We start from the raw sequence: 115,343 nt of genomic DNA, 5'->3' as shown, positions 1-115,343 counted from the left end.
ACGCTGTCGACGCGCAGCTATCAGATATTCAGCAATACCTCGGATGTCTATCGCGCACAGCCGCAGCTCGACATGAATTACTACCTTAACGATCTGGGTCCTGTCGACATGCACCTGTACGGGCAGGCGGTGAAATTTACCAACGTTAACCCGAATATGCCGACGGCGACCCGACTGCACGCCGAGCCGACCTTCAACCTGCCGCTGTCCAATGGTTGGGCAAGCCTGAATGCTGAAGCCAAGCTGATGGCGACCCACTATCAGCAGAGCAATCTGTCCTACTACAACAGCGCTAACCCGAACAACCAATTAGATGAGTCGGTCAACCGCGTGATGCCGCAGTACAAAGTCGACGGCAAGCTGGTCTTTGAACGGGATATGGACTGGGCGAAAGGCTACACCCAGACGCTGGAACCGCGCGCGATGTACCTCTACGTGCCGTACCGCGATCAGACCAACATTCGTACCTATGACTCCACGCTGCTGCAAAGCGACTACGCGGGCCTGTTCCGCGACCGCACCTACAGCGGCCTGGACCGTATTGCTTCCGCCAACCAGGTCGCAAGTGGGGTCACTACCCGTCTGTACGACGACGCGCTGGTGGAACGTTTCAATGCCTCGCTCGGTCAGATTTACTACTTTGAGCGTCCGCGCACCGGCAACACCAACTCGTCGCTCGACAACAACTACCACAACGGCAGCCTGACCTGGGCGGGTGATACCTATTGGAAGATCGCCGATAACTGGGCGATCCGCGGCGGCGCGCAGTACGACGCCCGCGTGGATAACTTCACGGTCGGCGACGCCGTGGTGGAATACCGCGGTGGCGGCGAACGCATGCTGCAGTTGAACTACCGCTACGCCAGCGCGGAATATATTCAATCCATGCTGAACAGCAAAGACGACCTTCCGGCCTATCAGCAGGGCATTTCTCAAGTGGGGATGACCGGCAGTTGGCCGCTGTCCGAGCGCTGGGCCGTCGTCGGCGCGTATTACTACGACACCAAGATGAACCAGCCGGCCGATCAGCTGATTGGTCTGCAGTATTCCACCTGTTGCTGGGCGGTCAATGTCGGTTACGAAAGGAAGATCACCACCTGGAACACCGCCTCCAACAGCAGCGTCTACGACAACAAAGTCGGCGTGTCGTTTGAACTGCGCGGTCTGAGCAGCAACTACAGTTTGGGCACAGACAAAATGCTGGCGAACGGCATTTTGCCGTACCAACGCTCTTTCTAATGGTGTACCGCCGGGAACTCTGGCCGCTATAAGCGTCTAATACCGGTAGCAATTCAACATTTAACCCGCCTCCGGGCGGATGACATTTAATGGGAAAGGTATGAACAACTGGAAAGCACTGATTCTGGGACTGACGCTGAGCGTCTCGACAGCGTTTGCCGCGCCACAGGTCGTTGATAGCGTTGCCGCGGTGGTGGATAACGGCGTCGTGCTGGAAAGTGATGTCAATGGCTTACTGCAGTCGGTCAAGCTGAACGCTCAGGGCGCCGGCCAGCAGTTGCCCGATGACGCCACTCTGCGCCATCAGATCCTCGATCGCCTGATTGTCGACAGCATCGTGCTGCAAATGGCCCAGAAGATGGGCGTCCAAATCACCGACGAGCAGTTGGACCAAGCCATCAGCGGCATCGCGGCTCAGAACCGCATGACCGTCGCTCAGATGCGCGACCGCCTGGCGCAGGAAGGCATCAGCTACGATACCTACCGCCGCCAGATCCGCAAAGACATGACCATCGCCGAAGTGCGCAATAACGAAGTGCGCCGCCGCATCACCATCCTCCCGCAGGAAGTCGACGCGCTGGCTAAGCAGGTCTCCAATCAGAACACCGGCGATACCGAGGTCAATCTGAGCCATATCCTGCTGCCGTTGTCGGAAAACCCGACGCAGCAGGAAGTCGATCAGGCTGAAGATCTGGCCAAGCGTCTGGTGAAAGAAGCGAACGGGGGCGCCGACTTTGGTAAGCTCGCCATCACCTACTCCGCCGATCAGCAAGCGCTGAAAGGGGGACAGATGGGCTGGGGTAAACTGCAGGAGCTGCCGACGCTGTTCGCAGAAAGCCTGGTGCAGGCGCAGAAAGGCCAGATAGTCGGCCCGATCCGTTCCGGCGTCGGGTTCCACATTCTGCGCGTCAACGACATCCGCGGCGAAGACAAAACCGTCTCCGTCACGGAAATGCACGCCCGCCACATTCTGCTCAGACCTTCTGTCGTCATGACCGACGACCAGGCCCGCGCCAAACTGCTGGAAGTCGCTCGGCAGATCAAGAGCGGCGGCACCACCTTCGCCGCTCAGGCGCGCCAGCTATCGCAGGATCCGGGTTCCGCCAATCAGGGCGGCGATCTGGGCTGGTCTTCACCTGACGTTTACGATCCGGTATTCCGCGACGCGCTGCTGAAACTACACAAAGGCGAAATTAGCCAGCCAGTGCACTCCTCCTTTGGCTGGCATCTGATCCAGCTGATGGACACTCGTCAGGTCGATAAGACCGACGCGGCGCAAAAAGAGCGCGCCTACCGCATGCTGTTCAACCGCAAGTTTGCGGAAGAAGCTCAGACCTGGATGCAGGAAAAACGCGCGGCCGCCTACGTCAAAGTGCTGGATGGACAAAGCAACTAATGTCGACTGAACGCAGCACGCCACGCATCGTGATCACCCCCGGCGACCCCGCCGGGATTGGTCCTGACCTGATCGTCTCGCTGGCCCAACAGGCCTGGCCGGTCGAGCTGGTGGTCTGTGCCGATCCCGAACTGCTGTTGAGCCGGGCGCGGACGCTGAATATCCCGCTAACTGTGCGGGAGTATCTTCCTGCCGAACCCGCGCGACCTCAGCAGGCCGGAACGCTGACCGTGTTACCCGTCAAACTGGCGGCGACCGTCGTCCCCGGCCAGTTAAACGTGGAGAACAGCCGTTGCGTCGTCGAGACGCTGGCTCAGGCCTGCGACGGCTGCCTGCGTGGCGAATTTGCCTCCCTGGTTACCGGTCCGGTGCATAAAGGCATTATCAACGAGGCTGGCGTGCCGTTCACCGGGCACACCGAATTCTTTGCCGAACGCAGCCATTGCGAGCGGGTCGTCATGATGCTGGCGACCGAGGAGCTGCGCGTCGCGCTGGCGACGACGCATCTGCCGCTGAAAGACGTGGCGGACGCGGTCGACCGTCAATGTTTGCACGAAGTCGTCACCATTCTCGATCACGATTTGCGGACCAAATTCGGTATTGCAAACCCGTCGATCTATGTTTGCGGCCTGAATCCCCATGCGGGCGAAGGCGGTCATATGGGTCGGGAAGAGCTGGACGTCATCATTCCGGCGCTCGATGAGCTGCGGGAGAAGGGCATTCAGCTGGTCGGCCCGCTGCCGGCAGACACCTTGTTTCAACCTAAATATTTGCAGCCGGCGGATGCCGTGCTGGCGATGTATCACGACCAGGGATTGCCGGTTCTGAAGTATCAGGCTTCGGCCGGGCAGTCAACATCACGCTGGGTCTGCCGTTTATCCGTACCTCGGTCGACCACGGCACGGCGCTGGAGCTGGCCGCCACCGGCCAGGCCGATCCCGGCAGCTTCGGCACCGCCCTAAATCTTGCTATTAAAATGATTGCTAATCGTAATGAATAATCGAGTACACCAAGGCCACTTCGCCCGTAAACGTTTCGGGCAAAACTTTTTACACGATCATTTTGTGATCGACAGCATTGTCTCCGCCATTCACCCGCTGCCGGATCAGGCGCTGGTGGAAATCGGCCCTGGCCTGGGTGCTCTGACTGCGCCTGTGGGAGAACGACTGAACCACTTTACCGTCGTCGAGCTGGACCGCGATCTGGCCGCACGGCTGGAAGTCCACCCCACGTTGAAAGATAAGCTCACTATCATTCAGCAGGATGCCATGAAAGTGGACTTCGCCGAGTTGGCGCAGCAAATCGGCCAGCCTCTGCGGGTCTTTGGCAACCTGCCGTATAATATTTCCACACCATTGATGTTTCATCTGTTCAGCTATACTCAGGCTATTCGCGACATGCACTTTATGTTGCAGAAAGAGGTAGTCAACCGGTTGGTGGCAGGGCCGAACAGTAAAGCCTATGGCCGTTTGAGCGTGATGGCGCAATACTACTGTCAGGTTATCCCGGTACTCGAAGTTCCTCCCACCGCGTTCAGACCTGCGCCGAAAGTCGAGTCGGCGGTCGTGCGGCTGGTGCCTCACACGACGTCGCCTTATCCTCAGGTCGACACCCGCGTGCTGAGCAGGATCACCACTGAAGCCTTCAATCAGCGCCGTAAAACGCTGCGCAACAGTTTGGGCAACCTGTTCACGCAAGAGCAGTTGGCGGAACAGGGCATCAATGCCAACGATCGCGCGGAAAACGTGACCGTAGAGCAGTATTGCAAGCTCGCTAACTGGCTTAGCAATCATCCTACGGCGCAGGAATAAACTGGAGTTGTCGTCATGATCAACGCGCCCCGAGTTTGCATACAGGTTCAGAGTTTCTACGTAGAAGCACAGTCTGCGCCGGAAGAAGATCGCTACGTCTTTGCTTACACCATCACGATCCGCAATCTGGGACGCCACGACGTCAAACTGATGAGCCGTTACTGGCTCATCACCAACAGCAACGGGCGTCAGACTGAAGTTCAGGGCGAAGGCGTCATCGGCGTTCAGCCCGTCATTCATCCCGGCAGTGAATTCCAATACACCAGCGGCGCCATTCTTGAAACGCCGCTGGGCACGATGGAAGGCCATTACCAGATGCTCGACCATCAGGGTGAGACCTTCCAGGAATCTATCCCGGTATTCCGCCTGGCAATCCCTTCATTGATACACTAATTTATGGCTACCTATCTTGTTGGCGACGTTCACGGCTGTTTCGTTGAACTGGAAGCGCTATTGGCGCAAGTTTCTTTCGATACCGCGCGGGATACGCTATGGCTGACCGGCGACCTCGTCGCCCGCGGCCCGGATTCATTGCAGGTACTGCGCTTCGTGCGCTCGCTGGGCTCGTCGGTACGCATGGTGCTCGGTAACCACGACCTGCATCTGCTGGCGGTTTACGCCGGCATCAGCCGTCAGAAAAGCAAAGACCGGCTGGACGCGCTGCTCGCCGCGCCGGACATCGACGATCTCATCAACTGGCTGCGTCGCCAACCGGTGCTGCAGGTCGATGAGGATCTTAAGTTGGTGATGGCCCATGCGGGGATTACACCGCAGTGGGATCTGGACACCGCGCAGATGTGCGCTCGCGAAGTCGAATCCATCTTGAGCAGCGACAGCTATCCGTTGTTTCTGGATGCGATGTATGGCGACATGCCGAACAACTGGTTGCCGGAACTGAGCGGACTGCCGCGACTGCGCTTCAGCACCAACGTCTTCACCCGCATGCGCTACTGCTTCAGCGGCGGACAGCTGGATATGATGTGCAAAACGCCGCCTGCACAGGCGCCGTCCATGCTTAAGCCCTGGTTCAATTTACCCGGACCGGTGCCGAGTGAGTACGCCATCGCCTTCGGGCATTGGGCATCGTTGGAAGGCAAAGGCACGCCGGAAGGCATTTTCGCGCTGGATACCGGCTGCTGCTGGGGAGGATCACTGACGTTGCTTCACTGGGAAACACAGCGGTATTACCACCAGCCGTCTCAACTTGTCCGGCAGGATGACGGTGCGCAAAACGCCGGGTAACCGCGTCGAAATCGAAAGGGCATCGCCGCCCCGTTTGCAAGAAAGCGAGAAGACATGAACGAGAAAAAGAGATGCCAAAGGGCATCTCTTTTTTGTTCATACCTGAGTGTCTCTCAAAAAGCGCCGAGTGACTAGGCGGAATGACATCGACGCCGACAGTCGGATAACTGACCTATGCACCGATGACGCCGCCGTCCTGCCGCGTCACCATCACTACCGATGATCGAGGGCGCACGCTGTTGTGCGGGAAGTGCGAATCGCCCTCTTCACCCGGATGCTGCACGTTGACGAACATCGTCCGGTAGTCCTGGGTGAAGGTGATTCCGGTCAATTCGCAGGACTTCGGGCCGACCATGAAACGCTTGATTTCGCCGCTCACGGGATCGCCTGCCAACATCTGGTTATTGCCCTGCCCGGCGAAGTCACCGGTGTTGCTGTCATTGCCGTCCGTCAGAATCCACAGCCGCCCTTCCCGGTCGAATCCCAAACCATCCGGGCTGTTAAAGGTATTCTCCGCCGTGATGTTGGGCGTACCGCGGTTAACGCCATCCGGGTGCGCAATCGGGTTGCCACACAGCGCATACATATCCCATGCGAACTCTTGAGCGGTGGCATCGCCATGCTCGTCCCAGCGAATGATCTGGCCGTAGACGTTTTTCGGGCGCGGATTGGCGGGGTTCAAAGGCATGCCCGTCTCACCGCGCTTACTGTTGTTGGTCAGCATGCAGTAGGCGCGGCCGTCATGCGGATTCACGGCGATCCACTCGGGGCGATCCATACGGGTTGCGCCCACCTGCGACGCCGCCTTGCGGGCGAAGGTCACGACTTCCGCCTGACTGTGAAAACCATTCTCCGGCGTTAGTCCGTTTTTTCCGAACGTCAGCGCAATCCAGCGCCCTTTGCCTTTCAGCGGCGTCCCCGCCGCATCGCCGTCAAACTGAGCCACATACAACGTGCCTTCATCCAGCAAATGGCGGTTTTGCGCCGGATGCACATGATCCACTATCGCGTGGGAAACATATTTGTAGATAAATTCGCCGCGCTCATCGTCGCCCATGTAGACCACCAGACGCCCATCCTGCGCGACGGTGACCGCCGCATTTTCGTGTTTGAAGCGCCCCAGCGCCGTACGCTTGATGGGCGTCGAATTCGGATCCAATGGATCTATCTCCACAATCCAGCCATGACGGTTGAACTCATTCGGATGACGGCTCACATCGAAGCGCTCGTCGAAATCGACCCAGTTGCGCTCCGGCTCTTTGACATCCAGCGTATAGCGCGCCTGCTCGGGCGTGGTGCGGTAGCCGGCGTCACGCGTGCCGAAGTAGGTATCAAAGTTTTCTTCGCAGGTGAGGTAGGTGCCCCACGGCGTTTTGCCGTTGGCGCAGTTACCGAACGTGCCCAACGCCCGGCTGCCGGTCGGGTCAGCCGCGGTTTGCAGCAAGGCGTGCCCCGCGGCCGGGCCGCTGAACGTCATGGGGGTGGTCGCGGTAATCCGGCGGTTGTATTGCGACGGTCGCATCACCTGCCAGCTCACGGAGTCGCCGATGCGCTGCACGGCGACGATAGAGACGCCGTGCGCGGCCTGAGATTTGCGCACGTCCTCAAGACTGGCGGCCTTCTTGCCGCCGTGGGCAAACAGGTAGGGTTCATTGACGTATTCGTTATTGATCGCCATGACGCCGTGGCGTTCGTCTATCGGAAAAAAGCTCATGCCATCGTTATTGTCTCCAAATTGCAGGGCCTGTTCCGCCGCGCTGTTACGCCCATTGGGATCGAAAGGCGCCGCGCCGTCCACCAGCGGGTCGCCCCACGAAATCAGCACCTCGGCGCGATACCCCGGCGGTACAATCACCTCATCCGCGGCGGAAGCCGCTATACCTTCAAATCCCAGCAATGCACTGCCCGGTGTCGCGGTCTGCGCTTGGGCGCCGAACGACAACACGCCTCCGCCCAGAAAACTGGCCATGCCCAATGCCCCTGCGCTGCCAAACACCAGCCGGCGGCGGCTGGCATCGACCTGATTTTCGGCGTTTACGTTCTCCAGATTGCTCGTCATCGTTCTATTTCCTCATTTCAGATAGGCGAGCCGCACGGCGAACGTACGGCATGAAAACAGACTCGCGATAGCGGCTAATAATAGGGGGGTAATATTACCTAAAGGTTACATTCATCCGAGTGTAAGAAATCTGACACCCGACAGCGCAACAGGCGTAATTTGAGCGAGATAAAGAAGACCCGCCGATAGGCGGGTTTGAGATGAGAGGGTTAGCGGCGTTCCAGTATTTCGAAGCAGTAGTGGTGAGAGTTGCGTTCATCCGCTTCGTGAAACTCGCTGAACGTAGAGCGCCATTCGTCCGGCTCATAGTCCGGGAAATGGGTGTCGCCCTCGACTTCGGCGTCAATGTGCGTCAAGTAAAGCCGTTGCGCCAGCGGCAACATCTGCCGGTAGATACTGCCGCCGCCGATGACCATGACCTCTTCGACATCGCCCGCCTCCGCCAGCGCAGCCTCGGGTGAAGTCACCCAAATTACGCGGTCATCGTCGCCTGGCTGACTGCTAATCACGATATTGCGCCGTCCCGGCAACGGCTGACCGATAGAACGGAACGTATTACGTCCCATCACAATGGGCTTATCGAGCGTATTACGCTTGAACCACGCCAGGTCAGCAGGAAGATGCCAGGGCATGGCATTTTCCATCCCAATAACCCGATCCACCGCCATCGCAGCAATCAAACTAATAACCATGGTAGAACCCTGTAGGCAAAAAAATTGTTGCCACTATACGTAAAGCCGGTTCGGGCGTCGATAAATGAACGGTATACAAATTTGTTCTCAGAGGCCTCTGATAGGTCACACTCCCGGACGCCGGTGATAAAGCCACAATCCGGGCAGCGACAGTCCGATGGAGAGCGCTCCGACGATGAAGCTGGCCTTGAGAAATTGGGTGATCAGTTGCTGCATCAACGCTTCGCTGTACCCCTGGTGCGACAGCTCAACGACCGAGATCATCGCGGTATAGGCGGAAATTCCAGGGAACATCGGGATCACCGCCGCGACGGTGAACACCTTGGGGTGTGCCAGCAGCCAGCGCGACCAGTGAATACCCAGCGCGCCGATCAGGATGGCGGCCAGCATGGAGGCCCATTCAATGTGCAGGCCGAAATGGATCATTAGAAAGCGAGAGCCGTGCCCCAGCGCGCCGAGCGCGGCGCAATAGTGCAGCGCCCTCACCGGCACGTTGAACACGATCGCGAAACCGAGCGCCGGCACCGCGGCCAGCGCCATGTCCTGCAATAACATCCAGAGAAGTTCTAGGCCCATCCACGCAGCCCCCATATCGCCATTGCCGATACCACGCCAATACAGGTGGAAAGCGTCAACAGACTGGCGATCGCCCAGCGCGCCAGCCCGGTGTTGACGTGCCCTTTGAACATATCAGCCACCGCGTTAATCAACGGGAAACCGGGAACCAGCAACAGTACGCTGGCCGCCATCGCCACCGTGGCGGAATTCTCCAGCCCCGGCACCCGCATCAGCAGTCCGGAAGCCGAGGTAGCGACGAAGGCGGTAATGCAGAAATTGATCAGCGGATTGAAACTGCGGACCGTCAGCAGCTGGCGCACATACATCGCAAGCCCGCTGGCGAGCAGCGCGATGAGAAACGCATCCCAGCCGCCGCCGTTCAATCGGCTGAAACAGCCGCAAGAGAGCGCGACGATGCTCACGACAATCCAGCGCGGGTAACGCAGTGGTTTGATGTGGTTGAAGCGCTTCGCGACCTCCTGAACGCCTAGCAGGCGATGCTCGGCCAAAATCACGACATGCTGCACCTCCGTCACCACGTGCATGTTGATGCCGCGGTCCTCATTTCTGCGCGTGGTGGTCAGACAGTGTCCGTTGACGATCGTGCTCAGCACCACGGCGTTCGCGGAAATCGAACTCTCCACGCTGTCAGCGCCCAGCGCCTTCCCCAGGCGGGAGGACAACTGCTCGACTACCGTACTTTCAGCGCCGTGCTGTAGCAGCATCAGCGCACATTGAATACACAACCGGGTGATATCCCGTTGAGCGATACCTGAACTGATCATCTTGATGCTCCGCCCCGACTCAAAAGTCCCGAGAATTAACGCTGACGCAGACAGTCGCAGCTCCGCCGCGCCGGCGCTCATGGCGTATGGCCCGAAAAAGCCAGCCACAGCGTGGTAGGCAAATATTATGCACGATTTTTCCACAATGAATTTGATGACGATAGGGATTATGGCAGCTAATCAGGGAGATGAAACGGAACGAAAATACAGCTGGATGGATTTTAACATCGCGAGACAAACATAAGCACGGCTTGGTCGTCGAACGGCGAGGAGCGGCCGTCGCCGCCCCCACCACGAGAGAGGACGAAGACTACAATGTGCCTGTGCCGCCGTCCGCGCACCATACCTGACCGGAGGTGTAACTGGCTTCCGCCGACGCCAGGGTGACATACAGCGGCGCAATTTCCACCGGCTGCCCCGGACGCCCCATCGGCGAACTCGCGGCAAACTGCTGCACCATCTCCATCGGCTGACCGCCGCTCGACTGCAACGCCGTCCAGTAGGGTCCTGGCGCCACCGCGTTGACACGAATCCCTTTGCCGGTGATCTGTTTCGCCAGCGCCTTGGTGAAGGCCACATTACAAGCCTTGGTCTGCGCATAATCCAACAGGATCGCGCTGGGGTTGAAGGCCTGTACTGAGGTCGTATTGATAATCGCCGAGCCGGGTTTCATATGCTGCAACGCGGCTTTGCTGATCCAGAATGGCGCGTAAACGTTGGTTTTGAACGTGGCGTCGAACGCTTCGGTCGTCAGCTGCGCGATAGACTCCACGTACTGCTGGCGTCCGGCGTTATTAACCAAAATGTCCAGCCCGCCCAGCTTATGCACCGCCTCGTCCACCAGTTTGTGGCAGAACGCTTCGTCGCGAATATCGCCCGGTATCGCCACTGCCGTACGGCCTTCGGCGCGAATAAGGTCAATAACCTCTTTAGCATCGGACTCTTCTTCGGGCAGATAGTTGATCGCGACATCCGCCCCTTCACGCGCATAGGCGATCGCCACCGCGCGGCCAATACCAGAGTCTCCGCCAGTCACCAGCGCTTTTCGGCCCTCAAGTCGACCCGAGCCGCGATAACTTTTCTCACCGTGATCCGGCAGCGGCTGCATTTTGCTCGCTAGCCCCGGCGGGGTTTGCGGCTGGCTGGGAAATGGGGGCTTGGGGTAGGCATCGACCGGATTTTTGCCGGTTAAAACAGAATGTGAAGACTGACCTTCTTTCTCATGCGAAGCCATACTTATCTCCTGATAAAGGATGTTCGGACGGATAAAAAACACTCACCCGCACACGTTGGGGTCACCCTTTAAGCGTAGACGCTAAATGCGTCTTTTTCAGGAAAGGTAGTCGTTTGTGCTACCGAATACAGATTCAACATAATGAAATATCAATAAAAAAACGGGCCAGTCGGTATAACCAATCGGCCCGTTTTTCGACTTCCTAGATGAAAGGGAGTTATCGACTGATTTTAGCGTGCATTTCCTGCACCGAAGTCACCTGCTCAGTCGGGTCGGCATTCAGCGACATCGCCGTGGCGAAGCCACCGTTCATGGTGGTGTCGTAGTGCACTTTGTATTGCAGCGCGCTGCGACGGATCAGCTTGGAGTCCTCAATCGCCTGACGACCGGCCGTGGTATTCACGATATAGGCGTACTCGCCGTTCTTGATGCGATCCTGAATGTGCGGACGCCCTTCGTGCACCTTGTTAACCAGACGCGGATTGATGCCCGCCTCGCCCAGCACCACTGCGGTGCCGTGAGTGGCATCCAGCTCGAACCCGTGCTTCAGCAGCTTGGCCGCCAGGTCCACGACGCGGCCTTTGTCGCCCTCACGGACCGACAGCAGCGCGCGGCCGTTTCTCTTCATCGCGGAACTGCTGCCCAGCATGGCTTTGGCGAACGCCTCCGCAAATGTGCGCCCCACGCCCATGACTTCGCCGGTCGAACGCATTTCCGGCCCCAGAATAGGGTCGACGCCCGGGAATTTATTGAAGGGCAGCACCACTTCTTTCACTGAGTAGTAAGGCGGGATCACTTCTTTGGTCACGCCCTGCTCGGCCAGCGATTTGCCGGCCATCACGCGCGCCGCCACTTTCGCCAGCGGCACACCGGTGGCCTTGGAGACGAACGGCACGGTACGCGCCGCACGCGGGTTGACCTCAATCAGATACACTTCGTTGTTCTTCACCGCGAACTGCACATTCATCAGTCCGCGTACCGCCAGTTCGAACGCCAGTTTTTCCACCTGCTGACGCATCACATTCTGAATGTCTTGGCTCAGGGTGTAAGCCGGCAGCGAACACGCGGAGTCACCGGAGTGCACGCCAGCCTGTTCGATATGTTCCATAATGCCGCCGATCAGCACCTGCTCACCGTCGCAGATGGCGTCCACGTCCACTTCCACCGCGTCATCCAGGAAGCGGTCCAGCAGGACCGGCGCGTCGTTGGAGACGCTAACCGCCGTCTGAAAGTAACGGCGCAGGTCCGTTTCGTCGTAGACGATTTCCATCGCACGGCCGCCCAGAACATAAGAAGGACGCACGACCAGCGGATAGCCGAGGCCCGCGGCTTTTTCCACCGCCTGTTCGATGGCGACGACCGTAGCGTTCGCCGGCTGTTTCAGGCCCAGACGTTCTACTGCCTGCTGGAAGCGTTCGCGGTCTTCCGCACGGTCAATGGCATCCGGCTGGTGCCAATCACCGGCACGCCGGCCGCTTCCAGTTCACGCGCCAGTTTCAGCGGCGTCTGACCGCCGTACTGGACGATCACGCCTTTCGGTTTTTCGATGCGGACGATTTCCAGCACGTCTTCCAGCGTCACCGGCTCGAAATAGAGGCGGTCGGACGTGTCATAGTCCGTGGAGACGGTTTCCGGGTTGCAGTTGACCATAATGGTTTCATAGCCGTCTTCCCGCAGCGCCAGCGAGGCATGTACGCAGCAGTAATCGAACTCGATACCCTGACCGATACGGTTCGGCCCGCCGCCCAGCACCATGATCTTATCGCGGTCTGCATTCGGGTTGGCCTCGCACTCGTCTTCATACGTGGAGTAGAGGTAGGCGGTATCGGTCGAGAATTCGGCGGCGCAGGTATCCACGCGTTTGTAGACCGGGTGCAGGTTGTACTTGTCGCGCAGCTTGCGGATTTCCCCTTCGGAAACACCCGCCAACGTCGCCAGACGCGCATCGGCAAACCCTTTGCGCTTCAGCATGCGTAAGAAGTCCGGCGTCAGGCTATTTGCGCCCGCTTCCGCCACCTGCTCTTCCAAACGCACCAACTCTTCAATCTGCACCAGGAACCAGCGGTCGATATTGGTCAGATTGAAAACGCCGTCTACCGACATGCCGGCGCGGAACGCATCGGCCAGATACCAGATGCGGTCGCCACCCGCGTCTTTCAGCTCACGGCGAATCGTGGTTAACGCCTCCGGATCTTCCAAATCTACTTTCGGATCAAACCCGGTCGCGCCCACTTCCAGTCCGCGCAACGCTTTCTGCAATGACTCTTGCTGTGTGCGGCCGATGGCCATCACTTCGCCTACCGATTTCATCTGCGTCGTCAGGCGGTCGTTCGAGCCCGCGAATTTTTCAAAGTTGAAGCGCGGGATCTTGGTGACGACGTAGTCGATAGACGGCTCGAAGGACGCGGGCGTGCGGCCGCCGGTGATATCGTTCATCAGTTCGTCCAGCGTGTAGCCCACCGCCAGCTTGGCGGCGATCTTCGCAATCGGGAAGCCGGTTGCCTTGGAGGCCAGCGCCGAGGAACGCGAGACGCGCGGGTTCATCTCGATGACGATGAGACGGCCGTTTTTCGGGTTGACCGAGAACTGGACGTTGGAACCGCCAGTTTCAACGCCGATTTCACGCAGTACCGCCATCGAGGCGTTACGCATGATCTGATATTCCTTGTCCGTCAGCGTCTGCGCCGGGGCGACGGTGATGGAGTCGCCGGTGTGGATCCCCATTGCATCGAGGTTCTCGATAGAGCAGACGATGATGCAGTTATCGTTTTTGTCCCGCACCACTTCCATTTCATACTCTTTCCAACCAATCAGCGACTCATCGATTAGCAGCTCGTTGGTCGGAGATAGGTCCAGACCGCGGGTACAGATCTCTTCGAACTCTTCGCGGTTATAGGCGATGCCGCCGCCGGTGCCGCCCATCGTAAAGGAAGGGCGGATAATGCAGGGGAAGCCGACGTCGGCGGCGACGGCCAGCGCTTCTTCCATCGAGTGCGCAATGCCGGAGCGGGCGGTATCCAGCCCGATTTTTTTCATGGCGATATCGAAGCGACGGCGGTCTTCCGCTTTGTCGATAGCATCGGCGGTCGCGCCGATCATCGTGACCCCGAACTCTTCCAGCACGCCACGGCGCTCCAGCTCCAGCGCGCAGTTCAGCGCCGTCTGACCGCCCATGGTCGGCAGCACCGCATCCGGCCGCTCTTTATCGATGATCTTACGTACGACTTCCCAGTGAATCGGCTCGATATAGGTGGCGTCCGCCATCTCCGGGTCGGTCATGATCGTCGCCGGGTTGGAGTTCACCAGAATGACGCGGTAGCCCTCTTCGCGCAGCGCCTTGCATGCCTGCGCCCCAGAGTAGTCGAATTCGCACGCCTGACCGATGACGATCGGGCCGGCGCCCAAAATGAGGATACTTTTTATGTCGGTACGTTTTGGCATTTCTCGCTCCTGAGAACCCGCTGACCCGCCGCCGTCCAAGGGGGATTCCCCTGCGCGGCGACGAGTCAGCGTCTTCTGATTATTGGGTGTTACGGTAAGACTCAATCAGCTCGATAAAGTGGTCAAACAGCGGCGCGGCATCATGCGGCCCCGGACTGGCTTCAGGGTGTCCCTGGAAGCTGAAAGCCGGTTTATCGGTGCGGTGAATGCCTTGCAGGGAACCGTCGAACAGCGATTTGTGCGTGACGCGCAAATTCGCCGGCAACGTGGCTTCGTCTACCGCAAAGCCGTGGTTCTGAGCGGTAATCATCACGCGGTCCGCATCCAGATCTTTCACCGGGTGGTTGCCGCCGTGGTGGCCGAATTTCATTTTGATGGTGTCGGCGCCGCTGGCCAGGGCCAGTAGCTGGTGGCCTAAGCAAATGCCGAAGATCGGGATATCGCGATCCAGCAGGGTTTTGATGGCGTCAATGGCGTAGTCGCAAGGTGCCGGGTCGCCGGGACCGTTGGACAGAAACACGCCGTCCGGATTAAGTTTCAAGACATCTTCGGCCGACGTCTGGGCCGGAACAACCGTCAGACGGCAGCCGCGGTCGACCAGCATGCGCAGGATATTGCGCTTGGCACCGTAATCGTAGGCCACCACGTGGTAAGGCAGCTCGCTTTCGTCTTTCGCCGTCGGCAGATCGCCCAATAGCGTCCAGCTCCCCTGACGCCATTCGTAACTGGCGGTGGTCGTCACCTCTTTCGCCAGATCCATGCCCTTCAAGCCAGGGAATGACCGCGCTTTTTCCAGCGCTAGCGCGGCATCCGGCGCGTCGCCCACGATAATGCAGCCGTTTTGCGCGCCTTTCTCCCTCAGCAAACGCGTCAACTTGCGGGTATCGATATCCGCAATCGCCACAATATTGTTGCGCTGGAGGTAGTTTGAGAGCGTTTCCTGGCTGCGGTAATTGCTGGCAATGAGGGGGAGGTCGCGAATAATCAGGCCTTGTGCCTGAATGGATGAGGATTCTTCGTCGCTGGCGTTGACGCCGACATTACCAATGTGGGGATACGTAAGAGTAACAATCTGGCGGGAGTAGGAAGGATCAGTGAGGATTTCTTGATAACCGGTCATCGACGTATTGAAGACCACTTCCCCCACAGCCGATCCCTCTGCCCCAATGGCCCGACCGTGGAATTGGGTTCCGTCTTCCAGAACCAATAGCGCTGACTTAATCAAAACACCCTCCAAGGAATAAACAATCACGTTATTTGCATATTAATTCAGATTAACCGATCTAAATCAATGCAAAAACCACCTGTAAGGTAAATTTTCGGCAAATTGGGCGCATTTTAATGACGGCCCGATAAATTGTCCATCCAAAAGAGGATTTTTTCTTATGTTTATACGCATTCAGTCAATAATCTCAGTCGACAGCCATAAAAACACACATAAAATGGCACAAGAAAACGGTTGCTAACCGAGATGACCCAAAAAGTGATTGTGACGGCATTAATTGCGTATAACAGGATAACACGATGTCAAAAAACGGCCTTTACGGGGAAGAATAAGTGAGATTACAACAATCTAAAATAGAAATAAGGCAATGACCGATATTTTTCTATATAAACAAAAATGACACCAAAAGGTGTCATTTAAATCAATTATTTATCAAGACGCCGTAATTTTACAAATTACAAATCATCAAGTTCCAAGACATCTTTCATATCATAAAGACCCGATTTATGAGCACTTAACCATATTGACGCCCTCACAGCGCCATTTGCAAATGTCATCCGACTTGAAGCTTTGTGCGTTATCTCTATACGCTCGCCGACATCAGCAAACAAGGCCGTGTGCTCACCGACGATGTCGCCCGCTCGAACGGTCGCAAAACCAATGCTTTTAGGGTCACGCTCGCCGGTATAGCCTTCACGCGCATAGACCGCACAGCTTTTGAGATCGCGCCCCAGCGCTCCGGCGATGGATTCGCCCATCGCCAGCGCCGTCCCAGAAGGGGCATCGACTTTGTGGCGGTGATGCGCTTCGATGATTTCAATGTCGGTATAGTCGCCCATGACCTTTGCCGCTTTCTCCAGCAGCTTCAGCATCACGTTCACGCCCACGCTGAAGTTGGCAGCGAACACGATGCCGATGTCATCCGATGCCTGAGAAATCGCGGCTTTGCCCGCATCATCGAAGCCCGTCGTGCCAATAATCATGCCTTTAGCGTGCTGGCGACAAAATGCCAAATGCGCCAATGTGCCTTCAGGACGCGTGAAATCGATCAAAACATCGAAGTCGTCCTTCACGGCATCGAGGGAGTCAGAAACGACCACATTCCGTTTTCCCAGCCCGGCCAGTTCGCCGGCATCACTGCCGAGCAGTGTGGAGCCCGCTCGCTCCAAGGCCGCGCCCAGTACGGCGCCATCAATATGATCAACGGCCTGTATGAGCTGACGCCCCATGCGTCCGCCAGCACCGGCAATCGCAATACGGATGGATGAATCCTTCATGTCTTCTCTCTCTTATTCATGTCATGCATAAAAAATGCATTCAGGGTAACCAAACCGGGCGGCAGAAAGTGAAGCAATTTGCCGACCGGTGAAAATGAGCTCGTTTCCCGTCTCTGAAACCCGCGCCACCGCTCGCTGAGGGGACGAAGACGCCATTTTCGCGGTGATAAAGGTGTCATGCAGGTTCATCACTATAACGCATAAACATGCAGTTTCAACGCAGGGAAATATTTCGGGAAGGAGGAAACGACAGCGCCGAACGGGCTGTCGTTCTGTCAGATCGTTAGTCGACCTGTTTGATTTCAACGCGCAGCTCTTTCGGCACTTCGAACACGATGTTTTCCTCGCGTCCGACCATCTCATGCGCCACTTCGCCGCCCAGCGACCGCAGACGCTGTACGACCTCCTGCACCAGCACGTCAGGCGCGGACGCACCGGCCGTGACGCCGACACAGGTCGCATTGTTGAGCCAAGCTTCCTGAATATCGTCAGCCGAGTCAATAAGATAAGCGCGTTTGCCCACACGCTGAGCCAGCTCTGCCAAACGGTTTGAGTTGGAGGAGTTTTTCGAACCGACCACCAGCACGACGTCCGCTTCGCCAGACAAATGTCGCACGGCTTCCTGCCGGTTGGTTGTCGCATAGCAGATATCGTCCTTACGCGGCCCGATGATCTTCGGAAAACGCTCCCTCAGGGCATCAATCACCGCATAGGTGTCGTCCACGGACAAGGTGGTTTGCGTCATAAAGCACAGCTTGTCTTCATGCTTAACCTGCAGCGCGAACACGTCTTCAGGACTCTCGACCAGATACATCCCACCCTCGGGGTTGTTGTACTGCCCCATGGTGCCTTCCACTTCGGGATGCCCCGCGTGGCCGATCAGAATCGCCTCCATCCCCTTCCGACTGGCGCGCGCCACTTCCATATGCACCTTGGTGACCAGCGGACAGGTGGCGTCGAACACGCTCAAATCGCGGCTTTTAGCCTCTGCGCGCACCGCCTGAGAAACGCCGTGGGCTGAGAAAATCAGGATTGCGCCGTCCGGCACTTCATCAATTTGCTCGATAAAAATAGCGCCGCGTTCCCGCAGGCCGTTAACGACAAAGCGGTTATGCACCACCTCATGACGCACGTAAATCGGCGCGCCGTAGATCTCCAGCGCGCGTTCCACGATGCTGATCGCGCGGTCGACGCCTGCGCAGAACCCGCGGGGGTTAGCCAGCAAGATTTTCATGCTTCTCCTCCTGTAACGGGGGTTCGATAGCCTGCACGTCGATGTCGAACGTGATGGTATGTCCAGCCAAAGGATGGTTGAAATCGACGGTGACGGACTCCTCCGCCACTGCCTGAATAATGCCCGGCATATCCCGACCGCCAATGCCGCTGAACAACATGATCGTTCCCACGTCGGGCACGCCGGTTTCGGCGAAGTCGCGTCGCAGGAAGAACTGAATCAAATCGGGATTGGCGTCGCCGAAAGCAGACTCGGGCGGCAGGCTGAAGCGACGTTTATCGCCCGCCTGTAGCCCTAGCAGTTGCTGCTCCAGATCGGGGGACAAACTGCCGTCCCCCAGACGGAACAGCGCCGGTTTTCCGCTACGCTGGGTACTTTCCGCGACAGAGCCGTCTTCCAGCGTCAACGTGAAATGCACCAGCACGGCGCTATGGTTCTGAACACGGTCAGACATGCGCTATTTTCCTTCGGCTTTTTTCTTCTCAGAGGACACGAAAAAGCCTTCGAGCACAATCAGCAATGCTCCGATACAGATGCCCGCATCGGCGATATTGAAGATGGGGTAATGCCAGTCATTGATGTAGAAATCAACAAAATCAATAACATAACCATGAACCAGGCGATCGGTCAGGTTACCCACCGCGCCGCCGATAATCATGGCGTAAGCAATGTTGTTCAGTTTCTGGCTGGCGCTGGAGCGGTACATCATAACCAGCAAAGCCGCCGTAATCGCCAGCGCGATCACCGCAAAGAACCAACGTTGCCAGCCATCTTTATCGGCCAGGAAGCTGAACGCCGCGCCCGGATTATGAGCATAGGTCAGATTAAAGAATGGGATCAGCGGCAGCGATTCCCCCAACTGAAAGTGGGTCATGACCCACTGCTTACTGCCCAAATCCACTACCAGCACTACCAGCGCCAGCCAAAGCCAGCGCAGTCCCGTTGATTTCATAGAGTGTCTCATTAGACGAATTTACGCACTTCGCCCGCACCACCGACGTTGGTAGCACAGCGACCGCACACTTCAGGATGCTCGGAGTCCGTGCCGATATCCGTTTCAAAATGCCAGCAGCGCGGGCATTTCTCGCCGTCAGCCTTACCAAGGACAATTTTCAGCCCTGATAATTCCGTCTGCTGCGCATCCGCAGGCGCATCGTCGTAAGACGCGATGGTCGCTTTAGAGGTCAGCAGCGCGAAATGCAGCTCCGGCTGCAGCCGATTCAGCTTCTCAGTCAGTGCGCTATCCGCATACAGCGTGACGGAAGCTTCCAGAGATCCACGGATGTGTTTGTCGTTACGCGCCTGTTCGATCACCTTGTTCACTTCGCTGCGGATTTGCAGCATGTCGGCCCAGAAAGCCTCGTTCATGCTTTCTTCACCGTCAAGCCCGAACAAGCCGTCATACCACTCTTCAGTGAAGACGTACTGCGCGCGTTCGCCCGGCAGGTAAGCCCAGATCTCGTCCGCAGTAAAGGAGAGGATCGGCGCCATCCAGCGCACCAGCGCTTCGGCGATGTGGAACAGGGCCGTCTGACAGCTGCGACGCGCGACGCTGTCGCTCTTCGCGGTGTACTGACGATCTTTGATGATATCGAGATAGAACGATCCCATTTCGATCGAACAGAACTGCATCAGACGCTGGACGACACGGTGGAAATCGTAGTTTTCGTACGCATCCAGAATCTCTTCCTGCGCGGCTTTCGCGCAACCGACCGCCCAGCGATCGAGCACGACCATATCCTGAGGCGCCACGCTGTGCTGCGCCGGGTCGAAACCGTTCAGGTTGGCCAGCAGGAAGCGCGCGGTGTTGCGAATACGGCGGTAGGCGTCGGCGGAGCGTTTCAGGATTTCATCGGACACGGCGATCTCACCGGAGTAGTCGGTGGAGCCGATCCACAGGCGCAGAATGTCGGCGCCCAGTTTGTCCATCACGTCCTGCGGGCTGACCGTGTTGCCGATAGACTTGGACATTTTGCGGCCTTGTCCGTCAACGGTGAAACCGTGAGTCAGTACCTGACGGTATGGCGCTTTACCTTTGATGGCGGTAGAGATCATCAGAGAAGACATGAACCACCCGCGATGCTGGTCGGAGCCCTCCAGATACATGTCTGCTGCGTGGCCGCCGAACTCCGGACGCACGTCGACGACAGAGGCATGGGTAGAACCGGAGTCAAACCAAACATCCAGCGTATCAGGCACTTTGACGTAGTTGGCGGCGTCTTCGCCCAGCAGCTCCGCCGGGTCCAGATCCCACCATGCCTGAATGCCATCCTGCTCAACGCGTTTAGCGACGGCTTCCATCAGTTCCACGGTACGCGGGTGCAACGCTTCGGTCTCTTTATGCACGAACAGCGACATCGGCACACCCCATGTGCGCTGACGGGAAATACACCAATCCGGGCGATTCGCGACCATGGTTTCGATACGCGCTTGTCCCCAGTCTGGGATCCACTGCACGCCTTTGATTTCTGACAGCGACTGCTGACGCAGCCCTTTCTGATCCATGCTGATAAACCACTGCGGGGTGGCGCGGAAGATTATCGGCGTTTTGTGACGCCAGCAGCAAGGATAGCTGTGCAGCAGTTTTTCAACGTGCAGCAGCACGCCGCGCTCGCGCAGCATTTCAACGACCGTGTCGTTGGCTTTGAAGACGAACTGGCCGTCCAACCCTGGGAATGTGCCCGGCAGATAGCAGCCGTTCGGCCCCACGGGGTTGGCGATTTCCAACTGATATTTCTGACTGATGACATAGTCATCTGGACCGTGTCCGCCCGCGGTATGGACAGCGCCCGTACCGGCATCCAGCGTGACGTGTTCGCCCAGAATCGCCGGGACATCGAAGCCCATGAACGGGTGATTAAAGCGCAGCAGCTCCAGCGCGTTACCTTGGCATTCGCCCAGCACTTTCCATTCGGCAACGCCCAGACGCTGCATGACGCTTTCGACCAAATCCGCCGCCAGAATCAGCGCCTGACCGTCCACCTGCACCAGTTGGTAAATAAATTCCGCATTCAGCGAGATAGCGCGGTTAGCCGGCAGGGTCCACGGGGTCGTGGTCCAAATCACCAGAGAGATTGCGCCCTCTACCGCATCGGCGGACACGCCGAACTTCGCCGCCACGGCGGAACGGTCGACCGCGCTGAAAGCGACATCAATAGAAGGAGAGGTTTTGTCGTAGTATTCGACTTCCGCTTCCGCCAGTGCGGAACCGCAGTCGGCGCACCAGTGAACCGGCTTGGCGCCTTTGTGCAGGTGGCCGTTGGCGATGATCTTGCCCAGCGCGCGGATAATGTTGGCTTCAGTGTCGAAGTCCATCGTCAGATAGGGATGATCCCACTCGCCCAGCACGCCCAGTCGAATGAAGTCTTTTTTCTGGCCGGCGACCTGCTCTGCCGCGTACTTACGGCACGCCTGACGGAACTCTGCCGCGCTGACTTTTTCGCCCGGCTTACCAACCAGTTGCTCAACTTTCAGCTCGATAGGCAAACCATGACAGTCCCACCCCGGAATATAGGGCGAGTCGTAGCCGGAAAGCCCTTTGGACTTGATAATAATGTCTTTGAGAATCTTGTTAACCGAGTGACCAATGTGAATGTTGCCGTTGGCGTACGGGGGGCCATCGTGCAGGATGAAGGTTTTCTTACCTTGCTTGGCGCTACGAATAATCCCGTACAGATCCTGATCGTACCAACGTTTCAGCATATCAGGTTCGCGCTTGGCGAGATCGCCACGCATCGGGAACCCTGTTTCCGGCAAATTCAGGGTAGTTTTATAGTCACTCATTAGATTCTCGATTTCGTTTTCGGCTAGAAAAATTAAACCGGTGCCTTTAGCCCAAAGAATTCACGGGCCGCCACCTCATCATTAGCGATCTGCTGCTTCAGCGCATCAAGCGAAGCAAACCGCTGTTCATTACGTAGTTTTTTGCGCATGACCACTTCTATATGGCGGCCATACAAATCCAGCGTGACGTCAAACAAATGCACTTCCAACTGCTGACGTTTGTCGCCAGTGATTGTCGGGCGCGTTCCAATGTTGGCCACGCCGGGGATAGGCTCATCGCCCAGCCCATAGACGCTTACGGCGTACACGCCGTTGACCGGCGACACCTTACGTTTCAACGGCACGTTCGCCGTCGGGAAACCTATCGTGCGACCGAGCGCATTGCCGTGCACCACGCGCCCAGAGATACTGAACGGATGCCCTAATAGCGCTTCGGCCTGCGCCAAATCGTCCTGGCTGAGCGCTTCACGCACCGCAGTGCTGCTCACTCGCTTTCCACCGTTGCAGAACGAGTCCGTGCTGATGACCTCAAAGTCCAGCTCGACGCCCGCTTTCTGTAATAACAGGAAATCCCCTTTGCGACCAGCGCCAAAGCGGAAGTCATCACCCACCACCAGGAATTTCACGCCCAGCTTGTTCACCAGCAGATCGGAAATAAAGGCATGGGCATCGTGGGCGGCGAAAGCCGCGTCGAACTTCACGCACAGCAGGTAATCGACGCCGGCCTGCGACAAATACTTCACCTTATCGCGCAACCGGGTCAGTCGGGCGGGCGCGTTTTCGCCGCCGAACAGTTCCTGCGGCTGGGGTTCAAAAATCATGACCATCACAGGCAGTCCGCGCTTCTGCCCTTCCTGTTTCAGGCGTTCGAGCAGCACATGATGCCCGCGGTGGACACCGTCAAAGTTACCAATAGTAAGCACACAACCATGATGGTGTGCCTGAAGATTGTGTATACCGCGTATTAGCTGCATAACTGGCTCAAAACAGTGGAAATCGGCGGATTATACCTTGTACAACGAGTAAGGTTAACCCGAGATGCGTGCCTTTTATCGCCAGCCCTGCTGATTTCAGCGCTGGCGGAGAGTCGAAAAAGCGCAAAAATGCCGCCTGGGATGACGGCATCTCACGGCCGATAAGGCATGTGGTTGCCAAGATCAGTCGGTTAACACGCGTTGCGCGTTTTAATACCGATTTATGGCGCGAAAGGCTGTATTCCCCGACGTGAAGCTGTTAAAATCCTGCGCCATCACAACGTAACAAGCGCTGACGTACAAACGGCGCTTATTTGCACAAATCCATTGACAAAAGAAGGCTAACCGGGCATATTCCTCGGCCTTTGAATTGTCCTCGATAGAATATATTTGGGAGTTGGACCTTGGCTAATATCAAATCAGCTAAGAAACGCGCCGTACAGTCTGAAAAGCGTCGCAAGCATAACGCAAGCCGTCGCTCCATGATGCGCACTTTCATCAAGAAAGTATACGCGGCGATCGCCACTGGCGATAAAGAAGCAGCACTGAAAGCGTTTAATGAAATGCAACCGATCGTGGATCGTCAGGCTAGCAAAGGCCTGATTCACAAGAACAAGGCTGCACGTCATAAGTCAAACCTGATCGCACAGATCAACGCTTTGCAATAATCGCGTTCTCGCGAACATTGCTAGAAAAAACCGGCCTAGGCCGGTTTTTTTATGTCTTGAAATCCTAAAAAAAACACCCGTTTGTCTTATTTTACATACGGTTACCATGACCCGATGAGGGATCGCCCGCGCCAGTGATTACGACGAACGTCTTCCCCCATCCGATGCCTACAGCGCCTGGCGACACATCACTCTTCTCTCGGCACCGGCGTATAAGCCGGCACGGCAGGTAGCGCGATACGCAAGGCGATAAAACCAAACACGCCGGCCGCCAATGAACTCAGCAGGATCGCGAGCTTGGCATACAGTACCGTCGCCGCATCCGCGTCACTGCCGAAAGAGAGCAGCGTAATGAAAATGGACATCGTGAAACCGATGCCGCACAGCACCGATACCGCGCTAAGCTGACGAAAGTTTACGCCCGCCGGTAACGTCGCCAGCCGCAAAGCGATGACCCCTCCGCTAAACAACATAATACCCAGCGGTTTTCCTATCAGTAGACCGGCGGCGATCCCCACCGTGAGCGGCGAAAGCATCTGTCCGGCATCAACGCCTTGTAGCGCGATGCCCGCGTTGGCGAATGCGAATAGCGGGATAATCAGAAAAGCGACCCAACCGCTCAGCCGATGTTCCAGCGCTTTCGCGGGCGATGGTTGTCCAGTTGGCGCACGCAGTGGAATGAGGAAGCCAACCACCACACCCGCCAGCGTGGCATGCACGCCCGACAGCAGAACGCAGAACCACACAACAGCGCCCACCAAAAGATAAGCGGGCGTATTCGTCACCTGCCGCCAGTTCATATACGCCAAAATCATTGCCGATAACGCCGCCCCCAGCAACGCCATCCCATGCAGTTGCTGAGTGTAGAACAGCGCAATCACCAGAATCGCCCCCAGATCGTCAATGATCGCCAGCGCCAGCAGGAACACTTTCAGCCCCAGCGGCACCCGTTTGCCCAGCAATACCAGAATCCCGACGGCGAAGGCGATGTCCGTCGCCGTCGGAATGGCCCACCCCACCCGGGTATGCGCATCTGCGGCATTGATCGCCAGATAGATCAGCGCGGGGGCCACCATGCCTCCCAGAGCGGCAGCTACGGGTAACAGCGCCTGACGACGACTGGCCAATGCACCAACCATCAGCTCGCGTTTGACCTCAAGCCCCACCATCAGAAAAAACAGCGTCATCAAGCCATCATTAATCGCGTGCAGCAGCGAGGCATGAATGTTCATCCCTCCTACCGTGACGACGAGCGGCGTAGTCAGCACCTTGTCATATCCCATCGCCGTCAGCGGAATATTCGCCATCAGCAACGCCAGCAGCGTAGCAACAATCAGCGTTATTCCCGCCGCTGCATCCAGCCGGGCAAACCGGCGCAATAGCCTTATCATCAGGACTCTCTCTCAAAACGGCATCAGCACACCGCCTTCTTGTGTAGTCAGGAAGGCGGGATCAGAAGCCATCACTCTCGTTGAAAATGCCGCAGCATTCAACAAAAACCAGATAACCTTCGGTAAAAACGAATCACAGCAAAATGATGAGCGTTATAGGGACGGCAAACGCGTGTCACCTACGCACCAACCACGGCGCCTCATGACGTTCGACAACGCTATTTCGCGTTACCCTGACGAAAAGCCCGCGCGTCGCGCGGAGAATCCACCAGCACGCCATCCGCCCCCAACTCCCGCGCACGCGCGTAATCGGCTGGCGTATTAACGCCAAACAGAATAACCTGCGCCGTTCCGGCAGACCGAAAGCAGTCCATCGCTTCTTTATCCCAGGTCAGTAAGGATTTGGAACGCCCTTCCCCCAATGTGAAGCGCTCAACGACCTCAACCTCGCGACGTAACTCCAATCCATACCAATGCATCGTCTGCGAGGCCGGAAGCGGGTCACATCGATGCGCCATGGAGACATTCGCCAGCAAAGTTCTGGTTCGGTCACGGGTTTCAAAGCGAGAAATCTGCGGCGGCAACGCGTCGAGATAGCGAGCATCCGTTGAGTAAATGCGCGTGCGCGCCAGGCTTCCGGTTTCCCGCAGCGTTTTCAGCAGAGCCTGACCGAAACGCGCCGGATCGGCGTCGGGCGATTTGATATCCAGATAGAACGGCACCTGAGGAAAAGCCCGCAAAACCGCGTCCAGTCGGGGAATACCGATGCCTTTGCCACGGAAGGGGTGATGCAGCGTATCGCCGAAAGCCCATCCCGCATCTACGTTCGCCAATTCAGCACTGGTATAAGCAGAAATCGGCCCTTGTTTGTCGGTCAACGCCTTGAGGTCTGTCGGACGATACAGCACAAGCACGCCATCTTTCGCCTCTTGCAGCGTGACCCAAACCGCATCCGCGCCATTATTGAGCGCGGTTTCAATGGCTACCATCGTATTTTCCGGCGCGTCGACGGTTCCACCACGATGTGCAATCACCTGAGGCCCTATCGCGGAATACGCCATGCCAGGGGCCGCCGCCCAACACAAAAACGTACAGATAATGTGAAGAAACCGTTGCATGATAAGCACCTCTTCGAGCCATCGATAAGGGGCCTAAGCATAGCTTCACGATATGACGTTTTTGTAACTGCACGCCGCATTGGCCAGTAAAACCGACTTATGCAGGATTGTCCGCAGTCCCGTGAAATGTGAGGTCTCTTCGCGCCATAAAAAACGGCCCGCTTTGCGGGCCGTTGATTGAATCGACGCGAGAACGGACTTAACGGGTCAAGTCGTCAAAAAACTTCTTCACACCGTCAAAGAAGCTTTTTGAACGCGGACTGTTGCGCTCGCCGGAAGGTCCGCCGAAGCTCTGCTCCAGCTCCTGCAACAGCTCTCTTTGACGCTCGTTCAGGCTGACCGGGGTTTCCACCACGACGCGACACAGCAGGTCGCCCTGAGGGCCGCCGCGGACGGATTTCACGCCCCTGCCGCGCATTCTGAACAGCTTGCCGGTCTGCGTTTCAGCGGGGACTTTCAGCTTCACGCGGCCATCCAGCGTCGGGACTTCGATTTCGCCGCCCAACGCCGCCATGGCAAAGTTGATTGGCACTTCGCAGTACAGGTTGTTCTCTTCGCGCTGGAAAATCGGATGCTGTTTCACCTGGACCTGGACATAGAGATCGCCCGCTGGCGCGCCCATCTCTCCGGCTTCGCCTTCGCCGGAAAGACGAATGCGGTCACCCGTATCCACGCCTGCCGGAATTTTAACCGACAGCGTTTTGCTTTTTTCCATACGACCGTGGCCGTGACATTTTGCACACGGATCTTTGATGATCTTGCCGCGACCATGACAGTGCGGACACGCCTGCTGCACGGTGAAGAAGCCCTGGCGCATCTGCACCTGACCGTTACCATGGCAGGTTGGACAGGTTGCCGGCGAGCTGCCTGGACGAGAACCGTTGCCATGACAAACATCACACTCTTCCAGCGTCGGAATACGAATCTCTTTGGTGACGCCACGCACGGCCTCTTCCAAAGTCAGATCCATGTTGTAACGCAGGTCTGAACCGCGGCTCGCACGTTGGCGGCGTCCACCCCCAAAAATGTCGCCGAAAACGTCGCCGAAGATATCGCTGAAGTCTGCGCCGCCGCCAAAACCGCCGCCGCCACCGCCGCCCATGCCGCCTTGTTCAAACGCAGCATGACCGTACTGGTCGTATGCAGCACGTTTCTGCGAATCGCTCAGCACTTCGTAGGCTTCTTTGACTTCTTTAAATGTGGCTTCAGCACTGCTGTCACCGGGGTTACGGTCCGGGTGAAACTTCATCGCCAGGCGCTTGTACGCCTTCTTGATTTCACGTTCATCCGCGCTTTTCGCAACGCCTAACGTTTCGTAGTAGTCTTGCTTAGCCATGTTTGTTATCTGCCCTCAACATGCGTGCACGGGCGCAGAGTTTCCCCGACGCCCGTGCTGGTTGCCTTGCCGGCAACGGTAACAAACACTTACCGCTGCCGCGCCCGCTCAAGGGCGATTATTTTTTGTCTTTGACTTCTTCGAATTCCGCATCAACGACATCGTCGTCTTTACGGTCAGCGCTTTCACCGCCAGCGGCGCCCGCTTCCGGCTGAGCCTGCTGCTGCTGAGAAACTTCCAACAGTTTGGTCGATGCTTCAGCCAGCGCCTGGATTTTCGCTTCGATGTCCGCTTTATCTTCAGACTTCAGAGAGGCTTCCAGCGCTTTCAGCGCATCTTCGATCGCCGTTTTGTCGTCAGCGGCCAGTTTGTCGCCCAGTTCTTCCAGCTGCTTACGCGTGCTGTGCAGCAGGTGGTCGCCCTGGTTACGAGTCTGAACCAGCTCTTCGAACTTACGGTCAGATTCGGCATTCGCTTCGGCTTCACGCACCATCTTCTGGATTTCGTCTTCGTTCAGACCGGAAGACGCCTTGATGGTGATGTTCTGTTCGCGACCGCTGTTCTTATCTTTCGCAGACACGTGCAGGATACCGTCGGCATCAATGTCGAAGGTGACTTCGATCTGCGGCATGCCACGCTGAGCCGGCTGAATGCCGTCCAGGTTAAACTGCCCCAAAGATTTGTTGTCCTGAGCGCGTTTACGCTCGCCCTGCAGCACGTGGATCGTCACTGCGGACTGATTGTCTTCCGCGGTGGAGAATACCTGGCTGTGTTTGGTCGGGATCGTGGTGTTCTTGGCAATCAGCGCCGTCATCACGCCGCCCATGGTTTCGATACCCAGAGACAGCGGGGTAACGTCCAGCAGCAGTACGTCTTTGACATCGCCAGACAGTACGCCGCCCTGTACGGCAGCACCGATAGCCACGGCTTCGTCCGGGTTAACGTCTTTACGCGGCTCTTTGCCGAAGAAGTCAGCGACTTTCTTCTGAACCATCGGCATACGAGTCTGACCGCCGACCAGGATGACATCGTTGATGTCGGATACGGACAATTTGGCATCCTGCAGCGCCACTTTCAGCGGCTCCAGAGAACGGGTGACCAGCTCTTCTACCAGAGATTCCAGTTTGGCGCGAGTGACTTTAATGTTCAGGTGTTTCGGGCCGGAAGCATCAGCCGTGATGTACGGCAGGTTAACGTCGGTCTGCTGTGCGGAAGACAGTTCGATTTTCGCTTTTTCCGCCGCTTCCTTCAGACGCTGCATGGCCAGCGGGTCATTACGCAGGTCGAAGTCCTGCTCTTTCTTGAACTCGTCAACCAGGTAGTTGATCAGACGGCTGTCGAAGTCTTCACCACCCAGATGGGTGTCACCATTGGTCGCCAGTACTTCGAAGGTTTTTTCGCCTTCGACTTCATCGATTTCGATGATGGAGATATCAAACGTACCACCACCCAGGTCGTAAACCGCGATAGTACGGTTGCCGACTTCTTTGTCCAGACCGTAGGCCAGAGCGGCGGCGGTCGGTTCGTTGATGATACGTTTTACTTCCAGGCCGGCGATACGGCCGGCGTCTTTGGTCGCCTGACGCTGAGCATCGTTGAAGTAAGCCGGTACGGTGATAACCGCTTCAGTGACGGCTTCGCCCAGGTAATCTTCTGCCGTTTTCTTCATTTTCTTCAGAACTTCGGCGGAAATCTGCGGCGGAGCCAGTTTCTGGTCTTTCACTTCCAGCCAAGCGTCACCGTTGTCGGCGCCGATGATTTTGTACGGCATGATGTTGGTGTCACGCTGCACTTCTTCGTCCTGGAAACGACGACCAATCAGACGCTTGATAGCAAACAGCGTGTTTTTAGGGTTGGTCACCGCCTGACGTTTAGCCGGTTGGCCAACCAGAGTTTCACCGTCTTGCGTATAAGCAATGATGGAAGGCGTGGTGCGATCGCCCTCGCTGTTTTCCAGTACCTTAACCTTCGTACCATCCATAATCGCAACACAAGAGTTGGTTGTTCCCAAGTCGATACCAATGATCTTACCCATCTAAACATCTCCACTAAAAGTCATATTCGGTTGTGGTAGTTCAACCTACTATGTGGGCCGCGGATGAGTTTTCAACTCCCCCGCATACCATGCCGTATTCGGTCAAACTGTTCTCGATGACTCATAGATGGGGACGACAATGCCAGCATCAAGGGCTAGTTGGTAAAAAAAACCATTCTTTTGCTATTTTGCTTTTTCTGTGTACAGAAGAAAGGCGCTAGTCCGCCCTCTGGCACCATGCTTAAGCACGCTTCTCCCGCGGTTTTGCCACCGTCGGGGAATAATTTCTTCGTCAGAGATAGGACCAGTGAGCGCCGATACGTTAAGTGACGACGTGCAAGACAATTTACCCGCGCTTGGAGAAAGAAGAAGGCGTTTCGCTTGCAGAGAGATCTTCGCTCTGTTCTTTCCCGCGTAAATAACGCAGGAGATAACCGCCCATCAGCACCCCGCCCATTGACAGGAACAGGACGTACAGCGCGGGCGCCAGCGGCGTCAATTTCATCAAGGACGTCACCAAAATCGGCGTCAGTCCGCCAAAAATCGCGTAGGCGACATTGTAGGACAATGAAATGCCGGAAAATCGCACGGCAGGGGGGAAAGCGCGTACCATCACGCACGGCACCACTCCCGTCACACCGACGCTGAATCCGGCCAGCGCGTAGCTGGCGAACAGAACGACGGTGCTATCCGCCGCATGGGTATAAAAGAACCCGCTACAGGCGGCCAGCAGTAGACTGCCGCCGATGAACGTTTTGCCGATCCCCATCCGGTCTGCAATACCGCCCGCGACAATGCAGCCTAACATCAGCATCACGGTCGCAAGACTGTTTGCCTGCAAGGTCAGCGCGGGGGCAATGCCGTAAACCTGTTGCAAATAGGTGGGCGACATCAGCACCACAACCACCACGCCCGCCGATAACAGCCAGGTCAGCATCATCGACAACACGACCGATTTTTTGTGCGCCTGCATGATCGATTTGAGCGGCAGCGCTTTCGCCAGCTGTTTGCGCGCCTGCATTTCGACAAACACAGGCGTTTCTTTGAGCCAACGTCGCAGATACATCGCAATAAAACCGAAAAGGCCGCCGATGAAGAACGGAATGCGCCAACCGCCGGACAGAATTTGCTCTTGAGACATCCACGTATTCAGCACTGACGCCAGCAGCGACCCCACCAAAATACCTAGCGTAAGACCCGACGTCAGAATACCGCAGGCGATCCCGAGGCGTTTGGCCGGCACATGCTCGGCAACAAAGACCCAAGCGCCGGGCACCTCGCCGCCGATGGCCGCCCCCTGCAACAAACGCAGCAACAACAACAACACCGGGGCGGCAATGCCTATCGTCGCGTAGGTCGGCAGCAGGCCCATACCGAGCGTCGGCAATGCCATCAGCAGGATGCTCAGGCTGAACATCTTTTTACGCCCCAATAGATCGCCGAAGTGAGCCATCACGATGCCGCCCAGCGGCCGGGCCAGATAGCCTGCGGCGAAAATGCCGAACGTTTGCAGCAGACGCAGCCACTCTGGGATATCGGTTGGGAAAAAAAGCTGGCTGATCACCGGCGCGAAGAAGACGAACACGATGAAATCGTAGAACTCCAGCGCGCCACCCAGCGCCGCCAGAGAAAGGGTTTTGTAGTCTTGTCGATTCAACTGCTGATGAGATGCATTTTCCATAATGACCGCGCTATGCGCCATTGAGTCAATGGCGCTGTCGTTTCCTTGCTGAAACATGACTATACCGGCAAATTCTCGCCTGCCAGCCCATATAAATCTTATGGCGCATGAGCGCCAACTTCAGTGCGGTCACTCGCGAAGCGCGCTTTTAGGACGGAAAGCGACGACGATCTGAGGATCGGTTTCAACGTAGGGGCCTTCCAACAGCTGAATACAGTAGGGAACGCTGGCGAAAATCCCCGGAACGATGACATGACCGGTATTATCCTTCAGGCCTGAGAGCGTCTCTTGAATCGACTTGGGCTGGCCCGGCAGGTTCAGAATCAACGCCTGTTTGCGAATGACCCCCACCTGACGGGACAGTATCGCCGTCGGCACGAATTTCAGGCTGATCTGCCGCATTTGTTCGCCGAATCCCGGCATCTCACGGTCAGCGACCGCCAGCGTGGCATCGGGTGTCACATCTCGCCGTGCAGGGCCTGTCCCGCCGGTGGTCAGCACCAGATGACAGCCGGATTCATCCACCAGTTCACATAGCGTCTGTTCTATCAGGGCTTGTTCATCCGGCACCAGCCGCGACTGTATTTCAAACGGCGTCGTCAGCGCTTTTGAAAGCCACGTTTCCAACGCCGGGATCCCTTTATCCTGATAAACGCCGCTGGACGCCCTGTCGGAAATCGACACTAACCCAATGCGCAGACTGTTCATAATGACCTCGTGCCTACCTTTATTGTCTCGGAAAGACCCATTTTATCAGGCCGGCGTAAATAGCACCCTCGGAAATAGCCCTGGCGGCCTATCAGGAAAATACCCGCCACGACTGCATTGCTTTTTCATTTTAATGTTGATGAATGAGCGCGCGTTTGGGTTAACTCCTTGGGACAAAAAGTGAATTCAAGAATTCGATAATATATTATCGCCAGCTGCTGACACTTGAGAATAAAATCGCCAAAATAGCGGTCTCGCGATACTGCGCGGGCGAGTGGCATAGCAAACACTGTTTGCTTCAATATTACTTATGATTGTCCCGCATAATATTCTAGGTGAATGATTTAATTCGAATAAGATGTCTGAATGAATAAAATCCAACGCAAAGTATTAAAAACTCTATCCCATACCCCGGTCGCGTTCGTCCTGTTTGGTATAGTCTCATTCGTCATTACTGCCTGTATTCTCATGAATACACAGCAAAAAAACTGGCAGGAAGAGAAGCGTTATTTCGATAATATTATTCAGATTTATGAATCATTCAATAATGGAAATGGCCTCATAGAAAGCGACCACGATTATAAAATAGGGGACGCACTATTTTCACGCGTCGTTATTCTCTCTTTCCAGAGCGATGACGTGGTCGAGGAGTGCATTCAGCGCTTGTCGTCTTTTGAAGTCAGTATGAGCGAGAAATCCATCGTGCGAGTCTGCCAAAATAAACTGCCCGCCGTTGGTGAACTGCATAGAAAAGACCAGTTAACGTCCGTTCTTCCCCTTCTTTCGTCGACGGACGACCTGATTGGTATTCGCATCCGCTTCGCCACGCTCAGTGGACCGCCCATCTTCGACGACGTCTTTTCCTCGCTCAGCGCGCTGATGACCCTACTCAGCATCAGTTTACTGAGCGCGTTTTTAGGAACACTGTTGGCGCTGCTAATCAAGAAATACCTTATCGAACTGCCTGCAATTGCGCGTTATGACGACCTGACCGGCTGCCTGCGCAGAGACGCTTTTTTTCAGGCTGCAAAGAAGGTGATGCGCAGCACTACTCAGCAACGGCAGCCGCTGTGCGTCCTGTTGATCGACCTCGACCACTTCAAGAAAGTAAACGATACGCTGGGCCATGCGGCGGGTGATGAAACGCTGAGAGAAGTGGCCGATCTGACCCGCCACTATTTCCGTAAAGGCGACATTCTGGGGCGTTTGGGCGGCGATGAATTCGCGGTTGTTCTACCGAATACCGATTTGGACAATGCCTACAGGGTCTCGGAGAGGATCCGCGAGGCGGTCGCCGAAATGCAAAGCGATAGATATCCTAAACGTAAGCTGACCATCAGCATCGGTCTGGTGGAGTACTACGCGGGCGAAGAGACGCTGGAACAAGTGATCAACCGGGCGGACATCAAACTCTACGCCGCCAAAATCAACCGTAACTGCGTTGAAAAATAAACGGCCAGCGATGGCTGGCCGTGGGGGATGCTTTCTGTCTTTGCCGCCCTTACAGCAGATCGGCAATCATTTTTTCCAGTTTGCCCTGGTCGACGGCAAACTTGCGGATCCCCTCCGCCAATTTATCCACGGCCATTGGATCCTGGTTATGTTCCCAATAGAATTCGGATTCCGTTAGCGGAGCCGGGCGCGCCTGAATTTCGCCGCTATAAGACAGTTTACGTTCAACGCTACCTTCCGCTTCCGCCAGCTCTTTCAGCAGTGCAGGCGCGATAGTCAGGCGATCGCAGCCCGCCAGCGCCAGAATTTCACCGCTGTTACGGAAGCTTGCGCCCATGACCACCGTCTCGTAGCCATGAGACTTGTAGTAATCATAAATTTCGCTCACGGAGATAACGCCCGGATCTTCCTGCGGTGCAAACGTCTGCTGCTCGCCGTTGGCTTTGTGCCAGTCAAGAATACGGCCCACGAACGGTGAGATCAGGAACACGCCCGCTTCCGCACAGGCACGGGCCTGAGCGAAGGAGAACAGCAGCGTCAGGTTACAGTTGATGCCTTCCTTTTCCAGCTGCGCCGCCGCTCGGATACCCTGCCAGGTGGAGGCCAGTTTGATCAGGATACGTTCATTGTCGATCCCGGCATCGTTGTAGAGTTTGATCAGACGTTTCGCTTTCGCCACGCTGGCTTCGGTGTCATAGGACAGGCGAGCGTCCACTTCAGTGGAAACACGGCCGGGAACCAGCTTCAATATTTCCAGCCCGATGTTTACAGCCAGTTTGTCGGAGGCGTCGGTCACCTGCTGAGCGGGGTCGTTGCTCTGCTGACGCGCCCAGTTCACGGCGTCATCAATCAGTTTTCGATATTCCGGGATCTGGGCCGCATTCAGAATCAAAGAAGGGTTCGTGGTGGCATCCTGCGGCTTGTACAGTTTCATTGCCGCGATATCACCGGTATCAGCCACCACCGTAGTGTATTGGCGTAGGGAAGTCAGTTTATCCGTCATGTTGGCCTTTCTCATTGTTAGTACATGAACTGGTGGCAGGGTGCCGTCGCCAGAAATTGATAATAGCATGCGCAAAACCCCACGCAATACGGCCCGACAATTGACTTACCTCTAGGTTTTTTTATTATTTTCACTATTTAAATCAACAAGAAAAATGAAAATGATCGTGAATACCATTTTTGTTGATGTGGATATAAAAGCGAAAAAAAGTCTCCAGAGAGACGCGTCGATTACCCTCCCCTGTCGCAACCATCGCCCTTTCCTTCCCCGATGTCAGCCCGTTTTTTGCTACATTAGTGCCAGTAAAATTGCGCATCGAAATCACAGGGAACCTGCTCATGCTTATCACGATCTCTCCGGCTAAAACGCTCGACTACACCAGCCCGCTCCCGACGAAGCGACATTCTCAGCCAGCACTGCTGGCGCGCTCGTCTCAGCTCATCGAACGCTGCAAGACGTTGACTCCCGCGGAGATATCCTCGCTGATGGGCATCAGCGACAAACTTGCCGGACTGAACGCGGCGCGCTTCAACGACTGGCACCCCCAGTTCACGCCAGATAACGCACGCCAGGCGCTGCTCGCGTTCAAAGGCGACGTTTATACCGGCCTGGCGGCTGAAGACTTCAGCGATCGTGATTTTTCATTCGCCCAAAAGCACATGCGTATTCTTTCAGGACTGTACGGCGTATTACGGCCGCTGGATCTAATGCAGCCTTACCGGCTGGAAATGGGTATCAGACTCAAGACTCAGGCGGGCGATAATCTGTATCAGTTCTGGGGCGATACCATTACCGATACGCTGAATCAGGCGCTGGAAGCGCAAGGCGACGACATTCTGGTCAACCTTGCCTCCGACGAATACTTCAAGTCGGTTAAGCCTAAGACGCTGAACGCGCGCATCATCAAACCGGTCTTTCTGGATGAGAAAAACGGCAAGTATAAAGTGATCAGTTTCTATGCCAAAAAAGCCCGCGGGTTGATGAGCCGCTTCATCATCCAGAATCAGCTCACGACACCGGAACAACTGAAAGGATTCGATCTTGAGGGATACGGCTTTTCCGCCGAGGAATCGTCAGCGGACGAGCTGGTCTTTAAACGCGCAGAGCGCGCATAGGCAAGGAGGACGGCGGCGGTTCCAGGTTCACCGTCCCCTAGCCGCGAGTGAAGACATTGGGATGTCAGTCTTGCACTCGCTCTCGATTCACTCAGCCCCTTCTACACGAAACGCCTTTGATGCCGTCGCCTAACGGCATTTCAGCAGAGATGCCGGCCGACGCCTCTGAAGCGGCTTATCCTGCGTCCTGCTTGCGTGAACGGAACGCCGCGACTTTCATTCTATTGCCACAGAGCGCCATGCTGCACCAGCGCCGTCGGTGCGACTTGGTGGTATCCAAAAACAGCAGCGTACAGTCATGAGCCTCGCACTGCCGGACATACTTCAACCGAAGAAGGCCTAGCCCAGGGCTGGGACGCCATCAAAAGGTATTGGGCGTCGCCGACGCCAGAAAATCGCGCGGCGCTGAGCGATTTTCCAACACCCGCCTCCGTCAAATGGCAGTATCTGGAAGGCGTACCGGATACCCAGCGCGTATCGCCCGATGGATATACGCTTGAAGGGTTGCACGTATCACGGCCGGGCAATGCCGAGATTCAGCTCGATCTGGTGCTGAATTATGCCTCCAACGTACGAAACTACCCACGTTTTCAGGCGTATTTCCGTGAGAAGCAGCCGCCGCTGCTGGCCGTGTGGGGTAAACATGATCCCTATTTTCTGCCTGTGGGCGCGGAGGCCTGGAAGCGCGATATTCCGGACGCCGATATCCGTTTTTACGATACCGGCCATTTCGCGCTAGAAACGCACGGGCAAGAGATCATTCCCGTCATCCGGGGTTTTCTGGAACAAAACATGCAATAAGAAATATCGCGCATTAAGACTCGTGTGAGACGAAGACGCATTGCTGCGATATTCCAGAAGCGGGGAGATAGCGCACTATCCCCGTTGCTGCGCGTTTGCCTCCCCGGCATCAGCGGGGGTCGGACGGCCCCGTGACCGACTGACGCCTCACCAGCGTTGGGTGAAACAGATGCGTCGACTCCGTGGGTTGGCTGCCCTCAAACAGCGCTAGCGCCAGCTCCGCGGCCTGCACCGCCATCGCCGACACTGGGTAGTGGATGGTCGTCAGACGCGGACGCAAATAACGGGCAATCAGTACGTCGTCGAATCCCACCAGCGACATCGCCTGCGGCACCGCGATGCCGTTATCGTCCAGCACCGAAAGCGCCCCAGCCGCCATCGAATCGTTGTAACACGCCACCGCTGTCATATCTCCGCCGCGGCTTAGCAGGATCGTCATCGCCATCTCACCGCCCGCCTCGTCCGGCGTGGAACGCGCCACCAGCCGTTCATCGTAGGTAATTTGATGTTTAGCCAACGCCTCTTTATACCCTTGCAAACGGTCGGTGGAATCGGAAATAGCATGATCCGAGCACAGAAAACCGATGCGACGATGGCCGGACTGAATCAAATGCTGCGTGGATAAAAAGGCGCCCTGGCGATCGTCCAACGCGATGCAACGATGTTCATAACCTTTTAGCACCCGATTGATCAGCACCATATGCGGAATATGGTCCATCAATATCGCCAACTCATCGTCAGCGATCATCTTCGCATGAACCACCAGACCGCTGCAGCGATGGCGAATGAGCTGTTCGATCGCCTGTTTTTCCTGCTCGGCATTGTGATAACCATTGCCGATCAGCAGGAACTTTTTGGCGCTTTGCGCCACCTGTTCAACCGCTTTTACCATGGTGCCGAAGAACGGGTCGGAGACATCCGCCACCACCAGTCCCATTGTCTCGGCGCTCTGCTGCGCCAGCGCGCGAGCATTGGCATTAGGATGATACCGCAGCGCCACCATCGCCTCCGTCACAGCCTCACGCGACGCCACGCTGGCCTTGGGAGAGTCATTAATCACACGGGAAACTGTCGCAACTGAGACACCCGCCAAACGGGCAACATCCTTTATGGTAGCCATATCACATTCCTGTATACGTAACGGCGTGCTGCGGCACACTCATTGACGTCATTGCCTATTACGGGGCGACACACAGCGCTCGCCATGCCGCTCAATATACCGCTTTCGCCCTAAGCCTGCGACCTTCTACAGAACCTCAACCAGCAGCGCTGCGTTTACGCGATCGCCATCACGGTCCTTCTCTCTCACCGCACTTCACAATATGCCCTGCCGCTGCTTTAATAGGGTAAGCGGTTACACAAATCATAAAAATCACGACAAAAACATTCTTAAAAATCCCGCAACTACTCGACTTTTCCTATTTAACACGGCGTGTAACTGATTACATAATTCGTAGGCTTATCCAGCCCAAAAACGGACCCACACATTGTACTAAGGCACGTTGGTCCCGGTGATGACACAGGAGTCGTCCATATGTTGTTTGAACCCACAGAACACCCACACAGACGCTTCAACCCGCTCAAAGGCGACTGGGTGCTGGTCTCGCCGCATCGGGCCAAACGGCCCTGGCAAGGACAGCAGGATAGTCCCGATCTGACGACGCCCCCCGCCCACGATCCGAACTGCTATTTATGCGCCGGAAACCCCCGGATATCCGGGGAGACCAACCCCAACTACAGCGGCACGTTTATCTTCGCCAACGATTTTTCGGCGCTGCTTCCGGATACGCCGGATGTCCCGTCAGGCAACGACCCACTGTTTCAGATGAGCGACGCGCGCGGGTTGAGTCGCGTGATCTGCTTCTCCCCCGACCACAGCAAGACGCTCCCCCTACTCCCCCTTCCCGCGTTGCGGGCCGTGATTGATACCTGGGGCGATCAAACCGCGGAACTGGGAGCCCGGTATCCGTGGGTGCAGGTGTTCGAAAATAAAGGCGCGATGATGGGCTGTTCCAACCCGCATCCGCATGGGCAGGTCTGGGCTAATGACTTTCTGCCCAACGAGGCGCTGATTGAAGACCAGCAGCAACGCGACTACCTGACGCGGTACGGCACACCGATGTTGCTCGACTACATGCAACGCGAACAGCAATCGGGCGCACGCACGGTGGTAGAAACCGAGTACTGGCTGGCGGTGGTCCCTTACTGGGCGTCGTGGCCGTTTGAGACGCTGCTGTTGCCGAAGTTCGCCGTTCGTCGACTGCCACAGCTGAACGAGCGACAGCGCGACGATCTGGCGCTCGCCCTGAAAAAGCTGACCAGCCGCTACGACAATCTGTTCCAGTGTTCATTCCCTTATTCGATGGGGTGGCACGGCGCGCCCTTCACTGCGGAAAGCCACGACCATTGGCAGTTGCATGCGCATTTCTATCCGCCGCTACTGCGCTCCGCCAGCATCAGAAAATTTATGGTGGGCTATGAAATGCTGGCGGAAGCCCAGCGCGACCTGACGGCAGAGCAGGCGGCGGAACGCCTGCGCGCGGTCAGCGACATTCACTTTCGCGAACACGCCTGAGGCCAACTGATGACAACTCGCATCACCCACTTGAAAACGACCGCAGACGCGGTTTTCCAGCAGACCTTCGGGTTTGCGCCGGCCGCCTTCATCCAGGCGCCGGGCCGCGTCAACCTCATCGGCGAACACACCGACTATAACGAGGGCTTTGTCCTGCCTTGCGCAATTGACTACCAAACCGTGATCGCCGCCCGCCCGCGCCATGATGACCGCATCCGGGTCGTCGCCCTCAATTTCGATAAACAACAGGATGAGTTCGAACTGACGCAGGATATCGTGCCGCATCCGACCTTCGGTTGGGCTAATTACGTCCGCGGTACGGTGAAGTGTCTGTTGATGCGCGGCGTCGACCTGACAGGGATGGATATGGCAATCGTCGGCAACGTGCCCACAGGCGCAGGATTAAGCTCTTCGGCGTCGCTGGAAGTCGCCATCGGTCAGACCTTTAAGGCGCTGAATGGGCTGCCGCTCAGCCAGCTAGAGATCGCGCTTAATGGGCAGAAGGCGGAGAACACATTCGTCGGCTGTAGCTGCGGCATTATGGATCAGTACATCTCAGCTCAGGGACGCATCGGTCATGCCCTGCTGATCGACTGCCGTTCGCTGGATCACTCGCCGGTGAAAATGCCCGCCGGGATCGCCGTCATGATTGTTCACTCCAACGTCCATCGTGGTTTGGTGGACAGCGAGTACAACCTGCGCAGGCAGCAGTGCGAAATGGCCGCGCGCCACTTCGGCGTCGCAGCGCTGCGGGATGTTTCTCTCGATCGGTTCTTGCAGGAAAAAACGGGGCTGGACGATCTCGCCGCGCGCCGCGCTCGCCACGTCATCACGGAAAACGCCCGTACGCTGTCCGCCGCCACAGCGCTGACCGCAGGCGATATGGCGAGTCTGTCCTTGCTGATGATGCAGTCGCATCATTCCATGCGGGATGATTTCGACATCACGGTCCCGCCCGTCGATACATTGGCGAAACTAATTCAGGACGAAGTCGGCGATCAAGGCGGCGCGAGAATGACGGGAGGAGGTTTCGGAGGGTGTGTCGTCGCGCTGGTGCCTTCAGAAATGACGCGCGATATCAGCTCAGTGATTCAGCGGGAATACCCGCGCCTGACCGGCCTGCAACCCACGCTGTACATCAGTCAGCCATCCGACGGCGCGGGCCTGCTGGCCTGACGCCTGCAACGCCGCCGGACTTTCGCAACCACCGTAAGGAGGAGGATCTCCTTACGGGTGGCGGTGGGGTTTACCGCGGCAGTTCCATCAAAAACTTGCGCAGCTGGGCGAAGTCGGGACCGAAATGGTGGGACAACAGTTCCAGATCGGCGCGCTCCGCCAGCGCCGCGGGCAGTTCCAGAGTTTTACCCAGAATCTCTTCCACGCTCTCTTTGAACTTCGCCGGGTGCGCCGTTCCCAGGAACAGGCCGAACTCTCCCGGCTGTAGCTGATCGCGCAGTAGACGATAGGCGATGGCCGCGTGAGGCTCAGAGGTGTAGCCCAGCGCTTCCAGCTCGTGCATCGTCTCCTTGGTTGTCTCGTCACTGACCGCGCCGAAGCCCAGCGTATTCAGCTGCCAGTTTTTACGGCGATAGAGCTCTTCCACGCGCGGCCAGTTGTTCGGTTGGCTGACGTCCATCGCGTTCGACAAGGTGGCGATGGTCTGTTTTGGCTGCCACGCGCCGTTTTGCAAGAAGCGCGGCACGGTATCATTCGCATTGGTCGCGGCGATAAAACGTTTTACCGGCAGGCCCAGCGATTTGGCGAGCAGGCCGGCGGTCAGATCGCCGAAATTTCCGCTCGGGACAGACACCACCAGCTGATTACGCGCTTCCTGAGGCAGCTGCGCGACGGCTTCAAAGTAGTAGCAAATCTGCGCCAGCAGGCGGCTGATGTTGATGGAGTTGGCCGAGTTCAGACCGATCGTGTCTTTCAGTTCCTGATCGTCAAATGCCTGTTTCACCAATGCCTGACAGGCGTCGAAGTCACTGTCGACGGCAACGGTATGGATGTTGCCCCCCAGCGTACAGAACAGTTTTTCCTGCAGCGGGCTAATTTTACCGCGCGGGTACAGGATAACGACGCGCACGTTTTCCAGACCGTAGAAGGCATGCGCCACCGCGGCGCCGGTATCCCCGGAAGTCGCGGTCAGAATGGTGATCTGCTGATCGCCGGCGACTTCCGCCAGCATCTGGGCCATGAAGCGGCCGCCGAAGTCCTTAAAGGCCAGCGTCGGACCGTGGAACAATTCCAGCGCTGCGATATCTTCGCTGACTGGCACGACCGGGGCTGGGAAAGCGAACGCCGCCTTGACCCGCTGGTAAACCGTTTCAGGCGGCAGCTCGTCGCCGATGAAAGCCGACAGAATACGGCTGCTGCGGGTCACGAAGTCCTGCTCCAGCAGCTCATCGACCGCCGTCAGATCAAACTCCGGCAGATCCAGCGGGAAAAATAGACCTTGCTGGCTTCCCAATCCTTGTCGTATCGCCTGAGCAAAATCGACCTGTTCGTTATGATCTTTCAGATTGTACAGTTTCATGCGTTATCCCAATTGTCGCGCGCCGGACGTATCCAGACGGCAAATATGAACAAAACCTTCGTCATTTTGCAGATAGTTTACCCGCAGCCAGTCCGCGAGACGCTGCGCTACCGCCATGTCGTTGCAGATGGAAAAGAGTGTTGGACCGGAGCCGGAAATCCCGGTCGCAAGCGCGCCGATTTCCTGCGCAGCCTGCCGTGCTTCGGCGAAACCGGGCAGCAGCTGGGTGCGGTAAGGTTCCGCAATCACATCGTGTATCAGCGTCGCCGCCAGTTCAGCCTGACCGGTATGACACGCGTGAATAAAGCCCGCCAAATAACGACCGTGTCGGATACAGTCCTGACGGCTGTAGCTATCCGGCAAAATCGCTCGCGCTTCTGCGGTCGATACTTTGATGCCGGGATAAGCCATCACCCACAACCAGTCGTCGAATCCCGGTACGGGTTGACTAACGATCCCGCACTCTTCCACCATCAGCTGAATCCCGCCCAGGAAACACGGCGCGACGTTGTCGTAATGGACGCTGCCCGAAATACGGCCTTCCAGCTCGCCCATCAGCGTCAGCAGGCGGTTGTCATCAAGCGGTTTACCGCAAAACTCATTCATCGCCATCAGCCCGGCGACCACGGAACAGGCGCTGGACCCGAGACCGGAGCCGATAGGCATATTTTTTTCCAGCGTCATCGCGACCGGCACGGTTTCGCCAATTTCCTGACAAAAACGCTCCCAGCATTGATAAACGATGTTGTCGCGGGCCTCTGTCGGCAGTTTGCTGACGAAGCGCCCTTCATTCTTCAGGCTGAACTCGTCAGCCGCGCTGACGGAGACACAGTCTCCCAGCAAAGAGCCGTCTACCGGCGAAACAGCGGCGCCTAACACATCAAACCCAACGCTCACATTCCCGATGGAGGCGGGTGCATAAATTTTGACCATGATTACACTCCCACCTTCCACGACAAGGTACGTAACAGGTCGGCGAATACGCCCGCCGCCGTCACGTCATTTCCTGCTCCGTAACCGCGCAGCACCAGCGGCAGGGGTTGGTAGTAGCGGCTGTAGAAAGCCAGCGCGTTTTCACCGTCTTTCACTTTGTACAGTGGGTCATTGCCACCCACCGCGCTAATGGCGACTTTACATTGCCCATCTTCAATCATACCGATATAACGCAGCACTTTCCCTTCGTCGCGCGCCTTTTCCACCCGGCGTTCGAACTCGCCGTCCAACTCCGGCAAACGAGCCATAAAGGTCGTTACATCGCCAGACGCATCGAAACTATCCGGCAAGACGGATTCGACCCGAATATCGTCCAGCTCCAGCTCGTACCCCGCTTCGCGCGCCAAAATCAGCAACTTACGCGCGACGTCCATACCGGACAGGTCGTCGCGCGGATCCGGCTCGGTATACCCTTTTTCTTTCGCCAACACGGTGGCCTGCGACAACGTCATGCCTTCATCCAACTTGCCGAAGATAAAGGATAGCGAACCCGACAGAATCCCGTTGAATTGAACCAGTTCGTCACCCGCGTTGAGCAGATTTTGCATGTTTTCAATGACAGGCAGACCAGCGCCCACGTTAGTGTCGTACAGGAACTTACGGCGAGAAGCGGCCGCCGCATCGCGCAGCTGGTGGTAATAGTTCAGGCTGCCGGTATTGGCTTTCTTGTTAGGCGTGACGACGTGGAAACCGTCTTTCAGGAAATCCACATACTGATCGGCCACGGCCTGATTGGAGGTGCAGTCCACAATGACAGGATTCAGCAGGTGATACTCTTTCACCAAGCGGCTCAGCGTTTCCAGATTGAACGGCTCGCGGGCTTTCGCCAGATCGTCGCGCCAATGGTCCATCGAGATGCCGTTGATATTCGTCAACAGCGCTTTCGAGTTGGCGATACCGCACACGCGCAGGTCGATGTGCTTTTGCTTGAGCCAAGGCTGCTGGCGATGAATCTGCTCCAGCAGAGCCCCGCCGACGCCGCCGACGCCAATCACGAAGACATCAATCATCTGCTCGGTGTTGAACAACATCTGATGGGCGACGCGCACGCCGGTGGTGGCGACGTCGTTGTTGACCACAACGGAGATGGAGCGCTCGGAAGATCCCTGCGCAATCGCGACAATGTTGATGTTCGCGCTGGCCAGCGCGGTGAACAGACGCGCCGACAGGCCGCGCAGCGTGCGCATGCCGTCGCCAACGACAGAGATTATCGCCAAACGCTGGATCACATCCAGCGGGTCGAGCACACCCTCTTTTAACTCCAGATAGAACTCACTTTCCAGCGTTTTGCACGCGTGGCGCAGTTCATTCTGAGAAACGCAGAAGCTAATGCTGTACTCAGAAGAGGATTGCGTAATCAGCACGACGGAAATACCCGAACGGGACATGGCGGCGAATACGCGGGCCGCCATGCCGATCATGCCTTTCATCCCTGGGCCAGAGACGTTGATCATCGCCATATCGCTGAGATTGGTGATGCCCTTCACCGGGTACTGTTTGTCGGAACTGTCGAGTCCAATCAACGTGCCGGGCGCTTTGGGGTTTTCCGTGTTTTTGATGAGGCAGGGGATCTGGAACTGAGCGATGGGGGCGATGGTGCGAGGGTGGAGAACTTTGGCGCCGAAGTAGGAGAGCTCCATGGCTTCCTGATACGACATCGACTTCAGTAACCTCGCGTCCGGTACCTGGCGCGGGTCACAGGTATAAACGCCGTCGACATCGGTCCAGATTTCGCAACACTCTGCGCGCAGACAGGCGGCCAAGACCGCGGCGGAGTAATCAGAGCCGTTGCGACCCAGCACCACCAATTCACCCTTCTCGTTACCGGCGGTAAAGCCTGCCATCAGGATCACATTGTCTTTGGGGATCGCCTGCTCGTTGATGCGACGGGTCGACTCGGCGATATCGACGGTGGACTCCAGATAATTCCCCTGCGCCAGCAGCTTCTCGATCGGATTAATGATCGAGACCTGATAGCCACGCGCCTGGAACAGGCCTTCCATGATAGCGATGGACAATTTTTCGCCGCGACAAATCATGGCGGCGTTGACGCTGTCCGGGCACTGGCCCAGCAAAGAAACGCCGTGGAGTACCTGTTTGATCAGCGCGAACTCCTGATCGAGCAGCGTGTTCAGACGTGCATAAGGAAACCCCGGCTGCGCTTTTTCCAAGCCGGACAACAGCGAAGAGAAAATTGTCTGTGCTTCGTTAAAATGCGTCTCAGTGTCGTGTCCGGCAACGGTTTTTTCGATCATCGCAACCAGATGGTTGGTAACTTTTGCCGGGGCGGACAAGACGGTGGCAACCTGTCCCTGCCGTGCATTACTTTCAATAATGTCGGCAACGCGAACAAACCGTTCCGCATTTGCCACCGAAGTCCCGCCAAATTTCAACACTCGCATTTTTATCTGTTCTCCTGAATTTCCGTCAACAAAAACGCTCACTGCATTCTTGATTGCCGCTTGTGGCAGGCAGGATTTCGCCTGCCATAAAAAAAAACCCGCACTGTGAAGTGCGGGCCTTTTTGGATTCTTCTTTACGCGTCAGCCCGCACCGCAATACATCGTATCGGTGATGGTAATAATAATCGTGGTGATCAGGCTAAATGGACGCATGGAATAGTCGTATCTCGTTCGTAATCAACTTTATCTGGCCCTATTAGTTAGGGCAATCACACCGCTAAGTCAATGGATTTCTGATTTTTCGCCCATGCTACGCACACAACCGGACAGACGGATAAACCACTAAAATATCCAACGACCACAGATTGAATTATAAAAAATAACCCAGTCTTATATTTGACTTCAAAAAACTCATTTCCCCTGATTTTCTTTCGGGAGCGCTTTTTCGATGTCGTGAAGCAGCATATGCAGCATCGCGGTATCCCGCTGTTCGAGCATGCCTAAACGCTGGTGCAGCCAATCCTTGAGTTTGGCATCCCGTTCCGCCCCGATATCCACCAGCAAGCGATCCATACGCTGACGCAGCGCGTTCAACTGCCCCGCTTGCGCTATCGGCGCGTTCTCCGATTGCACATTCATCAGCGACGATAGCTGGTGGCAATACACCATGACCGCCTGCCCTAGGTTTAATGAAGGATAGTCCGCCTGCATCGGCACGCCAGTCAGGACATCCGCCAGCGCCAGCTCCTCGTTGGTCAGCCCGGAGTCTTCACGACCAAACACCAGCGCAGCAGAAGAAACCCAGCTTCGCTTCTCTTCCATCACACCCTGCAACTCGGCTGGCGTGCAGTAATAGTGAAAACGCGCACGGCTGCGCGCCGTAGTGGCGACGGTAAAATCGACGTCAGCTAACGCCGCCGAAAGCGAGGGGAAAGTCTCGACGCCATCCAGAATGTCTCCTGAGCCATGAGCGACCCAACGGGCGGCGGGCTCCAGATGCGCACGGCTATCAACAACACGCAGCCGGGTAAAGCCCATAGTCTTCATTGCCCTTGCCGCTGCGCCCACGTTCTCAGCCCGCGCCGGAGCCACTAAAATAATATAAAACTGCATGACTGCCTCTTGAGATCCTGCATCGCCAAAACAAAACGCTTTTCCCTTCCGCGCTAAAGCGAGCAACGCGAGGGTAAGAGACAATTTATCACGGATAGCCGAATGGCAATGACAAAGGCATGGCTCGCGGTCCGCTGAAAGGCGTCAGCCAAACGTGATAAAAAGTAGGGAAAATTGTGCTTTCAGCGAAAAAGCCGTCAGATGCGAGGGAATAGAGAGGGAAAAATTAGGAATTAAACATTATTGCAACACAGCGGCAACAGCTGTTTGCCTGTTAATTTCCGCCGTAAAGATGACGCCGCGAATTGCCCGAGATAAAGCATCGGAAATAAAAAACCATTGGTATCACCCTATTACGAACTTTCTCTATCTTCAGTCACCCGAAAAACCACACAATTTTTGAGCCAAAACGATTCAATATACCGCCAAAATGTGACTTCAATTGACATTTTCATATCCGTTTTTCACAAAATTTTTAACGTGCTACAATCAAATTTGATGTATGTCAACAGAACCGTAAATTTGCTGGCTGGCGAAATCAGTGCTTACTGTTATGTTGCTGTTAATAAGGTTAAACTGTGCGCCACTTTTAAAAACTTGAGGCCGGGTTTAGCGCCTCCACTCACCAGCCATCAAAACACTTTGCGGGTGAGTAAAAGTGCATCGAAACGCATTTACGTACTTGAGTCAGTTGGCGCGTGAGACGGTGAACATTATTTCTAGAGCGCCTGAAGAATCCAGACTTTTGTACTTCTCAAATTATCAGTTGGCAATTTTAGGTAGCAAACATGCAGACCCCCCACATTCTCATCGTCGAAGACGAGTTAGTCACTCGCAATACCCTCAAAAGCATTTTCGAGGCCGAGGGATACATCGTTCACGAAGCCACCGATGGTGCTGAAATGCATCAGATCCTGTCTGAGAACGATATCAACCTCGTCATTATGGATATCAACCTGCCCGGTAAAAACGGCCTGCTGCTGGCGCGCGAACTCCGTGAGCAAGCCAGTGTGGCGCTAATGTTCCTCACAGGCCGTGACAACGAAGTCGACAAGATTCTGGGCCTGGAAATTGGCGCTGACGACTACATCACCAAACCGTTTAACCCGCGTGAACTGACCATCCGGGCACGCAACCTGCTTTCTCGCACCATGAATCTGGGCGGCGGCACGGAAGAACGCCGTCTGGTAGAAAGCTATCGCTTCAACGGCTGGGAGCTGGACATCAACAGCCGCTCGCTGATCAGCCCTAACGGTGAGCAATACAAGCTGCCGCGCAGCGAATTCCGCGCCATGCTGCACTTCTGCGAAAACCCGGGGAAAATCCAGTCCCGAGCGGAACTGTTGAAGAAAATGACCGGCCGCGAGCTGAAGCCCCACGACCGTACGGTCGACGTCACTATCCGCCGCATCCGTAAGCACTTTGAATCCACCGCCGATACGCCGGAAATCATCGCCACCATCCATGGCGAAGGTTACCGTTTCTGTGGCGATCTGGAAGAGTAATGAGATGAGCAGACCGGAACGAAACCCCGGTCTGCCCCTCTCCACGGCATTATTGCGTTTTTCCCCACGCCATGATTGGCACCGCGCTGAGCGCATTTTTGGGTGAACCGTCGATAACGCGGTCAGAATAAGTCAGATAGATCAACGCATTGCGTTTCTCATCATAAAATCTCACTACCTGTAATTTTTTGAAAATCAACGACGTGCGCTGTTGAAAAACAACGTTGCCCTTCCCTTTGCTCTTCGTGATTTTCTCACTTAACGTGATGGGTCCCACCTGTTGACACGAAATTGCCGCGTCAGCCGTGTCTTCAGCCAGTCCCAGTCCGCCCTTGATACCCCCCGTTTTCGCCCGGCTCAGATAGCAGGTGACGTTAGTCACATCCGGGTCGTCAAAAGCCTCCACCACAATTTTATGGTCGGGACCAAACAGCTTGAATACCGTATCTACGGAACCCACCTCTTCAGCACTCGCTGAAACCGCAACGCTTAGAAAGAGTCCGAGACTCAACAATGACTTTTTAAACATTCTGCAATTTTCCTGATATGTGGCCATCACTCATGGCGTGTAGAGGGACCTGAAGAAAACTTATTTTTCTTCACCTGTTGTGAATAGTCACTTTGCCGACGAGCACCCTTCATTCTTAACCTGAAATTCCAGGCAGTCGTAGATGAAAAAAGTTGCTATCATGCAACGTCTTATAACCTTTATCGCTCTGAGTGTTCTATGAGGACGAGCTATGGATCAAGCCAGTATCATACATGACCTGCTTAACTGGCTGGAAGGTCACCTGGATCAGCCTTTGTCGCTGGATAAAGTCGCGGCAAAAGCGGGTTATTCGAAATGGCATCTGCAGAGAATGTTCAAGGACGTTACGGGCCATGCCATCGGCTCCTATATCCGCGCCCGACGCCTGACCAAAGCCGCCGTGGCGCTATGCCTGACAAGCCGGCCCATTCTGGATATTGCTTTACAATATCGCTTTGATTCTCAGCAAACCTTCACTCGCGCGTTTAAGAAACAATTTTCCCAAACGCCGGCGTCATACCGTCGCTCAGATGACTGGAATACTCATGGCATTCAGCCCCCAATCCGACTGGGCGCGTTTACTATGCCCCAGCCTGAGTTCATCACACTGCCAGAACTAAAACTGGTAGGCCTGACGCAAATTTACAGCGGTACGTTGGAACAGCTGTGCCATTTCCGAATGGAGCTTAGAGTAGACTATTGGCGCCAATATCTCGGCGATGCCAAACAAATTCCAGACCGGTTATATGGGTTGGCGCACTCTCGGCCGAGCAAAGAAAAAGATGACGAGCATGAAGTGCTCTATACCACTGCGATGGAGCCCGATAACGTGCCGGAAGGCACAGCCCCAGGAGAATCCATCACCCTGCCGGGCGGCGAGTATGTGAAGTTCGACTATGAAGGCCCGAAAGATGATCTTCAGAACTTTATTGTCAGCCTGTATGACACCTGCCTGCCAACCTTTAAGCTGACCCGGCGCAAAGGATGCGACATCGAGCGTTTCAAGCTGTCCGGCGGAGTGAGACCGGATGAAGCACCTGCGGTAATTTGCTGCGAATACTTCATCCCGGTGCAGCGCTAGCGCTGCAGTTCGTCCAGTGCCGGGGCATCCAGATGGGATACGTCGCCGGCCGTCTCAACAACCCAACCAGAAGCCAGCCAAGGGCTCTGTTGGTGGTCAATACGGGACAGCGAACAATTGCGCAAACGAAGTCGGCGCTCTGCCCACGCAGGTAAACCCAGTAGCGTCCCGAGCAAACAGCCCAATGCAATACCGTGGCTCACCAACAGAGGACGACTACCGGGGGGCAGAGTCAGGCAAAACTCAAGCACCTTGTGCGTCCGCTCGGCCAATTCGGAGAGCGACTCCCCTTCAGGAATACGACCATCCCGTGTGCCATCCACAATCTGCTTGCGCCATCCTTCTTCCTCGCTATTCAGCGAGTCGATCAAACGCTCTTCCAGAACCCCCATGTTCAGCTCACGCAGGTTGGGTTCGAGCAGAATGGGGCAACCGCCGCAGCCCTCTGAAATAATTTCGGCCGTCTGGCGCGTTCGGCCCAGATCACTGGCAATGATGTGGGTAATTCCCAGATGTTTCACCCGTTCCGCCACGCGACGAGCCTGCTGCTCCCCCGCCGACGTCAGCTTGCTATCTGATTGACCCTGGATGCGCCGCGCCACGTTCCATTCGGTTTCTCCGTGGCGAACAAGATATACCTGTAACATGATTGTTTTCCGTTATACTGCGTCAAATTAACGACTAGAGTAGAGAACATTATGTATTACGTTGTAGCGTCTACGACTAACCCGGCAAAAATCAACGCCGTAACTTTAGCATTTGCCGATGTTTTTGGTGCGGAAAATTGCCGCATCGAGGGAGTCGACGTAGACAGCGGCGTGCCAAATCAGCCCCTAGGCTCCCAGGAAACACGTACGGGGGCTAGAAACCGCGTCATGACGGCCCGTCAGGTTCGTCCCGAGGCCGATTTTTGGGTCGGGGTTGAGGCAGGCATCGAAGACAACATGACCTTCGCCTGGATGGTTGTCGAAAACGCGACGATTCGGGGAGAGTCCCGTTCTGCCAGTCTAATGCTCCCTGAAGCGGTCCTGCAGGGAATTCGTGAAGGTCGAGAGCTGGGCGATGAAATGGCACGCCTGAGCGGTATTGAAAATGTGAAACAAAAAGGCGGCGCGATTGGCGTGTTCACCAACGGTAAACTGACCCGGGCCAGCGTTTATCATCAGGCCTTATTACTGGCCTTGGTGCCGTTTCAAAATACGCTGTTTCAACAGACGGTTTCCAAGGCGTAAACCGTATCTCGTCGAACGTTCCTACTTTATTCCCAGAAGCTGCGTCTCAAGCCAATTCTTCAAATCGGGCGGCGCAGCTTTCAAACTGTTCGACCCGCGCGTGATGGTCGCAATTCCAGCCCCTAGTTCGTTTTTCAGCTCTCGTTGACTTAGGTCACCGCGCATCAATTCCTGAATAATACGCACCCGTGTTCCGAGCGCTGTACGTTCATCCGCCGTCAACAGCAGCTGCAGCAGCGGTAACGCCAGATCGTTCTTCACCGACTGCTGTAAGAGATCCAAGAAATAAGACCAGTTTTCATTGTCTTCTTCCGACAGTGCGGGATCGTGAGGAGATGGTGTCGTCATAGCCTTTCGCCATACCAATAAACTAGTACGCAAGCATAGCATGTTTTAAGAAACGAATTTACTTCGAAAAGCTCCTTTGCATGCGTTATCAGGCCAAAGCCGCCCCTTTCGACGACCTGGCCCATAGCCGGCCTAATAGCGACGCTGCATCTCGCTGTCCATTAACACGGGCGAGTTGTGTTTTAAGAAATAGCGATAGTACGCGTCATAAGCCAGCACATTTTTGACGTAATTCCGCGTTTCCGAAAACGGGATACTTTCCACAAATGCAACAGCATCGATACGCCCATTGCTGTTTCTCAGCCAGGCATTGACCCTAGACGGCCCAGCATTATACGCGGCAGACGCCAGAATGCGGTTTTGACCAAACGACTGGTAAACATACTCTAAATAGAGTGTGCCCAGGTCGATGTTGGTCTGAGGATCCATGAGCTGAGTACTGTTGGAATAACTCGCGACATCGAATTTTTTGGCGGTATGCAGCGCCGTCGCAGGCATCAACTGCATCAAACCCGACGCACCCACAGCGGATTTCGCCTGAGAATTCCACGCACTTTCCTGTCGCGCTATCGCCATCGCATAGCTTTGAGAGATGTCTTTGCCCTGCGTCGCACGACGGAATTCATCATTCCAGGCGAGCGGGAAACGCTCTTCCAGGTTGTCCCACATTTTGGCGATAATCGTGGCCTGAACGCTAAGATCGTACCAGCCTTGCTCGAAGGAAAAACGAGCCAGCGCCTGCTGCTGTAACCGCTCACGACTCGCCACCAGTCCCGACCACTCGGAGCGCGCCAGATTATCCATATGCCAGTACATCAGCTCACGAATACGCGCGACTTCAGCAAGTTGCTCCACCGCGCGATCGGGTTTGGCCGCCACCTTGATCGTCAGCGGATATTGGGTTTTCAACTGCTGCGCTGCGATCATGGGATAAAAACCGCGGGCTTTCATTAGCTCACGCAGCTGAGCTTCGCCTTCTGCACGTTGCCCATTTTCGATCGCCAGCCGAGCTCGCCAGTATCGCCACTCGTCCTTTTTCAATGTCTCGGCAGGCAGGCGTGCCAACCACACTGCCAGCCCACGTTGGTCGCCTTCTCCCAACGCCATTCGCACGCGACGTTCCAGCAAGGCGGTTGACTGACTGCGTTGAATCACCGCATCACGCCATTCCGCCTGCTCGCCAGAGATCTCTTTCCCCATCAGACGCCATACCACGTCCTCTTCCATCTTGCTGCGCTCGCTGCTACTCATTCCCTGTAAACGCACGATAATGGGCAACATGGAGCGCGCCTCATCAGGGTCCTGACGGGCAACGCGTGTAAACGCCGTCAGCGTGACTTTACGGCTGAAATCCGTCGGCCCGACGGTACGGGCGAAGTGTTCTAGCGTCATCGGGTCACGCTGCAGCGCGCTTAACGCATCGGCGATGGTTTGATAGTCCGGCGGCAACTGCCGCACCAGATGCGCCACCAAATTACTGCTACCCGCATCCATCGCCAGGAGAATACGCTCAAGAACCACCGAGGGCGTCAAAATTCCCGACTGCTGCCAGGAAGTCAGCAAATTGTCGCAGCTCGCAGGCAGCGAGCGACCATTCAACCAGATATCTCGGTTCTGCTCCCATAAGCCCTGACGCTGCCCTGTGACCCACTTGGCATAGAGATAGTTGCAGCGGGCGGCCATCGGCTTGGGCATTGACGGACTGAATGCCAGCAGTCCCCGCCAGTCCTCACGCCTCGCCAACTCGTTAATGAAGCTGGTCTCTAAATTATGAGTGAGGGGAAGGGTGGGATGCGACGCAATAAACTGTTTCGCCTGAATGCTCGTCAGTTGCGTCAAATCCTGCGTCAGAGAACGATATTCCAGATAAGGGTAGAGAGGATAATCCCGCAGAGTAGGCATTAACTGCGCCACGGTATCCATATGGTTCGCATCCCAGGCGTCTTTCACCTGCTGATAGCGTTCACGTTGACTGGTAAGAGAATCAGCCTGTGAGGCAATCGAAACTCCAGCCAGAGAGACTGCCACCAGGGCATAGCGCCAATAGACCGCTTTGAACATACTACGCTGACCTCATTCGTTATCGTTTATCCGCCCACGGGCGCCCATTTTCCCGGCACCGATGAGCCTGCCAAACCGCCGTCATGCTTGCCATACCCGTTAAGTGTGGCACATCCAGTGAGACAACGATACGCCAGCATGGAATATTCATCACTCGGAAAATTAACGGTATTTATGCCATTTCCGAGCAGGTTCCCAGTTATCAATGAAACTTTACTCTGGCGTTGCATCTCATTGGAATCCGTTATGCAAAGCAAACGACCAATAAGCCCGACGGCTGGGATCGCCGGCTGAAAACAGCTAAACTTCGTCACAGTGAACTCATTGGCCGGATTAGCGTACTACGCCCGCATCCGACCGATTCCCCTACGGTGCGGCGAAACTGTTTGCCGCCGCACCAACATTGATAGAGAGAGGCTCAGAGCAACGTGGCTCAATACGTTTATACCATGCACCGCGTCGGCAAAATTGTTCCGCCGAAACGCCATATTCTGAAAGATATCTCCCTCAGCTTTTTTCCGGGCGCCAAGATCGGCGTACTTGGTCTGAACGGAGCCGGTAAATCAACGCTGCTGCGCATCATGGCCGGAATTGATAAAGACATTGAAGGCGAGGCTCGCCCGCAGCCCGGCATCAAGATCGGCTATCTGCCACAGGAACCCCAGTTAAATCTGGAGCAGACTGTACGCGAAGCTATTGAAGAAGCGGTCAATGAAGTCAAGCAGGCGCTGACTCGTCTGGATGAAGTCTACGCGGCCTATGCCGAGCCTGATGCGGACTTCGATAAACTCGCCAAAGAACAGGGCGAGCTTGAGGCGATCATCCAGGCGCATGACGGCCACAACCTCGACAATCAGTTAGAACGCGCGGCAGATGCGCTGCGTCTGCCGCCGTGGGATGCAAAAATCGGCAATCTCTCGGGTGGGGAACGTCGCCGCGTCGCCATTTGTCGGCTGCTGCTGGAAAAACCGGATATGCTGCTGCTGGATGAACCGACCAACCACTTGGATGCCGAATCCGTCGCGTGGCTGGAGCGCTTCCTCCACGATTATGAGGGTACGGTAGTGGCGATCACCCATGACCGCTACTTCCTCGACAACGTGGCGGGATGGATTCTGGAACTCGACCGTGGCGAAGGGATTCCGTGGGAAGGCAACTACTCTTCCTGGCTGGAGCAGAAAGATCAGCGTCTGGCGCAGGAAGCGTCTGCTGAAGCGGCTCGTCGCAAGTCTATCGAGAAAGAGCTGGAGTGGGTTCGACAGGGCGCCAAAGGCCGTCAGTCAAAAGGCAAGGCTCGTCTGGCTCGCTTTGAAGAACTCAACAACGTTGAGTACCAGAAACGTAATGAAACCAGCGAACTCTTTATCCCGGCCGGTCAGCGCCTCGGCGACAAAGTCCTGGAAGTGACTAACTTACACAAGTCTTACGGCGATCGCGTCCTGATCGACAATCTCTCTTTCACTCTGCCAAAAGGTGCGATTGTGGGGATTATCGGCCCGAACGGCGCAGGTAAATCCACGCTGTTCCGTATGTTATCCAGTCAGGAACAGCCGGATAGCGGCGAGATAAGTCTGGGAGAAACCGTTCAGCTAGCCTCCGTCGACCAGTTCCGTGACAACATGGACAACAGCAAAACTGTCTGGGAAGAAGTTTCCGGCGGTCAGGACATTATGCGCATCGGCAACTTCGAGCTGCCCAGCCGCGCCTATGTCGGACGTTTCAACTTCAAAGGCGTGGATCAGGGCAAACGCATCGGCGATCTGTCGGGTGGCGAGCGCGGACGTCTACATCTGGCGAAGCTGCTTCAGGTTGGCGGCAACATGCTGCTGCTTGATGAACCGACCAACGACCTGGATATTGAAACCCTGCGAGCGTTAGAAAACGCCCTGCTGGAATTCCCGGGGTGTGCCATGGTTATCTCCCATGACCGCTGGTTCCTGGACCGTATCGCGACCCACATCATTGATTATCAGGATGAGGGCAAAGTCGAGTTCTTCGAAGGTAACTTCACCGAATACGAAGAGTACAAGAAGCGTACGTTGGGTGCGGAGGCTCTGGAGCCTCACCGCATTAAATACAAGAAAATGGCGTAACGTTTTTAACGACACGCAATCATGAGGCTCGCCCCGGTGCGGGCCTCTTTTATCTGCATCGTTGGTTTTTAAAAGAGTTTTTCACGCATTATCGGCTAAATTGACTTACGCCGTTCAGCGAACCGAACTCTGTGCCTAACGGCACCGCCCCCCCTAAGCCCGACTCGCCTCTTCTATCCTATGGATGGTACGACATCTGGTCTGGTCTGGTCTGGTCTGGTCTGGTCTGGTCTGGTCTGGTCTGGTCTGGTCTGGTCTGGTCTGCAAGGCTATCGTCCCTGTCGATGGGCCTCAATAGCGGTCGTACAGCGCCGCCCCTTCGCTTAGCAAAAGCATCAGACGAAATCTGCTCTGCCAATAGCCAGATACCGGACGCTATCCACTGCGTTGCTTCTCTGACGTTTGCGGAAAGAAAGCCTCATGCTGCAACACAAAATCAATGAAACAAGCCAGCGCGGGCGAGTTCAATTTGCGACTGGGATAGACAAGATACAGATCGTTTGGCTCCGCCTGCCATTGCGGTAACACCCTTAGCAACGTTCCAGCGGCGATAGCTTCCCGACTCAAGAACTCGGGGAGAAGCGTAATGCCGCCATCGGCAATCGCACATGCGCGAGCGTAGAGCAAGTTATCCGTGACGTGAGAACGCGGCAGCAGACAGTGGTAGTACTCTTTTTCCCGATGCAGCACCCACTCGGTCCAGGCACGATGCGCAATGCAACTGTGCTCCTGTAGCTGCCTCGGGTGCATCAGCGGCGCTGCGCGATCCAGATAGCCGCTGGATGCCACCAGATATCGCGGCGTTAATCCCAGAGCTCGCCCTATCAGAGACGAATCCTGTGGTTTACCGGTGCGCAAGCCAATGTCAAACCCATCGGCCACCAGATCGATCACAGTATCCGACACCGATACCTCAAGCATGACGGCAGGAAAGCGCTGTTGAAACTCAGCCGTCAATTTCGCCAGCAGAGTGGCTCCCACGCCCGCAGGGCTGGTAATGCGTAACCGACCACTGGGATTATCCCGCAGATGCTGGATCGTCAAATCCGCGCGCTCCTGCGCCTGCAGCATCTCCTGACAATGAATCAGATAGCGCTCACCCGCGAACGTAAGGTTGATTTTACGCGTCGTGCGGTTCATCAACCGCAGCCCTAGCCGCTGCTCTAATAGGCTGACGCGCTGACTCAAACTAGACTTCGCCATGCCCGCCCGCTGCGCGGCCTGTGTGAAGCTGCCGCACTCAGCAACTAATGCGAACAGCGCCATATCCTTTAGTTGATTAAACATGATTGTTCTTCTTTTTCGAACACTGCGTTATTCATTGTACATCTTATCAGCCTCCTTCTGCCGTTCTACACTGTGATGTACGGCTACATCGATGCCAACACTTTGCAGAATGGGAGAGTTCACTATGACAGCAACAGCGATCGCGGTTGATCCTAAACAACCGGAAAACTTTATTGAAATCACTCAGGACATACCGTCTCCCGGCGACCACGATCTCTTGGTTGCCGTCAAAGCGGTTTCCATCAACCCGGTAGATACCAAAGTGCATGCGATGCTACGCGCCGACGGCTTGAAAACGCCGCGTATCCTGGGATGGGACGCCAGCGGCGTCGTGCTGAAGGTCGGCTCTGCAGTAGCGGGTTTTCAGGAGGGGGATGAGGTCTGGTATGCCGGCGATATCACCCGCCCCGGCAGCAACAGCACTCATCAATTAGTCGACTCGCGCATTGTGGCGCACAAACCTAAATCGCTGGACTGGGCGGCGGCGGCGGCGCTGCCTCTGACCTCGCTGACCGCCTGGGAAGGGCTGTTCGAACACCTGAAAATTCAGGACGCGGAAGCCGGCAAGACGCTGCTGATTATCGGCGGCGCGGGCGGCGTAGGATCCATGGCCATCTCTCTGGCCGCATTGCACAGCAAGGTGAACATTATCACCACGGCCTCCCGTCCGGACTCCGTCGAATGGTGCAAGCAGCGTGGCGCGCACCACGTAGTGAACTACCGCAATCTGGTGGACGCGGTCAAACAGCAAGGATTCGAGCAGGTGGATTACATCTTCTGCCTCAACGATACCGACGGTCACTGGGACGCCATCGGACAGTTAATTGCGCCTATGGGCCAAATCTGCACGATCGTAGAAAATGCGCATCCGCTGGACCAAACCCAGCTCAAACTCAAAAGCGCCGCCCTGCAATGGGAATTCATGTTCACCCGCAGCATGTACACCACGCCAGATATCGGCCGTCAGGGAGAAATTTTGCAGCAGGTCGCTCGTGACGTCGACGCAGGCAAACTGAAAGGAACCGCCAGCCAGGTGCTGAACGGATTAACGACGGAAACGCTCGCCGCCGCGCATAAAACTGTTTTAGAAGGGCATACTCAAGGCAAGATCGTCATCGACTGCCAGTAAAACAAAACCGGCCCTCACCGGGCCGGTTTTCTGATAAAAATGAAGACGATTATCAGTACAGCAAGCGGGCGCGAATGGTGCCCGGAATGGATTTCATTAACTGCAACGCGGTGTCAGCGCTGTCGGTGACCACGTCAATTACGACATAGCCAATATCGGCGCTGGTCTGCAGATACTGCGCGGCAATGTTGATGCCTTCGTTGGCAAAAATAGTGTTCAGCTGGGTCATGATACCCGGACGGTTTTCATGAATATGCAGCAGACGGCTAGCGCGTGCGCTGTGCGTCGGCAGAGACACCTCAGGGAAGTTCACCGCAGACAACGTAGAGCCGTTGTCGGAATATTTCACCAGCTTGCTAGCCACTTCCCCACCGATGTTTTCCTGCGCTTCCTGAGTAGATCCCCCAATGTGCGGCGTCAGCAGCACATTATCAAATTCGCACAGCGGCGACAGGAACGGTTCTTTGTTAGAGGCAGGCTCTTGCGGGAAGACGTCAATCGCCGCCCCAGACAGATGCTTGCTGCTCAGGGCCTCACACAGCGCGGGAATATCCACCACGGTACCGCGTGAGGCGTTAATCAGCATGGCACCCGGCTTCATCTGAGCTAGTTCGTTGGCCGCGATCATGTTTTGTGTACTATCGGTTTCCGGCACGTGCAGACTGACAATATCGCTCATTTTCAACAGGTCGGACAGCTGATTAACCTGCTGCGCATTGCCCAGAGACAGTTTGCTTTCGATGTCATAGTAATAAACATGCATGCCCAGGCTTTCCGCCAGAATTCCCAGCTGAGTACCGATATGACCGTAGCCGATAATCCCGAGATTTTTTCCGCGGGCTTCGTAGCTGCCGATAGCCTGTTTGTGCCATTCGCCGCGGTGTGCCTTGGCATTGGCCCCAGGAACGCCACGCAGCATCAGCAGCAGTTCGCCGATGACGAGTTCAGCGACGGAGCGAGTGTTGGAGAATGGCGCGTTAAAGACCGGGATACCGCGTTTGGTGGCGGACAGCAATTCAACCTGATTGGTGCCGATGCAGAAGCACCCGACGGCAACCAGTTTCTCCGCCGCAGCGAAGATTTCTTCGGTCAGGTGCGTGCGCGAACGAATGCCGACGAAATGCGCATCGCGAATTGACTCTTTCAGCGTTTCCGGGTCCAGCGCGCCTTTATGGTATTCGATGTTGGTGTATCCGGCGGAACGCAGGTTATCGACCGCATTCTGGTGTACGCCTTCTAATAACAGAAATTTAATCTTATCTTTTTCGAGTGATACCTTTGCCATTTCCCGACCTTATTTTTCAGACTTTAGATGTGACGGTTTGCAAAACCATTGCCTGCAAACATAACAAAAATTACGCGGGCGGCAATACAAACGATTGCTTCTCGGCGCGCCGAAGCGGCACGCTAAAGCGACATTTGTGGCCAAAAATGCTGCTAAATAAGAAGCCGACCATATTGTGGCCGTGCCAAATAAGGAAAAGTGATATTAAGCACCAAAAATGCCGGGTAAAAAAAATGCCTCCGATTTCCACTAATCCGGCCTGCCCAAACAGGCCGGAAAGAAACTGCGCGAGACTATCCCTGACTAGCTGCGTTTAACCGTTTTCACGCCATCCGGCGTTCCCACCAGCGCGACATCCGCGCCACGGTTGGCAAACAGACCAACCGTCACCACACCGGCGATGCTGTTAATTCGGTTCTCCATCGCCATCGCGTCAGAGATATCCAGGTTATGCACATCCAGAATGACGTTACCGTTGTCGGTCACAACCCCCTGACGATATTCCGGCTGACCGCCCAATTTGACCAGCTCCCGCGCGACGTAAGACCGCGCCATGGGGATCACCTCAACCGGCAACGGGAAACGCCCCAGAATATCTACCTGTTTGGTGGCATCGACGATACAGACAAACTGCCGGGCAATGGCGGCGACAATTTTTTCACGCGTTAGCGCCGCGCCCCCGCCCTTGATCATCTGCATATGACCGTTGATTTCGTCCGCGCCGTCCACGTAAACGTCCAGCACATCAACTTCATTACAATCAAACACCGGAATACCCAGGCTTTTCAGTTTGGCTGTAGAGGCATCCGAGCTGGACACCGCGCCTTCGATCTGATCTTTCATGGTGCCCAGCGCATCGATAAAATGCGCCGCCGTCGAGCCTGTGCCAACGCCGACGATAGTACCGGGGCGCACGTAATCCAGCGCGGCCCAGCCGACGGCTTTTTTGAGTTCATCCTGAGTCATGGTCTGATTGCCTGTTGCTTTGTAAAGTGTGCGTATTATAAGGCAGACGTTGCCTAAAAGGCGTGATTTAGCGTTTGCGTAGACGCAAATTTGAGGAGTTGGCAGATAAACGCGTCATTTATTAGAGAGGTGACGCCAAAAATTATGGCATAGTGAAAAGAGTAATATTATTCACAGGAACTTTCCCCCTTCATGAAACGCCCGGACTATCGCACTCTTCAGGCCCTGGACGCCGTAATCCGCGAGCGGGGCTTTGAACGCGCAGCACAGAAACTTTGCATTACTCAATCCGCCGTATCGCAGCGCATCAAGCAGCTCGAGAATCTCTTTGGCCAGCCGTTGTTGGTCAGAACGATCCCTCCCCGTCCGACCGAACAGGGCCAAAAGCTATTGGCGTTGCTGCATCAGGTTGAACTGCTGGAAGAAGAGTGGCTCGGCGATGAAAATAGCATCGAGGCCCCTCTCCTGCTATCGCTGGCGGTCAACGCCGATAGTCTGGCGACCTGGCTGCTGCCGGCATTGCAGTCGGTACTGGCAGACTCGCCGATACGTCTGAATCTGCAGGTTGAGGACGAAACTCGCACGCAGGAACGCTTGCGACGCGGCGAGGTAGTCGGCGCCGTCAGTATTCAACCGCAACCCCTGCCCAGCTGTCTGGTCGACGCGCTAGGCGCGTTGGACTACCTATTCGTCGCCTCGCCGGAATTCGCCTCGCGCTATTTTCCAAACGGCGTCACGCGCTCCGCCCTGCTGCGCGCGCCGGCGGTGGCTTTCGACCATTTGGATGACATGCATCAGGCGTTCTTACAGCAAAATTTCGACCTGTCACCTGGCAGCGTCCCCTGCCATATCGTGAACTCGTCGGAAGCTTTTGTGCAATTGGCGCGTCAAGGTACGACTTGCTGCATGATCCCCCACCTGCAGATCGAACGCGAATTGGCTAACGGCGAGCTAATCGATCTCACACCCGGCCTGCTGCAACGTCGGATGCTGTATTGGCATCGCTTCGCGCCGGAAAGCCGGATGATGCGTAAAGTGACGGATGCGTTGTTGGAGCACGGGCGTCGGGTGCTTCGTCAGCCTTGATCGCTGCATGCCCCGCGCCCGCGAGATGAAGGCATCAGGGCTGACGTTGCAACTCAAACACAACGTCGACCTGATCGTCGAAATGAATGGTTTGTTGTTCGTAGGTCTGCGACGCCATCGTCTGTACGGCGGCATCCGACGCTTTCAGCATGCGTGCCACCGGCACCGGCTGGTAATTGGCGACGTGATAGCGAATGCTGTAAACAGGCCCCAGCGTCGTTTTGAAACCACTGGCCAGCGCCTGAGCCTGGCTGCTTGCCTGTTCAATCGCCTTTTGGCGCGCCTGGTCACGATAGGTGTCCGGATTAGAAACGCTTAGATCGACCGTGCGAATTTCATTCAGGCCTGACTTCAGCGCGCCATCCAGTAGCTCATTCAGCTTGTCCAACTGGCGTACGGTCACTTCCACCTGTCGAACGGCACTGTAGCCTTTCAACACGCTACCCCCGGTTTTCAGGTAGTCATATTCAGGCTGGGTGCGGATATTCGCCGCATTGATATCCTTTTTGTCGATCCCCTGTTTAGCGAGGAAATCGAAATATTGCGCAACGCGAGCGTCTGCTTGTTTTTTAGCGTCAGCGGCATCCTTGGAGGACACGCTAACTTCAATAGCCAGACGGGCGATATCCGGCGTGGCGTCTACGCTGGCCGAGCCTGAGGTGACGATATGCGGGCCATTGGGCAGCTCATTGGCCGTAGCCGCGGCGGATAGCGCCCCCATACCGATAATCGCAGCCAATGTCAGTGTCTTGAGTTTCACACGCTCTCCTTTGAAATGATGACGGCAGTGCACACCATACGTGAGGTGGCTCCCCCACAATATAGGAGAGTTTCTAAAGATTGGCAGAGGTTGGCTAAACGAAAGGAAAATAAAGTGTGGTATTGCGCTGCCCGTAAAACCGGGCCGGGCAGCGCATAAGAGAAAGGTCTGGCTTAAGCCTTGTCGGCGGATTCCGCCGTCGCGGTCTGGTGCAGGTGCACATCCATCTGCGGGTAAGGGATGCCGATCTGGTGTTCATCAAGCGCGCGCTTGAAGTTTTCCAGCAAGTCCCAGTACACCACGGTGGAGTCCGCATTGCTCGTCCATACGCGCACAACAAAATTCAGTGAAGAGGCCGCCATTTCGTTCAGACGGATCACGATATCTTTATCTTTCTGTATACGGTCATCCGCATTGATGATATCGCCCAGCACTTTCTTCACCACATCGATATCCGCATCGTAAGCAACGCCCACGATGATCTCGGTACGGCGATCCGGCTCGCGGGAGCTATTGATGATATTGCCGGAGATGATTTTGCCGTTCGGGACAACGATGATGCGGCCATCCGTCGTCAGCAGCGTACTAGAGAAAATCTGCACCTGAGTGACCGTACCGCTCACGCCGCCCAGATCGACGCTTTCGCCGGTGCGGAAAGGACGGAACATCACAATCAGCACGCCAGCAGCAAAGTTGGACAGCGAGCCTTGCAGCGCCAGACCTACGGCCAAACCGGCGGCACCCAACACGGCGATAATCGACGCCGTCTGGACGCCGATGCGGCTTAACGCGGCAATCAATGTAAAGGCAATTACGCCGTAACGCGCAATGGCGGAAAGGAAATCCGCAACCGTGGCATCAATACTCCGCGCCCGCATCAGACGGTTCAGCGTGCTGGAGACGATCCGCGCGACAATCAATCCCGCGATCAAAATGACCAGAGAGGAAACAATATTAACGGCATACTCCAACAGCACGTGCTGGTTGTTGGTCAACCAGGTCTGCGCGCGACTTACGCTTTCTGTTACATCCAAATCTTCCATTGACTTACTCCTGTTTGAGACTCGCTAAACTTACTTACCCACACCTAAATCTACCGCCATTTGTATGAAACGGAAGTAAAAATAAGGCTCCCGAAGGAGCCTTATTGAAGCCGTTTAACTTGTATTTATTACAGAACGTCGGTCGCGTTCAGTTCTTTGAAGGCTTGTTCCAGACGAGCGATCATGGTGCTCTGCGCAGCACGCAGCCATGCACGCGGGTCGTAGTATTTCTTGTTCGGCTTGTCAGCGCCTTCCGGGTTACCCAGCTGTGCCTGCAGGTAGCCTTCGTTTTTCTTGTAGTACTGCAGAATACCTTCCCAGGTAGCCCACTGGGTATCGGTATCGATGTTCATTTTGATAACACCGTAACCAACCGCTTCTTCGATTTCTGCAGCAGTAGAACCAGAACCGCCGTGGAACACGAAGTTCAGGCTGTTGTGCGGCAGGTTGTATTTCTCAGAAACGAAGTCCTGAGAGTTACGCAGGATTTTCGGAGTCAGCTGTACGTTACCCGGCTTGTAAACGCCGTGTACGTTACCGAAGGAAGCAGCGATGGTGAAACGCGGGCTGATAGCGTTCAGTTTTTCGTACGCGTAAGCCACGTCTTCCGGCTGAGTGTACAGCGCGGAGTTGTCCAGATGGCTGTTATCTACGCCATCTTCTTCACCGCCGGTGCAACCCAGTTCGATTTCCAGCGTCATACCCAGTTTAGCCATGCGAGTCAGGTATTTGCTGCAGATTTCGATGTTTTCTTCCAGAGACTCTTCAGACAGGTCGATCATGTGAGAAGAGAACAGCGGTTTGCCGTTGGCCGCGAAGAATTTTTCGCCAGCGTCCAGCAGTCCGTCCAGCCACGGCAGCAGTTTCTTAGCGCAGTGGTCGGTGTGCAGGATAACCGGAACACCGTAGTATTCAGCCATCTGATGAACATGATGCGCGCCAGAGATAGCACCCTGGATAGCCGCCTGCTGCGGAACATCGGATTTCAGGCCTTTACCTGCGATGAAGCCAGCGCCGCCGTTGGAGAACTGCACAATGACAGGTGCGCGCACTTTCGCAGCGGTTTCCAGCACGGCGTTAATTGAGTCGGTACCGACACAGTTAACGGCGGGCAGGGCAAATTTGTTTTCTTTTGCGACTGCAAAAACTTTCTGTACGTCATCACCAGTGATGACACCAGGTTTTACGAAATCGAAGATTTTAGACATGTTACGTGTCCTGTTTCGTTGGCCGTGGGGGGGTTAGAGATAGCAGCAGTTGCCTCCACCTCAGCATAGAGGCAACCGCAAACGGGAGATACCTCTCCCGTCGTTCATCATTACTGTTTAGCGCGTTCTTCCAGCATCACTACGGCCGGCAGTTTTTTACCTTCAACGAACTCAAGGAAGGCGCCGCCGCCAGTAGAGATGTAAGAGATTTTATCTTCAATACCGAACAGGTCGATAGCAGCCAGAGTATCGCCGCCGCCCGCGATGGAGAAAGCGTCGCTGTCGGCAATCGCCTGCGCGATCACTTCGGTGCCTTTACGGAAGTTCGGGAATTCGAACACACCTACTGGACCGTTCCACAGGATAGTCTTGGCATTTTTCAGGATTTCAGCCAGGCGTTCTGCAGAAACGTCGCCCAGATCCAGAACCTGTTCGTCGTCTTTGATTTCAGAGACGGATTTCATTGTGCAGCTTGCAGTTTCGGAGAACTCTGTCGCCACGCGTACATCGCTGGGTACCGGGATATCGCAGGTTTCCAGCAGTTTTTTCGCTTCTGGAATCAGGTCCGCTTCGTACAGGGATTTACCCACGTTGTGGCCCTGAGCCGCGATGAAGGTGTTGGCGATGCCGCCACCGACGATCAGCTGGTCAGCGATTTTAGACAGGGAGTCCAGAACCGTCAGTTTGGTGGAAACTTTAGAACCGCCGACAATTGCGACCATCGGGCGAGCCGGTTTGCCCAGGGCTTTGCCCAGCGCTTCCAGTTCAGCAGACAGCAGCGGACCGGCACAGGCGATCGGGGCGAATTTACCTACGCCGTGAGTCGAAGCCTGAGCGCGGTGAGCCGTACCAAAGGCGTCCATGACGAACACGTCGCACAGAGCGGCATATTTTTTCGCCAGCACTTCGTCGTCTTTCTTCTCGCCTTTGTTGAAGCGGACGTTTTCCAAAACAACCAGTTCGCCTTCCGCGACATCAACGCCTTCCAGGTAATCTTTCGCCAGACGTACTGGTGAAGACAATTTGTCTTTCAGGTAGTTAACAACCGGCAGCAGGGAAAATTCTTCGTTATATTCGCCTTCGGTAGGACGACCCAGGTGGGAAGTCACCATCACGCGGGCACCCTGCTTCAGCGCTTTTTCGATTGTCGGCAGAGATGCGCGGATACGCGCATCGGACGTCACTTTGCCAGCTTTAACCGGTACATTCAGATCCGCACGGATCAGCACACGTTTGCCAGCCAGATCCAGATCGGTCATCTTAATTACAGCCATGGTGAATCCTCTTGGTTGATTCTCTTAAAGTTGCTTGAGCGAGGCGTCGGCAGAACCGCCGCCGCGTACTAGAATCCGCAGGCCGCCATTGCCCGAGTTGTATCCAACATGCGGTTGGCGAAGCCCCATTCATTATCGCACCAGACCAGTGTTTTTATCAGATAATGCCCACTGACCCGGGTTTGAGTTCCGTCCACGATCGCGCTGTGCGGATCGTGATTAAAATCGGCCGAAACTAACGGTAATTCTGTGTAGTCAACTATACCACGAAATGCCCCTCGCGCTGAGCTTTGCAGCAGGCTATTGATTTCGCAGACGTTTACTTTACTTCTCACGCTAACGCTTAAATCGATCGCCGTGACGTTCGTGGTGGGAACCCGCACGGATATCGCTTCAAAACGATCCAGGAATTTCGGAAAAAACCGCGTAATTCCCGCCGCCAGTTTGGTATCCACCGGAATGATTGACTGGCTGGCCGCACGCGTGCGGCGCAAATCATGGTGATAGGCGTCAATCACCGGTTGATCGTTCATGGAGGCATGAATAGTGGTGACCGTACCGCTTTCAATGCCAAACGCGTCATCGAGCAGTTTTATCACGGGAATAATACAGTTGGTGGTGCAGGATGCATTCGACACCAGACGGTGATCGGACCTTAGATCATCCTGGTTGACGCCGTACACCACAGTGGCGTCCAGATCCGGCGTGCCGGGATGCGAAAACAGCACTTTGCGAGCGCCGGCGGCCAGATGCGCCTCGCCATCGGCCCGGCTGCCGTAGACGCCGCTACAGTCCAGCACGATGTCCACACCCAGTTCTTTCCAGGGCAGGTGTTGCGGCTGCGGCTCGTGCAGCAGGCGGATGATGTCATCCCCTACGTACAGCTGATCGCATTCCTGAGCGACATCCCACGAAAAACGGCCATGGCTACTGTCGTATTTGAGTAGGTGGGCGATCCCTTCGGCATTCGCCAGTTCATTGATCGCGACGACGGAGATCTCGCGCGCCGTCCGGACTCATAGAGAGCCCGCAATACACTGCGTCCTATCCGACCAAAACCGTTTATCGCAATACGGATCGTCATGAAATTCCCTGTGCAATGATAAAACCGCTGGTCCTATAGAATAATCAGTACATCGTCAGGAATAAACCGTTGGTTATACCTTGCGTTCTCTTCGTCATCGGCCCGTGAAACCCGGCTGATTGAGCGGAAAATGGGTGACTGCTCCGATGACTGAAACGCTTCAGCTAGCATAAACGAATTCATTGTCAAAAGGAATCGTCCCCACGGGCATGTGCCAGAAGAGTGACGTACGTCAAAAAAATGAATACAACTTCTTGTCGCATTGAAAAAGTAGGGATCGAAGATAAAAAAAGGCCGGGGGAATTCCCCGGCCTTTATTCGTCAAACGCAGTACTTATTTCAGCAAAGCTTTTGCTTTTGCGACCACATTTTCGGTTGTGAAACCAAACTCGTTGAACAACAGCTCGGCCGGTGCAGACTCACCAAAGGTGGTCATGCCGACAATCGCCCCGTTCAGACCGACATATTTGTACCAATAGTCGGCGATACCGGCTTCCACCGCCACGCGCGCGCTGACGGCGGCAGGCAGTACAGATTCACGGTATGCAGCATCCTGCTTGTCGAACGCATCGGTAGAAGGCATGGAAACCACGCGCGCCTTCACGCCGTCGTTCGTCAGCTGCTGCCAGGCCGCCACGGCCAGTTCCACTTCAGAACCGGTAGCGATCAGGATCAGGTCAGGCTGACCGTCGCTGTCTTTCAGTACGTAAGCGCCTTTGGCAATATTCGCCAACTGCTCTACGGTACGTTCCTGCTGCGCCAGATTCTGACGTGACAGGATCAGCGCGGAAGGACCATCCTGACGTTCAATCGCATATTTCCATGCCACGGCGGTTTCGACCTGATCAGCCGGACGCCAGGTGCTGAGGTTCGGCGTAACACGCAGACTCGCCAGCTGTTCAACCGGCTGGTGAGTCGGGCCATCTTCACCCAGACCGATTGAATCATGGGTATAAACGTAGATGCTGCGCAGTTTCATCAGCGCCGCCATACGTACCGCATTACGCGCATACTCCACAAACATCAGGAAGGTCGCGGTGTAAGGAATGAAACCGCTGTGCAGGCCAATCCCGTTGGCGATAGCGGTCATCCCGAACTCGCGTACGCCGTAGTGGATGTAGTTGCCCGCCGGATCTTCGTTCAGCGGCTTGGAGCCGGACCACATGGTCAGGTTGCTTGGCGCCAAATCTGCCGATCCGCCCAGGAATTCAGGCAACAGCTTGCCGTAATTCTCCAGCGCATTCTGAGACGCCTTGCGGCTGGCGATGCTAGCCGGGTTAGCCTGCAGCTCTTCGATATATTTGGCGGATTCCGCCTGCCAGTTTGCCGGCAGTTCGCCGTCGACACGACGACGGAATTCAGCGGCCAGATCCGGATAAGCGCTGGCGTAAGCGTCGAACGCCTTATTCCAGTCAGCTTCTTTGCGCTGCCCCGCGTCGCGGGCGTCCCACTCGGCGTAGATGTCGGCCGGGATCTCGAACGGGCCGTAGTTCCAGCCGATGTTTTTACGGGTCGCGGCCACTTCGGCATCGCCCAGCGCAGCACCATGAACTTCATGCGTACCCTGCTTGTTCGGCGAACCGAAGCCGATGACCGTTTTGCACATCAGCAGAGACGGTTTGTCGGTTACCAACTGGGCTTCGGCGATGGCGCGTTTAATGGCATCCGCATCGTGACCGTCGATACCGCGAATAACATGCCAGCCGTAGGCTTCAAAGCGAGCGGCCGTATCGTCCGTGAACCAACCGGTGATGTGACCGTCGATGGAAATACCGTTGTCATCGTAGAACGCGGTCAGTTTGCCAAGCTTCAGCGTACCTGCTAGTGAACAGACCTCGTGCGAGATCCCTTCCATCATGCAACCATCGCCCAGGAAGGTGTAGGTGTGGTGGTCGACGATGTTATGCCCAGGGCGGTTGAACTGCGACGCCAGCGTGCGCTCGGCGATAGCCATACCGACCGCGTTGGCGATCCCCTGCCCCAGCGGGCCCGTCGTCGTTTCCACGCCCGGCGTATAGCCGACTTCCGGGTGACCCGGCGTTTTGGAGTGCAGCTGACGGAAGTTCTTCAGTTCTTCCAACGGCAGGTCGTAGCCGGTCAGGTGCAGCAGGCTGTAGATCAGCATGGAGGCGTGACCGTTAGACAGCACGAAACGGTCGCGGTTGGCCCAATGCGGGTTAACAGGATTATGATTGAGGTAGTCACGCCACAGGACTTCGGCGATATCGGCCATACCCATCGGTGCGCCCGGATGGCCAGATTTGGCCTTCTGCACACCATCCATGCTCAACGCACGGATAGCATTGGCAAGTTCTTTACGAGAGGACATGCTTTACTCCAGATCGGATTGAACAAGTGTCTTGCCGAACACACGATATATAAACCAGAACGTTAGCCCGAAAAGACCAAGAAGAGATAGTTTTAAATGTACATGAAATCCCGTCTGAATGCACTGGGAACCGTACGCGCCGAGCGCCCTTAGGACGCAGGATTCACACCATCATCGTCCAAGCAAACTTCGCCATTGCCCATCCATTCAGGGATGCAGCGTACTATTTCCCGACGAATAGAAAGTTCTGCATTTATTCCTATTAATACCATGTACATTCCCTTACATTATCCCTTCTTTTGTTACGTCTTTAGTCAAAGACGCGTTGTTTTTACTTACAATCCTAGGGAGAAAAGGGATGAAATTACGAGCTTCACTATTAGCGATCGTCATGGCAACGTCATTGAGTGGCTGTAAGAGCATGGACGCAGCACAAATGCTGCAGTCCGGCACCCAGGCTTTCAAAGCCGCCTCTTTGAGTGATTCAGACGTTAAAACGCTGAGCACGCAGTCTTGTGAGGAAATGGATAAAGAGGCGAGCATCGCACCCGCCAACAGCAAATACACCAAGCGCCTGAATAAAATCGCCAACTCACTCGGTCACGACATCAACGGCACCCCGGCTAATTACAAAGTTTACCTGACGAAAGACGTCAACGCCTGGGCGATGGCTAACGGCTGCATCCGCGTATACAGCGGCCTGATGGACATGATGAACGATAACGAAGTGGAAGGCGTATTGGGCCACGAAATGGGCCACGTCGCGTTGGGCCATACCCGTAAAGCCATGCAGGTCGCTTACGCGGCAGAAGCTGCACGCTCCGCTGCCGCGTCTGCGGGCGGCGTTGCCGCTACGCTGTCTAAGTCTCAGTTGGCCGATCTGGGCGAAGCGCTGGTTAACGCGCAGTTCTCTCAGGCGCAGGAATCTCAGGCTGATGACTACTCTTTCGATCTGCTGAAAAAACGTGGCGTCAACCGCGAAGGTCTGGCGACCAGCTTCGAGAAACTGGCGAAGATGGATGCTGGCCGCGACAGCAGCATGTTTGACTCCCACCCGGCGTCGAAAGAACGTGCTGAACATATCCGCAAGCGTATCACCGAAAACAAATAATCGCTGACGCTTTCAGATAACGACAAAGGGCGCCTCGGCGCCCTTTTCATTTCTCTCCGCCGCCCATATCACCCGCCCCTACCTCATCACGTTGCCGCCCTTTCTTGCCGCTAGAAAGTCTGACAGCCGGTGGGTTGCCCGCTGGCGCCCTGCGACAAACGACTACGTTTCCGACATAAACTTTCGGCATGACGTCGGCAGAAATAACAAAGGCTGAGTTCACACTCAGCCTTCTCGTATTGTGACGCCTCAGGACGCGTTATTCGTCTTCGAGGTAGGTGTAGCCGTACAGCCCCGTCTCGAACTCATGCAGGAACTGCGCCCGCAGCTCCGGCTGTAGCTGAGCCGCCTTCACCTGATCACGGAAGCGAGACATCAGGACATCCGGATTCAACTGCACGTACTCCAGCATATCCGCGACCGTATCGCCTTCGTCCGACTCCACAATATCGACCTTGCCGTCTTCGCCGACGAAAACGTCCACGGTGGCGGTGTCGCCGAACAGGTTATGCATGTTGCCCAGAATCTCCTGATAGGCACCCACCATAAAGAAGCCCAGCAGCGGCGGATCTTCCGGATTGTACGGCGGCATCGGCATGGTCGTGGCAATACCGTCGCCATCAATATAATGGTCGATAGCACCATCGGAATCGCAGGTGATATCCAGCAAGACCGCGCGACGTTCCGGCAGTTTATCCAGTCCTTCCAACGGCAGCACCGGGAACAGTTGGTCGATCCCCCACGCATCCGGCATGGACTGGAACAGCGAGAAGTTGACGTACAGCTTGTCCGCCATTCTCTCTTGCAGTTCGTCGATGATGGGTCGGTGCGCGCGATTGCTGGGATCGAGCTGCTGTTGGATACGCTGGCAGATGCTCAGATAAAGCTGTTCCGCCTTTGCCCGCTGCGTCAGATCCAGCATGCCGTGCGCATATTGCGTGTGGACATCGTACAGGTCCATCTGGCTGTCATGCAGCCATTCGCGCAAGGAGCGGCGATTGCCTGTTTGCGTAATCTCATTCCAGGTCGACCACATGCTTTCCAGCGCGCGCGGAGCCTCTTCCCCCGGCGATTCCGGCTCGCTGAACTCGTTGCGTTCCACGCCGATGATGTTGGACACCAGCACGGTATGGTGCGCCGTCAGGGCGCGGCCGGACTCGGTGATCACCATTGGGTGCGGCAGCCCATGTTCGTTACACGCTTCCCCGATACCCCAGATAACGTTGTTAGCGTATTCGTTCAGTCCGTAGTTCACGGAGCAGTCCGACTGCGAGCGCGTCCCTTCATAGTCCACGCCCAAACCGCCACCCACGTCAAAGCACTGAATATTCACGCCGAGCTTGTGCAGTTCGACATAGAATCGAGCCGATTCGCGCACGCCGGTCGCGATATCCCGGATATTCGCCAGCTGAGAGCCGAGATGGAAATGCAGCAATTGCAGGCTTTCCAGGCGGCCGGCCTCGCGCAGCATTTCGACCAGTTGCAGTACCTGTGCCGCCGCCAGTCCGAATTTGGATTTTTCGCCGCCGCTGGACTCCCACTTGCCCGAGCCTTGAGAAGCCAGTCGAGCGCGCACGCCCAGACGCGGCACCACGTTCAGACGCTCCGCTTCTTCCAGCACCAGCCGGATTTCCGACATTTTCTCAATCACCAGGTACACTTTATGCCCCAGCTTTTCCCCGATTAGCGCCAGACGAATGTATTCGCGGTCTTTGTAACCGTTGCAGACGATGACGGTGCGGGTCATGCCGGCATGACCGAGCACGGCCATCAGTTCCGCCTTGGAACCGGCTTCGAGTCCCAGCGGCTCGCCGGAGTTCACCAGCGTTTCAATCACCCTGCGATGCTGGTTCACCTTAATCGGGTAGACCAAAAAGTAGCGGCCTTCGTAGCCGAAGGATTCGCGCGCACGCTGGAACGCCCCGTTGATGGAGCGCAGGCGGTGCTTCAGAATTTGCGGGAAGCAGAACAGCGCGGGCAAACGACGATCGGCTTTACCCTGACGCTCTTTCACCAAATGCGCCAAATCGACACGTGCTTCAGGCACGTCCGGATCGGGACAGACGGTGATATGCCCCAGCTCGTTGACGTCATAATAGTTATTGCCCCACCAGGCAATGTTGTAGGTGCGCAGCATTTCGCTGGCATCGCGATCATTCATGGCCACCTCCTGCATGGAGCGTACATTGTCGTGCTTACCCGCCGCTGACGAGTGCGAATGGATCATGTCGTCAGACATGGCAGTCCCCTTCTGTTGTAGCAATATCGGCAATCATGGATGCTCCAGCGTAGACAACCTGAAACATGCGTTCAGTCTGCACCACTAATAATGCAGGGCCCGGCAGAGAGTAGTATGCCGTCGATTTGTGACTCTTTTCAGTGTAAAGCACGATGTCAGGCTCCGAGATATGTTTCGGTAAAATCCAGGGAAACCATCATCAGAAGAACGCGCGGCGTCCATCTGCAAAGGAATGAAAGAGGGTCAGCCGGCGCGGGAATCCTGCGTCGCACTGCGGGAAAGACAATGCTGGGCTGAAAGCGAAAAGAGAGGATACGAAGGCGCCATAGCGGCGACGGCGCGTCGCGGAGAGCGCGACTCACGGAACGAACAACGGGTCATTAATCCTATCACCTCCCAGCAGGCCGCAGGCTGTGCGGTCTGGCCATTAAATGGAAACGGCAAAAACTAAGCATAACACGGGTATTGAAACTGAGCGCCGGTTATACCGATCCCACCCTGGAAAATCAAAATGAAATTCGTAACAATCCGCGGAGTTGCGTCAAACGGCGATAGAGACCATCAAACGGGATCCGGATCGACGGGCAAAAACTACTGGCAATGGGACTAAAAACCGACCTAAAATAGCCATCCAGATGTTAATCCGTCTATACCGATTAACCGATACACTGCTTAACGGCTTTGCTCTTACAAGGTAAAGAAACTCATGGCTAGACACCTATTTACATCCGAGTCTGTTTCCGAAGGACATCCTGACAAAATCGCCGACCAGATCTCTGACGCGGTTCTGGATGCGATTCTGGAACAGGATCCCAAAGCACGCGTCGCTTGCGAAACTTACGTTAAAACCGGAATGGTGTTAGTCGGTGGTGAAATTACGACCAGCGCCTGGGTAGATATTGAAGATATTACACGTCGCACGGTTCGCGACATTGGCTACGTGCATTCCGATATGGGATTCGACGCCAACTCTTGCGCGGTGCTGAGCGCCATCGGCAAACAGTCTCCGGATATCAATCAAGGCGTTGACCGCACCGATCCGCTGGAGCAAGGCGCGGGCGACCAGGGCCTGATGTTCGGTTATGCGACCAACGAAACCGACGTACTGATGCCAGCACCAATCACCTACGCTCACCGTCTGGTACAGCGTCAGTCCGAAGTGCGTAAAAACGGCGCGCTGCCGTGGCTGCGTCCGGATGCGAAAAGCCAGGTCACCTTCGCTTACGATAACGGCAAAATCGCCGGTATCGACGCCGTGGTCCTGTCCACTCAGCATGCTGAAGACATCAAACTGAAAGATCTTCAGGAAGCGGTGATGGAAGAGATCATCAAGCCCGTGCTGCCTGCCGAATGGCTGACCGCCAGCACCAAATACTTCATCAACCCGACCGGTCGTTTCGTTATCGGCGGCCCGATGGGCGACTGCGGTCTGACCGGTCGTAAGATCATCGTCGACACCTACGGCGGCGCGGCTCGTCACGGCGGCGGCGCGTTTTCCGGTAAGGATCCGTCTAAAGTTGACCGTTCCGCAGCCTATGCGGCGCGTTACGTGGCGAAGAACATCGTAGCCGCTGGCTTGGCCGATCGTTGCGAGATTCAGGTTTCCTACGCTATCGGCGTGGCTGAGCCGACGTCTATCGCCGTTGAAACCTTCGGCACCGAGAAGATCTCCTCTGATCGACTGGCTGAGCTGGTGCGCGAATACTTCGATCTCCGTCCGCACGGCCTGATCCAGATGCTGGATCTGCTGCACCCGATCTATCAGGAAACCGCTGCGTACGGCCACTTTGGTCGTGAGCATTTCCCGTGGGAAAAAACCGACGTTGCGCCTAAACTGCGCGATGCGGCTGGCCTGTAATCTCCGCGTTTCCACCAAAGCCAGCGTGTCTGGCTTTGGTGTTTTTTACACTCCGCGTTTTTCAGACACTTCCACAGTGACCTCTCACCCACTTCTGACTACATTGACCTTTATGTAACACTTTGATAATTCTCACCGAAGCGTCCCCTGCGTTCATCATCGTATTTTTTGTAATCGATTACAGACCATCACCTCTCGCTTTTCGGATTGCCTGAATACCGTTTTGTCATATATAGATAGCCAGCCAATATCGACCGTTGGCAACAAAATTGTAACCGATTACACCTATCGGGAACGGATCACACAACACGATGCCGTGGCAGCCTATGCTACGGCGTACCAGGGTCAGAATTAACAAGTGAGGTTCTATGGTTGGGGCTAAAAATAACAACAGAGCATCCAATAAAACCATGACGTTTTTGGTCTGCTTCCTTGCCGCGCTGGCAGGGCTGCTATTCGGTTTGGATATTGGGGTGATTGCCGGCGCGCTGCCGTTTATCACGCAAACGTTTCAAATGACGAGTCATCAGCAGGAGTGGGTCGTTAGTTCGATGATGTTCGGCGCGGCTATCGGCGCTATCGGCAGCGGCTGGCTATCGTCTCATCTGGGCAGAAAAACCAGTCTGATGATAGCCTCCGTACTGTTCGTCGTCGGCTCGCTAAGCTCGGCGTTAGCACCGAACGTAGAGGTATTGATTATCTCCCGCGTGATCCTCGGTCTCGCCGTCGGCGTGGCATCTTATACAGCGCCGCTGTACCTGTCCGAGATCGCGCCCGAGAAAATTCGCGGCAGCATGATATCCATGTACCAGCTGATGATCACTATAGGCATTCTCGGGGCTTATCTGTCCGACACGGCGTTCAGCTACACCGGCTCCTGGCGCTGGATGCTGGGGGTGATTACGCTACCGGCCGTGCTGCTGTTTATCGGTGTCTTCTTCCTGCCCGGCAGCCCGCGTTGGCTAGCGGCCAAGGGACGCTTTAACGAAGCCAGACGCGTGCTGGACAGACTGCGGGACTCCACCGAGCAGGCGAAAAAGGAGCTGGATGAAATTCGGGAAAGCCTGCAAATCAAGCAGAGCGGCTGGGCGCTGTTTACCCATAATGCTAACTTCCGCCGCGCGGTCTATCTCGGCATTCTGCTGCAGGTAATGCAGCAGTTCACCGGCATGAATGTCATCATGTACTACGCGCCGAAGATCTTCGATGTCGCCGGTTTCACCAGCACCGGACAGCAAATGTGGGGAACCGTGATCGTCGGGGCCGTCAACGTACTGGCCACCTTCATCGCCATCGGTCTGGTTGACCGCTGGGGACGCAAGCCGACGCTGATTCTGGGCTTCGTGGTCATGGCCTTCGGCATGGGCGTGCTGGGAACGATGCTGCACATCGGCATCACCTCCAGCGCCATGCAATATGCCGCCATCATCATGCTACTAATGTTTATTGTCGGATTCGCCATGAGCGCCGGTCCGCTGATTTGGGTGCTGTGCTCCGAGATCCAGCCGCTGCGCGGCCGTGATTTCGGCATCACCGTCTCAACGACCACGAACTGGATCGCTAACATGATCGTCGGAGCGACCTTCCTGACTTTGCTAAACACCTTGGGCAACGCCAACACCTTCTGGGTCTACGGCGGCCTTAACGTCCTGTTCATCGTACTGACGCTACTGCTGATCCCGGAGACCAAAAACGTCTCGCTGGAACACATCGAACATAACCTGATGTCCGGCAAGCGTCTGCGTAATATCGGCGAATAACCCTCCCCCACCGGGGCACGTTTACAACCGTGCCCCGGTCACCGTATGCTTGACGCTATGAAGACTGAACGCGTTCCTATCGCACTCCATCAGGCGGTGATGCGCTGCCTGCGACAAAAAATGGCGCTGGCCAATACCGCTCTCGACAGCGACTACCCCGAACCCGTCGTCACCTATAATCAGCGCGGCGCCACCGCCGGCAGCGCCTGGCTGCAAGACTGGGAAATTCGGATTAACCCCGTGCTGTTGCAAGAAAATCAGCAGGCATTCATCGATGAAGTCATACCCCATGAGCTGGCGCACCTGCTGGTCTACGCGCGCTTCGGCAAAGCGCCCCCACACGGTAAAGCCTGGCGATGGATGATGGAGCATGTTCTGGCGGTGCCAGCTCGCCGTACGCACACATTCGCCGTGACGTCCGTGCGTGGGAAAACCTTTCTCTATCAGTGCGCCTGTCAGCAACACGAACTAACGGTAAGGCGTCATAATCGCATTCTCCGCGGCGAAACCGAGTACCGCTGCCGCCGCTGCGGCACCCCTCTCAAGCGCAACGAAAAAGGGGCGCATTAACCCAATATTCCAGTTTATTCCGACCAGGCGCAGCGTTGCCTCACCGGAGGGCTTCCGGTACTCTGCACGCTTTTCTGCCCAAGGCGCTTTGGAACATGCTTCGCAAAACTCTTGTTATCGCTACCGTAGGCTACAGCCTGATTACTTTTCCTGCGCTCAGCCAGGAAATCCATAGTTTCACTCAGGCCAAAGCCGCTGCGGTGAAAATCAACCAAGACGCGCCAGGCAGCTTCTATTGCGGTTGCCGCATCATCTGGCAGGGTAAAAAAGGAATCCCCGACCTGCAATCCTGCGGTTATGAAGTTCGCAAGAACGCCAATCGCGCCAGCCGCATCGAATGGGAACACGTCGTCCCGGCCTGGCAATTCGGCCATCAGCGCCAATGCTGGCAGAACGGCGGGCGCAAGAACTGCGAGCAGGATGAGGTCTACCGCGAAATGGAAACCGACCTGCATAACCTGGAGCCGGCCATCGGCGAAGTCAACGGCGACCGCGGCAATCTGATGTATAACCAGTGGAACGGCGATGAGAGGCAGTACGGTCAGTGCGAGATGAAAATCGACTTTAAAAACAAGATGGCTGAACCGCCCGCACGCGCTCGCGGCCCGATTGCCCGTACCTATTTTTATATGCGCGACCGCTATCATCTGACGCTTTCCCGCCAGCAGACCCAGCTATTTGAAGCCTGGAACCGGCTGTATCCCGTGACGCAGTGGGAATGCACTCGCGACAATCGCATCGCCCAGGTTCAAGGCAATCACAACCCCTACGTGCAACAAGCTTGCCAGCTGTGATCCGGCTACCTACTATAGCTTAGGTCCTAAACGCCACCCTCCGAGGACGGTGGTGGGCTCCATCTGGGCGATCCGCCCATTCCGACAGACATGACGTAAAGGCCAGAACATCAATGCGAATACCGCGCATTTTTCATCCCGAAACGCTATCGCCCCACGGCGGCGAAACCGACCTCAGCGCGGACGCCGCCAATCATATCGGCCGCGTCCTGCGCATGAACCGCGGTCAGGCGCTACAGTTATTTGACGGCAGCAACTGCATTTTCGATGCGGAAATTCTGCTGGCCGACAAAAAACGGGTACAGGTATGCTACAACGCCGCGCAGCAGGAAGACCGGGAGTCTCCGCTGCATCTGCATCTCGGGCAGGTGATTTCACGCGGTGAGAAAATGGAATTCACCATCCAGAAATCCATCGAGCTGGGCGTGAATGAAATTACCCCATTGTTTTCAGAGCGTTGCGGCGTCAAGCTGGACGGAGAACGTCTGGAGAAGAAGCTGTCTCAATGGCAAAAAATCGCCATCGGCGCCTGCGAACAGTGCGGTAGAAACCGTATTCCGCTCATCCGTCCCCCCCTGTCGCTGGAAAGCTGGTGCGCGGAACCGGACAATGGGTTAAAACTGAACCTGCATCCGCGGGCGACACACAGCATCAATACGCTGCCCACGCCGGTGCAGCGAGTCCGGCTACTGATTGGCCCGGAAGGCGGCCTTTCGTCCGATGAAATTGCGATGACGGCAGAACACGGTTTTACCGATATTCTGTTGGGGCCTCGCGTTCTGCGTACAGAAACCACAGCGCTTACCGCAATCACCGCATTGCAGGTTCGATTCGGCGATCTGGGGTAAAGGAGAAAGAGAATGATCAAACTCGGCATCGTGATGGACCCGATTGCAGCCATCAACATAAAAAAAGACACCAGCTTCGCCATGCTGTTGGAAGCGCAGCGCAGAGGCTGGGAGCTGCATTATATGGAGATGGACGATCTCTATCTGAACGCGGGCGAAGCTCGCGCCACCACGCGCAGCCTAAGCGTCGAGCACAATTACGACGGCTGGTATCAGTTCGGCGACACGCATGATATCGCCCTGCATGATCTGGACGTGGTGCTGATGCGTAAAGATCCGCCGTTCGATACCGAGTTCATCTACGCCACTTATCTTCTTGAACGCGCTGAAGAAAAAGGCACGCTGATCGTTAACAAACCGCAAAGTCTGCGCGACTGCAACGAAAAGCTATTTACCGCCTGGTTCGCCGACCTGACGCCCGCGACGCTGGTCACCCGCCGCGCCGACAAACTTCGCGAGTTCCACCAGCAGCATAAAGACGTCATCCTCAAGCCGCTGGACGGCATGGGGGGCGCCTCGATCTTCCGCCTGAAACAGGATGACGCCAACGTGTCGGTCATCATCGAAACGCTGACCGAACACGGCAGCCGCTACTGCATGGCGCAGAACTATCTGCCCGCCATCAAAGACGGCGATAAGCGCGTACTGGTCGTGGACGGAGAACCGGTTCCTTACTGCCTGGCCCGTATCCCGCAAGGGGGAGAAACGCGCGGTAATCTGGCCGCCGGCGGCCGGGGAGAAGCGCGTCCGCTGAGCGAAAGCGACTGGCGGATCGCCCGTACCGTCGCCCCGACCTTGAAACAGAAAGGACTGATTTTCGTCGGCCTGGATATCATTGGCGACCGTCTGACCGAGATCAACGTCACCAGCCCGACCTGCGTACGTGAGATTGAAGCGGCGTTCCCGGACATCTCCATTACCGGCATGCTGATGGACGCCATTGAACGGCGGCTGTCCGCACGCTGAGCACTCTTCGACGGCCTGGAAGCGATCCCCGGTCGACCATGCACATCTGCCGGGTTCGTCGGCTGGCGGCGAACCGAAACAACGACAGAAAACGATAAGAACAGACCATGAATTTACAGCATCACTTTCTTATCGCGATGCCTGCCATGCAGGATCCGGTATTCAAACGGTCCGTGGTATACGTCTGCGAACACGGTGAAGACGGTGCGATGGGGCTGATCATCAATAAACCGATGGAACAGTTCACCGTCGACGATATTTTGAAAAAACTGAAAATCACTCCGCCGGAGTCAAAATCCGATATTCGGCTGGACAAACCGGTTTTTTCCGGCGGTCCGCTGGCGGATGACCGCGGCTTCATTCTGCACACCCCGCAGGCGGGCTTCGCCTCCAGCATCTCCGTGTCGCCCGATACGATGATCACCACGTCCAAAGATGTACTGGAGACGATGGGTACCGTCGACCAGCCCAATAATACGCTGGTCGCCCTGGGTTATACGGCCTGGGAAGGCGGACAGCTTGAGAGCGAACTGCTGGACAATGCCTGGCTGACCGTCACAGCCGATCAGGACATCCTGTTCCACACTCCAATAGCGGACCGTTGGCGCGTCGCCGCGAAGAAGCTCGGCGTGGATATCCATATGATCGCCAGTGATGCGGGACACGCCTGATGAGTCACCGCACCATCATGGCGTTCGACTTCGGTACCCGCAGCATCGGCGTCGCCATCGGTCAGGATCTAACGCGCACCGCCCGCCCGCTGCAAGCCTTCAAAGCTCAGGACGGCACGCCGGACTGGCAGAAGGTCGAGAAGCTAATACGGGAATGGCAGCCTGAGCTGGTGATAGTCGGCCTGCCGCTCAATATGGATGGCACGGAACAGCCGCTGACGGCCCGTGCGAGAAAATTCGCTCAGCGCCTTCACGGCCGCTTCGGCGTTGCGGTGGAACTGCATGATGAGCGTTTAAGCACGGTGGAAGCCCGCTCCGGACTGTTCGCTCAGGGCGGCTTTCGGGCTTTGGATAAAGGCAGCGTCGACTCCGCCTCGGCGGTCGTCATTCTTGAAAGCTGGTTCGAGCAGCACTAGCGTTAACTCGGAGCTAGCGACGAGTCAACGCCAAGTCGGGATATATCGCACAAAAGAAAGGTGGCGCGGTCGAAAGAACGCGCCACCTTTTTATTTGTCTGGAGATGTCTCCCGTTAATCGTCGGGATATTCGCGCAGGAAGCGCTCGACGTCGTTCACCATCGACTCAGTCCCCACAAAGAACGGCGCGCGTTCATGCAGTTTCTGCGGCTGGATATCCAGAATACGGCGATGTCCGTCGCTGGCTTTACCGCCCGCCTGCTCCGCCAGCAGCGCCATCGGGTTGCATTCGTACAGCAGACGCAGCTTGCCCTGCGGATAACTGGCCGTACTCGGGTAGAGATAAATCCCGCCTTTCAGCAGGTTACGGTGGAAATCCGCCACCAGCGATCCGATATAACGGGATGTATAAGGCCGCATCGTGGCCTCATCCTGCTCCTGGCAATACTTGATGTACTTTTTCACGCCCTGCGGGAATTTGATGTAGTTGCCTTCGTTGATGGAGTAAGTGTTTCCCGTTTCAGGGAAGCGAACTCGTTCATGTGACAGGCAAAAAACACCCAGTGAGGGATCGTAGGTAAAGGCATGAACCCCGTGACCGGTGGAGTAGACCAGCATGGTCGAGGAGCCGTAAACGATATAGCCAGCGGCGACCTGCTTGCTGCCGGGCTGCAGAAAATCGGCCTCGGTCACCGGAGAGCCCAGCGGAGTAATACGTCGGTAGATTGAAAAAATGGTGCCGACTGAAACGTTTACATCGATGTTGGAGGAGCCGTCCAGCGGGTCCATCAACACAACATACTTTGCATTTTCGGAACGCTCACCTTCGAAGATGACGATTTCGTCCTCTTCTTCGGAAGCGATACCGGCGACTTCACCACGCGCCTTGAGCGCCGCCTTCAACTTTTCATTAGCGTACAGATCTAATTTCATCTGTACTTCGCCCTGCACATTGGAAACACCACTGGTGCCTAAAATATCCACCAGACCCGCTTTGTTAATGTCGCGGTGAATGATTTTCGCGCCCAGCTTGATTGCAGACAGCAACGCGGTGAGTTCACCCGTGGCATGTGAGAAATCGTGCTGTTTTTCGACGATGAATTCGCCTAACGTTTTCATAACACTATTCCATAGTCAGCAGATGAAAAGCGGTCTAATTATGTACCGCCAACGTTTGCGTTTGCAGTGTAGCCCAAAGAGAAAGCGAGCACATAGTCAAATCCATTTCTTGAGAACTATCCGTAGCGTTAGAATAAGTCGGACTTTTGTAGACAGTTGGGAAACGTATGCGCATTCATATATTAGGTATCTGCGGCACCTTCATGGGAGGGCTCGCGCTGCTGGCCCGCTCGCTGGGACATCAGGTGACTGGCTCAGATGCCAACGTCTATCCCCCCATGAGTACACTACTCGAAGAACAGGGGATCACCCTGATTGAGGGATACGATCCTTCGCAGCTGGAGCCTCAACCAGACCTCGTTATCATCGGTAACGCTATGTCCCGTGGTAATCCCTGCGTCGAAGCCGTGCTTGAACGGAACATGCCTTATGTCTCCGGGCCGCAATGGCTCCACGACTACGTGTTGCGTGAGCGCTGGGTGATTGCCGTCGCGGGAACCCACGGCAAAACCACGACCGCCGGGATGGTGACCTGGATATTGGAAGCCTGCGGCTACAATCCCGGCTTCGTCATTGGCGGCGTACCCGGCAACTTCGACGTTTCTGCGCGGTTGGGCGATAGCCCGTTCTTCGTCGTGGAAGCTGACGAATATGATTGCGCCTTCTTCGACAAACGCTCCAAGTTCGTTCATTACTGTCCACGAACGCTGATTCTGAATAACCTCGAATTCGATCATGCCGATATCTTCGACGATCTGAAGGCGATTCAGAAACAGTTCCACCATCTCGTGCGGTTGGTGCCGGGAACAGGCCGAATCCTTGTTCCCTGCAACGATCAACCGCTGAAACAAGTCATGGCGATGGGATGCTGGAGCGAACAGGAGCTGGTCGGTGACGATGGTATCTGGAAGGCGAAGAAGAGCGTGCCGGACTCCAGCATTTTTCAGGTTTATCTGAACGAAGAATTGGTCGGTGAAGTCGAGTGGAGCCTGGTTGGCGAACACAACATGCATAATGGCCTGATGGCGATCGCCGCCGCCCGCCATGTCGGCGTTCCGCCGGCGGAAGCCTGCCGCGCGCTGGGTCACTTCATCAATGCGCGCCGCCGCCTGGAACAGCGCGGCACCGCGAACGGCATTACCGTTTATGATGATTTCGCGCATCACCCGACAGCTATACTGGCCACACTGGCTGCCCTTCGCAGCAAAGTCGGCGGCACGGCGAGAATCTTGGCCGTACTGGAACCTCGCTCCAACACCATGAAACTGGGGCACTGCAAAACCGAGTTAGCTCCCTCGCTGGGACGCGCGGATGAAGTCTTCCTGTTCCAGCCACAGCATATCTCCTGGCAGGTCGCAGAAGTAGCAGAATCTTGCGTGCAGCCGACGCATTGGAGTGCGGATATTGACACGCTAGTGGATATGGTCGCCAAAACCGCACAGCCCGGTGATCATGTATTAGTCATGAGCAACGGCGGGTTCGGCAATATTCATGAAAAGCTGCTGGAAACGTTCCAAAAACAGGTGCAGACAAAGAGCTGATGGCCTGAGCAAGGGGATACTCCCCCTTACTCTTACAGCGAATTGTCTCTCGGTCGGAACAAAAGAAAAAGGACGGGAATATCCCGTCCTTTCGTCGTTCTAAGCACCCGGTTACATCAGGCGTCAAACGGGTCGCGTAAAACGATGGTCTCTTCGCGATCCGGCCCCGTGGAGATGATGTCCACCGGCACGCCGGTCACTTCTTCTACACGTTTGATATAGTCCAGCGCCGCCTTAGGCAGGCCCGCGCGATCTTTCACGCCGAAGGTAGACTCGGACCAGCCCGGCAGCGATTCGTAAATCGGCTCGATGCCATCCCAATCCTCGGCCGCCAGCGGCGTGACGTCAACTTCACGACCATCCGGCAGACGGTAGCCTACGCAGATCTTCACCTCTTTCAGACCATCCAGCACGTCCAGCTTGGTCATGCAGAAACCGGAGAGGGAGTTGATCTGTACCGCGCGACGCACGGCAACCGCATCCAGCCAGCCTGTGCGACGGCGGCGACCGGTGGTCGCACCGAACTCGTTGCCTTTCTCACACAAGAAGTCACCCACGTCGTCAAACAGCTCGGTCGGGAACGGACCGGCGCCTACACGGGTGGAGTATGCCTTGACGATGCCGAGGACGTAGTCAACGTAGCGCGGACCCAGGCCTGAGCCAGTCGCCACGCCTCCTGCGGTGGTATTGGAAGAGGTAACATACGGGTAGGTGCCGTGGTCAATATCCAGCAGAGTCCCCTGCGCCCCTTCGAACATCACCAAATCGCCACGTCGGCGGGCTTTGTCTAGCAGATCGGAAACGTCCACAACCAGGGAGGTCAGGATATCGGCCATCGCCAGCACATCGTCCAATGTCTTCTGATAATCGACAGGTTCGACTTTGTAATAATGCACCAGCTGGAAGTTGTGATAGTCGATGATTTCTTTCAGTTTGACGGCGAAGCTTTCTTTATCAAACAAGTCGCCTACGCGCAGGCCGCGACGGGCCACTTTATCTTCGTAGGCAGGACCGATGCCGCGACCCGTCGTACCGATGGCTTTGGCACCGCGCGCTTTTTCGCGAGCGTTATCCAGAGCAACGTGATACGGCAGAATCAACGGGCAGGCTTCGGACAGCAGCAAACGCTCACGTACTGGCACGCCGCGCGCTTCAAGTTCCGTCATTTCTTTCATGAATGCATCAGGCGCCAGCACCACACCGTTACCGATGATGCTAACTACGTTTTCGCGGAGAATGCCTGAAGGAATCAAATGGAGGACGGTTTTTTCACCGTTAATAACCAGAGTATGGCCAGCATTGTGACCACCTTGATAGCGCACCACATATTTAGCGCGTTCAGTCAGCAGGTCGACGACCTTGCCTTTACCTTCGTCACCCCATTGGGTGCCCAGTACGACAACGTTCTTACCCATCTCACAATCACCAGTGTTGCTTAAAAAAAGATTCTAACATCTCATTTGTATGCTTTCAGTACTTTTTAGCACACGTTTGCGCAGAAATCTGTCGCCAATTTTAGCCGTCCATGCGGCTACGCAACATGTAGTAGATCACAAGACCGGCGACCACTATTCCGCCCCCAAAACGGCGCAAAACCGCATCCGGCAATTGCGCGATACCGAGTATCATTCGTCGCCAAATACGGGGAAACAGTAGCGGCCCCAGCCCTTCAAAAATCAACACCAACCCCAAGGCCAGCCAGACAGATACACTCATAGAGAACTCCAGACATAAAAAAAGCCCGCGTCGGGCGCTGACTGTGCGGCAGGAAACCTGCCACAGACAACACACAACGCGGGCCGCGTATTAGCTAACCAGCGGAACGAAAATTAGCGTGCCGGCACGGTCTTCTCAGGTGACTTCATGTAACGGAAGAAGTCGCTGTCCGGGCTTAACACCAGAACGTCCTGATTACCGCTGCTAAAGCTGTTTTCATACGCGCGCAGGCTACGGATAAAGGCATAGAAATCCGGATCCTGACTGAATGCGTTGGCGAACAGTTTCGCAGACTCGGCATCGCCTTCACCGCGCGTCATACGGCCTTCACGCTCAGCTTCCGCCAGTGTACGCGTCACTTCATAATCCGCAGTGGCTTTCAGCTTCTCAGCCTGTTCCTGACCCTGTGAACGATGACGACGAGCAACGGCTTCACGTTCGGCGCGCATACGTTGGAAGATCGCATCCGATACTTCCGTCGGCAGGTTGATCTGTTTGATACGCACGTCGATCACCTGGATCCCCAACGCAGCCATGCTGTTCGGATTCACATGCGGCAACTCGCCGCTGGTTTCCTGCTCTACACGCGCGGCGGCAGAGGCGATGGCGTTATCGGCTTCTGTGGTCTCACCCGTGCCGGTGTTCAACGCGTCACGTACGTCCATCATCAATTGACCACGAGAGTCCGTCACGATGCCTTTCACATCCTGACGTCCGATTTCGGAACGCAGACGGTCGTTAAATTTACGTTTCAGCAGCACCTCGGCCTGGGAGATATCGCCACCGCCGGTCGCCAGGTAGTAACGGCTGAAATCGCTGATACGCCATTTGATGTAAGAGTCGACAATCAGGTCTTTCTGCTCTTTGGTGATAAAGCGATCGGCCTGGTTTTCCATGGTCTGAATACGGGCATCCAAGGTCTTCACAGATTCAAGGACCGGGATCTTGACGTGCAGACCCGGCTCATAAATGAGCGGCTTGTTCTCATCGTCACGCAGGACTTTGCCGAAGCGCATGACGATCCCGCGCTGCCCTTCCTGTACGACAAACAGTGAAGCGTAGATCACCATAAGTACCAGGATCAGAATAAATAGTACTGACTTACGCATTGATTATTCTCTCCCTACTCGTGTGATCTCATCCCGCTGGGCGTTGGCCCGGCGCTGATCCATGATGTTGCCGTTAATGCTGCTGCGCGAAGAATTGTAGCTGCTGCTCGAACCGTTGTTAGACGAGGAATTACGCAGCGGTGCAACCGTGTTGGTCGCGTTGCCGCCCGTGATGTTCTGACCACGCAGCATCTGTTCCAACGGCAGCACCATCAGGTTGCCGCCTTTGTCGTTCACCAGCACTTTGCGGGTGCTGCTCAACACACGTTCCATGGTTTCGATGTAGAGACGTTCACGAGTGATCTCCGGCGCGGCCTTGTATTCCGGCAACACGCGAGCAAAACGAGCCACTTCACCTTGCGCTTCCAGAACGGTACGTGTCTTGTAGGCGCGAGCCTCTTCCAGAATACGCTGAGCCTGACCGTTCGCACGCGGCTGAACTTCATTGGCATAGGCTTCCGCTTCACGGATGTACTGCTGTTCGTTCTCACGCGCGGCGATGGCATCGTCGAACGCGGCTTTCACTTCTTCCGGCGGACGAGCGGCCTGGAAGTTGACGTCGAGTAGCGTGATACCCATGTTGTAAGGACGAACGGTTTCTTCCAGAACACGTTGGGTATCGGTACGCACGATGGTACGGCCTTCGGTCAGAATCTTGTCCATCGTGTATTTGCCGATGACGCCGCGCAGCGCGCTGTCGGTCGCCTGACGCAGACTATCGTCCGCGTTGGTCACGCTGAACAGATACTGCTCCGGCTGTGTGACGCGGTACTGTACGTTCATTTCAACGCGGATTACGTTCTCATCCGACGTCAGCATCACGCCGGACGTCGCCAGTTCGCGCACAGATTCGACGTTGACCGCTCGTACGTCATCAATAAACGTGGGTTTCCAGTTCAGGCCAGGGCTGACCAGATGGCTGAATTTACCGAAACGAGTCACAACGCCGCGCTCGGCTTCTTTAATGGTATAAAAACCGCTCGCCGCCCAGATCACGGCGGCGACGACCACCACGACACCCAAGATACGTCCGCCAGAGCCGAAACTCCCGCCGCCGGAACCTGATTTTTTTCCACCGCCCAGCTCACCGAGCTTTTTGCTCAGTTTGCGGAAGATGTCGTCAAGATCCGGTGGTCCCTGATCTCGGCCACCTTTGTTATTTCCGCCAGAGTTGCCGCTATTTTTATTGCTGCTCCCCCACGGGTCGCGGTCCTGTCCGTTATTACCGGGCTGATTCCACGCCATGTTTTAGCTCCATTCATTATGATAGGTGTTCTTCGGGGTCAAATGTCCCAGAGTTCATCAGACTATACTTCGACGATATAATCTTCTAATTGCTGCTCCTGCTTACAGAGACGACGCCAGTCGACGATAGGCATTCTGATTACCAGACCCACGCTGCCGTCTTCTTCTATCCATTCTTTTTCTATTGCCTGAAGCTGATAAAAGCGGCTGCGCAGACGCCCCTCCTGCGGAGGCAATTGCAAGGAGTACTGTGCGATCTCCCCAGACAACCGTTCGGTCAATGCCTGAAACAGCAGAGGTATTCCTTCGCCGGTTTGCGCCGACAGCCAGACTCTAACCGGTTGATGCTCTGCATTGCGATCGATACGCGGAGCGAAATTGTCCAGCGCATCGATTTTATTCATGACGAGCAGCGTCGGAATTTCATCGGCTTCGATTTCCGTCAGCACCTCGTTAACCGCGTCAATATTTTCGTCCATGCGGGGATCGGCCGCATCAACGATGTGAAGCAACAACGACGCCTGACGGGTTTCCTGCAGCGTAGCTTTAAATGCCGCGACCAGATCGTGAGGCAGTTCGCGAATAAACCCGACGGTGTCCGCCAGGACAGTATCGCCCACGTCAGCCACATCGATCCGACGGAGCGTGGGATCCAGCGTGGCGAATAGCTGATCGGCAGCATACACATCCGCGGCTGTCATTTGATTAAACAACGTGGATTTACCGGCGTTGGTATACCCCACCAGCGATACCGTAGGCACATCCGCACGCGTACGGGCACGTCTTCCCTGCTCTCGCTGTTTTTCCACGCGGACAAGGCGCGACAAAATCAGACTAATGCGGTTGCGCAGCAGACGACGGTCGGTTTCAAGCTGTGTTTCACCGGGGCCTCGCAGCCCTATCCCGCCCTTTTGGCGTTCCAGGTGAGTCCAGCCACGCACCAGACGCGTAGCCAGATGGCGCAATTGCGCCAGCTCGACCTGCAGTTTCCCTTCATGGGTGCGGGCGCGCTGGGCGAAAATATCAAGAATCAATCCGGTCCGGTCAATGACCCGGCATTCGCACAGACGCTCGAGATTTCGCTCCTGTGCGGGTGATAAAGCGTGATTGAACAGCACGACGAAAGCGTCGGTTTCTTTAACCGCCTTGGCGATCTCTTCTGCTTTACCCTCGCCGACAAAATACTTGGGATGAGGCGCTTTGCGACTACCGGTGATCACCTGTAGCGATTCGATTCCGGCAGAAGACACTAGAGATTCGAACTCCAGCAGATCTTCAGTATCTTTCTCTTGGGAAAAGTGAATATGAACTAGTATGGCCCGTTCACCGGCTTCATAACGGTCAAACAACCGAACAACCTCTCAAACAAACAAATGCAGCCACAAACGGGGAAATGACGTGATGCCCTTCCCCCGCTGAGGTAAATCGGTAATAGCCTTTATTCAGCGTCATCGCTTTCCTGAGGCTGCGACTGCTGACTAGTCGTGTTATTACCATGATAGTTATTCGCGCCAGGATTATTGCTGTGATGAGACACCGGACGAGACGGAACCACCGTGGAGATCGCGTGCTTGTACACCATCTGGCTAACCGTGTTTTTCAGCAAAATCACAAACTGATCAAAAGACTCAATCTGGCCCTGCAACTTGATGCCATTTACCAGATAAATAGAAACTGGAACACGTTCACGACGCAAAGCATTCAAGAACGGATCTTGCAAAGATTGCCCCTTAGCCATTCTATATTTTCCTTATTTGCTTGTTGTTTGTAACAAAGAACCCTGTGGCTCTAAAATAGCGGTATAAAAATTTGTGCCGAGAATCAGCCAATTGTACACAATCGACCAACCTATGCACTAACAACCTGCATGACCTTACCCAACGCATCCTGCGGCTCATCGCTATCAAGCCAGCACACATTGTCCCACCCGCGTAACCAGGTTATTTGCCGTTTGGCTAACTGTCGGGTAGCGCAGATCCCACGATAAATCATCTCGTCGTAATCTATTTCACCGGACAAGTAGGACCACATTTGGCGGTAACCGACGCAGCGGATGGAAGGCAAACCCGGATGCAGATCGGCACGAGCGAACAGCGCGCGTGCTTCCGACTCAAAACCTGCCTGCAACATCTGTTGAAACCGTAGTGCAATACGCTCATGCAACAATTCGCGCGACGCGGGAGCGATGGCGAACTGATGCACCCGGTAAGGCAGCGCTTCACCCGATGTTTTTGTCAGTTCGGTTAAAGTGTTACCTGAAACGGAAAAAACTTCCAGTGCCCGCGACAGTCTCTGCGGATCATTTGGATGAATCCGAGAGGCAGCAATGGGATCTATCTCTCGCAGCTCATGATGCAACGCTTCCCAGCCTTCTCGCTGCGCCCGCGCCTCTATTTCCCGTCGCACTTCCGGATCTGCTGGCGGCAAGGGCGAAAGTCCTTCGAGCAGCGCCTTGAAATACAACATCGTTCCCCCCACCAGCAAGGGGATCCGACCGGCGGCGGTGATCTCCGCCATCTCCTTGAGCGCATCTCGGCGAAAATCGGCAGCCGAATAGGCGTCAGCGGGATCGATAATATCGATCAGTCTGTGCGGCGCTTGCGACAACTCTTCGGCGGTAGGCTTGGCGGTGCCGACATCCATGCCCCGGTAGATCAACGCGGAATCCACGCTGATCAGCTCAACCGGGAGGGATTGCCGCAGCGCCATGGCTAACGCCGTCTTTCCGGAAGCCGTCGGTCCCATAATGAAAATGGCCGGCGGGTACTGCGTTGTTTCACGTTCAGTCATGCTTTAAAGCCTTGATGGCGGACTCAATATCCATCACATAAAGAAACTCTGATGGCGGAACTTTGACCCGCTCAGGACAGAGACGTTCAATATCCGCTAACAGTTGTACCGCTTGAGCCTGAGTCCAGCTCTCATGCTCGCTGTACAACCGCCGCGCTATCCACGCCGCTACCTCATCAGAATCTGACTGAGGGCAATCAGCGAGATAGCCTAACAGGTCAGAGATCAAGTTTTGTAAATTTTGTTGTCTTAATGGTAAAGGTACCGCGCGCAGCGTGGCGCGCTGCTGCTCAACCACGATATCAATACCAAAATGGGCGAGCCGTTTTTGACTCTCCGTCACCGCCGCGCGCTCTTTACTCCCCAGCGTTAGACGCTGGGGGATCAGCAACGGCTGTGGCCGTAATCCTTCCTCGCCGGGCGTCATCTGCGCCTGACGGACATAGCGCTCGGCAACCGGCAGAGACAGTAGGGCCAATCCCTGCTGATATTCCACCAGCGCATAGCAGGGCGGATAGATGGTCAGCACACGGCCTAATCCCTCTGACCGACTGGCCAATGGGACTTCGCCTTCTGCGGTCCGCGCGATGTTGGCACGGGAAGACGCAGCGAGGTCCGGCGACTCATCGCCTGAAGGTATTGACCGCCCGGAGGCAGGCTGTAGCAGTTTTTGATACAGCTCGCCCTGTTTGCGCTGATACCCCGCGCCATGAGGATACGAGGCAGGCGGGCGCTCCTGCGCTTTACCGCCGGAAATCGGCATCCGTGGCGGAGGCTCGGTTTGCGCAGGCCGAGCAAAGTGGTTCTCGCCGGCCGCGGTGCGGTTTTCCTGCTGCCAGACCGGCGCCGGCGTCTCACCCGGCGGGGTCACGGCCAGCGCGGGGGCAGCTGCCTGCTGGAGTACGGTCATCACCGCCTGATAGATAAAGTCATGCACCAGCCGGGCCTGATGGAATCTGACCTCGTGCTTGGCGGGATGTACGTTAACATCCACATGGTGCGGATCAACGTCCAAATAGAGGACGTACGCGGGCTGTTGATCGCTGCGCAGCTGATCCTGATAAGCCTGACGGATGGCGTGGTTAATCAGCCTGTCCCGCATCATCCGCTGATTCACGTAGCAATACTGCAGCTCCGGCAACTGCTGAGACCCCGTCGGATCGGCCACCCAGCCGCGGATCTTCAAATCGTCATGTTCCCAAGAGACGGCCAAGGCATGCTGAATAAACGCCGTGCCGCAGACGCTGCCCAGACGCCGCTCATGCTGCGAGGGATCGGTCACCGCCCGGTATTGCCGCACCAGCTTGCCGTTATGGTGAAGATTGAACGCTACATCAAAGCGAGCCAACGCAATACGGCGAACAACCTCGTCGATGTGCATAAATTCGGTTTTTTCAGTACGCAGGAATTTGCGGCGCGCAGGCGTGTTGTAGAACAAATCCAAAACTTCCAGCGTCGTGCCGACCGGATGCGCCGCCGGTTTTACCGTGACCGCCATGTCCCGTCCTTCGGCGTACGCCTGCCAGGCTTCGTTTTGGTCGCTGGTGCGGGACGTCAGCGTTAGGCGCGAGACGGAGCTGATACTTGCCAGCGCTTCGCCGCGGAAGCCGAGACTCATGATGGCCTCCAGATCGTCAAGCGTCGCGATTTTACTGGTGGCGTGGCGCGCCAATGCCAACGTCAGATCCGTTTTGCCAATCCCGCTGCCGTTATCGCGAATACGAATGAGCCGGCTGCCGCCGCGTTCGATGTCGATATCAATGCGCGTCGCTCCGGCATCGAGACTGTTTTCCACCAGCTCCTTGACCACGGACGCAGGCCGTTCCACTACCTCGCCAGCGGCGATTTGGTTAGCCAGTTGGGGGGGTAGAACCAGAATCGGCATCTTATCTCCTTGGTTTACTGCAATGTCGGCCTCAGGTGGCAGGGATAACCAGCGTCTGTCCTAACTGTACCGTCTGCGATGCCAGCTTATTTGCCTGCTGGAGCGCTTTCATACTGACATCGTAATGGTCCGCAATCGAACTCAGACTATCACCGCGCACCACCTTATGCGTCACCTTCTTCGCCGTGGTGGCTCTCTGGGTTACCGGGGTGGATCGTATCTGTGCGACCTGCGAGGCTGCGCCGCCCGGAATTCTCAGTCTCTGCCCAACCCATACAACGTCTTTTTTCAGGTTATTCGCATCGCGAATCGCCGACATGCTCACGCCGAAACGCGACGCAATCCCCGACAGCGTTTCGCCTTTTCCCACGGTGTGCCGCGAAGCAGCACCGGCAGGCGCCGCGCTGTTTGAAACCACCGGTTTGGAGGCCGGCAAAATGGCAGGCCGTTTGTCATGTTTAGGCGCATTCTGCAAAGGATGCGTCTCGAAATAGCCGCGCAGACCCAGATAAAGCGCTTTTGCGACACGCTCCTGATAGTCGCTGCTACCCAAAAGACGCTCTTCACCAGGATTGGAGATAAACCCGGTTTCAACCAGTAGCGACGGAATATCCGGCGAGCGCAGCACGCCGAGGCTGGCATGCTCGGGGCGGACTTTGTGCAGGCTGCCGACGCGCTGCAATTCTCGCAGCACCTTGACCGCCACGTCATAGCCGACGCGCTGCGAGTGCCCGAACTGTAGGTCCAGCACCGCCTGACTCAGGTAAGGATCGGCGTTATTGTTCGCCAGCAGGTCGCCCGCGCCTCCCAGCAGCTCAGACTGCTTCTCGTGCTGCTCAAGCCAGTTCGCCATTTCACTGTTGGCCCGGCGGTTAGACAGAACCCACACCGACGCGCCCGTTGCGCCGCGGTTAGGCGCCGCGTCCGCATGGAGTGAAACCAGCAGATTAGCCCCCTGCTTACGCGCCACGTCGGAACGTCCCATCACGGAAATGAAGTAGTCGCCGTCACGCGTCAGGACTGGTTTGAATACCGGGTCCTTGTTCAGCAGATCGCGCAGCTTACGCGCGATGCCGATGGTCACATTCTTTTCCTGCAATCCGCCGGGGCCGATAGCGCCAGGATCCTGGCCGCCGTGCCCGGCGTCAATTGCCACCACGATCTCATCGCCGGTCGAGGTTGGACGGCGAGCGGACGCGCGCGAAGGCGTCGTCGAGGCGGTGCTGGTCACCACCGTCGGCTTATTGTTGAACGGACTTTGCGGCGGCTCGGCTGGCTTAACCGGTTTCGCGGTCGCACGGGCTTCCGCCGACGATGCCCGGCTGGCTGCGCGCTGTGGCTGTTCGGCGCTCACCGTGAAAACCACCGTATAGTTGTCGCCGCGCTTTGTCGTCGTCGCGCGCGTTTTGGCTGGCTTCGTCAGTTCAAATACCAGCCGCAGGCTTTGCGCGTCTTTCGCTTCGCTGGTCCGAATGCGGTCAATCAGATTGCTACCGTTAAACGCAAGCGGGAGCCCTTTGATCACCCCGGTCTCCCGGACGTCGATCACAACCCGATCGGGATTGCTGAGCGGGAAAAATGCGTAGATCGGTTGACCGCTGAAACTCAGGGTGACCTTTGCCAGCCCCGAAGCGTTATCAACCTGAATATCTGAGAGATTCGCCGCCCAAAGCGGCCAGGACAGGAAGAGGACAACACTCAATAAAGCCTTCATCAACCGCACGATCATCACGTCTACTCCGACTGACCTATACAACGCGCCGCAATATGTTCGCCTGTGTCCGACAACACCCAAATCTCCGCCTGACGCCCCGCATCCTGATAGCTCAGGTGCAGCTCCAGATCGGCAGAAGGCAGTATCCCCGCGCCCTGCTGAGGCCATTCGATCAGGCAGATGGCCTCCTCGGTCAAATAGTCGCGAATGCCCATGAACTCCAGCTCTTCGGGATCCGCCAAGCGGTACAAATCAAAATGGTAAACAGGACGCGGCGACAGCATGTAAGGCTCCACCAGCGTATAAGTGGGACTTTTGACGTTGCCGGTATGGCCGAGCGCCTGCAAGAAGCCCCGGCTCAGCGTGGTCTTGCCCGCGCCCAGATCACCATAAAGATAGATAATTACGGCGCGGTCGCAGGCCTTCGCCAGAGTCGCACCGAGTGCAATCGTTGCCGTTTCGTCAGGCAGAGGTAGATAAAATGTCTTCATTCTGTCTTTTCTAAGGATATCCACTCAGGATTTACATACTGCGCCAGTACAGGCATCAAGTCCGTCGCCAGCATGCCGCGGGGGCCGCGCTGTTTCGCCAGCCAGTCGGCCGCGGCGCCATGAACCACACATCCGGCTCTGGCCGCGTCATACAACGAAAGTTTCTGCGCCGCCAGCGCACCGATGATGCCGGAAAGCACATCGCCCATCCCACCCGTGGCCATACCAGGGTTGCCGACGTCGGCGATGGCCAGCGCGCCTTGTTCATTGGCGATCACCGTTCCCGCACCTTTGAGTACCACGACGCCGCCGTAGCGTTTCACCAGCTTTCCCGCTGCAAGTAAGCGGTCACTCTCTATGTCGGCAACGCGACAGTTCAGTAGCCGTGCCGCCTCGCCGGGATGGGGCGTCAGGATGCGATTCTGACGTTTATGCGGGCTGATTGCCAGCAGGTTGAGCGCATCCGCATCCCATAACATGGATTTGTTACAATTTTCTGCGATCCGGAGGGCATTTCTGCCCCATTCACCTTGCCCCAGACCGGGACCGATCACGACCACATCAGCCCACTCCAGCCCTTGCCGCAACGTCGCTGTATTCAGCTCCTGAACCATCAGTTCGGGACGAGAAACCAGCAGCGCGGCAAGGTATTCTCGGTGAGTAAGTACTCGCACAAGTCCTGCACCTGTACGCAGGGCGGATTCACCCGCCATGAAAATCGCACCGCCGGTCCCCGCGTCGCCGCCGACAATCAGCAAACGGCCATTATCTCCCTTGTGCGCGCCAGGTCGCCGAGGCTTCAACCACTGAGAAAGATGTCGCGGCGTGAGGCGCTGGATCGGCGCATCCTGACGCGCTACCCACGACGACAGCGCCAGATCGTCGATATGCAGCTGCCCGACATAGTCACGGGCCTGACCGGTCAGCAGCCCAGGCTTCAAGGTGATAAACGTGATCGTCTGTGCGGCGTCGATCACAGCGCCAGCCACATGACCCGTTTCGGCATTCAATCCAGAGGGGATATCCAGCGCCACCGTAGGTGCCGGAAACGCATTGGCTGCCTCAATCAGTTGGTCGTAGGGAGCCCTGGGCGCGGCGGCAAGACCCGTGCCTAGCAGACCGTCGATAATCAAATCGATATCATCAGGCCAGGAAGCCTCCGGCGTCAGTTCAGTACCGCCATCAGCGAGCCATTGCGCCCTGGCCTGTTCAGCTTCGGTCGGCAACGGACGCTCCCCGGGGCAGACCATCACTGAAACGTGCAGGCCCGCGGCTTTCGCCAGCGTTGCCACCACATAACCATCACCACCGTTATTGCCGTGTCCGGCCAGAACCAGCCAGTGTCGGGCTGAAGGATAGTGCAAACGCGCCAGTCCAAATGCGGCAGAGCCCGCTCTTTGCATCAGCTCGTAGAGCGACACGCCTGCCGATTGTGCCGCCCCTGCCTCCTCTCGCCGTAGCCAGTCGGCTCGAAAGACCCTATTAGGTAATGCTCCGGACACAGAATTGATGCTGCAATCAATCATGGCGTGCTCCCTCTCATTTCTGCAGATGCGCTGCCGACATCGGGCGTGGACGCGATAACGCGGCCTCTTGGCAATCCGTTTTCACCCCGGAGTCGCCCGAGCTGACCGAAAATGCCTCATTTTTCCGAAAAGGCAGCGGAAACAGCTATCAGTTTACTCCGCTACACGTGGTTGGCGAATGACGGGGTCAGATTAGCGAGGGAAATGCGCGTTGAAGGGTCAGTCAGGCGCGGATGACGACCTGAACAAAAATGCGTCAATTTTTCGCCTGTCCGGCCTGTGGATAAATTTAAAAACTCTTTGGCAATCAAGCGTAAAAAAAAGTACAAGTGATCAGGATGGTGTTTTTTATCTAAAATTTATCTTTTAAATTCATATGGATAAAAAACAGCGATCCTTGGGCCTTCGGTGTGTCATCAAACACCGGCGTCAAGAAATCTGTGGATAAGTCTGTTTAAAAACTTATGAGATTTACTTTTGCGGAAAACAGAAGTGCTTTGGGAGGATAAAACCGATAGCGCTGCCAGCACTGGGGAATCAATTTACGCCCTGAATTTTATAACACACTGATTTTTAAGGTTTTTAAAATACAGTATGTTTAGGGGACGGCATTATGGCTCAGTGAATCCGAATTGGCAAGCGTTTTGAGTCTCTACTCCACGACGCGCATATGACTGCGATATTTTCGTCTACCGCAGCTCCTTGTCGGCAGGCGGCTTAGCCATGCCCATTAGAAACGACTCAGTTAGGTTAGTTCAATAATCAGACAATAAATAAAAAAGATGGAAAATTTTTTGAGTTTGACGGGCAAAATGGGATATCCAAAAGCAGCCAGCCCGCCGCAGTTCGCTCCCGCGCTTTGTCGTGGCATCGCCGTCATAGAGGGATACATGCCTGAATTCTCGAACCTAATGACTTTTGCGCTGATCTCGCTGGGGTTAGTGCTCACGCCCGGCTCAAACATGATTTATCTCATTTCCCGCTCGCTGTGTCAGGGACCCGAGGCGGGATTGATTTCACTGGGCGGCGTTGCAGTCGGATTTGTGTTTTACATGATGTGCGCGGCGGCGGGAATTACCGCTCTGATCATGGCGATCCCCTACGCCTACGACGCCTTGCGTTTCTGTGGGGCGCTTTATCTGCTGTATCTGGCCTGGCAGGCGGTCAGACCCGGTGGGCGTTCTCCGTTTTAAGTGAGAGATCTTCGCCCTGATACGCCGTCCAGACTGTTCCTGATGGGCTTCGTCACCAACTTGCTTAACCCCAAAATCGCGGTGATGTACCTCGCGCTGCTACCCCAATTCATCACCCCGGAATATGGCAATGTAATGACGCAATCTCTGGTACTCGGCTCGGTGCAAATCGCCGTTAGCATCAGTATTAACGCGCTGATTGCCATCATGGCCGGTTCTATAGCGGTGTTCCTGACGGGGCTCCCCTTATGGAGCGTGATCCAGCGCTGGCTGATGGGCACTGTTTTGGCCGGGCTGGCGGTAAGCATGGTGATGGAAGGACGGCGCTAGGTGCGGGTGAAATCCGGGGGGGGAGAACCCATGTCGATGTCAAAGCTATCACGCTTGTCGTGGTGTAGCTCTCGATGTTAGCAAGCGCTCACTTGCCACAAAGTCTAGATGAGCAAAACAGGCAAAATACGCCTTCTTCCCTCCCGTCCAGAACGGACGCCGTCACGGCGTCCGTCGTCATTGCACTCGTTTGGTTAGCCGCCGAAGTAGTTAGCCCCCAACGTCTCTTTATCTGTGTCGTCATTCACGTGGAAAGAGGAAAGGCTCCAGCGTTTACCCGTGCTGACTTCGCCAAGATACAGTTGGTATTTGCCTTCAGAGGTAGATGAAAAGAAGACATAATCTGTGCCATTCACAGGGAAGGCGTCGGAGTTATTACTATCGCAATCGTTAATCGACAGTTGTTCAGCCTGGTCGCTTGGGTTCACCTTGGTATACAGCTGATCGGTTCCGCTCGAATCCTTCCAGCGCGAGTAAAAGACCCGTCCATCCTGACGAACCGTCGGATAGTAAGCTTCCAGACCATTCGGCTTGTCGAAGACCACCTTTTTACCGGTAGCAAGCGTCAGGCGGTATACGCCCGTGACGCCCGACTCTTTCCCTGCCGCGTAGTACACCAGCTTGCCATCCGCGGACGGATACGGCATCGAACTTTCTATCGTTGAAGAGGCGTTGGTCAGATTGGTCTGCGAGCTGAACCCTGGCGCCCCGTTTTCAAAACTTAACGTCGCTTTCATCACATCGCCGTCCTGCTTGAAAAACAGCGCGCTGCCATCGGCGCTAAACTTGGGATCCTCGTTGCGGGTATCTCCCGTACTTTGGGTCAGGTTGACCGGCAGGTCGGCCGAGTCGACCCGCCACATAAAGATATTCCAGGCATCGTCCTTGATACCCATAAAGGCCAGCCATTGACCGTCGGGACTGAATACCGCGTTCATCGGGTCCTGAATCCCCCACGATGATGAAGACACCTGCGTCACTTTTTTAGCCGCGAAGTCATAAATAAAGATCTGGCTGGTGCCATCTCCGTAGCTGCCGTAAGTGTGATAGGCAAGTTTACCTTTCAGCGTGGAGGGGAACGTTGAGTCACTTTCCGTGGTGTGGTCGGTAATACAATTGGCTTTTGCGCCTGTGCTGAAACCCGCCAAAAGCGCGCCGCACATCAGCGCAGTTGCCCACATTTTAGGTTGCATAGTTTAGGCATCCTTACTTTATATCAATGTGTACTGGCCGTTATACCTCCGAAATCAACCCAACGATGTTTACATCAAACAACTGAATATTCGACGTGTTAACGGCCAGTTATACCTATGAACACTTACGTAACCTCATTGTTTCTCCGAGGTTTACGTCGTGAGATAGTCAAAAATATTTTAAGTATGATTATTGTGTGGGTAAACCGCGATGACGGATTAATCAACACTTTAGGAAAGATGAACGGTATCGGGTATGCCTCTCACGCGCGGCGCGGTATACGCTTGCTCACGTATCGTGACCCAGCGCTGACAGGAACCGTGCAACAACCGTTGTCTGCATGACTTTCGTTGCTGAACCAGGCCGAGCGTTACATTGACGCGCTGAGTCCTCTCGTATCAAACGCACGGCGGTGGCTGCAATGACACGCCCATTCGTCGAGTCCGGTGAGCGTAACCATGTCCGCGTGAAGAGGAAGACACTATCAGCAGGTTGCCCACCAAAACTGCCAAAAGTTTGTGTTTTGACGACAACAATAGCGACGTTGTCTTTAAGCAGTATTTGCTCATCCGCTGTCTGCAAATCATGGTTCTTGATAAGCCCCGAACGATGCGCGTCGAGATCGTCACTTCGACCCAGCGTCTGTCCCAGATGGCTGAGGGATAACAGCTCCCGGTCCAACAGCGTTTCTAACGCGGTGACGTCCGAGACCAACATCGCCTGTCGCAAACGCGCTTCCAACAGCCGAACACGCTCCATTTCCGCTTCTTGTATCCCACCTTCGCCATCATTAAATGACGCCACGACGAGTGCCGACATCGATAACACACTCACGTTTGCGGCTAAAAAACCTTCACCCCTTATGTCATACAGGCCAAGGAAACCAGCCTGTCCTTCTCACGTTGAATAAGCTCATCGTGTGTGTTCAACGTGGTGAAAACGACGGAAGATCGGGAAGAGCGTCATCATTAGCAACCAGGGTGCTAATGGACGAAAGGAGAAACACGATGGGAACCGTCACGCCGTAAGGCTTAGGGGGTGACGGTTAGGTGTGCAGATTACAGTTTGAAAATAACGGCCTGCCAGGCCTGTAAAGTTAGACGATCGGCGCCAGGCGAGGCGGCGTTTTCCGGCCGGTTGCTGATGACGGATTGAACAATCTTCTTATCTGCCGGCAACGACCAGTTCTGCGTCTCGCGCGAGAAGTTAATGCCGACCAGATACTGCTGATCTTTTAACGTGCGGGTATAAACGAAAAGCTTAGGATGTTCCGGCGCCAAATCGCGATACTCCCCGTGGATCAGCGCCGGAGCCTGACGCCGCAGCGCAATCAGCTGACGATGATAACCGTAGACCGAATGGTCATCGTCGACCTGAGCGGCCGCATTGATTTTCGTATAGTTGGGGTTCACCGCCAGCCACGGCGTGCCAGTGGTAAATCCCCCCTGCGCCGCGGTACTCCACTGCATCGGCGTTCTGCCATTATCGCGGGAGGTTTGGCGCACATTATCCAGAAACTCTTTGGACGAGACTTTTCCCCCTTCCACCAACGCCTTCCATAATCCGCGGATTTCAACGTCCTCGAAATCCTTCTCGCTGGTGAAAGGATAATTGGTCATGCCCAGCTCTTCCCCCTGATACACGAAGGGCGTCGCCCGCTGGGTCATCATGAGCGTGGCCAACGCTTTGGCGGACAGCTCCCGCCACGCCTCGCTGTCATCGCCGAAATGCGACACCGCGCGCGGAAGGTCATGGTTGCTCAGGAAACTGGTGTTCCAACCCGCCGCACCTGAACGGTCAATTTTCGCGAAGGCGGTTTTGAGTTGCGGCAAGGTCCACTCCGTCTTGCGCCAGCCGTCTCGGTCAAGGCGTACGACGTCAAAATGGAACAGCATATTTAATTCCTGGCGATCCGTGTCGACGAACTTGGGCGTGTCCTCAAACGTGACCCCATAGGCCTCGCCCACGCTCATGGCGTTATAAGGCGCCAGAACTTCTCGATTCATCTCATGTAGATATTCATGGATACGCGGTCCGGTGGCGAAAACATTTTGCGGCTGGGCCAGCTGCTGCGGGCTTAAATCAGGCAGACCGGGCTGCTTGGAAATAAAAGGGATCACGTCCATGCGAAAACCGGAGACGCCCTTATCCAGCCAGAAGCGCATAATGTCATAGACCTCCTGATGAACCTTTTTATTTTCCCAATTCAGGTCAGGCTGCTTCTCCGCGAAATAGTGCAGATAATATTGTCCGGTCTGATCGTCTTTTTTCCAGGCAGGGCCACCGAAGAAAGCGGGATAATTATTCGGCACCTCGCCATTGCGCCCATCTCGCCAGATATAGTAATCGCGGTACGGATTATCCTTGGACTTTCTGCTTTCTTTAAACCACTGATGCTCATCACTGGTGTGGTTAACCACTAAATCAATAATCAAACGCATATCACGGCGTTTTATTTCGCTAAGCATGTGGTCGAAATCATTCATCGTGCCGAACTCTTTCATGACCTTCTTGTAATCACGAATGTCATAACCATTGTCCGCATTCGGGGAGTCAAAATGCGGACTGAGCCAAATCACGTCAACGCCGAGTTTTTTCAGGTAATCCAGTTTCTCAGTAATACCATTGAGGTCACCAATGCCGTCTCCATCACTATCGTTGAATGAACGAGGATATATTTGGTAAACGACAACCTCTTTCCACCATTCACGATTTTTCTTTTCTTCAACAGCATCTGCGGTCTGAGGCAGCACCACGGATGACATCGCTGCGGCCAGCATACACATAGGTAAATTCGCCATCGTTCCCTTCCCTATCAATGATCGTTTTTGAATGTATAAGAAATGTCGCTGATTAAAAGATGGCAGCTTCCGGCAACGCTCACGACCGATAATATTTTATTATGTGAGCGGCTTCACAAGCAAAAACAAGACTTACAACAGCGTTGCGATAGGAAAACAGATACGTGTCATATTTAATATATTATTAGACAACTTAAAAATCATTTTCATTGTTAATATAAAAAATTGAAATCGCGAGAAATTTAATTCACCCCCAAAAAATTACTTACCAAAATATTAATCACGCAATAATTAATGCTTGGGATTTTCAATAACGTTGAATAGCTTTATATAAATAGAGCGTCATAACACATGTGCACACGCCGAATAACATCGTTATGATTCGGTTAGGTCGATATTTATTAGTTCGAATAGTTCGTCAACGTGAGTCGTCCCATTAAGACGTCATTTCGTACAATGTTTTTACAGTCCGGAGAGGAAAGAATGTCGAACACCATCCCTTCAGATGCAACGCGATGCGTCTCTCATCCCGATACCATTATGGATGGTTTCGCCGGTTTTTCCGTCCCGGTTTATCGCGCATCGACCATCGTCTACCCCGACGCAGAGGCTTTCCGCAACCGTAGAAAGCGGGGACCCGAGGGCTATACTTACGGTCTTTTCGGCACGCCGACCAGCCGCTGTCTGGAGAGACAGCTTTCTCAGCTGCAAAAAGCAGAGGGCACGCTTGTCGTACCTTCAGGACAGGCGGCCATAGGCGCGGTCATGCTAGCGCTACTCCGGCAAAACGACCATCTGCTCATTCCAGACAACGTCTACCCGCCGGTCAAAGAATTCGCTCAAACCGTACTGTCTCAATTCGGCGTTATTTGCGAAGTTTATGATCCTATGGACCTCACTGACATGAATAAGCGTCTGCGCCCTGGAGTCACCAAACTGGTCTGGGTTGAATCCCCGGGGTCGACCTCACTGGAAGTCAGTGATTTGCCGACCATTGCCCGACTAGCACACGCCGCAGGCTCACTCGTCGGATGCGACAATACTTGGGCTACAGCACTCTTGTGTAAACCTCTCCAACTCGGCGCAGATTTGGTGGCTGAAGCCTTGACGAAATATGTCGGCGGCCATTCGGATATTCTGCTGGGCTCTCTCAGTTTCCAGGATGGTGCTTTATATGAGCGCGTGAAACACCAGGTTGGCATGCTGGGGATGGGGGTGTCTCCCGATGAGTGCTCGCTGGCGCTTCGAGGGCTTGAAACGATGGCGCTTCGGCTACGCCACGCAGGGGGGGTCGCGCTTGAGTTTGCCCAGCGGTTGTGCAACAACCCCGTGGTTTCGGCCGTGTTGCACCCCGCTCTGACCGACAGCCCTGGGCATGTATTTTGGCAACGCGATTTCGCCGGAAGTGCAGGCGTGTTCACCCTGCGATTGGACGAGATGTCTAACGCCATCGTGGATAGCGCCCTCAACAGCCTGACGACCTTTAAGATCGGTTTTTCATGGGGAGGAACTCACAGCCTGATCGTGCCAGCGGAACTGGGCGACGAACGCTCACTGATATCCGTACCAGCCAATGCAGTCTATCTGCGTATCAGTATCGGCTTGGAAGCGGTAGATGAACTCTGGCACGATATGGAGGTCCTTTGCGAAATATTCGCTAAAAATCGACCTCTGCTTCACTCGTGCGGTTCAACACAGCATCACGAATAACGGCAGCGGGTCATAGTTTGGGGCCTCTGACCGGACAGATAGTGCTCCTCCCGATGATGCCATGATAGCCAGCATTGCCCTGAAATACGCAAACCAACACACTTTGGATCAGCTAGATGACCCATACATAGATCACCAGAATGATTAACGTCCAACCCGATATCTTATTGATCAACCCTATTTTTCTAGAACTTAAATAGTGCCCTGCGATATGCCCCAGCGCCATCCAGGGTATCAATGAGATGATGGAAGAGATGAAAAAAAGCACAGCATAAACGACGATGTGTTGTCGGTTTGCGCTTGTGACAAAAGAACTATAGGAAAGAATAGCGAACAACCAAGCCTTATAGCTCAATGGATGAATAAGTAATCCACTGGAGAAAGAGAGCGTCGGTTTATTTGCTTCTGAGGGCAAGTCAGCACTGGATCGAATAATCTGATAGCTTATCCACAACAAATAAATCGAGCCTAATATTTTCAGAAGATACATAATTCTTTCATCTGCCTTGGCTCCCGACAAATAAATATATGCACTTGCGTAAAGAACCACACCAAAACCCATCGTAATACCGAGGGAAAAAGGAATCGTTTTCTTCCAATTGCTTTTTGATGACTGGCTGAATATCGCGATATTAGCCGGTCCTGGAGTAATACTGGCGACGAAAGAAAAAATGAAGAAAGCAATGTAGTTGTAAATTTCCATATTCGATATCTCTAAATTTTATGCTAGAGCGCTGGCTGGCATCTAAGTCGTTTTCACTTTCATCAAGTTGACACAAAATCACGACACTCGCACTAAATGAAAATTACTGCAGAATAATACGAAGAATGAAAATGAGCAACGCTTCGCCCTGCTTCCATCCGTTATATCGCTTCTCGCGCCGATCGCGGAATCCTCATTCCACATAGAGTCTAAACGGAATCATTTTTACCCATGCTTCAAGCTTCAATACGTCATCAAAGCTGCTATTAAACGACAGCCTGAATAGCAAAATAATCGACCTCACGGCGTCGATACGATCCCGTTAATTTTTAGCTTACTATTAGTCAGGATAATAATTTTGTACTGAAAATAGCATTGCTTTTGAATTGCGAACAAGCCCAAGGATCCGGCGAGGTAAACTGACCATAGTGATTATAAGCTTTCGCTTTACAGCCGCCCAGGCATTGGCTTTGACTGTCACACTCGACGCAACCAGCGATAACATCAACGGTAGCGTGCCTAATGACATCCCACTTGGGATCTTGCCATAGTGAGTCCAATTCCTGATTGAGTATATTGCCAATAATAAATTTATCGTCTGACATAACAGGACAAAAACTCAGGTCACCATTCGATTTTATATAACATTGATTAAAACCGACACCGCAAAGATTCTTGGCCGAAGAGATCTCCCTCATTTGACCCAATGAGGCTTCATGAGTGGCCAAACATTGATCGTCGCAATATTTTTCAATCAATTTTCTCACCTTAAATCCATCATCGATGGAAATGACCAACTCCTTGTTTTTCTTCCCGCGGCCAAAATAATCGAACCGGTCAAAGTAGACGTTTTCCACCTGCAGCTCTTTCATCAACGCCATAAACTCTTCTAATTCAGTGATGGTTTTCGTCGTTAAAGTGTGGTTAACCCTTACATTGATTCCATATTCCTTTAATAATCTAATCTTTTCTATAGTCCGTTTAAAAGTATTTTTCCCGCGAATACTCTCGTGGGAGGCCGCATTCGCACCGTCAAGACTGATGGCCATAAATTCCACATTATATTTTTTCAATCGCTCTGCCATTTCTGGCGTAATCAAAAGTCCGTTGCTAAATATGGAAAATCTGAGGTCATTTTTCACAATTTCATCGATAAGAATAAAAATATCATTTCTTTTGAAGGGTTCTCCCCCCGTCAAAATAACATCGGTCGCGCCAGATTTGCTAATTTCATTAATCAAGGAGAGCATATTCTCCGTTGATAATTCATTGCTTCTGGCATAACCCGATTCGTTGTAGCAATGAATACATGTCAAGTTACATGAATTAGTCAATTCAATATATACAGTATCCAATGAGTTCGTTTTTTTGATGATTATCTCTTCGGAGGGAATAGGAAGCGGGCACGCTTTTACTATCCCGATGTGACTTAAATTAGAGAACGTCTCGATAACGGCGCGTTCAATTTCCGAACGGTCACTGCCTAAAAAAGCTCTCTCCACCTCATTAATAATATCTGACGTTCTCTTTCGCCCATCGAATAATGACAATAAGTAGCGCGTAGACTCGTTAATGATCACATCACCATCAATATCATATTCAATGGATGAAACCAGTCTGTAATCCCCCTCTTCATTGGCTTTGAGTATTATTTTATTATTGATATATGGATAGCAGGCTAACATCTAAGATCCCTCTTGGCATATTATCAATTCACCACATTATCATCTTGCTAAGATAATAAAATAAAGGGCAGAAAACCAATAAAATGCGCTTCCATGCCCTTGTGCTAATACTGATTATTTCTGACGTAAAGAACAAGAAGCGACTCGCAGAGAGCAAGAGCTATTTAATGTACTTTTACTGACAACAGAAACTTGGGGGTTGAATTTCATAACATAATCTCCTTTTAAATTACCAAGTTAATAATCATTTATTAGGATGCCTGAAAAACATCCTAATTCACGGTACAGCAAGCCAAAATAACCTTCAAGAATTATTTAAAAACAATTTTTGAATAATAAAATCTTATAAAACTAGAAATATTATTCATTTCCTATATTTGAAGTGGAGATTATTTCCCTCTCGTTATTATATCAATATAATAACGACGAAAAAACTCTGGCGTTAATGAAGGATTCATTAATATGAACGTAATCCATAGTAAATAGAATCTATTTCTATACGTCGCAAATGAGAAAACATCGACGATCATTCCCAGTAATGAGGCGTATTTAATTGCATCCGCAGATGAGGGGCAACATCGAAAGGCTAATGGCCGCGGCAACGAGCACGGAGATAATCATGCACACCGTCGATTTCCGTTTAGAACCGAGGCAAGACGAGGCTGCGCCGACATCCGAGCGGAAACAGGCGGGACCATCGGCAACAAGCGCCAGAAACGAAAAAAGGACCCGAAGGTCCTTTCTTTCACTGCGTCACAGAGGCTGACGCGCTCTGCAACACAAAATTTGGAGCGGGAAACGAGACTCGAACTCGCGACCCCGACCTTGGCAAGGTCGTGCTCTACCAACTGAGCTATTCCCGCGTCACGACCGACTTTCACTGGCGATAAACTGTGAAGTCGCTCGATAAATAAAACTCTCAATCTGTTGATTAATCAGCGTTTTATCTATGTCTTCCGAAGAAGTGGGCGCATTATGTCGCTCTTTGCGGATGATGGCAAGCCCTTTTTTAGCAGAACGGACAGGAAACGGTTTATCTGCTCATTAGAGCATCAAATAGCGCCTTTTCGCCGTCATTCCAGGCGGCTAAGCGGCAGTGCATCCAGACTGTATGAGGGCATATCGAGGCCGCATCCTATTATCTCGTTCCTTCCCTTTGACGCCCAAGCGCTCACTCAGCGGATCGCGGCACAGCCTGACTCATACAGAATTCAAAGATCTAGGAAATAGACGAAGAGAATCGGTTGCTTGCAACCCAATCGCAACATTTAGCCTCAAATGACGCTAGTCAGGCTTTTTGCCTCTCAGTAGACTGACTTTCGCACAGCGCGAATAAACATCCAGCGACCGTGGTGCATCACGCTTGGGCGCCGAGTACGCTTCCGGCCATCGCTTTCCTTCCCGCAAAAGCGACGCACTGCGGAACAAAGCCTATAGCCGCAGCCATTATTGGATCGATGAGGAATCTCTGACATGACGAACGTATCTGCCGCCGGAACCACGCCGGTAAAAGAAGATGAACATACGCTATATCGAAAAATTGTCTGGAAGCTTATCCCCTTTCTTTGTTTCTGCTATCTGGCCGCCTATCTGGACCGAATCAACATTGGATTCGCCAAGCTGCAGATGGTGCAGGATTTACACTTTAGCGAAACCGCTTTCGGACTGGGCGCCGGACTGTTTTTTGTCGGTTACATCCTGTTTGAAGTTCCCAGCAACCTGATGCTGGAAAAGATCGGCGCGAAAGTTTGGATTGCCCGCATCATGATCTCATGGGGGGTATTGTCGACCTGCACACTGCTGGTGACGACGCCAGCGCAGTTTTACCTGCTGCGTTTTCTGCTCGGGGCCGCCGAAGCCGGCTTTCTGCCGGGCGTTCTTTATTATCTCACCCAATGGTTTCCCTCCCACCGGCGTGGGCGCGTCATCGCTCTGTTTATGATCGGGCTACCTCTGTCGAGCATTGTCGGCGGACCGCTCTCCGGTTGGATCATGATTCATTTCGATCAGCTCCATGGTCTGCGTGGCTGGCAATGGCTATTTTTGCTGGAAGGCCTGCCCAGTGTGTTGCTGGGTGTTCTGACGCTATGGGTCTTACCTAACAACTTTCGACAGGCCAACTGGCTCAATCAGCAGGAGAAGGCGCAGGTCGCCCTGGCGTTAAAACAGGATGAGGCAGAGAGCCGCCACTCCCCTCGCCGCTTCCGGGAAGGCTTTTTCAATCTGAAAGTGTGGATGCTGGGCGGTATCGATTTTTCCATTTTGCTAAGCGCCTACGCGCTGGGATTCTGGATGCCGACGCTCATCCGACAAGCCGGGGTGGCCGATCCTTTCCATATCGGACTGTTGACCGCGCTTCCCAGCCTGGCGGCCCTGTTGGGGATGCTCGCGATCGGCGCCAGTTCGGATCGCCGCCGTGAACGCCGCTGGCATATCATCATCCCTTTTCTCATCGGCGCCGCCGCCATGGCGGGCAGTACATTCTTCACCGACAGCGTCGTCGCCACGGTGCTGCTCTTTGCCATCGCTCAGGCCACCATCATCGGCGCGGTGCCGGTCTTTTTCAGCCTGCCTGCCACCTTTCTTACAGGCACCGCCGCCGCAACGGGTTTTGCCCTCGCCTGTTCGCTGGCCAACATTGCCGGTTTGGTAAGTAACTCACTGATGGGATTTGCGCTGGATCTCACCGGAAGCAGCGCGGGCGCGCTGTGGTTTTTCGCCGCTTGCCTGCTGGCAAGCTCTTTACTGGTGGTTGCCCTACCCGCCAAAATCGTTAACCGATAACGATGCTGACAAAAAAGGCCGCATCAGGCGGCCTCTTTCCTACGGAAATCTCAGGGCACATCAGGCTATCGTTATCGTCTTCTCCAAACCGGCGCACGGGGTCGGTGGATACGAACATACGACATCGTCACTGCTCTACGCATCAGCGCTTGCGGTGCCCGGCAAACGAATAGGCACAGAAAACACTGGACTCGACCTTAACCTGCGACGGCCATAGACCGCCGCAGCCATCGCCCTGTGCGTCAGGCTAACTTATACGAGTTGGCGCCAGTGCCGGCCAGGTTGCCGCCGTCGACAATCAGATACTCCTGACGGATCGGTTTCCCTTCAAGGAAGTTTTGCAAAATTTCCAGCGTCCCTGCCGCATAACGCGCCTGCGCAGACAATGAGGTACCTGAGATATGCGGCGTCATCCCTTGATGTGGCATACGTCGCCACGGATGGTCGACCGGCGCCGGTTGCGGATACCAGACGTCGCCGCCATAGCCTGCCAGCTGGCCAGACTCCAACGCGCGCGCAATCGCATCGCGGTCGCAAAGCGCGCCACGAGCCGTGTTGATCAGATAGGCGCCGCGTTTGAACAGAGACAGGAAAGCTTCGTTGACGAATCCCTCCGTCGAGGGATACAGCGGGGTTTGCAGGTTTACCACATCACAGACCTTGACCAGCGATTCCGGAGTTTCGTGGTAGGTCAAGCCCAGCTCCTGCTCGACTTCGCTCGACAGACGGTGAGGGTCATAGTAGTGCAACTGCATATCAAACGGTTTCAGACGTCGCAACGCCGCCAGACCAATACGCCCTGCGCCTAACGTCCCGAAGTGCATCCCCTCGACGTCGTAACTGCGCGATACGCAGTCCGCGATATTCCAACCGCCGTTGTTGGCGATTTGGTGCGATGGCAGATAGTTTCGGACCAGGGCCAGAACGGTCATCACCACATGCTCCGCCACACTGATGGAGTTCGAGAAAGTCACCTCGGCGACGGTAATACCGCGTTCGGCGGCGGCTTTCAGATCGACATGGTCGGAACCGATGCCCGCCGTCAACGCCAGCTTAAGCTTCTTCGCTTTGGCAATACGTTCAGCCGTCAGGTAAGCGGGCCAGAACGGCTGGGAAATGACAACGTCAGCATCCGGCAAATGACGATCGAAAACGGAGTCAGCGCCTTCCTTATCGCTGGTCACAATCAGCTCATGCCCCTGACTTTCCAGATATCGACGAAGCCCCAGCTCTCCGGAAACGCTGCCGACCAGTTCGCCGGGAGTGAAGCCTAGCTCACCCGATGGCGTGGGCGCCGTCTGGCCATTAGGATAGGTCAAAATTTCTGGGATATCGTCGCGGGCATAGACAGGGGGAAAACCGGTTACAGGATCGGGATACAATACGCACAAAATCTTGGACATAGTTATCTCCTTAAACCTAAGCAAGTTAATTATATAGCCTTGATCTTCAAGCTATAATTTTTGTGACGAGGTCCAGTCTGTGCGCTTAAGAATCACGCGTCCAATTGTTTGAAGATATCTATAAATAGCTCTCACCTATCGACCTGCTCGGTAGATAGGTTGCTCGATTTTTCCTTGGAGATCGAACTGCGTCGTCATTCCCCACACCGCGTCTAACAGTGCAGGCTGATTATCCTTGCGTAGCCGCAGCAGACTCATTTCAGGCAACACCGGGGACTCAATGGGATGGGCGACAATACCGTTGGCGATCAGATATTCAGGGATCGCGCTGATGGGAGCAATGCTGCAGGCTTGTCCACTACTCACCATTTCATATAACACGCTCAGCGCGTTGGTTTCGATAATCACTTGAGGCGTCACCCCTGCCTCGCGAAAAGCCTCTTCGATGACCCGCCGGTTTTGCATCTCGTGATTAAACAAACATAGCGGCAACTCACCCACATGGCGCCAACTGAAAGCCTCTCCAGCCGGTGGAACGACTTCGTTGTTGGACAGTAGAAAAAACCGCTCGGCGTAAAGAGACAAAGACTCGTAAATCTCTCCGGCGCTGACATCGGAATACGCGATACCCAAATGCAGATCCTGATTTTTCAACCGATTCAGAATATCGCGCGTACTCAGGGAAAAGACTTTCAAATTCAGCCGGGGAATGACGCGGCGATACTCCTTAATCAGCGTAGAAACCGCTCTCATCGCGGAGGGTACGGCGCCGATGACCAAATTCCCCCCGGCCACGGCTTGCGCCAGAGCGGCCTCCTGCTTCAAACCGTCCAGGGAGGACAGCGTTTTCCTCGCCCAGTCCAGCACGCGCTCCCCTTCCGGCGTAAAACCCTGAAAACGCCGTTCGCGCCGAATAATGGTAATGCCCAACTCGCGTTCCATTTGCTGAAGGGCAACGGACAGAGAGGGTTGCGAGACCCAGCAGCTCTCCGCGGCCTGTGCAAAGTGCCGATGTTCAGCCAATGCCACCAGATAATGAAGTTGTCGCAGAAACAAGGTTAACTCCTTTTAGACTAGTGCCTTTCCATAGAAAAAAAGCTTGAGATCAATGAAAACTCTGTACGCCGACATGCTCCTTTAGCGATTTCATCCAATATCATCGCTAACACTTCACCGCGTCCATCTTTCCTGTATTGATAAGCAAACAAAAAACTCAGCACTGCGCGCCTGTCGGCAACGCGCTTGCCGCCTTGGTTCATCCACCGTGGATCTCTCTTCATCTACGCCGCGGTTTTCTTCCTTTCTCGCGACAAACATAGTCCAGGTTGAAGAAATAGCAGGACAGACCAGCCAAATTGTACAATATACCGGCAGTCAGGAGCTAATCAGCACAGGGATTGAGCAGATAGCGCCTTCGGGATAAGACGGTTTCGCTTCATCGCTAAGCACATGCGGTATTCGCAGAAGGGAGGCGTGCTACGAAAAGCGTCGATAAAAGGATAAGGAGAAAAGGTGGGAGTGCTGACAGGAAAAATAGATAGTTTGAATGAGATGACGCGGACTAACTGAAAGGGAACATACGGTGTAGCAAGATAAGAGCAGGAGGAAAATTACGAGGCCAGTAAAAATAGTTGCCGTTTGAAGAACGATGCAGGGTATTCTTATCTGACCACGGAAAGAAAACAATCAAATACACGACGTCATTTTGTGTGTGACTCACCGATACTTGTTTAGCAAATACCTTTTTATTGATGCAGCATTTTTATATTTGAAATAATGGGGTTCACCGTTAAACTCCCCTTCTTCACCATATGATATAGGATCCCTTGAGATTTTTTCATTGTTCACCATTCCATCATTGTGGATAGAATACCCATAAATTTGATATGACGTTCCAGAAATTCTTTCTGGCCGATGTATAACATGCCATGAAACCAAGACAACGACATTTTTTACCCCATTCAACGTAATAAAAAATACCGTTTCGATATTTGGCAAACCACCATTGACATCATAACCGTCTATTTTAATGGCACGATCTTTATTTTCGAAGTAAAGGCCAAGAGGCTGGTTAACATCGTTTTCTTTTTTTATAAATACACGACTATCCTGAGATATTTCAAAAGGCCCTTGCACGAAATTTGATTCAGTGCCTGCATAACATTTAAATGCAAAAACCATCATTAAAACTGTTAATGTTTTTAACACGATTCGAGTCTCATCCTAATTAAAATAATAGTTAGTTAATTCTCTCCAGCACTCTGGAAGGTATTTGTTTATTATGATCCGCCATCTTCATTAATTTGACATACTGTCTATAGTTAGACATGGATTTTACTGTGCTTTTCATCTCCCAGAAAGAATCAGCCAGATTTAAATATACAGCCATCCGATTAGGATTTTTTCTTTTTACAACTTCAAAGTATTTGATGGATTCGTCATAATCCTTATTCTGCTGTAGGAAATAACCATAGTCATTATAAATTCGTTCATTATAAAACCTCTCACCACCAGACATAGTTAAATAGGGCTCGAGAGAGTTTATTGCCTGTTCAATTTTACCTGAGCGAAACAACGCAACAGCATTAACATAGTTTTCTTCCAAAAGTTTATCAAACAACGCATCGAACTCTTTACTGTGGTTATTGACAACAGCAAACTCACCCGAAAATTCAGTTCCTAAAGGACAAACATCCACAGTCCCTTCGAAGAAAATATTTATCTTATTTTCCAACAACTCAAAATAAGCAATATTTTTTTGAGTAGACGAATAACTCATTAGTCCAGAACGAAATGGCAGCAATGTTGCTGAATATTCATTTTTGTTTTTAGTGATCCCGATTTTAATTACACAGTCAGCTGGAGAGCTCGCCCCCAAGTCAGAACTTCCTCCATATAAAGTTGAAGTTAATCTAACATTCCCTCTCGAGGTTTTTTCGAGCCCTATCAATGTAAACTCATCTTTATAAATACTAATGTCGGCACACGCATACAATGGAAGGAAAAAACATAAAAGGCAGATAGTCAGTTTAAACATACTTTACGTTCTAACCTGTTTATCATATTACCTCTGTAATCTTAAACACCAAAAGAATAGCTCATAGATATTATACGGCCACATTGGGCCGCATAACTGTATGTGACTAAAATGACTTCATCATATTTTATGACATGACGAGTCATATTTATCTTTCATTAAGATACACGCCCATTGATTGACACCATCGGAGATTCTTACTTCCCCACTATCCTGCTCTATGTGCATTTTTTTAGGATTAACATCTTTGATCAGTTCGGCATCAACAGCGACGAACCAGACATATTTTCCATCACTAAACACATGTTCACTGACCGGGTTTATATTTTTTACAGCGGTATCGGCAGGGATAACAGGCTGTCTTTTGTCATAAACATAAAACCCATGCTTATCAGCGGACATAGTAAAAGAGAAACATTTGAATGTGGACACATCAGCATCGGGATGCTTTGAGCCTTCATAGTAAAGCGCTCCGTCAATATTCGCCCACCCATAACATGGGGGATAAGCGCTTGCGTTACGTTTGTAAGGTAAAACCACCGTCTTCCCAGCAACAAAATAATAGTTGTTTTTATCCTTAGCTTGATGAGTAGATAACGTCACAAATGATCCAGCATCTACGCCTTCTATTTTTTCACCAGTAATAGTTAAAACGACTTTTTTATCGGTAAAAAATGGGAAATCAAGGTCTTTGAAATGCTCAACATCCACGTTAAAATCTAAAAGATTACATTCTGCATAAGCTTTATTATTGGCGAATAAAAATTCGCCATCAAAAACCCTTGCCGCATCAGGATTAAAATCATTAGGTAATTTTGATGCATTACAATAATAATTTTCACCAGAAGAGGCGATGTTAATTCCTCCGTGATTGCGGTAAATAACTTTAAAGCTCTCAGGGTTTATATCAGGTAATACTTCTGGTGCAATATTCGCGGCTGGTTGAAAGACAATTTTATCCCCTATCAATTTATAAGGATATTTTACATTATCTTTTTCCATTGCCATACACTGCTGAGTAGCGAAGAAAACAACAAATACCGCAGATGCCTTTCTCATACAAGAACGTAAATTCAACTTATCTTCCTTTTTATTTGTCGTGCAGTTAATTTTTCAAGAGATGAATAACCCCTGAAACCAATTTCATTCTTTAATCATGACCGATGACTTAATTATACAAAATTATCAATCACGTACAATTACCTTTTTTACAGACCCACAATTCAGCTCCATGATAATCTATGCCTCGTCAAATAAATTTTAAAATCTAACCGAGAATATGGATCCCACGATTAATAGTATGATTTTGTTGATTAATAAATATTGGATGGTTATCCAGACTTTCATCGAAGAGTTAATAGCAACCATCTCTTTTTTGGGAAGGCTTCAGATACGAGGTTTGCACTCATGATACTGGCTTGGCTCACGCTTCAACCTGTTGTTGTTAGCCATTTTTGGTAAAATCGTCACCCGGGAAGAGTTCAATACCACTGTCAGAGACTTTGATTCGGAAAGCACCGTTGGAGTAAAGCGTAATGACTCACCCGTCATCTCGCCCGCTCGATAACATACGCCGCTCGCATAAAATCATATAGCGCTTGACCAGCAGGACAAAACCTCTGGCTTTTAACCAATGTGTTTTTATCTTGATTAACAAATATACCTTCAAGCCATTGCGGCGCTTCTCCTGCTGCTGTGAGTGGCAGACTCACCGCCAAGGAAATAGCCACATACTTGATGAATTTATTCATGATTAACTCCTTGTTTTAAAATTATTATTCACATCTAATTACCGACATCGTTAAATAGGGGGGGCACCAAGTCCGTTACCACGTAATGTGACTGGGTGTCTCTTTCTATAAGCGCTAACGCATCTTCGTCGCTGCGTATTTCATGCTCATCCGATCAGAGATGACTGGACTGGTTATAGGCCCGCACCACCCAATTACAATATTGCTGATGAGCGTTGTACCCGCGACTAAAAGAGAAGAGATTGGAAACAGTGTGTTACTACGATTTCAACTTGATGGGTACTATGAGATAAAATCCAACTCCTTATTTCAATCAGCATTTTTCTATTTCATGTTTAGTTTTGTGTGCTTTTATTTATATATTTTCTGCTTTTGGCATTTCAGGTACTGGCAGACTCAGAACGGGTTACTCGTCCAGCCATTAAGTATTGCGTTAATACCCGGTAAAACAACTATTCGGGCAGAACAGGTGAATAGGCCAGCGTAATAATACCAACCGCTAAAAATAAATAATCCGGAAGAGTCATTGGGATCGCTTCCGGATATTATTTCACTTCAATATATCTCTTGTTTCCATTAATATTAGACCAAGCATATTTTGACCGGACCCATCACCTCCATCAGCCCAATAATTATCATTATGAGTATGTTCCACTAGCAAAGCATCTCCAGTCGATAATAATATTCCTCTAGCCTCATCATTTTGTTTGAATTTTTCCAATACCGCAAAGCGCATAATATTATTCTTTACATCATCCCAATCCTTTCTTAAAGGAAGAGATCTATCTCGACCTAACTTTGCAGCATCCATTGGAGAAAGAAGATTACGTATCTTTTCCTTTGATACTTCGTCTTGAAATTTTTGAGATTGAAAATAATGTTCAACTGTAGGCCAAGTTATAGAGTCAATGATAAAATTACATTTGAAAAAATTAGAGAATATTCCAAAGGGTTCATTAACTCTGTAGAAGAAAATAGGATCACTCACTTATATAATCCTTGGACCTTTGGGTTTAATATCATCTACCGATTCCCCAGCAATAATTAAATTAAAGCATTGCATTATTTTCCTTGACATATCATCTAATAAATCACTTTTATGGTGGTAGTTTTCACAATCAATCCCTACAGATAACAAATAAATCTCAGATAATAATCTTTTAGGAACAAATTCATCATTTTTAAACACTCTTGTTATCTCTTCAGCAACCAATAAAAGATTATTAAATGCCTCTTCATTTATTTTACCTCCCATTTTCAATGGATAAATAAACTCACTACCACTTTCTTTAAGCAATTCTAATGCGTTAGATTTTTCCACATTCATTTCATAAGACCTTTTATGGCAGAATTAGGTATTTCTTTATATACTGTAACTTCTTGCGCCCATATAGACCTATGGTAAGGTAACCCTCCTGTTCCATTAACCCTAGGAGCTGTCTTCCATACTTCGGCATTTGGCGAACTGACTTTATTAAGATCTATTTCTATTATTCCATGTCCACTATCATAGGATCTAGCTATATCTAAATCCTTAGTTGTCGATATCCAAGGACTATTTTTGGCTGGCCCTCCAGCGGCATTAGAAGCCGCGGATAAAGGCTGGTTTGCAACATGTTCAGCAGCGCTCCAGTTACCATCCAATGCTTTTCCTTGTATAGATTCCCCATTAGCTAATCTTGCAGCGTCTTGCTCTGTCAAAGCACGATATACTATGTTGCTCTGACCTTCCTTTGGCGTAAGTCCCAGCGGATCCACCCACTCCAGCGGATTATGCACATAACCCTGCGGCCTCAGCCCACCCGCCAATCCTATCGGGTCCGGCGAGATATACTGCCCGCTGTCCGCATCATAGTAACGATGCCGGTTGTAGTAAAGCCCCGTTTCCGCGTCGTAGATTTGGCCCTGGTAACGCAGCTCGCAGTACACTTCTTCGTTCGCCGCGTCGCCCAGATAACGCTTCCGACCCACCGGCAACCGGTCTTCACGGTGTCCGTTCCACAGCCCCTGCTCACCCCGCCAGTGAACTTCTCCCGTTTCGCTGCACAGCTCCCGCGCCGTGCCCGCTAAATCTGTCACCACGTAGTGCAGTCGGGTCTCTTCTCCCTTGCGTTCGACCTGCGCCAGCGGTCGGAAGCTGCCAGGCTCATACACCCACTGCACTTCCCGCGCCGGGGTGCCGTCGGCATAGTATTGCACCTGCCCC

Annotated in this window: 92 protein-coding genes, 1 tRNA gene, 6 pseudogenes and 1 other annotated feature (1 of these 100 running past the window's edge); of the genes and pseudogenes, 31 read left to right on the top strand and 68 right to left on the bottom strand. The window is 54.4% G+C overall.

What is annotated here, in order from left to right:
• From lptD to apaH, 6 genes and pseudogenes are all read left to right on the top strand, one after another.
• Positions 1 to 1,239, top strand: the 3' portion of a protein-coding gene (gene lptD / locus AU511_RS00510) for an LPS assembly protein LptD (RefSeq protein WP_205756396.1). The gene continues 1,155 nt to the left of window position 1, outside the view; the window shows 1,239 of its 2,394 coding nt (coding positions 1,156–2,394); its start codon lies beyond the left edge, outside the window; the stop codon is at positions 1,237 to 1,239.
• 100 nt (positions 1,240 to 1,339) lie between these two features.
• On the top strand, positions 1,340 to 2,635 hold the full coding sequence (gene surA, locus AU511_RS00505) for a peptidylprolyl isomerase SurA (protein ID WP_094100616.1): 1,296 nt from the start codon (positions 1,340 to 1,342) through the stop codon (positions 2,633 to 2,635).
• Positions 2,635 to 3,635 (top strand): annotated as a pseudogene (pdxA, locus tag AU511_RS00500) (4-hydroxythreonine-4-phosphate dehydrogenase PdxA). Before surA ends, pdxA begins: the two are co-directional and overlap by 1 nt.
• On the top strand, positions 3,628 to 4,446 hold the full coding sequence (rsmA, locus tag AU511_RS00495) for a 16S rRNA (adenine(1518)-N(6)/adenine(1519)-N(6))-dimethyltransferase RsmA (RefSeq protein WP_094108419.1): 819 nt from the start codon (positions 3,628 to 3,630) through the stop codon (positions 4,444 to 4,446). Before pdxA ends, rsmA begins: the two are co-directional and overlap by 8 nt.
• A gap of 15 nt (positions 4,447 to 4,461) precedes the next feature.
• The gene (gene apaG, locus AU511_RS00490; protein WP_026739075.1) at positions 4,462 to 4,839 is read left to right on the top strand and encodes a Co2+/Mg2+ efflux protein ApaG; all 378 of its coding nucleotides are present in this window, start codon (positions 4,462 to 4,464) and stop codon (positions 4,837 to 4,839) included.
• A gap of 3 nt (positions 4,840 to 4,842) precedes the next feature.
• The gene (gene apaH, locus AU511_RS00485; protein WP_094108418.1) at positions 4,843 to 5,688 is read left to right on the top strand and encodes a bis(5'-nucleosyl)-tetraphosphatase (symmetrical) ApaH; all 846 of its coding nucleotides are present in this window, start codon (positions 4,843 to 4,845) and stop codon (positions 5,686 to 5,688) included.
• A gap of 172 nt (positions 5,689 to 5,860) precedes the next feature.
• On the opposite strand, the gene AU511_RS00480 is transcribed toward apaH, so the two are convergent.
• The 13 genes and pseudogenes from AU511_RS00480 to ribF form a co-directional block, all read right to left on the bottom strand.
• Entirely contained in the window at positions 5,861 to 7,747 is a 1,887-nt protein-coding gene (locus AU511_RS00480; protein WP_094108417.1) for a PhoX family protein, read from the bottom strand.
• 209 nt (positions 7,748 to 7,956) lie between these two features.
• Positions 7,957 to 8,439, bottom strand: a complete 483-nt coding sequence (folA, locus tag AU511_RS00475; RefSeq protein ID WP_026739072.1) for a type 3 dihydrofolate reductase — start codon at positions 8,437 to 8,439, stop codon at positions 7,957 to 7,959.
• A 105-nt stretch (positions 8,440 to 8,544) separates the two neighbouring features.
• A complete protein-coding gene (locus AU511_RS00470; protein ID WP_094108416.1) occupies positions 8,545 to 9,015 on the bottom strand; it encodes a threonine/serine exporter in 471 nt (156 codons plus the stop codon).
• The gene (locus tag AU511_RS00465) at positions 9,006 to 9,782 is read right to left on the bottom strand and encodes a threonine/serine exporter family protein (protein ID WP_094100621.1); all 777 of its coding nucleotides are present in this window, start codon (positions 9,780 to 9,782) and stop codon (positions 9,006 to 9,008) included. Before AU511_RS00465 ends, AU511_RS00470 begins: the two co-directional genes overlap by 10 nt.
• Before the next feature lie 310 nt (positions 9,783 to 10,092).
• Positions 10,093 to 11,016 (bottom strand): SDR family oxidoreductase, encoded by a 924-nt coding sequence (locus tag AU511_RS00460; protein ID WP_094100622.1) that lies wholly within the window; start codon positions 11,014 to 11,016, stop codon positions 10,093 to 10,095.
• Positions 11,017 to 11,233: 217 nt separating this feature from the next.
• Positions 11,234 to 14,457, bottom strand: a pseudogene (gene carB, locus AU511_RS00455) (carbamoyl-phosphate synthase large subunit).
• 79 nt (positions 14,458 to 14,536) lie between these two features.
• The gene (carA, locus tag AU511_RS00450) at positions 14,537 to 15,682 is read right to left on the bottom strand and encodes a glutamine-hydrolyzing carbamoyl-phosphate synthase small subunit (RefSeq protein ID WP_167371978.1); all 1,146 of its coding nucleotides are present in this window, start codon (positions 15,680 to 15,682) and stop codon (positions 14,537 to 14,539) included.
• A 455-nt stretch (positions 15,683 to 16,137) separates the two neighbouring features.
• The gene (gene dapB, locus AU511_RS00445; RefSeq protein ID WP_094108415.1) at positions 16,138 to 16,959 is read right to left on the bottom strand and encodes a 4-hydroxy-tetrahydrodipicolinate reductase; all 822 of its coding nucleotides are present in this window, start codon (positions 16,957 to 16,959) and stop codon (positions 16,138 to 16,140) included.
• A 283-nt stretch (positions 16,960 to 17,242) separates the two neighbouring features.
• Positions 17,243 to 18,193, bottom strand: coding sequence for a 4-hydroxy-3-methylbut-2-enyl diphosphate reductase (ispH, locus tag AU511_RS00440; RefSeq protein WP_094100625.1), 951 nt, complete (start codon positions 18,191 to 18,193; stop codon positions 17,243 to 17,245).
• The gene (gene fkpB, locus AU511_RS00435) at positions 18,174 to 18,647 is read right to left on the bottom strand and encodes an FKBP-type peptidyl-prolyl cis-trans isomerase (protein WP_094108414.1); all 474 of its coding nucleotides are present in this window, start codon (positions 18,645 to 18,647) and stop codon (positions 18,174 to 18,176) included. The genes ispH and fkpB overlap by 20 nt, the downstream gene beginning before the upstream one ends.
• Before the next feature lie 3 nt (positions 18,648 to 18,650).
• Positions 18,651 to 19,145, bottom strand: coding sequence for a signal peptidase II (lspA, locus tag AU511_RS00430; RefSeq protein ID WP_410415830.1), 495 nt, complete (start codon positions 19,143 to 19,145; stop codon positions 18,651 to 18,653).
• An 11-nt stretch (positions 19,146 to 19,156) separates the two neighbouring features.
• Positions 19,157 to 21,976, bottom strand: coding sequence for an isoleucine--tRNA ligase (gene ileS, locus AU511_RS00425; protein WP_094108413.1), 2,820 nt, complete (start codon positions 21,974 to 21,976; stop codon positions 19,157 to 19,159).
• 32 nt (positions 21,977 to 22,008) lie between these two features.
• A complete protein-coding gene (gene ribF, locus AU511_RS00420; RefSeq protein ID WP_094100628.1) occupies positions 22,009 to 22,950 on the bottom strand; it encodes a bifunctional riboflavin kinase/FAD synthetase in 942 nt (313 codons plus the stop codon).
• A 404-nt stretch (positions 22,951 to 23,354) separates the two neighbouring features.
• Here ribF and rpsT point away from each other — a divergent pair, with 404 nt between their 5' ends.
• On the top strand, positions 23,355 to 23,618 hold the full coding sequence (gene rpsT / locus AU511_RS00415; RefSeq protein ID WP_026739060.1) for a 30S ribosomal protein S20: 264 nt from the start codon (positions 23,355 to 23,357) through the stop codon (positions 23,616 to 23,618).
• Between the two features lie 188 nt (positions 23,619 to 23,806).
• Here the strand turns inward: rpsT and nhaA are convergent, their stop codons facing one another.
• The 6 genes from nhaA to mog all read right to left on the bottom strand — a co-directional run bounded on the left by nhaA (position 23,807) and on the right by mog (position 31,887).
• Positions 23,807 to 25,009: a Na+/H+ antiporter NhaA gene (gene nhaA / locus AU511_RS00410; RefSeq protein ID WP_094108412.1), complete on the bottom strand. Its 1,203-nt coding sequence runs from the start codon at positions 25,007 to 25,009 to the stop codon at positions 23,807 to 23,809.
• Positions 25,010 to 25,227: 218 nt separating this feature from the next.
• The gene (locus tag AU511_RS00405; protein WP_094108411.1) at positions 25,228 to 26,127 is read right to left on the bottom strand and encodes a glycerophosphodiester phosphodiesterase family protein; all 900 of its coding nucleotides are present in this window, start codon (positions 26,125 to 26,127) and stop codon (positions 25,228 to 25,230) included.
• Positions 26,128 to 26,326: 199 nt separating this feature from the next.
• Positions 26,327 to 27,463 carry a molecular chaperone DnaJ gene (gene dnaJ, locus AU511_RS00400; protein ID WP_094108410.1) on the bottom strand — a complete coding sequence of 379 codons (1,137 nt, stop codon included), beginning with the start codon at positions 27,461 to 27,463 and terminating at the stop codon, positions 26,327 to 26,329.
• Positions 27,464 to 27,581: 118 nt separating this feature from the next.
• The gene (gene dnaK / locus AU511_RS00395; protein ID WP_094100632.1) at positions 27,582 to 29,498 is read right to left on the bottom strand and encodes a molecular chaperone DnaK; all 1,917 of its coding nucleotides are present in this window, start codon (positions 29,496 to 29,498) and stop codon (positions 27,582 to 27,584) included.
• 346 nt (positions 29,499 to 29,844) lie between these two features.
• Positions 29,845 to 31,179, bottom strand: coding sequence for an MFS transporter (locus tag AU511_RS00390; RefSeq protein WP_094108455.1), 1,335 nt, complete (start codon positions 31,177 to 31,179; stop codon positions 29,845 to 29,847).
• Positions 31,180 to 31,308: 129 nt separating this feature from the next.
• Positions 31,309 to 31,887 (bottom strand): molybdopterin adenylyltransferase, encoded by a 579-nt coding sequence (gene mog, locus AU511_RS00385; RefSeq protein ID WP_094108409.1) that lies wholly within the window; start codon positions 31,885 to 31,887, stop codon positions 31,309 to 31,311.
• Positions 31,888 to 32,355: 468 nt separating this feature from the next.
• Here mog and AU511_RS00380 point away from each other — a divergent pair, with 468 nt between their 5' ends.
• Positions 32,356 to 33,339: a GGDEF domain-containing protein gene (locus AU511_RS00380; RefSeq protein WP_094108454.1), complete on the top strand. Its 984-nt coding sequence runs from the start codon at positions 32,356 to 32,358 to the stop codon at positions 33,337 to 33,339.
• Between the two features lie 49 nt (positions 33,340 to 33,388).
• On the opposite strand, the gene tal is transcribed toward AU511_RS00380, so the two are convergent.
• On the bottom strand, positions 33,389 to 34,342 hold the full coding sequence (tal, locus tag AU511_RS00375; protein ID WP_094108408.1) for a transaldolase: 954 nt from the start codon (positions 34,340 to 34,342) through the stop codon (positions 33,389 to 33,391).
• A 338-nt stretch (positions 34,343 to 34,680) separates the two neighbouring features.
• On the opposite strand from tal, the gene yaaA reads away from it, so the two are divergent.
• Positions 34,681 to 35,457, top strand: a complete 777-nt coding sequence (yaaA, locus tag AU511_RS00370; protein ID WP_094108407.1) for a peroxide stress protein YaaA — start codon at positions 34,681 to 34,683, stop codon at positions 35,455 to 35,457.
• Between the two features lie 175 nt (positions 35,458 to 35,632).
• On the opposite strand, the pseudogene AU511_RS00365 reads toward yaaA, so the two are convergent.
• Positions 35,633 to 35,779 (bottom strand): annotated as a pseudogene (locus AU511_RS00365) (CGNR zinc finger domain-containing protein); the annotation flags it as partial.
• Positions 35,780 to 35,787: 8 nt separating this feature from the next.
• On the opposite strand from AU511_RS00365, the pseudogene AU511_RS00360 reads away from it, so the two are divergent.
• A pseudogene (locus AU511_RS00360) lies at positions 35,788 to 36,258 on the top strand (alpha/beta fold hydrolase); the annotation flags it as partial.
• Between the two features lie 109 nt (positions 36,259 to 36,367).
• Here AU511_RS00360 and galR read toward each other — a convergent pair.
• Entirely contained in the window at positions 36,368 to 37,378 is a 1,011-nt protein-coding gene (gene galR, locus AU511_RS00355) for an HTH-type transcriptional regulator GalR (protein ID WP_094108406.1), read from the bottom strand.
• A 414-nt stretch (positions 37,379 to 37,792) separates the two neighbouring features.
• Between galR and AU511_RS00350 the strand changes: the two genes are divergently transcribed.
• Complete coding sequence (locus AU511_RS00350; RefSeq protein WP_094108405.1) at positions 37,793 to 38,833, top strand: UDP-glucose--hexose-1-phosphate uridylyltransferase; 1,041 nt, start codon at positions 37,793 to 37,795, stop codon at positions 38,831 to 38,833.
• Positions 38,834 to 38,842: 9 nt separating this feature from the next.
• The gene (gene galK / locus AU511_RS00345; RefSeq protein ID WP_094108404.1) at positions 38,843 to 40,009 is read left to right on the top strand and encodes a galactokinase; all 1,167 of its coding nucleotides are present in this window, start codon (positions 38,843 to 38,845) and stop codon (positions 40,007 to 40,009) included.
• 70 nt (positions 40,010 to 40,079) lie between these two features.
• Here the strand turns inward: galK and thrC are convergent, their stop codons facing one another.
• From thrC to AU511_RS00320, 5 genes are all read right to left on the bottom strand, one after another.
• Positions 40,080 to 41,369 carry a threonine synthase gene (gene thrC, locus AU511_RS00340; RefSeq protein ID WP_094100638.1) on the bottom strand — a complete coding sequence of 430 codons (1,290 nt, stop codon included), beginning with the start codon at positions 41,367 to 41,369 and terminating at the stop codon, positions 40,080 to 40,082.
• A 3-nt stretch (positions 41,370 to 41,372) separates the two neighbouring features.
• Positions 41,373 to 42,302, bottom strand: coding sequence for a homoserine kinase (thrB, locus tag AU511_RS00335; RefSeq protein ID WP_094100639.1), 930 nt, complete (start codon positions 42,300 to 42,302; stop codon positions 41,373 to 41,375).
• Positions 42,303 to 42,304: 2 nt separating this feature from the next.
• Positions 42,305 to 44,764, bottom strand: coding sequence for a bifunctional aspartate kinase/homoserine dehydrogenase I (gene thrA / locus AU511_RS00330; RefSeq protein ID WP_094100640.1), 2,460 nt, complete (start codon positions 44,762 to 44,764; stop codon positions 42,305 to 42,307).
• 87 nt (positions 44,765 to 44,851) lie between these two features.
• Positions 44,852 to 44,970, bottom strand: a sequence feature (Thr leader region).
• Positions 44,906 to 44,977, bottom strand: coding sequence for a thr operon leader peptide (gene thrL, locus AU511_RS17955; RefSeq protein WP_072000207.1), 72 nt, complete (start codon positions 44,975 to 44,977; stop codon positions 44,906 to 44,908). (Overlaps the previous feature by 65 nt.)
• A 198-nt stretch (positions 44,978 to 45,175) precedes the next feature.
• Entirely contained in the window at positions 45,176 to 45,877 is a 702-nt protein-coding gene (locus AU511_RS00320) for a tRNA/rRNA methyltransferase (protein WP_094108403.1), read from the bottom strand.
• A gap of 788 nt (positions 45,878 to 46,665) precedes the next feature.
• Between AU511_RS00320 and arcA the strand changes: the two genes are divergently transcribed.
• Entirely contained in the window at positions 46,666 to 47,382 is a 717-nt protein-coding gene (arcA, locus tag AU511_RS00315; RefSeq protein WP_026739041.1) for a two-component system response regulator ArcA, read from the top strand.
• A 49-nt stretch (positions 47,383 to 47,431) separates the two neighbouring features.
• Here the strand turns inward: arcA and creA are convergent, their stop codons facing one another.
• Positions 47,432 to 47,911: a protein CreA gene (gene creA / locus AU511_RS00310; RefSeq protein ID WP_026739040.1), complete on the bottom strand. Its 480-nt coding sequence runs from the start codon at positions 47,909 to 47,911 to the stop codon at positions 47,432 to 47,434.
• Positions 47,912 to 48,122: 211 nt separating this feature from the next.
• Here creA and robA point away from each other — a divergent pair, with 211 nt between their 5' ends.
• Positions 48,123 to 48,992 (top strand): MDR efflux pump AcrAB transcriptional activator RobA, encoded by an 870-nt coding sequence (gene robA, locus AU511_RS00305; protein WP_094108402.1) that lies wholly within the window; start codon positions 48,123 to 48,125, stop codon positions 48,990 to 48,992.
• Here the strand turns inward: robA and gpmB are convergent.
• Positions 48,989 to 49,639, bottom strand: coding sequence for a 2,3-diphosphoglycerate-dependent phosphoglycerate mutase GpmB (gene gpmB, locus AU511_RS00300; RefSeq protein WP_094100643.1), 651 nt, complete (start codon positions 49,637 to 49,639; stop codon positions 48,989 to 48,991). The two genes, robA and gpmB, sit on opposite strands and share 4 nt — an antisense overlap.
• Before the next feature lie 51 nt (positions 49,640 to 49,690).
• On the opposite strand from gpmB, the gene yjjX reads away from it, so the two are divergent.
• Positions 49,691 to 50,224 carry an inosine/xanthosine triphosphatase gene (gene yjjX, locus AU511_RS00295; RefSeq protein WP_094108401.1) on the top strand — a complete coding sequence of 178 codons (534 nt, stop codon included), beginning with the start codon at positions 49,691 to 49,693 and terminating at the stop codon, positions 50,222 to 50,224.
• 21 nt (positions 50,225 to 50,245) lie between these two features.
• Here the strand turns inward: yjjX and trpR are convergent, their stop codons facing one another.
• Both trpR and sltY read right to left on the bottom strand, forming a co-directional pair.
• The gene (gene trpR, locus AU511_RS00290; protein WP_094108400.1) at positions 50,246 to 50,572 is read right to left on the bottom strand and encodes a trp operon repressor; all 327 of its coding nucleotides are present in this window, start codon (positions 50,570 to 50,572) and stop codon (positions 50,246 to 50,248) included.
• 132 nt (positions 50,573 to 50,704) lie between these two features.
• Positions 50,705 to 52,633 carry a murein transglycosylase gene (sltY, locus tag AU511_RS00285; RefSeq protein ID WP_094108399.1) on the bottom strand — a complete coding sequence of 643 codons (1,929 nt, stop codon included), beginning with the start codon at positions 52,631 to 52,633 and terminating at the stop codon, positions 50,705 to 50,707.
• A gap of 428 nt (positions 52,634 to 53,061) precedes the next feature.
• On the opposite strand from sltY, the gene ettA reads away from it, so the two are divergent.
• On the top strand, positions 53,062 to 54,726 hold the full coding sequence (gene ettA, locus AU511_RS00280; protein WP_094100647.1) for an energy-dependent translational throttle protein EttA: 1,665 nt from the start codon (positions 53,062 to 53,064) through the stop codon (positions 54,724 to 54,726).
• Between the two features lie 375 nt (positions 54,727 to 55,101).
• On the opposite strand, the gene AU511_RS00270 is transcribed toward ettA, so the two are convergent.
• Complete coding sequence (locus tag AU511_RS00270) at positions 55,102 to 56,013, bottom strand: LysR family transcriptional regulator (RefSeq protein WP_094100957.1); 912 nt, start codon at positions 56,011 to 56,013, stop codon at positions 55,102 to 55,104.
• Between the two features lie 124 nt (positions 56,014 to 56,137).
• Here AU511_RS00270 and AU511_RS00265 point away from each other — a divergent pair, with 124 nt between their 5' ends.
• The gene (locus AU511_RS00265) at positions 56,138 to 57,142 is read left to right on the top strand and encodes a zinc-binding alcohol dehydrogenase family protein (protein WP_094108397.1); all 1,005 of its coding nucleotides are present in this window, start codon (positions 56,138 to 56,140) and stop codon (positions 57,140 to 57,142) included.
• 52 nt (positions 57,143 to 57,194) lie between these two features.
• On the opposite strand, the gene serA is transcribed toward AU511_RS00265, so the two are convergent.
• Together serA and rpiA are read right to left on the bottom strand one after the other, a co-directional pair.
• Positions 57,195 to 58,427 (bottom strand): phosphoglycerate dehydrogenase, encoded by a 1,233-nt coding sequence (gene serA / locus AU511_RS00260; RefSeq protein WP_094108396.1) that lies wholly within the window; start codon positions 58,425 to 58,427, stop codon positions 57,195 to 57,197.
• A gap of 303 nt (positions 58,428 to 58,730) precedes the next feature.
• Positions 58,731 to 59,393 (bottom strand): ribose-5-phosphate isomerase RpiA, encoded by a 663-nt coding sequence (rpiA, locus tag AU511_RS00255; protein ID WP_094108395.1) that lies wholly within the window; start codon positions 59,391 to 59,393, stop codon positions 58,731 to 58,733.
• A 192-nt stretch (positions 59,394 to 59,585) separates the two neighbouring features.
• On the opposite strand from rpiA, the gene AU511_RS00250 reads away from it, so the two are divergent.
• Complete coding sequence (locus tag AU511_RS00250) at positions 59,586 to 60,479, top strand: LysR family transcriptional regulator ArgP (RefSeq protein WP_094100960.1); 894 nt, start codon at positions 59,586 to 59,588, stop codon at positions 60,477 to 60,479.
• A 34-nt stretch (positions 60,480 to 60,513) separates the two neighbouring features.
• Here AU511_RS00250 and AU511_RS00245 read toward each other — a convergent pair whose 3' ends face one another.
• The 6 genes and pseudogenes from AU511_RS00245 to tkt form a co-directional block, all read right to left on the bottom strand.
• Positions 60,514 to 61,239, bottom strand: coding sequence for an oxidative stress defense protein (locus tag AU511_RS00245; RefSeq protein ID WP_094100961.1), 726 nt, complete (start codon positions 61,237 to 61,239; stop codon positions 60,514 to 60,516).
• Positions 61,240 to 61,412: 173 nt separating this feature from the next.
• Complete coding sequence (gene mscS, locus AU511_RS00240; RefSeq protein ID WP_094100962.1) at positions 61,413 to 62,282, bottom strand: small-conductance mechanosensitive channel MscS; 870 nt, start codon at positions 62,280 to 62,282, stop codon at positions 61,413 to 61,415.
• Between the two features lie 128 nt (positions 62,283 to 62,410).
• Positions 62,411 to 63,490 (bottom strand): class II fructose-bisphosphate aldolase, encoded by a 1,080-nt coding sequence (gene fbaA, locus AU511_RS00235; RefSeq protein ID WP_094108394.1) that lies wholly within the window; start codon positions 63,488 to 63,490, stop codon positions 62,411 to 62,413.
• 110 nt (positions 63,491 to 63,600) lie between these two features.
• Entirely contained in the window at positions 63,601 to 64,764 is a 1,164-nt protein-coding gene (pgk, locus tag AU511_RS00230; protein WP_026739025.1) for a phosphoglycerate kinase, read from the bottom strand.
• Positions 64,765 to 64,832: 68 nt separating this feature from the next.
• Positions 64,833 to 65,848, bottom strand: a pseudogene (epd, locus tag AU511_RS00225) (erythrose-4-phosphate dehydrogenase).
• A gap of 334 nt (positions 65,849 to 66,182) precedes the next feature.
• Entirely contained in the window at positions 66,183 to 68,177 is a 1,995-nt protein-coding gene (gene tkt / locus AU511_RS00220) for a transketolase (protein ID WP_094108393.1), read from the bottom strand.
• Positions 68,178 to 68,535: 358 nt separating this feature from the next.
• Here tkt and loiP point away from each other — a divergent pair, with 358 nt between their 5' ends.
• Entirely contained in the window at positions 68,536 to 69,288 is a 753-nt protein-coding gene (gene loiP, locus AU511_RS00215; RefSeq protein WP_094100965.1) for a metalloprotease LoiP, read from the top strand.
• Between the two features lie 259 nt (positions 69,289 to 69,547).
• On the opposite strand, the gene speA is transcribed toward loiP, so the two are convergent.
• Positions 69,548 to 71,527: a biosynthetic arginine decarboxylase gene (speA, locus tag AU511_RS00210; protein WP_094100966.1), complete on the bottom strand. Its 1,980-nt coding sequence runs from the start codon at positions 71,525 to 71,527 to the stop codon at positions 69,548 to 69,550.
• A 706-nt stretch (positions 71,528 to 72,233) separates the two neighbouring features.
• Here speA and metK point away from each other — a divergent pair.
• The 8 genes from metK to ruvX all read left to right on the top strand — a co-directional run bounded on the left by metK (position 72,234) and on the right by ruvX (position 79,410).
• Positions 72,234 to 73,385: a methionine adenosyltransferase gene (gene metK / locus AU511_RS00200; protein WP_094100967.1), complete on the top strand. Its 1,152-nt coding sequence runs from the start codon at positions 72,234 to 72,236 to the stop codon at positions 73,383 to 73,385.
• Positions 73,386 to 73,753: 368 nt separating this feature from the next.
• Complete coding sequence (locus AU511_RS00195; RefSeq protein ID WP_094108391.1) at positions 73,754 to 75,145, top strand: sugar porter family MFS transporter; 1,392 nt, start codon at positions 73,754 to 73,756, stop codon at positions 75,143 to 75,145.
• 57 nt (positions 75,146 to 75,202) lie between these two features.
• Positions 75,203 to 75,715 carry a SprT family zinc-dependent metalloprotease gene (locus AU511_RS00190; protein ID WP_094108453.1) on the top strand — a complete coding sequence of 171 codons (513 nt, stop codon included), beginning with the start codon at positions 75,203 to 75,205 and terminating at the stop codon, positions 75,713 to 75,715.
• A gap of 95 nt (positions 75,716 to 75,810) precedes the next feature.
• Positions 75,811 to 76,509 carry a deoxyribonuclease I gene (gene endA, locus AU511_RS00185; protein ID WP_094108390.1) on the top strand — a complete coding sequence of 233 codons (699 nt, stop codon included), beginning with the start codon at positions 75,811 to 75,813 and terminating at the stop codon, positions 76,507 to 76,509.
• A 113-nt stretch (positions 76,510 to 76,622) separates the two neighbouring features.
• Complete coding sequence (gene rsmE, locus AU511_RS00180) at positions 76,623 to 77,357, top strand: 16S rRNA (uracil(1498)-N(3))-methyltransferase (RefSeq protein WP_094108389.1); 735 nt, start codon at positions 76,623 to 76,625, stop codon at positions 77,355 to 77,357.
• A gap of 12 nt (positions 77,358 to 77,369) precedes the next feature.
• The gene (gene gshB, locus AU511_RS00175) at positions 77,370 to 78,323 is read left to right on the top strand and encodes a glutathione synthase (RefSeq protein ID WP_094108388.1); all 954 of its coding nucleotides are present in this window, start codon (positions 77,370 to 77,372) and stop codon (positions 78,321 to 78,323) included.
• A 107-nt stretch (positions 78,324 to 78,430) separates the two neighbouring features.
• Positions 78,431 to 78,994 (top strand): YqgE/AlgH family protein, encoded by a 564-nt coding sequence (locus AU511_RS00170; protein WP_094100971.1) that lies wholly within the window; start codon positions 78,431 to 78,433, stop codon positions 78,992 to 78,994.
• A complete protein-coding gene (gene ruvX, locus AU511_RS00165) occupies positions 78,994 to 79,410 on the top strand; it encodes a Holliday junction resolvase RuvX (protein ID WP_026739013.1) in 417 nt (138 codons plus the stop codon). The genes AU511_RS00170 and ruvX overlap by 1 nt, the downstream gene beginning before the upstream one ends.
• 114 nt (positions 79,411 to 79,524) lie before the next feature.
• Here the strand turns inward: ruvX and fbp are convergent, their stop codons facing one another.
• Positions 79,525 to 80,529 (bottom strand): class 1 fructose-bisphosphatase, encoded by a 1,005-nt coding sequence (fbp, locus tag AU511_RS00160; protein ID WP_026739012.1) that lies wholly within the window; start codon positions 80,527 to 80,529, stop codon positions 79,525 to 79,527.
• Between the two features lie 167 nt (positions 80,530 to 80,696).
• Here fbp and mpl point away from each other — a divergent pair, with 167 nt between their 5' ends.
• On the top strand, positions 80,697 to 82,070 hold the full coding sequence (gene mpl, locus AU511_RS00155; protein WP_094108387.1) for a UDP-N-acetylmuramate:L-alanyl-gamma-D-glutamyl-meso-diaminopimelate ligase: 1,374 nt from the start codon (positions 80,697 to 80,699) through the stop codon (positions 82,068 to 82,070).
• A gap of 116 nt (positions 82,071 to 82,186) precedes the next feature.
• Here mpl and AU511_RS00150 read toward each other — a convergent pair whose 3' ends face one another.
• The 11 genes from AU511_RS00150 to nnr all read right to left on the bottom strand — a co-directional run bounded on the left by AU511_RS00150 (position 82,187) and on the right by nnr (position 94,546).
• Positions 82,187 to 83,485: an adenylosuccinate synthase gene (locus AU511_RS00150; RefSeq protein WP_026739010.1), complete on the bottom strand. Its 1,299-nt coding sequence runs from the start codon at positions 83,483 to 83,485 to the stop codon at positions 82,187 to 82,189.
• A 100-nt stretch (positions 83,486 to 83,585) separates the two neighbouring features.
• On the bottom strand, positions 83,586 to 83,786 hold the full coding sequence (locus AU511_RS00145; protein WP_094100973.1) for a DUF2065 domain-containing protein: 201 nt from the start codon (positions 83,784 to 83,786) through the stop codon (positions 83,586 to 83,588).
• Positions 83,787 to 83,899: 113 nt separating this feature from the next.
• The gene (gene hflC / locus AU511_RS00140; protein ID WP_094100974.1) at positions 83,900 to 84,895 is read right to left on the bottom strand and encodes a protease modulator HflC; all 996 of its coding nucleotides are present in this window, start codon (positions 84,893 to 84,895) and stop codon (positions 83,900 to 83,902) included.
• A gap of 3 nt (positions 84,896 to 84,898) precedes the next feature.
• A complete protein-coding gene (hflK, locus tag AU511_RS00135) occupies positions 84,899 to 86,140 on the bottom strand; it encodes an FtsH protease activity modulator HflK (protein ID WP_094108386.1) in 1,242 nt (413 codons plus the stop codon).
• Between the two features lie 62 nt (positions 86,141 to 86,202).
• Positions 86,203 to 87,489, bottom strand: a complete 1,287-nt coding sequence (gene hflX, locus AU511_RS00130; RefSeq protein ID WP_094108385.1) for a ribosome rescue GTPase HflX — start codon at positions 87,487 to 87,489, stop codon at positions 86,203 to 86,205.
• A gap of 89 nt (positions 87,490 to 87,578) precedes the next feature.
• Positions 87,579 to 87,878: an RNA chaperone Hfq gene (gene hfq / locus AU511_RS00125; protein ID WP_085651256.1), complete on the bottom strand. Its 300-nt coding sequence runs from the start codon at positions 87,876 to 87,878 to the stop codon at positions 87,579 to 87,581.
• Between the two features lie 110 nt (positions 87,879 to 87,988).
• Entirely contained in the window at positions 87,989 to 88,930 is a 942-nt protein-coding gene (gene miaA / locus AU511_RS00120) for a tRNA (adenosine(37)-N6)-dimethylallyltransferase MiaA (RefSeq protein ID WP_094108384.1), read from the bottom strand.
• Positions 88,923 to 90,815, bottom strand: coding sequence for a DNA mismatch repair endonuclease MutL (mutL, locus tag AU511_RS00115; protein ID WP_094108383.1), 1,893 nt, complete (start codon positions 90,813 to 90,815; stop codon positions 88,923 to 88,925). The genes miaA and mutL overlap by 8 nt, the downstream gene beginning before the upstream one ends.
• 31 nt (positions 90,816 to 90,846) lie before the next feature.
• Positions 90,847 to 92,544, bottom strand: a complete 1,698-nt coding sequence (gene amiB / locus AU511_RS00110; protein ID WP_094108382.1) for an N-acetylmuramoyl-L-alanine amidase AmiB — start codon at positions 92,542 to 92,544, stop codon at positions 90,847 to 90,849.
• 5 nt (positions 92,545 to 92,549) lie between these two features.
• The gene (gene tsaE / locus AU511_RS00105; RefSeq protein WP_094108381.1) at positions 92,550 to 93,020 is read right to left on the bottom strand and encodes a tRNA (adenosine(37)-N6)-threonylcarbamoyltransferase complex ATPase subunit type 1 TsaE; all 471 of its coding nucleotides are present in this window, start codon (positions 93,018 to 93,020) and stop codon (positions 92,550 to 92,552) included.
• Positions 93,017 to 94,546: a bifunctional ADP-dependent NAD(P)H-hydrate dehydratase/NAD(P)H-hydrate epimerase gene (gene nnr, locus AU511_RS00100; protein ID WP_094108380.1), complete on the bottom strand. Its 1,530-nt coding sequence runs from the start codon at positions 94,544 to 94,546 to the stop codon at positions 93,017 to 93,019. The genes tsaE and nnr overlap by 4 nt, the downstream gene beginning before the upstream one ends.
• An 890-nt stretch (positions 94,547 to 95,436) precedes the next feature.
• Here nnr and AU511_RS00095 point away from each other — a divergent pair.
• Positions 95,437 to 96,069: pseudogene (locus tag AU511_RS00095) on the top strand (LysE family translocator).
• 194 nt (positions 96,070 to 96,263) lie between these two features.
• Here the strand turns inward: AU511_RS00095 and AU511_RS00090 are convergent.
• From AU511_RS00090 to AU511_RS00080, 3 genes are all read right to left on the bottom strand, one after another.
• The gene (locus AU511_RS00090; protein WP_094108379.1) at positions 96,264 to 97,262 is read right to left on the bottom strand and encodes a TolB-like translocation protein; all 999 of its coding nucleotides are present in this window, start codon (positions 97,260 to 97,262) and stop codon (positions 96,264 to 96,266) included.
• 289 nt (positions 97,263 to 97,551) lie between these two features.
• Positions 97,552 to 98,082, bottom strand: a complete 531-nt coding sequence (locus AU511_RS00085) for a nuclear transport factor 2 family protein (protein WP_094108378.1) — start codon at positions 98,080 to 98,082, stop codon at positions 97,552 to 97,554.
• A gap of 239 nt (positions 98,083 to 98,321) precedes the next feature.
• Positions 98,322 to 100,064, bottom strand: coding sequence for a glycoside hydrolase family 13 protein (locus AU511_RS00080; RefSeq protein ID WP_100059624.1), 1,743 nt, complete (start codon positions 100,062 to 100,064; stop codon positions 98,322 to 98,324).
• A gap of 483 nt (positions 100,065 to 100,547) precedes the next feature.
• Here AU511_RS00080 and AU511_RS00075 point away from each other — a divergent pair, with 483 nt between their 5' ends.
• Complete coding sequence (locus AU511_RS00075; protein ID WP_094108377.1) at positions 100,548 to 101,774, top strand: trans-sulfuration enzyme family protein; 1,227 nt, start codon at positions 100,548 to 100,550, stop codon at positions 101,772 to 101,774.
• A 112-nt stretch (positions 101,775 to 101,886) separates the two neighbouring features.
• On the opposite strand, the gene AU511_RS00070 is transcribed toward AU511_RS00075, so the two are convergent.
• The 3 genes from AU511_RS00070 to AU511_RS00060 all read right to left on the bottom strand — a co-directional run bounded on the left by AU511_RS00070 (position 101,887) and on the right by AU511_RS00060 (position 105,025).
• Positions 101,887 to 102,477: a LysE family translocator gene (locus AU511_RS00070; RefSeq protein ID WP_094108376.1), complete on the bottom strand. Its 591-nt coding sequence runs from the start codon at positions 102,475 to 102,477 to the stop codon at positions 101,887 to 101,889.
• A 344-nt stretch (positions 102,478 to 102,821) separates the two neighbouring features.
• On the bottom strand, positions 102,822 to 104,162 hold the full coding sequence (locus AU511_RS00065) for a radical SAM/SPASM domain-containing protein (RefSeq protein ID WP_094108375.1): 1,341 nt from the start codon (positions 104,160 to 104,162) through the stop codon (positions 102,822 to 102,824).
• A 787-nt stretch (positions 104,163 to 104,949) separates the two neighbouring features.
• Positions 104,950 to 105,025 (bottom strand) — tRNA-Gly (locus AU511_RS00060).
• Between the two features lie 610 nt (positions 105,026 to 105,635).
• Here AU511_RS00060 and AU511_RS00055 point away from each other — a divergent pair.
• On the top strand, positions 105,636 to 106,946 hold the full coding sequence (locus tag AU511_RS00055; protein ID WP_094108374.1) for an MFS transporter: 1,311 nt from the start codon (positions 105,636 to 105,638) through the stop codon (positions 106,944 to 106,946).
• Between the two features lie 242 nt (positions 106,947 to 107,188).
• On the opposite strand, the gene AU511_RS00050 is transcribed toward AU511_RS00055, so the two are convergent.
• The 9 genes from AU511_RS00050 to AU511_RS17850 all read right to left on the bottom strand — a co-directional run.
• Positions 107,189 to 108,349, bottom strand: a complete 1,161-nt coding sequence (locus tag AU511_RS00050; RefSeq protein WP_094100990.1) for an NAD-dependent formate dehydrogenase — start codon at positions 108,347 to 108,349, stop codon at positions 107,189 to 107,191.
• Between the two features lie 135 nt (positions 108,350 to 108,484).
• A complete protein-coding gene (locus AU511_RS00045; protein ID WP_094108373.1) occupies positions 108,485 to 109,405 on the bottom strand; it encodes a LysR family transcriptional regulator in 921 nt (306 codons plus the stop codon).
• A gap of 660 nt (positions 109,406 to 110,065) precedes the next feature.
• Entirely contained in the window at positions 110,066 to 110,557 is a 492-nt protein-coding gene (locus AU511_RS00035; protein ID WP_139824095.1) for a hypothetical protein, read from the bottom strand.
• A gap of 31 nt (positions 110,558 to 110,588) precedes the next feature.
• Positions 110,589 to 111,386, bottom strand: a complete 798-nt coding sequence (locus AU511_RS00030; protein ID WP_139829346.1) for a tetratricopeptide repeat protein — start codon at positions 111,384 to 111,386, stop codon at positions 110,589 to 110,591.
• 120 nt (positions 111,387 to 111,506) lie between these two features.
• Positions 111,507 to 112,463 (bottom strand): DKNYY domain-containing protein, encoded by a 957-nt coding sequence (locus AU511_RS00025; protein ID WP_139829345.1) that lies wholly within the window; start codon positions 112,461 to 112,463, stop codon positions 111,507 to 111,509.
• Positions 112,464 to 112,933: 470 nt separating this feature from the next.
• Positions 112,934 to 113,137, bottom strand: coding sequence for a hypothetical protein (locus AU511_RS00020; RefSeq protein ID WP_094108369.1), 204 nt, complete (start codon positions 113,135 to 113,137; stop codon positions 112,934 to 112,936).
• A gap of 550 nt (positions 113,138 to 113,687) precedes the next feature.
• Positions 113,688 to 114,125, bottom strand: a complete 438-nt coding sequence (locus tag AU511_RS00015; RefSeq protein ID WP_094100996.1) for an NADAR family protein — start codon at positions 114,123 to 114,125, stop codon at positions 113,688 to 113,690.
• On the bottom strand, positions 114,126 to 114,458 hold the full coding sequence (locus AU511_RS00010) for a hypothetical protein (RefSeq protein ID WP_410440068.1): 333 nt from the start codon (positions 114,456 to 114,458) through the stop codon (positions 114,126 to 114,128). It abuts the gene before it with no gap.
• Between the two features lie 2 nt (positions 114,459 to 114,460).
• Positions 114,461 to 115,343: RHS repeat-associated core domain-containing protein (locus AU511_RS17850; protein WP_276207157.1), on the bottom strand; the 883-nt coding region annotated here is incomplete at its 5' end.

This window comes from Lonsdalea iberica, from assembly GCF_002111585.1.
In the GTDB taxonomy this organism is placed as follows: domain Bacteria; phylum Pseudomonadota; class Gammaproteobacteria; order Enterobacterales; family Enterobacteriaceae; genus Lonsdalea; species Lonsdalea iberica.
Note: the sequence above shows the minus strand (reverse complement) of the source record. Positions and strands in the feature narration are given on the sequence as shown.

What these genes read in the sequence shown, in the direction of transcription:
- dnaJ (WP_094108410.1), bottom strand. Translation starts at nt 27,463, where the DNA reads ATGGCTAAGCAAGACTACTACGAAACGTTAGGCGTTGCGAAAAGCGCG.
- rpiA (WP_094108395.1), bottom strand. Translation starts at nt 59,393, where the DNA reads ATGACTCAGGATGAACTCAAAAAAGCCGTCGGCTGGGCCGCGCTGGAT.
- surA (WP_094100616.1), top strand. Translation starts at nt 1,340, where the DNA reads ATGAACAACTGGAAAGCACTGATTCTGGGACTGACGCTGAGCGTCTCG.
- tal (WP_094108408.1), bottom strand. Translation starts at nt 34,342, where the DNA reads ATGACGGATAAACTGACTTCCCTACGCCAATACACTACGGTGGTGGCT.
- loiP (WP_094100965.1), top strand. Translation starts at nt 68,536, where the DNA reads ATGAAATTACGAGCTTCACTATTAGCGATCGTCATGGCAACGTCATTG.
- AU511_RS00030 (WP_139829346.1), bottom strand. Translation starts at nt 111,386, where the DNA reads ATGTTTAAACTGACTATCTGCCTTTTATGTTTTTTCCTTCCATTGTAT.
- AU511_RS00070 (WP_094108376.1), bottom strand. Translation starts at nt 102,477, where the DNA reads ATGGAAATTTACAACTACATTGCTTTCTTCATTTTTTCTTTCGTCGCC.
- AU511_RS00195 (WP_094108391.1), top strand. Translation starts at nt 73,754, where the DNA reads ATGGTTGGGGCTAAAAATAACAACAGAGCATCCAATAAAACCATGACG.
- galK (WP_094108404.1), top strand. Translation starts at nt 38,843, where the DNA reads ATGACAACTCGCATCACCCACTTGAAAACGACCGCAGACGCGGTTTTC.
- AU511_RS00405 (WP_094108411.1), bottom strand. Translation starts at nt 26,127, where the DNA reads ATGCAACGGTTTCTTCACATTATCTGTACGTTTTTGTGTTGGGCGGCG.
- AU511_RS00265 (WP_094108397.1), top strand. Translation starts at nt 56,138, where the DNA reads ATGACAGCAACAGCGATCGCGGTTGATCCTAAACAACCGGAAAACTTT.
- thrC (WP_094100638.1), bottom strand. Translation starts at nt 41,369, where the DNA reads ATGAAACTGTACAATCTGAAAGATCATAACGAACAGGTCGATTTTGCT.
- mpl (WP_094108387.1), top strand. Translation starts at nt 80,697, where the DNA reads ATGCGCATTCATATATTAGGTATCTGCGGCACCTTCATGGGAGGGCTC.
- fkpB (WP_094108414.1), bottom strand. Translation starts at nt 18,647, where the DNA reads ATGTCTGACCGTGTTCAGAACCATAGCGCCGTGCTGGTGCATTTCACG.
- rsmA (WP_094108419.1), top strand. Translation starts at nt 3,628, where the DNA reads ATGAATAATCGAGTACACCAAGGCCACTTCGCCCGTAAACGTTTCGGG.
- ileS (WP_094108413.1), bottom strand. Translation starts at nt 21,976, where the DNA reads ATGAGTGACTATAAAACTACCCTGAATTTGCCGGAAACAGGGTTCCCG.
- AU511_RS00390 (WP_094108455.1), bottom strand. Translation starts at nt 31,179, where the DNA reads ATGGAAAATGCATCTCATCAGCAGTTGAATCGACAAGACTACAAAACC.
- galR (WP_094108406.1), bottom strand. Translation starts at nt 37,378, where the DNA reads ATGGCTACCATAAAGGATGTTGCCCGTTTGGCGGGTGTCTCAGTTGCG.
- ruvX (WP_026739013.1), top strand. Translation starts at nt 78,994, where the DNA reads ATGAGTCACCGCACCATCATGGCGTTCGACTTCGGTACCCGCAGCATC.
- pgk (WP_026739025.1), bottom strand. Translation starts at nt 64,764, where the DNA reads ATGGCTGTAATTAAGATGACCGATCTGGATCTGGCTGGCAAACGTGTG.
- AU511_RS00470 (WP_094108416.1), bottom strand. Translation starts at nt 9,015, where the DNA reads ATGGGCCTAGAACTTCTCTGGATGTTATTGCAGGACATGGCGCTGGCC.
- endA (WP_094108390.1), top strand. Translation starts at nt 75,811, where the DNA reads ATGCTTCGCAAAACTCTTGTTATCGCTACCGTAGGCTACAGCCTGATT.
- metK (WP_094100967.1), top strand. Translation starts at nt 72,234, where the DNA reads ATGGCTAGACACCTATTTACATCCGAGTCTGTTTCCGAAGGACATCCT.
- AU511_RS00055 (WP_094108374.1), top strand. Translation starts at nt 105,636, where the DNA reads ATGACGAACGTATCTGCCGCCGGAACCACGCCGGTAAAAGAAGATGAA.
- AU511_RS00075 (WP_094108377.1), top strand. Translation starts at nt 100,548, where the DNA reads ATGTCGAACACCATCCCTTCAGATGCAACGCGATGCGTCTCTCATCCC.
- apaG (WP_026739075.1), top strand. Translation starts at nt 4,462, where the DNA reads ATGATCAACGCGCCCCGAGTTTGCATACAGGTTCAGAGTTTCTACGTA.
- dnaK (WP_094100632.1), bottom strand. Translation starts at nt 29,498, where the DNA reads ATGGGTAAGATCATTGGTATCGACTTGGGAACAACCAACTCTTGTGTT.
- robA (WP_094108402.1), top strand. Translation starts at nt 48,123, where the DNA reads ATGGATCAAGCCAGTATCATACATGACCTGCTTAACTGGCTGGAAGGT.
- amiB (WP_094108382.1), bottom strand. Translation starts at nt 92,544, where the DNA reads ATGATCGTGCGGTTGATGAAGGCTTTATTGAGTGTTGTCCTCTTCCTG.
- AU511_RS00080 (WP_100059624.1), bottom strand. Translation starts at nt 100,064, where the DNA reads ATGGCGAATTTACCTATGTGTATGCTGGCCGCAGCGATGTCATCCGTG.
- yjjX (WP_094108401.1), top strand. Translation starts at nt 49,691, where the DNA reads ATGTATTACGTTGTAGCGTCTACGACTAACCCGGCAAAAATCAACGCC.
- AU511_RS00460 (WP_094100622.1), bottom strand. Translation starts at nt 11,016, where the DNA reads ATGGCTTCGCATGAGAAAGAAGGTCAGTCTTCACATTCTGTTTTAACC.
- mog (WP_094108409.1), bottom strand. Translation starts at nt 31,887, where the DNA reads ATGAACAGTCTGCGCATTGGGTTAGTGTCGATTTCCGACAGGGCGTCC.
- serA (WP_094108396.1), bottom strand. Translation starts at nt 58,427, where the DNA reads ATGGCAAAGGTATCACTCGAAAAAGATAAGATTAAATTTCTGTTATTA.
- yaaA (WP_094108407.1), top strand. Translation starts at nt 34,681, where the DNA reads ATGCTTATCACGATCTCTCCGGCTAAAACGCTCGACTACACCAGCCCG.
- thrA (WP_094100640.1), bottom strand. Translation starts at nt 44,764, where the DNA reads ATGCGAGTGTTGAAATTTGGCGGGACTTCGGTGGCAAATGCGGAACGG.
- AU511_RS00020 (WP_094108369.1), bottom strand. Translation starts at nt 113,137, where the DNA reads ATGAATAAATTCATCAAGTATGTGGCTATTTCCTTGGCGGTGAGTCTG.
- tsaE (WP_094108381.1), bottom strand. Translation starts at nt 93,020, where the DNA reads ATGAAGACATTTTATCTACCTCTGCCTGACGAAACGGCAACGATTGCA.
- AU511_RS00250 (WP_094100960.1), top strand. Translation starts at nt 59,586, where the DNA reads ATGAAACGCCCGGACTATCGCACTCTTCAGGCCCTGGACGCCGTAATC.
- AU511_RS00480 (WP_094108417.1), bottom strand. Translation starts at nt 7,747, where the DNA reads ATGACGAGCAATCTGGAGAACGTAAACGCCGAAAATCAGGTCGATGCC.
- hflK (WP_094108386.1), bottom strand. Translation starts at nt 86,140, where the DNA reads ATGGCGTGGAATCAGCCCGGTAATAACGGACAGGACCGCGACCCGTGG.
- hflC (WP_094100974.1), bottom strand. Translation starts at nt 84,895, where the DNA reads ATGCGTAAGTCAGTACTATTTATTCTGATCCTGGTACTTATGGTGATC.
- lspA (WP_410415830.1), bottom strand. Translation starts at nt 19,145, where the DNA reads ATGAAATCAACGGGACTGCGCTGGCTTTGGCTGGCGCTGGTAGTGCTG.
- trpR (WP_094108400.1), bottom strand. Translation starts at nt 50,572, where the DNA reads ATGACGACACCATCTCCTCACGATCCCGCACTGTCGGAAGAAGACAAT.
- arcA (WP_026739041.1), top strand. Translation starts at nt 46,666, where the DNA reads ATGCAGACCCCCCACATTCTCATCGTCGAAGACGAGTTAGTCACTCGC.
- fbaA (WP_094108394.1), bottom strand. Translation starts at nt 63,490, where the DNA reads ATGTCTAAAATCTTCGATTTCGTAAAACCTGGTGTCATCACTGGTGAT.
- ribF (WP_094100628.1), bottom strand. Translation starts at nt 22,950, where the DNA reads ATGCAGCTAATACGCGGTATACACAATCTTCAGGCACACCATCATGGT.
- mscS (WP_094100962.1), bottom strand. Translation starts at nt 62,282, where the DNA reads ATGGAAGATTTGGATGTAACAGAAAGCGTAAGTCGCGCGCAGACCTGG.
- gshB (WP_094108388.1), top strand. Translation starts at nt 77,370, where the DNA reads ATGATCAAACTCGGCATCGTGATGGACCCGATTGCAGCCATCAACATA.
- folA (WP_026739072.1), bottom strand. Translation starts at nt 8,439, where the DNA reads ATGGTTATTAGTTTGATTGCTGCGATGGCGGTGGATCGGGTTATTGGG.
- AU511_RS00065 (WP_094108375.1), bottom strand. Translation starts at nt 104,162, where the DNA reads ATGTTAGCCTGCTATCCATATATCAATAATAAAATAATACTCAAAGCC.
- ispH (WP_094100625.1), bottom strand. Translation starts at nt 18,193, where the DNA reads ATGAAAATCTTGCTGGCTAACCCCCGCGGGTTCTGCGCAGGCGTCGAC.
- fbp (WP_026739012.1), bottom strand. Translation starts at nt 80,529, where the DNA reads ATGAAAACGTTAGGCGAATTCATCGTCGAAAAACAGCACGATTTCTCA.
- nnr (WP_094108380.1), bottom strand. Translation starts at nt 94,546, where the DNA reads ATGATTGATTGCAGCATCAATTCTGTGTCCGGAGCATTACCTAATAGG.
- AU511_RS00270 (WP_094100957.1), bottom strand. Translation starts at nt 56,013, where the DNA reads ATGTTTAATCAACTAAAGGATATGGCGCTGTTCGCATTAGTTGCTGAG.
- AU511_RS00190 (WP_094108453.1), top strand. Translation starts at nt 75,203, where the DNA reads ATGAAGACTGAACGCGTTCCTATCGCACTCCATCAGGCGGTGATGCGC.
- rsmE (WP_094108389.1), top strand. Translation starts at nt 76,623, where the DNA reads ATGCGAATACCGCGCATTTTTCATCCCGAAACGCTATCGCCCCACGGC.
- mutL (WP_094108383.1), bottom strand. Translation starts at nt 90,815, where the DNA reads ATGCCGATTCTGGTTCTACCCCCCCAACTGGCTAACCAAATCGCCGCT.
- AU511_RS00320 (WP_094108403.1), bottom strand. Translation starts at nt 45,877, where the DNA reads ATGCAGTTTTATATTATTTTAGTGGCTCCGGCGCGGGCTGAGAACGTG.
- AU511_RS00380 (WP_094108454.1), top strand. Translation starts at nt 32,356, where the DNA reads ATGAATACACAGCAAAAAAACTGGCAGGAAGAGAAGCGTTATTTCGAT.
- sltY (WP_094108399.1), bottom strand. Translation starts at nt 52,633, where the DNA reads ATGTTCAAAGCGGTCTATTGGCGCTATGCCCTGGTGGCAGTCTCTCTG.
- apaH (WP_094108418.1), top strand. Translation starts at nt 4,843, where the DNA reads ATGGCTACCTATCTTGTTGGCGACGTTCACGGCTGTTTCGTTGAACTG.
- thrB (WP_094100639.1), bottom strand. Translation starts at nt 42,302, where the DNA reads ATGGTCAAAATTTATGCACCCGCCTCCATCGGGAATGTGAGCGTTGGG.
- AU511_RS00050 (WP_094100990.1), bottom strand. Translation starts at nt 108,349, where the DNA reads ATGTCCAAGATTTTGTGCGTATTGTATCCCGATCCTGTAACCGGTTTT.
- AU511_RS00350 (WP_094108405.1), top strand. Translation starts at nt 37,793, where the DNA reads ATGTTGTTTGAACCCACAGAACACCCACACAGACGCTTCAACCCGCTC.
- gpmB (WP_094100643.1), bottom strand. Translation starts at nt 49,639, where the DNA reads ATGTTACAGGTATATCTTGTTCGCCACGGAGAAACCGAATGGAACGTG.
- dapB (WP_094108415.1), bottom strand. Translation starts at nt 16,959, where the DNA reads ATGAAGGATTCATCCATCCGTATTGCGATTGCCGGTGCTGGCGGACGC.
- AU511_RS00090 (WP_094108379.1), bottom strand. Translation starts at nt 97,262, where the DNA reads ATGCAACCTAAAATGTGGGCAACTGCGCTGATGTGCGGCGCGCTTTTG.
- AU511_RS00170 (WP_094100971.1), top strand. Translation starts at nt 78,431, where the DNA reads ATGAATTTACAGCATCACTTTCTTATCGCGATGCCTGCCATGCAGGAT.
- miaA (WP_094108384.1), bottom strand. Translation starts at nt 88,930, where the DNA reads ATGACTGAACGTGAAACAACGCAGTACCCGCCGGCCATTTTCATTATG.
- hfq (WP_085651256.1), bottom strand. Translation starts at nt 87,878, where the DNA reads ATGGCTAAGGGGCAATCTTTGCAAGATCCGTTCTTGAATGCTTTGCGT.
- creA (WP_026739040.1), bottom strand. Translation starts at nt 47,911, where the DNA reads ATGTTTAAAAAGTCATTGTTGAGTCTCGGACTCTTTCTAAGCGTTGCG.
- speA (WP_094100966.1), bottom strand. Translation starts at nt 71,527, where the DNA reads ATGTCTGACGACATGATCCATTCGCACTCGTCAGCGGCGGGTAAGCAC.
- AU511_RS00145 (WP_094100973.1), bottom strand. Translation starts at nt 83,786, where the DNA reads ATGAGTGTATCTGTCTGGCTGGCCTTGGGGTTGGTGTTGATTTTTGAA.
- tkt (WP_094108393.1), bottom strand. Translation starts at nt 68,177, where the DNA reads ATGTCCTCTCGTAAAGAACTTGCCAATGCTATCCGTGCGTTGAGCATG.
- AU511_RS00465 (WP_094100621.1), bottom strand. Translation starts at nt 9,782, where the DNA reads ATGATCAGTTCAGGTATCGCTCAACGGGATATCACCCGGTTGTGTATT.
- AU511_RS00085 (WP_094108378.1), bottom strand. Translation starts at nt 98,082, where the DNA reads ATGTCGGCACTCGTCGTGGCGTCATTTAATGATGGCGAAGGTGGGATA.
- AU511_RS00150 (WP_026739010.1), bottom strand. Translation starts at nt 83,485, where the DNA reads ATGGGTAAGAACGTTGTCGTACTGGGCACCCAATGGGGTGACGAAGGT.
- nhaA (WP_094108412.1), bottom strand. Translation starts at nt 25,009, where the DNA reads ATGATAAGGCTATTGCGCCGGTTTGCCCGGCTGGATGCAGCGGCGGGA.